This is a genomic window from Pseudomonas sp. DNDY-54, from assembly GCF_019880365.1.
Classification (GTDB): domain Bacteria; phylum Pseudomonadota; class Gammaproteobacteria; order Pseudomonadales; family Pseudomonadaceae; genus Stutzerimonas; species Stutzerimonas stutzeri_P.
In genome coordinates, this window is sequence record NZ_CP082271.1 from 4,116,526 (window position 1) to 4,231,166 (window position 114,641).

General features: G+C 61.7%; 103 protein-coding genes and 1 tRNA gene (2 of these 104 only partly in view). 42 read left to right on the forward strand and 62 right to left on the reverse strand.

The annotated features are described in order from the left end of the window. Nucleotides 1-146, reverse strand: partial view of a LysR substrate-binding domain-containing protein gene (locus K4O48_RS19070; RefSeq protein ID WP_222909898.1) — the 5' portion only. The gene continues 781 nt to the left of window position 1, outside the view; 146 of the gene's 927 nt are visible here — the first part of the coding sequence; its start codon is at nt 144-146; the stop codon falls past the left edge of the window. A gap of 193 nt (nt 147-339) precedes the next feature. Between K4O48_RS19070 and K4O48_RS19075 the strand changes: the two genes are divergently transcribed. The 4 genes from K4O48_RS19075 (at nt 340) to K4O48_RS19090 (ending at nt 4,349) form a co-directional block, all read left to right on the forward strand. Next, nucleotides 340-1,764 (forward strand): aspartate ammonia-lyase, encoded by a 1,425-nt coding sequence (locus tag K4O48_RS19075; RefSeq protein WP_222909899.1) that lies wholly within the window; start codon nt 340-342, stop codon nt 1,762-1,764. Between the two features lie 164 nt (nt 1,765-1,928). After that, the gene (locus tag K4O48_RS19080; protein ID WP_222909900.1) at nt 1,929-2,210 is read left to right on the forward strand and encodes a helix-turn-helix transcriptional regulator; all 282 of its coding nucleotides are present in this window, start codon (nt 1,929-1,931) and stop codon (nt 2,208-2,210) included. Continuing rightward, nucleotides 2,210-3,511, forward strand: a complete 1,302-nt coding sequence (locus K4O48_RS19085) for a HipA domain-containing protein (protein WP_222909901.1) — start codon at nt 2,210-2,212, stop codon at nt 3,509-3,511. The genes K4O48_RS19080 and K4O48_RS19085 overlap by 1 nt, the downstream gene beginning before the upstream one ends. Before the next feature lie 79 nt (nt 3,512-3,590). After that, nucleotides 3,591-4,349, forward strand: coding sequence for an ABC transporter substrate-binding protein (locus tag K4O48_RS19090; RefSeq protein ID WP_222909902.1), 759 nt, complete (start codon nt 3,591-3,593; stop codon nt 4,347-4,349). 132 nt (nt 4,350-4,481) lie between these two features. Here K4O48_RS19090 and K4O48_RS19095 read toward each other — a convergent pair whose 3' ends face one another. Beyond that, complete coding sequence (locus K4O48_RS19095) at nt 4,482-5,306, reverse strand: helix-turn-helix transcriptional regulator (RefSeq protein WP_222909904.1); 825 nt, start codon at nt 5,304-5,306, stop codon at nt 4,482-4,484. A gap of 151 nt (nt 5,307-5,457) precedes the next feature. Between K4O48_RS19095 and K4O48_RS19100 the strand changes: the two genes are divergently transcribed. Then, nucleotides 5,458-6,903: an alanine/glycine:cation symporter family protein gene (locus tag K4O48_RS19100; RefSeq protein WP_222909905.1), complete on the forward strand. Its 1,446-nt coding sequence runs from the start codon at nt 5,458-5,460 to the stop codon at nt 6,901-6,903. Nucleotides 6,904-6,963: 60 nt separating this feature from the next. Continuing rightward, nucleotides 6,964-7,956, forward strand: coding sequence for an asparaginase (locus K4O48_RS19105; RefSeq protein ID WP_222909906.1), 993 nt, complete (start codon nt 6,964-6,966; stop codon nt 7,954-7,956). A 6-nt stretch (nt 7,957-7,962) separates the two neighbouring features. Here the strand turns inward: K4O48_RS19105 and K4O48_RS19110 are convergent, their stop codons facing one another. The 3 genes from K4O48_RS19110 to nudE form a co-directional block, all read right to left on the reverse strand. Beyond that, nucleotides 7,963-10,830 carry an ATP-binding protein gene (locus K4O48_RS19110; protein WP_260523666.1) on the reverse strand — a complete coding sequence of 956 codons (2,868 nt, stop codon included), beginning with the start codon at nt 10,828-10,830 and terminating at the stop codon, nt 7,963-7,965. 88 nt (nt 10,831-10,918) lie between these two features. Continuing rightward, nucleotides 10,919-11,734, reverse strand: coding sequence for a 3'(2'),5'-bisphosphate nucleotidase CysQ (cysQ, locus tag K4O48_RS19115; protein ID WP_222909909.1), 816 nt, complete (start codon nt 11,732-11,734; stop codon nt 10,919-10,921). Continuing rightward, nucleotides 11,731-12,297, reverse strand: a complete 567-nt coding sequence (nudE, locus tag K4O48_RS19120) for an ADP compounds hydrolase NudE (protein WP_222909911.1) — start codon at nt 12,295-12,297, stop codon at nt 11,731-11,733. Before nudE ends, cysQ begins: the two co-directional genes overlap by 4 nt. Nucleotides 12,298-12,461: 164 nt before the next feature. Here nudE and yrfG point away from each other — a divergent pair, with 164 nt between their 5' ends. The 5 genes from yrfG (at nt 12,462) to K4O48_RS19145 (ending at nt 19,347) form a co-directional block, all read left to right on the forward strand. Beyond that, complete coding sequence (gene yrfG, locus K4O48_RS19125) at nt 12,462-13,142, forward strand: GMP/IMP nucleotidase (protein ID WP_222909912.1); 681 nt, start codon at nt 12,462-12,464, stop codon at nt 13,140-13,142. Nucleotides 13,143-13,298: 156 nt separating this feature from the next. Then, entirely contained in the window at nt 13,299-15,401 is a 2,103-nt protein-coding gene (locus tag K4O48_RS19130) for a PAS domain-containing protein (protein ID WP_222909913.1), read from the forward strand. A 108-nt stretch (nt 15,402-15,509) separates the two neighbouring features. Beyond that, on the forward strand, nt 15,510-16,373 hold the full coding sequence (gene fdhD / locus K4O48_RS19135; protein ID WP_222909914.1) for a formate dehydrogenase accessory sulfurtransferase FdhD: 864 nt from the start codon (nt 15,510-15,512) through the stop codon (nt 16,371-16,373). Continuing rightward, on the forward strand, nt 16,370-18,691 hold the full coding sequence (locus K4O48_RS19140) for an FdhF/YdeP family oxidoreductase (RefSeq protein ID WP_222909915.1): 2,322 nt from the start codon (nt 16,370-16,372) through the stop codon (nt 18,689-18,691). The genes fdhD and K4O48_RS19140 overlap by 4 nt, the downstream gene beginning before the upstream one ends. Before the next feature lie 191 nt (nt 18,692-18,882). After that, complete coding sequence (locus tag K4O48_RS19145) at nt 18,883-19,347, forward strand: YMGG-like glycine zipper-containing protein (protein ID WP_222909917.1); 465 nt, start codon at nt 18,883-18,885, stop codon at nt 19,345-19,347. A gap of 141 nt (nt 19,348-19,488) precedes the next feature. Here K4O48_RS19145 and K4O48_RS19150 read toward each other — a convergent pair whose 3' ends face one another. From K4O48_RS19150 to K4O48_RS19165, 4 genes are all read right to left on the reverse strand, one after another. Beyond that, entirely contained in the window at nt 19,489-19,926 is a 438-nt protein-coding gene (locus tag K4O48_RS19150; RefSeq protein ID WP_222909918.1) for an acyl-CoA thioesterase, read from the reverse strand. Nucleotides 19,927-20,011: 85 nt separating this feature from the next. Continuing rightward, a complete protein-coding gene (locus K4O48_RS19155) occupies nt 20,012-21,175 on the reverse strand; it encodes an iron-containing alcohol dehydrogenase (RefSeq protein ID WP_222909920.1) in 1,164 nt (387 codons plus the stop codon). Between the two features lie 204 nt (nt 21,176-21,379). After that, entirely contained in the window at nt 21,380-23,170 is a 1,791-nt protein-coding gene (locus K4O48_RS19160) for an acyl-CoA dehydrogenase C-terminal domain-containing protein (RefSeq protein ID WP_222909921.1), read from the reverse strand. Between the two features lie 2 nt (nt 23,171-23,172). Next, nucleotides 23,173-24,411 (reverse strand): 3-hydroxyacyl-CoA dehydrogenase, encoded by a 1,239-nt coding sequence (locus tag K4O48_RS19165; RefSeq protein WP_222909922.1) that lies wholly within the window; start codon nt 24,409-24,411, stop codon nt 23,173-23,175. Between the two features lie 103 nt (nt 24,412-24,514). On the opposite strand from K4O48_RS19165, the gene K4O48_RS19170 reads away from it, so the two are divergent. Continuing rightward, nucleotides 24,515-25,423: a LysR family transcriptional regulator gene (locus tag K4O48_RS19170; RefSeq protein ID WP_222909925.1), complete on the forward strand. Its 909-nt coding sequence runs from the start codon at nt 24,515-24,517 to the stop codon at nt 25,421-25,423. Nucleotides 25,424-25,797: 374 nt separating this feature from the next. Here K4O48_RS19170 and K4O48_RS19175 read toward each other — a convergent pair whose 3' ends face one another. Then, nucleotides 25,798-26,748 carry an alpha/beta fold hydrolase gene (locus tag K4O48_RS19175; protein WP_222909926.1) on the reverse strand — a complete coding sequence of 317 codons (951 nt, stop codon included), beginning with the start codon at nt 26,746-26,748 and terminating at the stop codon, nt 25,798-25,800. Between the two features lie 706 nt (nt 26,749-27,454). Between K4O48_RS19175 and K4O48_RS19180 the strand changes: the two genes are divergently transcribed. After that, nucleotides 27,455-27,667, forward strand: a complete 213-nt coding sequence (locus K4O48_RS19180; protein WP_003281102.1) for a cold-shock protein — start codon at nt 27,455-27,457, stop codon at nt 27,665-27,667. 823 nt (nt 27,668-28,490) lie between these two features. On the opposite strand, the gene K4O48_RS19185 is transcribed toward K4O48_RS19180, so the two are convergent. The 3 genes from K4O48_RS19185 to K4O48_RS19195 all read right to left on the reverse strand — a co-directional run bounded on the left by K4O48_RS19185 (nt 28,491) and on the right by K4O48_RS19195 (nt 30,375). Continuing rightward, entirely contained in the window at nt 28,491-29,054 is a 564-nt protein-coding gene (locus K4O48_RS19185; protein WP_222909927.1) for a histidine phosphatase family protein, read from the reverse strand. Between the two features lie 139 nt (nt 29,055-29,193). Beyond that, nucleotides 29,194-29,616, reverse strand: coding sequence for an HPF/RaiA family ribosome-associated protein (locus tag K4O48_RS19190; RefSeq protein WP_222909928.1), 423 nt, complete (start codon nt 29,614-29,616; stop codon nt 29,194-29,196). Between the two features lie 177 nt (nt 29,617-29,793). Further along, nucleotides 29,794-30,375 carry an Sbal_3080 family lipoprotein gene (locus tag K4O48_RS19195; RefSeq protein WP_222909931.1) on the reverse strand — a complete coding sequence of 194 codons (582 nt, stop codon included), beginning with the start codon at nt 30,373-30,375 and terminating at the stop codon, nt 29,794-29,796. A gap of 124 nt (nt 30,376-30,499) precedes the next feature. On the opposite strand from K4O48_RS19195, the gene K4O48_RS19200 reads away from it, so the two are divergent. After that, on the forward strand, nt 30,500-31,207 hold the full coding sequence (locus K4O48_RS19200; RefSeq protein ID WP_260523667.1) for a succinate dehydrogenase iron-sulfur subunit: 708 nt from the start codon (nt 30,500-30,502) through the stop codon (nt 31,205-31,207). A 137-nt stretch (nt 31,208-31,344) separates the two neighbouring features. On the opposite strand, the gene K4O48_RS19205 is transcribed toward K4O48_RS19200, so the two are convergent. Both K4O48_RS19205 and K4O48_RS19210 read right to left on the reverse strand, forming a co-directional pair. After that, on the reverse strand, nt 31,345-32,652 hold the full coding sequence (locus K4O48_RS19205) for an NTP/NDP exchange transporter (protein WP_222909933.1): 1,308 nt from the start codon (nt 32,650-32,652) through the stop codon (nt 31,345-31,347). Nucleotides 32,653-32,684: 32 nt separating this feature from the next. Next, nucleotides 32,685-33,602, reverse strand: a complete 918-nt coding sequence (locus K4O48_RS19210) for an aldo/keto reductase (RefSeq protein WP_222909934.1) — start codon at nt 33,600-33,602, stop codon at nt 32,685-32,687. 256 nt (nt 33,603-33,858) lie between these two features. Between K4O48_RS19210 and K4O48_RS19215 the strand changes: the two genes are divergently transcribed. Beyond that, the gene (locus K4O48_RS19215; RefSeq protein WP_222909936.1) at nt 33,859-34,065 is read left to right on the forward strand and encodes a hypothetical protein; all 207 of its coding nucleotides are present in this window, start codon (nt 33,859-33,861) and stop codon (nt 34,063-34,065) included. Nucleotides 34,066-34,080: 15 nt separating this feature from the next. Here K4O48_RS19215 and K4O48_RS19220 read toward each other — a convergent pair whose 3' ends face one another. Then, nucleotides 34,081-35,715, reverse strand: coding sequence for a methyl-accepting chemotaxis protein (locus tag K4O48_RS19220; protein WP_222909937.1), 1,635 nt, complete (start codon nt 35,713-35,715; stop codon nt 34,081-34,083). A 326-nt stretch (nt 35,716-36,041) separates the two neighbouring features. Further along, entirely contained in the window at nt 36,042-37,967 is a 1,926-nt protein-coding gene (locus K4O48_RS19225) for an ATP-dependent DNA helicase RecQ (protein WP_222909938.1), read from the reverse strand. A 306-nt stretch (nt 37,968-38,273) separates the two neighbouring features. Between K4O48_RS19225 and K4O48_RS19230 the strand changes: the two genes are divergently transcribed. After that, nucleotides 38,274-38,522 (forward strand): DUF2790 domain-containing protein, encoded by a 249-nt coding sequence (locus tag K4O48_RS19230; protein WP_222909939.1) that lies wholly within the window; start codon nt 38,274-38,276, stop codon nt 38,520-38,522. An 87-nt stretch (nt 38,523-38,609) separates the two neighbouring features. Here K4O48_RS19230 and K4O48_RS19235 read toward each other — a convergent pair whose 3' ends face one another. From K4O48_RS19235 to K4O48_RS19250, 4 genes are all read right to left on the reverse strand, one after another. Continuing rightward, nucleotides 38,610-39,212: a nitroreductase family protein gene (locus tag K4O48_RS19235; RefSeq protein WP_222909941.1), complete on the reverse strand. Its 603-nt coding sequence runs from the start codon at nt 39,210-39,212 to the stop codon at nt 38,610-38,612. A 277-nt stretch (nt 39,213-39,489) separates the two neighbouring features. Continuing rightward, nucleotides 39,490-41,031 carry a phosphoenolpyruvate carboxykinase gene (locus tag K4O48_RS19240; protein WP_222909942.1) on the reverse strand — a complete coding sequence of 514 codons (1,542 nt, stop codon included), beginning with the start codon at nt 41,029-41,031 and terminating at the stop codon, nt 39,490-39,492. 154 nt (nt 41,032-41,185) lie between these two features. Next, nucleotides 41,186-42,079 (reverse strand): Hsp33 family molecular chaperone HslO, encoded by an 894-nt coding sequence (gene hslO / locus K4O48_RS19245; protein ID WP_222909944.1) that lies wholly within the window; start codon nt 42,077-42,079, stop codon nt 41,186-41,188. Between the two features lie 132 nt (nt 42,080-42,211). Next, on the reverse strand, nt 42,212-42,607 hold the full coding sequence (locus K4O48_RS19250; RefSeq protein ID WP_222909946.1) for an RNA-binding S4 domain-containing protein: 396 nt from the start codon (nt 42,605-42,607) through the stop codon (nt 42,212-42,214). A gap of 74 nt (nt 42,608-42,681) precedes the next feature. On the opposite strand from K4O48_RS19250, the gene K4O48_RS19255 reads away from it, so the two are divergent. The 4 genes from K4O48_RS19255 to K4O48_RS19270 all read left to right on the forward strand — a co-directional run bounded on the left by K4O48_RS19255 (nt 42,682) and on the right by K4O48_RS19270 (nt 47,094). After that, the gene (locus tag K4O48_RS19255; RefSeq protein WP_222912171.1) at nt 42,682-43,176 is read left to right on the forward strand and encodes an ATP-dependent zinc protease; all 495 of its coding nucleotides are present in this window, start codon (nt 42,682-42,684) and stop codon (nt 43,174-43,176) included. Then, complete coding sequence (rimK, locus tag K4O48_RS19260; RefSeq protein WP_073299320.1) at nt 43,173-44,078, forward strand: 30S ribosomal protein S6--L-glutamate ligase; 906 nt, start codon at nt 43,173-43,175, stop codon at nt 44,076-44,078. Before K4O48_RS19255 ends, rimK begins: the two co-directional genes overlap by 4 nt. Nucleotides 44,079-44,143: 65 nt before the next feature. Beyond that, entirely contained in the window at nt 44,144-44,269 is a 126-nt protein-coding gene (locus tag K4O48_RS19265; protein ID WP_409518911.1) for a hypothetical protein, read from the forward strand. A gap of 1,136 nt (nt 44,270-45,405) precedes the next feature. Beyond that, entirely contained in the window at nt 45,406-47,094 is a 1,689-nt protein-coding gene (locus tag K4O48_RS19270) for a winged helix-turn-helix domain-containing protein (RefSeq protein WP_222909947.1), read from the forward strand. A gap of 6 nt (nt 47,095-47,100) precedes the next feature. Here the strand turns inward: K4O48_RS19270 and K4O48_RS19275 are convergent, their stop codons facing one another. From K4O48_RS19275 to K4O48_RS19335, 13 genes are read right to left on the reverse strand one after another with little or no spacing between them, the layout of a single operon-like run. Continuing rightward, nucleotides 47,101-48,159 carry an EscU/YscU/HrcU family type III secretion system export apparatus switch protein gene (locus tag K4O48_RS19275; RefSeq protein WP_222909948.1) on the reverse strand — a complete coding sequence of 353 codons (1,059 nt, stop codon included), beginning with the start codon at nt 48,157-48,159 and terminating at the stop codon, nt 47,101-47,103. Between the two features lie 2 nt (nt 48,160-48,161). Continuing rightward, entirely contained in the window at nt 48,162-48,974 is an 813-nt protein-coding gene (gene sctT, locus K4O48_RS19280; RefSeq protein WP_222909950.1) for a type III secretion system export apparatus subunit SctT, read from the reverse strand. A gap of 14 nt (nt 48,975-48,988) precedes the next feature. Beyond that, the gene (locus tag K4O48_RS19285; RefSeq protein ID WP_222909952.1) at nt 48,989-49,258 is read right to left on the reverse strand and encodes an EscS/YscS/HrcS family type III secretion system export apparatus protein; all 270 of its coding nucleotides are present in this window, start codon (nt 49,256-49,258) and stop codon (nt 48,989-48,991) included. Between the two features lie 6 nt (nt 49,259-49,264). Then, nucleotides 49,265-49,927, reverse strand: a complete 663-nt coding sequence (gene sctR / locus K4O48_RS19290; RefSeq protein WP_222909954.1) for a type III secretion system export apparatus subunit SctR — start codon at nt 49,925-49,927, stop codon at nt 49,265-49,267. Beyond that, on the reverse strand, nt 49,924-50,946 hold the full coding sequence (gene sctQ / locus K4O48_RS19295) for a type III secretion system cytoplasmic ring protein SctQ (protein ID WP_222909955.1): 1,023 nt from the start codon (nt 50,944-50,946) through the stop codon (nt 49,924-49,926). Before sctQ ends, sctR begins: the two co-directional genes overlap by 4 nt. After that, on the reverse strand, nt 50,943-51,425 hold the full coding sequence (locus K4O48_RS19300; RefSeq protein ID WP_222909956.1) for a hypothetical protein: 483 nt from the start codon (nt 51,423-51,425) through the stop codon (nt 50,943-50,945). Before K4O48_RS19300 ends, sctQ begins: the two co-directional genes overlap by 4 nt. After that, complete coding sequence (locus K4O48_RS19305; protein ID WP_222909958.1) at nt 51,422-52,741, reverse strand: FliI/YscN family ATPase; 1,320 nt, start codon at nt 52,739-52,741, stop codon at nt 51,422-51,424. The genes K4O48_RS19300 and K4O48_RS19305 overlap by 4 nt, the downstream gene beginning before the upstream one ends. Beyond that, the gene (locus K4O48_RS19310; protein ID WP_222909959.1) at nt 52,738-53,325 is read right to left on the reverse strand and encodes a FliH/SctL family protein; all 588 of its coding nucleotides are present in this window, start codon (nt 53,323-53,325) and stop codon (nt 52,738-52,740) included. Before K4O48_RS19310 ends, K4O48_RS19305 begins: the two co-directional genes overlap by 4 nt. After that, nucleotides 53,322-53,936 (reverse strand): type III secretion protein, encoded by a 615-nt coding sequence (locus tag K4O48_RS19315; RefSeq protein WP_222909961.1) that lies wholly within the window; start codon nt 53,934-53,936, stop codon nt 53,322-53,324. Before K4O48_RS19315 ends, K4O48_RS19310 begins: the two co-directional genes overlap by 4 nt. Beyond that, nucleotides 53,933-54,700: a type III secretion system inner membrane ring lipoprotein SctJ gene (sctJ, locus tag K4O48_RS19320; RefSeq protein WP_222909962.1), complete on the reverse strand. Its 768-nt coding sequence runs from the start codon at nt 54,698-54,700 to the stop codon at nt 53,933-53,935. The genes K4O48_RS19315 and sctJ overlap by 4 nt, the downstream gene beginning before the upstream one ends. A 2-nt stretch (nt 54,701-54,702) precedes the next feature. Further along, a complete protein-coding gene (locus K4O48_RS19325; RefSeq protein WP_260523668.1) occupies nt 54,703-55,107 on the reverse strand; it encodes a hypothetical protein in 405 nt (134 codons plus the stop codon). A gap of 15 nt (nt 55,108-55,122) precedes the next feature. Next, entirely contained in the window at nt 55,123-55,317 is a 195-nt protein-coding gene (locus tag K4O48_RS19330) for a hypothetical protein (protein ID WP_222909964.1), read from the reverse strand. 19 nt (nt 55,318-55,336) lie between these two features. Then, a complete protein-coding gene (locus K4O48_RS19335; protein ID WP_222909965.1) occupies nt 55,337-55,987 on the reverse strand; it encodes a type III secretion protein in 651 nt (216 codons plus the stop codon). Nucleotides 55,988-56,062: 75 nt separating this feature from the next. Between K4O48_RS19335 and K4O48_RS19340 the strand changes: the two genes are divergently transcribed. Next, nucleotides 56,063-56,845, forward strand: a complete 783-nt coding sequence (locus K4O48_RS19340; RefSeq protein ID WP_260523669.1) for a tetratricopeptide repeat protein — start codon at nt 56,063-56,065, stop codon at nt 56,843-56,845. A gap of 11 nt (nt 56,846-56,856) precedes the next feature. On the opposite strand, the gene K4O48_RS19345 is transcribed toward K4O48_RS19340, so the two are convergent. From K4O48_RS19345 to ompR, 9 genes are all read right to left on the reverse strand, one after another. Beyond that, a complete protein-coding gene (locus tag K4O48_RS19345; RefSeq protein WP_260523670.1) occupies nt 56,857-57,255 on the reverse strand; it encodes a hypothetical protein in 399 nt (132 codons plus the stop codon). A 13-nt stretch (nt 57,256-57,268) separates the two neighbouring features. Further along, on the reverse strand, nt 57,269-58,555 hold the full coding sequence (locus K4O48_RS19350; RefSeq protein ID WP_409518912.1) for a type II and III secretion system protein family protein: 1,287 nt from the start codon (nt 58,553-58,555) through the stop codon (nt 57,269-57,271). After that, complete coding sequence (sctV, locus tag K4O48_RS19355) at nt 58,552-60,690, reverse strand: type III secretion system export apparatus subunit SctV (protein ID WP_222909969.1); 2,139 nt, start codon at nt 60,688-60,690, stop codon at nt 58,552-58,554. Before sctV ends, K4O48_RS19350 begins: the two co-directional genes overlap by 4 nt. Then, the gene (locus tag K4O48_RS19360; protein ID WP_222909971.1) at nt 60,687-61,025 is read right to left on the reverse strand and encodes a lipopolysaccharide assembly protein LapB; all 339 of its coding nucleotides are present in this window, start codon (nt 61,023-61,025) and stop codon (nt 60,687-60,689) included. Before K4O48_RS19360 ends, sctV begins: the two co-directional genes overlap by 4 nt. Next, on the reverse strand, nt 61,022-61,369 hold the full coding sequence (locus K4O48_RS19365) for a hypothetical protein (protein ID WP_222909973.1): 348 nt from the start codon (nt 61,367-61,369) through the stop codon (nt 61,022-61,024). Before K4O48_RS19365 ends, K4O48_RS19360 begins: the two co-directional genes overlap by 4 nt. Before the next feature lie 8 nt (nt 61,370-61,377). Next, complete coding sequence (locus K4O48_RS19370) at nt 61,378-62,334, reverse strand: EscD/YscD/HrpQ family type III secretion system periplasmic domain-containing protein (protein WP_222909974.1); 957 nt, start codon at nt 62,332-62,334, stop codon at nt 61,378-61,380. Nucleotides 62,335-62,465: 131 nt separating this feature from the next. Next, entirely contained in the window at nt 62,466-62,642 is a 177-nt protein-coding gene (locus K4O48_RS19375) for a hypothetical protein (protein ID WP_222912181.1), read from the reverse strand. A gap of 264 nt (nt 62,643-62,906) precedes the next feature. Beyond that, nucleotides 62,907-64,238: an ATP-binding protein gene (locus K4O48_RS19380; RefSeq protein WP_222909976.1), complete on the reverse strand. Its 1,332-nt coding sequence runs from the start codon at nt 64,236-64,238 to the stop codon at nt 62,907-62,909. A gap of 232 nt (nt 64,239-64,470) precedes the next feature. Beyond that, nucleotides 64,471-65,205: a two-component system response regulator OmpR gene (gene ompR / locus K4O48_RS19385; RefSeq protein WP_045423341.1), complete on the reverse strand. Its 735-nt coding sequence runs from the start codon at nt 65,203-65,205 to the stop codon at nt 64,471-64,473. 230 nt (nt 65,206-65,435) lie between these two features. On the opposite strand from ompR, the gene K4O48_RS19390 reads away from it, so the two are divergent. From K4O48_RS19390 to K4O48_RS19405, 4 genes are all read left to right on the forward strand, one after another. Beyond that, nucleotides 65,436-67,757, forward strand: a complete 2,322-nt coding sequence (locus K4O48_RS19390) for a Tex family protein (protein ID WP_222909977.1) — start codon at nt 65,436-65,438, stop codon at nt 67,755-67,757. Nucleotide 67,758: 1 nt separating this feature from the next. Beyond that, a complete protein-coding gene (locus K4O48_RS19395) occupies nt 67,759-68,145 on the forward strand; it encodes a PaaI family thioesterase (RefSeq protein WP_222909979.1) in 387 nt (128 codons plus the stop codon). Between the two features lie 130 nt (nt 68,146-68,275). After that, the gene (gshA, locus tag K4O48_RS19400; protein ID WP_222909980.1) at nt 68,276-69,853 is read left to right on the forward strand and encodes a glutamate--cysteine ligase; all 1,578 of its coding nucleotides are present in this window, start codon (nt 68,276-68,278) and stop codon (nt 69,851-69,853) included. Nucleotides 69,854-70,084: 231 nt separating this feature from the next. After that, nucleotides 70,085-71,836, forward strand: a complete 1,752-nt coding sequence (locus K4O48_RS19405) for a CocE/NonD family hydrolase (RefSeq protein WP_260523671.1) — start codon at nt 70,085-70,087, stop codon at nt 71,834-71,836. A gap of 33 nt (nt 71,837-71,869) precedes the next feature. Here the strand turns inward: K4O48_RS19405 and argA are convergent, their stop codons facing one another. From argA to K4O48_RS19425, 4 genes are all read right to left on the reverse strand, one after another. Next, a complete protein-coding gene (gene argA, locus K4O48_RS19410) occupies nt 71,870-73,171 on the reverse strand; it encodes an amino-acid N-acetyltransferase (RefSeq protein ID WP_222909982.1) in 1,302 nt (433 codons plus the stop codon). Nucleotides 73,172-73,277: 106 nt separating this feature from the next. Continuing rightward, nucleotides 73,278-74,435 (reverse strand): acetylornithine deacetylase, encoded by a 1,158-nt coding sequence (gene argE, locus K4O48_RS19415; RefSeq protein WP_222909985.1) that lies wholly within the window; start codon nt 74,433-74,435, stop codon nt 73,278-73,280. 99 nt (nt 74,436-74,534) lie between these two features. Then, entirely contained in the window at nt 74,535-75,800 is a 1,266-nt protein-coding gene (locus tag K4O48_RS19420) for an inorganic phosphate transporter (protein WP_222909986.1), read from the reverse strand. A gap of 39 nt (nt 75,801-75,839) precedes the next feature. Continuing rightward, the gene (locus K4O48_RS19425; protein WP_045423324.1) at nt 75,840-76,517 is read right to left on the reverse strand and encodes a TIGR00153 family protein; all 678 of its coding nucleotides are present in this window, start codon (nt 76,515-76,517) and stop codon (nt 75,840-75,842) included. 104 nt (nt 76,518-76,621) lie between these two features. Between K4O48_RS19425 and K4O48_RS19430 the strand changes: the two genes are divergently transcribed. Both K4O48_RS19430 and K4O48_RS19435 read left to right on the forward strand, forming a co-directional pair. Continuing rightward, nucleotides 76,622-77,986, forward strand: coding sequence for an inorganic triphosphatase (locus tag K4O48_RS19430; RefSeq protein ID WP_222909988.1), 1,365 nt, complete (start codon nt 76,622-76,624; stop codon nt 77,984-77,986). 268 nt (nt 77,987-78,254) lie between these two features. Next, the gene (locus K4O48_RS19435; RefSeq protein ID WP_222909990.1) at nt 78,255-80,039 is read left to right on the forward strand and encodes a GspE/PulE family protein; all 1,785 of its coding nucleotides are present in this window, start codon (nt 78,255-78,257) and stop codon (nt 80,037-80,039) included. Nucleotides 80,040-80,175: 136 nt separating this feature from the next. On the opposite strand, the gene K4O48_RS19440 is transcribed toward K4O48_RS19435, so the two are convergent. Next, the gene (locus K4O48_RS19440; protein ID WP_222909991.1) at nt 80,176-80,883 is read right to left on the reverse strand and encodes a murein L,D-transpeptidase catalytic domain family protein; all 708 of its coding nucleotides are present in this window, start codon (nt 80,881-80,883) and stop codon (nt 80,176-80,178) included. Nucleotides 80,884-81,109: 226 nt separating this feature from the next. On the opposite strand from K4O48_RS19440, the gene K4O48_RS19445 reads away from it, so the two are divergent. The 4 genes from K4O48_RS19445 (at nt 81,110) to K4O48_RS19460 (ending at nt 88,227) form a co-directional block, all read left to right on the forward strand. Further along, the gene (locus tag K4O48_RS19445; protein ID WP_260523672.1) at nt 81,110-82,759 is read left to right on the forward strand and encodes a murein L,D-transpeptidase; all 1,650 of its coding nucleotides are present in this window, start codon (nt 81,110-81,112) and stop codon (nt 82,757-82,759) included. 206 nt (nt 82,760-82,965) lie between these two features. After that, nucleotides 82,966-87,327 carry a PAS domain S-box protein gene (locus tag K4O48_RS19450; protein WP_260523673.1) on the forward strand — a complete coding sequence of 1,454 codons (4,362 nt, stop codon included), beginning with the start codon at nt 82,966-82,968 and terminating at the stop codon, nt 87,325-87,327. A gap of 64 nt (nt 87,328-87,391) precedes the next feature. Beyond that, the gene (locus K4O48_RS19455) at nt 87,392-87,700 is read left to right on the forward strand and encodes a DUF2388 domain-containing protein (protein WP_222909995.1); all 309 of its coding nucleotides are present in this window, start codon (nt 87,392-87,394) and stop codon (nt 87,698-87,700) included. A 101-nt stretch (nt 87,701-87,801) separates the two neighbouring features. Continuing rightward, complete coding sequence (locus K4O48_RS19460; RefSeq protein WP_222909997.1) at nt 87,802-88,227, forward strand: OsmC family protein; 426 nt, start codon at nt 87,802-87,804, stop codon at nt 88,225-88,227. A gap of 59 nt (nt 88,228-88,286) precedes the next feature. Here the strand turns inward: K4O48_RS19460 and K4O48_RS19465 are convergent, their stop codons facing one another. Beyond that, nucleotides 88,287-89,387 (reverse strand): TRAP transporter substrate-binding protein, encoded by a 1,101-nt coding sequence (locus tag K4O48_RS19465; protein ID WP_222909999.1) that lies wholly within the window; start codon nt 89,385-89,387, stop codon nt 88,287-88,289. A gap of 196 nt (nt 89,388-89,583) precedes the next feature. On the opposite strand from K4O48_RS19465, the gene K4O48_RS19470 reads away from it, so the two are divergent. From K4O48_RS19470 to K4O48_RS19485, 4 genes are all read left to right on the forward strand, one after another. Continuing rightward, nucleotides 89,584-90,129, forward strand: a complete 546-nt coding sequence (locus K4O48_RS19470) for a TRAP transporter small permease subunit (RefSeq protein ID WP_222910001.1) — start codon at nt 89,584-89,586, stop codon at nt 90,127-90,129. After that, nucleotides 90,122-91,498 (forward strand): TRAP transporter large permease subunit, encoded by a 1,377-nt coding sequence (locus K4O48_RS19475; RefSeq protein WP_222910004.1) that lies wholly within the window; start codon nt 90,122-90,124, stop codon nt 91,496-91,498. The genes K4O48_RS19470 and K4O48_RS19475 overlap by 8 nt, the downstream gene beginning before the upstream one ends. A gap of 94 nt (nt 91,499-91,592) precedes the next feature. Further along, nucleotides 91,593-92,825 carry a methyltransferase gene (locus tag K4O48_RS19480; protein ID WP_222910005.1) on the forward strand — a complete coding sequence of 411 codons (1,233 nt, stop codon included), beginning with the start codon at nt 91,593-91,595 and terminating at the stop codon, nt 92,823-92,825. 75 nt (nt 92,826-92,900) lie between these two features. Next, a tRNA-Thr gene (locus K4O48_RS19485) sits at nt 92,901-92,976 on the forward strand. A 77-nt stretch (nt 92,977-93,053) separates the two neighbouring features. Here K4O48_RS19485 and K4O48_RS19490 read toward each other — a convergent pair. Further along, a complete protein-coding gene (locus tag K4O48_RS19490) occupies nt 93,054-93,341 on the reverse strand; it encodes a helix-turn-helix domain-containing protein (protein ID WP_222910007.1) in 288 nt (95 codons plus the stop codon). Between the two features lie 95 nt (nt 93,342-93,436). Here K4O48_RS19490 and K4O48_RS19495 point away from each other — a divergent pair, with 95 nt between their 5' ends. From K4O48_RS19495 to K4O48_RS19505, 3 genes are all read left to right on the forward strand, one after another. Beyond that, nucleotides 93,437-93,766, forward strand: coding sequence for a hypothetical protein (locus tag K4O48_RS19495; protein ID WP_222910009.1), 330 nt, complete (start codon nt 93,437-93,439; stop codon nt 93,764-93,766). A 334-nt stretch (nt 93,767-94,100) separates the two neighbouring features. Further along, nucleotides 94,101-95,018, forward strand: a complete 918-nt coding sequence (locus K4O48_RS19500) for a hypothetical protein (RefSeq protein ID WP_222910011.1) — start codon at nt 94,101-94,103, stop codon at nt 95,016-95,018. A gap of 159 nt (nt 95,019-95,177) precedes the next feature. Further along, nucleotides 95,178-95,996, forward strand: a complete 819-nt coding sequence (locus tag K4O48_RS19505) for a hypothetical protein (protein ID WP_222910013.1) — start codon at nt 95,178-95,180, stop codon at nt 95,994-95,996. Between the two features lie 2 nt (nt 95,997-95,998). On the opposite strand, the gene K4O48_RS19510 is transcribed toward K4O48_RS19505, so the two are convergent. The 7 genes from K4O48_RS19510 to K4O48_RS19540 form a co-directional block, all read right to left on the reverse strand. Next, complete coding sequence (locus K4O48_RS19510) at nt 95,999-97,279, reverse strand: DNA cytosine methyltransferase (RefSeq protein WP_222910015.1); 1,281 nt, start codon at nt 97,277-97,279, stop codon at nt 95,999-96,001. Nucleotides 97,280-97,351: 72 nt separating this feature from the next. Next, the gene (locus tag K4O48_RS19515; RefSeq protein ID WP_222910017.1) at nt 97,352-97,861 is read right to left on the reverse strand and encodes a hypothetical protein; all 510 of its coding nucleotides are present in this window, start codon (nt 97,859-97,861) and stop codon (nt 97,352-97,354) included. Between the two features lie 439 nt (nt 97,862-98,300). Continuing rightward, on the reverse strand, nt 98,301-99,023 hold the full coding sequence (locus K4O48_RS19520; RefSeq protein WP_222910019.1) for a hypothetical protein: 723 nt from the start codon (nt 99,021-99,023) through the stop codon (nt 98,301-98,303). A gap of 504 nt (nt 99,024-99,527) precedes the next feature. After that, nucleotides 99,528-99,761 (reverse strand): hypothetical protein, encoded by a 234-nt coding sequence (locus K4O48_RS19525; RefSeq protein ID WP_222910020.1) that lies wholly within the window; start codon nt 99,759-99,761, stop codon nt 99,528-99,530. After that, nucleotides 99,754-100,260 (reverse strand): hypothetical protein, encoded by a 507-nt coding sequence (locus K4O48_RS19530; RefSeq protein WP_222910021.1) that lies wholly within the window; start codon nt 100,258-100,260, stop codon nt 99,754-99,756. The genes K4O48_RS19525 and K4O48_RS19530 overlap by 8 nt, the downstream gene beginning before the upstream one ends. A 698-nt stretch (nt 100,261-100,958) precedes the next feature. Continuing rightward, nucleotides 100,959-103,280 (reverse strand): bifunctional DNA primase/polymerase, encoded by a 2,322-nt coding sequence (locus K4O48_RS19535; protein ID WP_222910022.1) that lies wholly within the window; start codon nt 103,278-103,280, stop codon nt 100,959-100,961. Nucleotides 103,281-103,841: 561 nt separating this feature from the next. Beyond that, nucleotides 103,842-105,137, reverse strand: a complete 1,296-nt coding sequence (locus tag K4O48_RS19540) for an integrase family protein (protein ID WP_222910023.1) — start codon at nt 105,135-105,137, stop codon at nt 103,842-103,844. Between the two features lie 844 nt (nt 105,138-105,981). Here K4O48_RS19540 and K4O48_RS19545 point away from each other — a divergent pair. Next, nucleotides 105,982-107,094, forward strand: a complete 1,113-nt coding sequence (locus K4O48_RS19545) for a GGDEF domain-containing protein (protein WP_222910025.1) — start codon at nt 105,982-105,984, stop codon at nt 107,092-107,094. Nucleotides 107,095-107,317: 223 nt separating this feature from the next. Here the strand turns inward: K4O48_RS19545 and K4O48_RS19550 are convergent, their stop codons facing one another. From K4O48_RS19550 to dsbD, 5 genes are read right to left on the reverse strand one after another with little or no spacing between them, the layout of a single operon-like run. Next, nucleotides 107,318-108,235: a c-type cytochrome gene (locus tag K4O48_RS19550; protein WP_222910026.1), complete on the reverse strand. Its 918-nt coding sequence runs from the start codon at nt 108,233-108,235 to the stop codon at nt 107,318-107,320. Then, complete coding sequence (locus K4O48_RS19555; protein ID WP_222910027.1) at nt 108,232-108,879, reverse strand: c-type cytochrome; 648 nt, start codon at nt 108,877-108,879, stop codon at nt 108,232-108,234. The genes K4O48_RS19550 and K4O48_RS19555 overlap by 4 nt, the downstream gene beginning before the upstream one ends. Before the next feature lie 57 nt (nt 108,880-108,936). Then, a complete protein-coding gene (gene dsbG / locus K4O48_RS19560) occupies nt 108,937-109,713 on the reverse strand; it encodes a thiol:disulfide interchange protein DsbG (RefSeq protein ID WP_222910028.1) in 777 nt (258 codons plus the stop codon). Then, nucleotides 109,710-110,525, reverse strand: coding sequence for a TlpA family protein disulfide reductase (locus K4O48_RS19565; protein WP_222910029.1), 816 nt, complete (start codon nt 110,523-110,525; stop codon nt 109,710-109,712). Before K4O48_RS19565 ends, dsbG begins: the two co-directional genes overlap by 4 nt. After that, nucleotides 110,525-112,270, reverse strand: coding sequence for a protein-disulfide reductase DsbD (gene dsbD / locus K4O48_RS19570; RefSeq protein ID WP_222910030.1), 1,746 nt, complete (start codon nt 112,268-112,270; stop codon nt 110,525-110,527). Before dsbD ends, K4O48_RS19565 begins: the two co-directional genes overlap by 1 nt. A 188-nt stretch (nt 112,271-112,458) precedes the next feature. On the opposite strand from dsbD, the gene K4O48_RS19575 reads away from it, so the two are divergent. The 3 genes from K4O48_RS19575 to K4O48_RS19585 form a co-directional block, all read left to right on the forward strand. Further along, nucleotides 112,459-113,154, forward strand: a complete 696-nt coding sequence (locus K4O48_RS19575; RefSeq protein ID WP_222910031.1) for a response regulator transcription factor — start codon at nt 112,459-112,461, stop codon at nt 113,152-113,154. Further along, the gene (locus K4O48_RS19580; RefSeq protein WP_222910032.1) at nt 113,151-114,485 is read left to right on the forward strand and encodes a sensor histidine kinase; all 1,335 of its coding nucleotides are present in this window, start codon (nt 113,151-113,153) and stop codon (nt 114,483-114,485) included. Before K4O48_RS19575 ends, K4O48_RS19580 begins: the two co-directional genes overlap by 4 nt. A gap of 89 nt (nt 114,486-114,574) precedes the next feature. Further along, nucleotides 114,575-114,641 carry the start of a rhodanese-like domain-containing protein gene (locus K4O48_RS19585; RefSeq protein WP_222910033.1) on the forward strand. 1,322 nt of this gene lie beyond the right edge of the window, so only the first 67 of its 1,389 coding nucleotides appear in the window; the start codon lies at nt 114,575-114,577; its stop codon lies beyond the right edge, outside the window.

The following is a 114,641-nucleotide window of genomic DNA, read 5'->3' on the forward strand; positions in this document are numbered from 1 at the left end:
AATGTCAGGCCGAGGCAGTTCTCAAGGCTGCGGATGCGCCGGCTAAAAGCAGGCTGAGTAACGAAGCGGCGAGCTGCCGCCTGGGAGAAGCTTCGTGTGGCGGCCAAAGCGACCAGATCTTCCAGCCACTTGGTTTCGATGTTCATCGACGACTCCTGCCGTGCAGTAGAAGGACATTTCAGGCGCCGCTATAACGCTCGCCAGCGAAACGGCGTCACAGCCTGCTCATGCCGATCATGCATGACCCAGCGATTAACGGCATTGGCCGAGCAGGAGCGCCAGCGCCTATGGTAGCGGCCTTCGCGGCAGTTGCCGCTTTTCTCTTGGATGAGAACCCTCATGTCCTCCGCTGCATCGTTCCGCCTCGAAAAAGATCTGCTTGGCTCCTTGGAAGTACCCGCTGATGCCTATTACGGCATTCAAACCCTGCGCGCCGTGCGCAACTTCCACCTGTCCGGCGTTCCGCTTTCACACTTCCCCAAGCTGGTCGTGGCGCTGGCGATGGTCAAACAGGCAGCAGCCGACGCCAACCGCGAACTGGGCCATCTCAGCGACGCCAAGCACGTCGCGATCAGCCAGGGCTGTGCGCATCTTATCCGCGGCGAGCATCACGAGCAGTTCGTCGTCGACATGATCCAGGGCGGTGCCGGCACCTCGACCAACATGAACGCCAACGAGGTGATCGCCAACCTCGCCCTCGAATACATGGGCCACGCCAAGGGCGAATATCGCCACCTGCACCCCAACAACGACGTCAACATGGCGCAGTCGACCAACGATGCCTACCCCACCGCCATTCGCCTTGGTCTGCTGCTCGGCCACGACACCCTGCTGGCCAGCCTCGACAGCCTGGTCCAGGCGTTCGCCGGCAAATCTGCGGAATTCGCCCATATCCTCAAGATGGGTCGCACCCAGCTGCAGGACGCGGTGCCCATGACCCTCGGCCAGGAATTCCGCGCCTTTGCCACCACGCTGGGTGAAGATCTAGAGCATCTGCGCCTGATCGCACCGCAATTGCTGGTCGAGGTCAACCTCGGCGGCACCGCCATCGGCACCGGTATCAATGCCGACCCGAGCTACCAGAACCTGGCCGTACAACGCCTGGCGACCATCAGCGGCCACCCGCTGAAACCCGCCGCCGACCTGATCGAAGCGACCTCCGACATGGGCGCCTTTGTCACCTTCTCCAGCATGCTCAAGCGTCTCGCGGTGAAGCTGTCGAAGATCTGCAATGACCTGCGCCTGCTTTCAAGCGGCCCGCGCACCGGTATCAACGAAATCAACCTGCCGCCGCGCCAGCCGGGTAGCTCGATCATGCCGGGCAAGGTCAACCCGGTGATCCCCGAAGCGGTCAACCAGGTGGCTTTCGAGGTCATCGGCAACGACCTGGCGCTGACCATGGCCGCCGAGGCCGGACAGTTGCAGCTCAACGTCATGGAACCGCTGATCGCCTTCAAACTGTTCGACTCGATCCGCCTGCTGCAACGCGCCATGGACATGCTGCGCGAGCACTGCATCGTCGGCATCACCGCCAATGAGGGCCACTGCCGCCAACTGATGGAAAACTCCATCGGCCTGATCACCGCGCTGAACCCCTACATCGGCTACGAGAACGCCACCCGAATCGCCGGCCAGGCACTGCTCAGCGGTCGTGGGGTGTTGGAACTGGTGCGTGAAGAACGTTTGCTGGACGACGCCACCCTCGACGACATCCTGCGCCCGGAAAACATGATCGCTCCGCGGCTGGTACCGCTGAAGGGATAACTCGCCCGTGGCGCTGACTACCCCAGCCGGCGCCGCGTAAAACCTCACGATCGAGGGGTTTCGTTCTCGAGCAGAACGTCTTAACACCTCAATCCTCACGATCGTGCGGTTTTCTCGCCTTTCGTTCAAATTCAGCCATAATCCTCACGAACATGAGGATAAATATGAAAATCCACATTACTGAACCGACCATGATCGGACCGGCAGTGCGAGCCACTCGCAAATCACTTGCGTTGCGACAGGATGATGCAGCTGGAACGATCGGGGTCAGCGAGAACTTCCTGAGCAAGGTAGAGCGCGGTGGAGACGCCGTCCAATGGAGCAAGCTGTTCCAGGTGATGCAGCAACTAGGCATCAAGGTCACTATCGAGATACCCGACTCAGCCTCCGATCTGTTTTCCGGGGAGCTTGAAAAAGCCCTGCAGAAGTCGAAGGCGCCGCTCTGATGGCTCGCGCACTACTCGCCTGGATCAACGACCAGCACATCGGGACATTGCACGAGGACAATGGCATCTGGGCTTTTGCCTATTCACCCCAATGGCTGGCGCACCCGGATCGGTTTTCGCTCTGTCCAGGCCTCCCTTTACAGGACGGGCTGCAGCGAGACGGAGCAACGCATAGACCGGCGCAATGGTACTTCGACAACCTCCTTCCCGAGGAAGGCCAACGAACCTTGCTAGCCAAGTCAGCCAACGTGGACGCCAATGATGCGTTTGCCTTGCTGGCGCATTACGGCACCGAGTCGGCCGGTTCAGTCACGCTATTGACTGAGGGTGCATCACAGTCGCCAGGCCCGGTCCATCCACTCCCGGACCCAGAGTTATCACGCCGCATCCAGCACATGCCGAAGATTCCGCTCAGTCAGGAGGCGAGGAAGCGGATGTCCCTGGCCGGCGCTCAGCACAAGCTGGCCGTCATCTTTCAAGACGATGCGTTGTTCGAGCCGGAAGGCGGAACAGCCTCAACCCATATCCTTAAGCCTGATCACCCGGACATCGCCTATGCACACTCAGTCATCAACGAATGGTTCATCATGAACCTCGCCAAACGCGTCGGGCTCAACGTACCGCCCGTCTGGCGCCGATATGTTCCCGAGCCCGTATATCTCATTCAGCGCTTCGACAGACAGCGCAGCGCAAATGGCGGGCATCGGATCCACAGTATCGACGCCTGCCAGCTTCTCGGGCTGGATAAAACATACAAGTACTTGGCCGGCAGCGTGGAAAGACTCGCAGAGCTGGCCGATCGCTGCCTCGTTCCGGTGGTCGCTCGGCGCATGCTTTTCCAATGGTTGGCTTTCAATGCTCTGGTGGGCAACACAGACGCACATTTGAAGAACATCAGCTTTCTGGTGCGACCCGAGGGTGTCCAGCTGGCGCCGTTCTATGACCTGCTGAGCACCGCCGTCTACGACACGCAATCGTTCGACCAGGATAAATGGCCGGCGGGTACCTCGCTTGCATGGCCGATTGGCCCCAGCGCGAGGATGGCTAGCCTGACACGCGACACGCTCGTCGCCGCCGGCGTCACAATGGGTATCAAACCAGCCTCGGCCGGGCAGATGCTCGATCGTTTTCGCCGAAGCCTCGTAACTGCGGCAGACGTGCTTTATCAGGAGGTCGAGCAGCAAAACCAAGGGCTGATTGAGCTGCATCCCGAGCTGCGTCAAACCTTCGCCGGAGAGCTTCGGTGCCTGCGTGCGATACGATCGGTCATTATCGGCGACATGAATCAGCGCCTGGCCTGAGTCCGTGGCGAAACCGTGATATGCCACAAGGCCTGTTCCAGGGCCCTTGCGTAGAATCCGCCGATTCTTCGGAGGCCCCATGCGCAAACTACTCGCCATCACCCTGTTGTTCAGCTCGATCTTCGGCGCATCGCTCGTCCATGCGGAGCTCCCGCAAGGCTACGAAGTGATCCTGCAGACCGAGAACTTCCCGCCTTTCAACATGGCTGACGGTGGCAAGAACTTCGCACGTGAAGAGCATATTCAGGGCATCAGTGCGACGACCGTCCGCGAGATGTTCAAGCGCGCCGGCATTGCCTATTCGATGACGCTGCGCTTCCCTTGGGATCGCATTTACCAGTCAACGCTGGACCTTCCCAACCACGGGCTTTTTTCCACCTCCATGACCGACGCGCGCCGACCGCTGTTCAAGTGGGTCGGCCCGATTGCCCAATACGAAAGTGTGCTGCTATCAGCGCCCGGATCGAGCCTCAAGCTGGCCAGCCTCGAACAGGCCAAGGGCTATACCATCGGTGCTTACAAAAGCAGCGCGGTAAGTCAGCGGGTCGAAGCGCAGGGCCTCACACCCGTCAATTCGCTCCGCGACCAGGAAAACCTCGAAAAACTGCTCAGTGGCAAAATCGACCTTTGGGCTACATCCAATCCGGTCTGGCGCTACTACGCCAAGCAGGAAGGCGTGAACGGCCTCAACACGGTGCTGGTGTTCAACTCCTCTCCCTTATACCTAGCGCTGAACAAGGACACGCCGGATGAAGTCGTCACCCGCCTGCAGAAGGCGCTGGACGAGATGAAGACCGAGGGTTACGGCACCTGCACCAAACACCCCGAACTCTGCTGAACCGAACCAACCGCTGACGTGCAACGCGTCAGCGGTCCGCACCGCCGCTAGCCCTCCCGCCTCGTTTCATCGCCTTTACCCACGACATTTACGCGATTTGGCCAGCCCGGTCAGGCAACGCATGGGCGATCGTTAGTTGATTTCGAACAACCCATCGCGCACGGATACCAATGACAGCCGCTCACGGATTTCCGGATCGATGCGAGGATCATCCAGGCCATACAGCATGACCTGACGATAGGCATTGACCCGGTTGATCTCGGTGCCCAGGTACTCCCAGACCACGCGGGTGCAAACCGGGGTGCGGCGATCGCCACTGGAGACGCCGGTTTTCAGCCCATTGAGGCGGCTGATTCGGCTTTTGAAGCTGGGAATGAGGATGGTCTGGCTCATCTCGTTATTGGTCAGCGACTCGTAGTCGATGAGGAACAGCCGATCCTGCAAAAAGAACGCCGCGCCCAGATAGCGGCAGCGCACCACGCCGTCTTCCTGATTGGGATTGTCCGCACGCGACTGCTCCTGGCGTTCCTGCCGTTCGAAGACAAAGCTGCCGCGATCTTCGCGCACGTGCACCAGCGACAGCAGAATCTGGCCTGGCACGGACATGCAATTGGCGTATTCGAAGTAATAACCGCAATAACGGGACAGGCTGCTGCTGGCGTTATCACGCAGGGGCTGGAACAGCTCCAGCAACGGATCGCTGGCAGCGATGCGCTCCTGATCATGGCTGCGCATGCCGATCAGTTGGGTGAACTGATCGGTTGGCAGGCTCAGCTCATAACCTTCGACGCCGAAAAAATCACAGATACGTTTGAGGTTGTGCGCCGTTGGCCGACTCTGGCCGTTGACGTACTTATTGAACTGCCCGCGGTTGATCGACAGCTTTCGGCAGACCTCCGCAATTGATCGGTAGTGGCTGCACAGCAGCTTTAGGTTGGCGCCGAAGTGATCCTGCATGGTCGATCCCTGTGATGCGAGCGGCGCGATTCTAGCATCAACTCGCATCAATTCGCCGCGATCCGCGCAATTGCATGACCGGTGCGTCTGGCCAACCATTCCCGCCCGGCGTTCCTTTCACCCGCAAAACAACAAGAGAGACCCTACCGCCATGCTCGATCTTCTCAACGATCTCATCTGGAGCAAGCTGCTCATCGTGATGCTGATAGGCCTCGGCCTGTATTTCACCATCGCCTCGCGCTTCGTCCAGTTTCGCTACTTCACCAGCATGTTCCGCATCTTCGGTGAAGCCTTCAAACGTCAGCCAGGACAGCTCAGTTCATTCCAGGCGCTGATGCTCAGCGTCGCCGGCCGCGTAGGCGCGGGCAACATCGCCGGCGTTTCGGTCGCCATCATGCTCGGCGGGCCGGGCGCGATCTTCTGGATGTGGATCGTCGCGCTGGTCGGCATGGCGACCAGCTACTTCGAATGCTCACTGGCACAGCTGTACAAGCGTCGCGAGGCGGACGGCGGCTATCGTGGCGGCCCCGCTTTCTACATCCAGCACGGCCTCGGCCAGCGCTGGCTGGGCATCGTGGTATCGCTGCTGCTGCTGGTGACCTTCGGCTTCGGCTTCAATGCGGTGCAGTCGTACACCGTGGCCAGCTCAATGAACGACACCTTCGGCGTGCCAACGTATGTCAGCGGCATCGCACTGATGGTGGTGATCGGGCTGATCATCTTCGGTGGCATCAAGCGCATCGCTAAGTTCGCCGACGTACTCGTGCCGGTCATGGCATTCGCCTACATCGCCATGGCGATTTTCGTCATCGGCAGCAACGCTGCGCAGATACCGGAAGCGTTTGGCACCATCTTCAACGCCGCTTTCGGCCTGGAGCCGGCGTTCGCGGGTGGCATTGGCGCGGCAATCATCATGGGCGTCAAGCGCGGCCTGTTTTCCAACGAAGCAGGTCTGGGCAGCGCACCCAACGTGGCGGCGGTGGCCGAGGTCAAGCACCCAGTGGCGCAGGGCATCGTGCAGTCGCTCAGCGTGTTCATCGACACCATCGTGCTGTGCAGCTGCACCGCACTGATCATCATCCTCTCCGGTGTGTTCGAGCCCGGCAGCGAGATGGCCGGCGTGGTGCTGACGCAAACCGCCGTTGCCGCGGTCGTCGGTGAGTGGGGCCGCGTATTCGTCAGCCTCGCGCTGTTGCTGTTCGTGTTCACTACGCTGATCTACAACTACTACCTAGGTGAGAACGCGCTTGGCTTCTTCACCAGCAAACGGTGGCCGGTCATGGTCTATCGTCTGATGGTCGTCGGCCTCGTCATGTGGGGTTCGGTGCAGAACCTTGGCACCGTGTTCGCCTTCGCAGACGTCACCATGGGCCTGCTGGCGATCTGTAACCTGATCGCATTGGCGCTGTTGTTCAAGGTTGGCCTGCGCCTGATGCGTGACTACGATGGCCAGCGCGACGCCGGTGTTGAGTCGCCCGTGTTCGACCCCAAGCATTTCGCTGACCTGGATCTGGACCCAAGCGTCTGGCCGGCCAAGGGCACGGCTGACTCACCCGCCGAGAGTACGGTGGTCGTGTCACCGGCGCACACGCGCTAGTCGCACGCGACGAGGAATAACAGGGGCCGCTAAGGCCCCTGTTTCATATAGGAGGCAGCGATGCCGGGTTCCAGAAATATAGTGGTGCTGTACACCGGCGGCACGATCGGCATGCAGCAGAGCGCCGAAGGCCTGATGCCTGCCTCCGGATTCGCCGGACGGCTGCGCGAGCAGCAGGATCAGCAACCGCAGCTGACCCTTCCCGACTGGCAGTTTCGCGAGCTACTGCCGCCTATCGACAGCGCCAACATGAACCAGACCAACTGGCTGGCCATGGTCGAAGCGATACGTGCCGGCGTTGAGCTGGACGGCTGCGACGGTGTACTGGTGCTGCACGGCACCGACACCCTGGCCTACAGCGCGGCTGCCCTGAGCTTCCTGTTGCTCGGGCTCGAAGTGCCGGTCGTGCTGACCGGTTCCATGCTGCCGGCCGGCGTGCCGGGCAGCGATGCCTGGGACAATCTGTTCGGTGCGATGCAGGCGCTGCACGCAGGCGTCCCGTCTGGCGTGCATCTGTACTTCAGCGGCACGCTGATGCCTGGGGTTCGGGCCAGCAAGCTGGGCACTGCGACGCTCGACGCGTTCAGCGTCCTCCCTCGCTTGCGCCAGGGGCAGCGGGCGCCCAGCGTCCCGGCTACGCTCGATTTCCGCCAGCCGCGTCGAACCGTCAACCTGGCGGTACTGCCGCTGTATCCGGGTATCCAGGCGGCGCAGCTACGTGCCGTGCTGGCCAGCGGCGTGCAAGGATTGGTCCTCGAATGCTACGGGAGTGGAACCGGCCCGGCCGATGATGCCGAACTGCTAGGGACCTTGAGGGACGCGCACGGGCGTGGCGTGGTGTTGGTGGCAATCAGTCAGTGTCCGCAGGGTCATGTCGACTTCGGGATTTACGCCGCCGGCAGCCAACTAGCTGCCAGCGGGTTGATATCCGGCGGCGGCATGACGCGCGAAGCGGCGCTGGGCAAGTTGTTCGCGCTACTCGGTGCCGGGTTGTCGCAAACCGAAGCCGAACACTGGTTCGCCCTCGACCTCTGTGGCGAGCGCGCCGACTAGCGCGGCTCAGCTCGGACTCGTGTCCAGCGCCTGCAGGCAGGCGCGGACCTGGCGGCGAAGTTCGTCCAGGTCGATGGGCTTCGCCAGACGCGCCTGACAGTCCACCCGCGACCCGGCTTCGCTCGCTGCTGTCAGCACAATGACCGGCAGATGACGCGTGGCCGGAGTCTGGCGCAGCAGCGACAGCAGCTCGCCACCGCTCAGCTCAGGCAGGTTGAGATCCAGCAATAACAGATCGGGCGGATCGCTGAGCAACTGCTCCAGTGCTGTCCTGCCATTGTCGATCACGCTGACCTCGGCCATATCGGCCAGCGCTTTGTGCACGAGCGTCTGACTGGCCGGATCATCTTCGACGTAAACAATGCGCGGCCGCTCGTGGACCAGTGTCTCGGGATGCGGCTCGAGAACCGGCAGAGAGATCCAGAACACACTCCCAATGCCCAGCTCGCTTTTCACACCGATGCTACCGCCCATCAGCTTGGCGTACTCGAGGCACAGCGACAGGCCGATGCCGGCGCCCTGGATGTTCGAGCTCTCGCGACCCAGCCGCTGGAAGGGTTCGAACATCTGCGCCTGCAGCGACGCGTCGATGCCCAGACCGCTGTCTTCGACGAGCAGACGCACCTGACCGCCCAGCGTTTCGATCCCAAGCACTACACGCCCGGACGGCGTGTTGTACTTGATCGCGTTGGACAGCAAATTGAGCAGCACCTGACGCAAACGTCGCGGCTCGGCCAGCACCTCAATGGGCGCCTCCGGCAAACCAACCTGCAGCGTCAAACCGTGGCGCCGGATGTCGAGTGCCACCAGCTCGGCACATTCGCGCATCAGGGACGTCACTTCGACCCGTTTGAGCTCAAGTCGCGGCCGCTCGGCCTGCAGGCTCGACCAATCGAGAATGTCGCCCAGCAGCTGGTTCAAATGGCGGCTGGCCAGCAGGATTTCATCGAGATAATCGGCCGCTTCGGGGTCGGCTTCCGGCGAGCAGTCCATGCGCATCAGCTGAGCGAAGCCGAGGATCGCGTTCAACGGCGTACGCAGTTCATGGCTGATGCTGGAGATCAGATGTGTCTTGGCCTCGTTGGCCGCCTGAGCCTGCTGCGTAACATGGCGCAAATCTTCCTCGACCCGCTTGATCGCATCGATGTCGACATGGGTGCCCGCCAACAACGTGGCCTCGCCAGTCCCGGGGTCGCGCTCGATCACCCTCCCCCGACTGAGCAGCCAGTGGTAGTCGCCTAGCGCATCGGCGAAGCGGAACTCACACTCGTAGTGCAGTGCGTGGCCGCTCTGCATCCGTAGCCGTTCGGCACGCATGCGGGGCACGTCACGCGGGTGAATGCGTTGCATGAACTGCGCATCGCTGAGCTGCGCCGAAGGCAATCCGAAGCGCGTCGGAAGGCGACCGCGAAACTGCAACGTGCCGCTTCGCAGATCGTTTTCCCAGAGGCTTTCGGTGGCGCTCTCCAGTACCAGTTCCAGGCGGTTCTGGGCCTGCGACCGCTGCGTTTCGCTGAGCTCCAGCTGACCGCCAATGGTCCGGGTGTGCTGCGCCAGATCGTCGAGTTCGCGGATATCGGATGAAACGGGCTGCGGGCGCCACTGGCCCTGGCCGATCTGCCCCATCATTTCGGAAATGCTGGCAATGGGCGAAAGCAACGCCTGGCTGAGCTGCCGAGCCCGCAGCCACATATAGGCGAAAAACAGCAGGTAGAACAGCAGCAGGCCGGCAATCAAAAGGCAGCCAATCTGCTGAAAGCGGCTCGCCAGCGCGTTGGTCTGGCTGAACACCTCCGTCTCGTCCACAACGGCCAGCAGATGCCAGCCGGTCTGCTCCACCGTCGACCAGGCCACCAGCTGCTGGCGGCCGCCGAGGCTGAGACGCTGCACGCCTTCGTCCTGTGCAGTGATCGCGTCCGCCAACTGACGGGTTTCTGGCCGGCGGCCAAGGCGGAAGTCCTCAGGTTTGAATATCTCCTGGCGGATCGCCTCCTCGTAAGAATGCTCGGTCAGCTCATCAAGGCCAAACTGGTGCTCGCCTGCTTCGGGCAGCGCCATGATCGTGAGATCACGGCTGATCAGCATGGCGTAGCCGCTCCAGGGAACCCTCAGTTTGCCGATCTGCTGGAGGATGCGGCTGACAGTGATGTCGATGCCACTGACCCCTTCCAGAAAGTCGTCGCGATACACCGGCGCGATGGCCGACATCATCCAGCCGTGCCCGGCCGGGTCCAGATAGACATCGGTCCAAACCACTTGCCGAGTGGGGTTGTGCCAGGAGCTGGCCAGGTAATAGAAGTTGTAGCTGGGGATGTTCATGTCCGACGGATATTGCTCGGCGGTATTGAACCAGGGGTAGATGTGGTTGTAGCTGTCCCAACTGTTGAAATACAGGCTGGCAATCAGCGGGTTGCCGGCGTGCAGCTCCTTCATCAGAGGGTCGAGGCGGCGCAGTCGCGCCACCTTTTCCAGGTCCTGCTGCTCGGGTTCGGTCGCAGCGGAATAAAAGCTTGCCGCACCGCCTTCGTCGCGGGGACTGTAACGCGCGCCTTCGGCGCCCAGCTGCAGCGCCGCGCTCGGTGCCGGCCTGTCATCGTCCAGCGCGCGGAGCGTGAAGTTGCGCAACAGTCTGGTGGCGCCCTCTACCTCTTGCAGCTGCTGACCAATGATTCGCGCCTCACGGCCGACCGCCGACTGCAGTTCGGCGAGCGCCGTTTCGCGCAGATGCTCGATTTGCGCATCGCGGATAGCGTTGTTGGTCAGCAGATAGGCGGCGATCAGCACCACCTCGACCAGCACCAACGGAATCAAGGCGCTGCGCACGAACGCCCGCCAGATCCATTGGCGTATCCCGGTAGGGGTTTTCAATGACACAACGCGGCTCCAGCGATCCGACTCAGGCGACCGGCGGCCACATCATGGCAACCGGTCGCCTCGCAAAGCGCTAGCAATACCACCCGTCTCAGCGATTCGCCAGTTCGATCAGGTCTGCGCGCCAGTGCACGCCGCGCGGCAACGCCAGGAAGAACGGGTTCAGATAGTTCTCGCGCGCTTCATAGCTCAGCCCCACGCCGCTGATATCCAGCACCTCACCGCCCGCCCCCTCGAGCACACCCTGAGCGGCCGCGGTGTCCCACTGCGACGTCGGCGCAAGCCGTGGATAGCAATCCGCAGCGCCCTCGGCGAGCAAGCATAGCTTCAATGAGCTACCGACGTTGGCCAGCGTCAGCTCGCCAAAGCGCTGTCGCAGACCCTCGAGCAAGCGCTCCTGCGCCTCGCTGGAGTGACGGCGACTGGCAACCACGGTAAGGCCCTCGACCGGTTGCTGACGAACCTGCAACGGCTGCGCCGCTCCATCGGCTTCGGCGCGCCACGCGCCGATCCCGGCGCCGCCGTAATAACAGCGACCATTGGCCGGAATGCCCACGACACCAAACACCACCCGCCCCTGCTCGATCAACGCGACGTTAACCGTGAACTCCTCACTGCCGGCAATGAATTCCTTGGTGCCATCCAGCGGATCGACCAGCCACCAGCGGGTCCAGCCGGCCCGCTCAGCCAGGCTCAGGTCGCAGTCTTCCTCGGACAACACGGGCACATTCGGGTCTAGGGCGCGCAGCCCGTCGGCCAACAGATGATGAGCGGCCATATCGGCTACGGTCACGGGCGAGGCATCCGCCTTTTGCTGGACCTGCACGCCGCTGCGCCAGTGCGGCAGGATGACCTGACCTGCGTCGCGCACCAGATCGATAACCCGCGTCAGATAGGGATGGCTCATCGGTCGAATTCTCCGCGCTCGGTCAGTACATCACGCGCCAGGTACAACGCTGCCAGCGCGCGGCCTTCGCTGAACTGCGGGTTCTGAATCAGGCTGGACAGCTCGCGCAGATCAACCCGGTCGACGCGCATCGGCTCGGGCTCGTCGCCCGGCAATTGCTCGGGGTAGAGATCGCGCGCCAGCACCACCTGGATTTTCTGGCTCATGTAACCGGGCGAAAGGGACAACTCGGTGAGGAGCTCCAACTGGCGCGCGCCGAACCCCGCTTCTTCCTTCAATTCACGGTTGGCCGCGTCGAGGACATCCTCACCCGGCTCGATCAGTCCCTTGGGCAAGGACAGCTCGTAGGTGTCGGTACCACCGCAATATTCCTCGATCAATAACGCCCGCCCGTCGGCTTCCAGCGCCACGATCATCACCGCGCCATAGCCGGTACCCTTGCCGACCAGCCGTTCGTAGGTGCGCTCGACACCGTTGGAAAACCGCAGCTGCAGCTCCTCGACACGGAACAGACGGCTGGTGGCTACGATCTCTCGGGCAAGCACGGTAGGTTTCTGGCGCATGGAAGCTATCCTTTAAACGCGAACCACAATCATAACAGGCAGTTTGAAAACTACCGTGGTCGGTGATGCGGCCAGACAGGCCGGTGTTTTCGCACGCCGCGAACGCTTTGCATCGCGCCGACGGCTGTCGCACCATTGCACTATTCGCCGAACAAGAGCCCACCATGATCGCTTCACTGCCCTGGTCCGAGATCGACACCGTCCTGCTGGACATGGACGGCACCTTGCTCGATCTGCACTTCGATAACCATTTCTGGCTCGAATTCCTGCCCCAGCGCTACGCCGACCTGCACGGCATCAGCCGAGCCATGGCCGAACTGGAACTCGCCCCGCTGTTCAACGAACACGAGGGCAAACTTACCTGGTATTGCCTGGACTTCTGGACCCGCGAGCTGAACCTGCCGATCCGCGAAATGAAACGCGAGATCGCGGACCTGATCGCCCTGCGCCCGGCCGCCGACGAATTCCTCGCCGCCCTGCGCGATTCGGACAAGCGCGTGGTGCTGATCACCAATGCGCACCGCGACTCGTTGTCGCTGAAGCTCGAGCGCATCGAACTGGCGCCGTGGTTCGATCGTCTGATCAGTTCGCATGACTACGGCTTTCCCAAAGAGCAAGCGCAGTTCTGGTACGCACTGAAGGCGGACCTGGATTTCAGTCCCGCTACTGCCCTGTTCATCGACGACAGCCTGCCGGTATTGCGCAGCGCCCGAGATTTCGGCGTCGCGCACCTGCTGGCGATCCGCGAACCGGACAGCCGACGCGGCCAAAAAAACACTGAAGAATTCACCGCAGTCGGCGATTATCTGGAGCTGATTCGCAGTTTGCAGGGGTATCCAGCCTGAGTGCTGGCAATCACCAACTGCGGCCGGCCGGAGGGCAACGCACCTGAACAGAAGACCATCACGGCTCGGCTCGACGCTGCGCTGCACAGGGCAATCGATGCCACTCACAGGCCGTGACCGGAGAGTCCCACCCCGTCGCACCCCGATGGAAACCCCATGGCCATAGACCTGGAACGCTGGCCAGCCGAGCGCAGCGAAATGAGCCGACGCATTGCCCGTCATGATTGGCGCGCGACAGCATTGGGCCCGACCGGCGAATGGCCGACGGCCCTGCGTGTGCTGCTCGACACGCTGCTCGATGCACCGCTACCGATGTGCATCCTCTGGGGGGAAGCCGGCCTGCAGCTGTACAACGATGCCCACGCCGCGCTGATTGGCCGCCACCATCCCGCCGCGCTCGGCGCGCCGGTCACCGACACCTGGGGCAAGCTCTGGCCGGAGCTGGTCGAAGCACATGGGCGGGGGGCTCAAGGCCGCGCCTTTCAGCTGCACAGCCAGTGCCTGTCACTGAGCGACGGGAATGACGCGGATAGCACCTGGTTCGATCTGTCCCTTAGCCCAGTCCGGGACGGGCCCGCCATCAGCGGACAGCTCCTGTGCTTGCGCCACAGCGAAGAAGAAGCACTGCGTCGACGCCAGGACGAAATGAAGTTAATCATCGACGCGCTGCCAGTATTGATCGGCTACGTCGACAAGGACCTGCGCTACCGCTACAACAATCGCCATTACGAGGAATGGTTCGGCCACTCGCCGGCCTGGCTGTATGGAAAACGGCTGGTCGACATCGTAGGCGAACGCGCCCTCGACGCCCGCGCGGCGGAAATAGCCAGGACGTTAGCCGGCGAGGACGTCGTCTTCGAGGCGTATATGCCGCATAAGGATGGCCAGCCGCGCCAATCCCTCATGCACTACCTACCCAGGCGAGACGCGAACGGGGACGTGCAGGGCTTCTTCTTGCTGGCGCAGGACGTCACCGAGCGCTGGAAGGCCGAGCAAGCCTTGCGGGAGCTAAACGAGACACTGGAGAGCCGGGTGCAAGAGCGCACCGAGGCACTGGCCGAAGTGTACGAGCGACTGGTCGCCGAGATGGCCAGCCGCCAACAGGCGCAGGAAGCCCTGCGCCAGGCACAGAAGATGGAGGCCGTCGGGCAGCTCACCGGAGGCATCGCCCACGATTTCAACAACATGCTGACTGGCATCATTGGCGGCCTGGACCTGATTCAGCGCTACAACCAGTCCGGCCGGCACGCCGAAACCCAGCGATTCATCGATGCCGCCGTAAGCTCAGCCAATCGCGCCGCGGCGCTGACACACCGGTTGCTAGCCTTCGCTCGGCGTCAACCGTTGAACCTCAAGCGCGTCGACCTGAACGCCCTGGTCGAATCAATGCACGATCTGATCGTGCGAACCCTCGGCAGTCACATCTTGGTGGATGCGCTGTTGGAGCCTGACCTCTGGCCAGCGAACAGCGATGAAAACCAGCTGGAAAGCGCACTCCTCAATCTCGTAATCAACGCTCGTGATGCGATGCCTGACGGTGGCAGCCTCTACATCGCGACCAGCAACATCCAGGTGGAACATCAGGCTGAAGTAGGCGAGCTGACGCCGGGGCGCTACGTGCGCCTCAGCGTGATCGACAGCGGTTGCGGGATGACGCCGAAAGTCCTGGCGGCGGCGTTCGAACCCTTTTTCACCACAAAACCGATCGGCCAAGGCACCGGCCTGGGTCTGTCGATGATCTACGGCTTCGCGCGCCAGACAGGCGGCCACGTTCAGATCGTCAGCGAGCCCGGTAACGGCACGGAGGTTACCCTTTACCTGCCAGCCCACCCCGAAGCATGGTCGTTGACGGTGCCTGCCGCGCCTGAGGTGCACGTGCCCCAGGCCCTGCACGGCGAAACCGTGCTGGTGGTGGAGGATGATCCCGCCGTGCGCCTGCTGGTGCTGGACGTACTGGTGATGCTCGGCTACCGCGCGCTGGAGGCCGCTGAAGGCAACGCGGCCGTGCATATCCTGAAGAGCAGCGAACGTATCGACCTGTTGATCTCTGACGTGGGCTTACCAGGCATGAACGGCCGCCAACTTGCGGACATCGCCCGCCAGCAACGGCCCGGTCTGAAAGTGCTGTTCATCACCGGTTACGCCGAACAAGCAGCCAGCAGCGGCTTTCTTGAGCCCGGCATGGATCTGGTCAGCAAGCCGTTCTCCATCGATCATTTGGCCAACCGGATACGCGACATGCTGGCAGGCGCGCTATAACGCGAGACATCACGTCAGACGCGCAAAGCGCATTGAAAAACTGCGGTCAGCCGGTCACAGTCGAGCGGTCGGTCCCTCTGTTCGAACGGTCAACTATCGAGCCTGCTCATGAACGCTCCACGCCGCCCCACTGTGACTTTGCATGACAGCGCACCCGCCGAGGCCAGCCAGCGCCATCACTTCCAGGCGCTCGGCGAGACACAGCAAGAGCCCGTCGACCTCGCCGAGGAGTGCGCGCTGGCCATCGCCTATAACGGCATCAGCCAGGCGGTGATGATGGTGTCCCCGGCGGATCTGGAAGATTTTGTGGTGGGCTTCAGCCTTGGCAGCGGGATTGTCGAAGACATTGGCGAAATCTACGACATTCAGATCAGCGGCACCGGCAGCGGCCGCCAGGCGACCGTCGAGATCGCCAGCCGCGCCTTCTGGGCCCTCAAGCGCCAGCGCCGGCAACTGCCCGGCAATGCCAGCTGCGGCCTGTGTGGTGTCGAAGCGCTGGAACAGGCGTTGCCGCAGTTGCCAGTGATGCCTGTCGCCCCGCTCCCACCGGCCCAATGGCTCGAGGGTCTACGCCAACGCATCGCCGCCTTCCAGCCACTCGGCCAGACCTGCGGCGCAGTACACGCCGCGCTGTTCATCGATGCACAGGGCGAAATCTGCTTTGGCCGAGAGGACATCGGCCGGCACAACGCCTTGGACAAGCTGATCGGAGCGCTCAGGCGTGCCGGTCAGGAGGTCGCCGGTGGGGTCGCAGTGGTCACCAGCCGCTGCAGCCTGGAGCTGATCCATAAAGTGCAGCGTGCCGGCATTCCCACACTGGTCAGCTTCTCTTCACCCACCGGCCTGGCCGCACAATGGGCGCAGCGCCACAACCTCAACCTGATTCACATCCCCCATCGCAGCCCGCCGCGCGTGTTCAGCCCGGCACGCCGTAACAGCGCGCCAAACGATTCCGGCAAGGCCCAGGCATGAGCCTGCAACCGGAACGGCCCCGCTACCGCCCCTACACCGGCGCTGCCGCTGGCTGGGGCGCGTTGCGCAGCGTCGCCAGTTCCTGGCTGGACAGCAAACAGCCCCTGAAAAACATTCGTGCCTTGCTGAAAACGAACCAGAACGGCGGCTTCGACTGCCCTGGCTGTGCCTGGGGCGATTCACCTGAAGAGGGTGCGGTGAAATTCTGCGAGAACGGCGCCAAGGCCGTGAACTGGGAAGCCACCACGCGCCGTGTCGATGCCGCCTTTTTCGCCCGGCATAGCGTCAGCCAGCTCCGCGAACAGAGCGACTACTGGCTCGAATACCAGGGTCGTTTGACCGAGCCCATGCGCTATGACCGCGCGAGCGATCATTACCAGCCCATCAGCTGGGATGCCGCCTTCAGGCTGATCGCCGACCACCTGAACGCGCTGGAGAGCCCGGATCAGGCGGAGTTCTACACGTCCGGTCGTACCAGCAACGAAGCCGCGTATCTCTATCAGCTGTTCGTTCGCGCTTACGGCAGCAACAACTTCCCCGACTGTTCCAACCTGTGCCACGAGGCCAGCGGCGTTGCGCTTGGCCAGAGCATCGGCGTCGGCAAGGGCAGCGTGACCTTTGACGACTTCGCCCAGGCGGATGCCATCTTCGTGCTAGGGCAGAACCCCGGAACCAACCATCCGCGCATGCTCGAACCGCTGCGCGAGGCGGTCGCCCGCGGTGCGCAAGTGGCCTGTTTTAACCCACTGAAAGAGCGCGGCCTGGAACGCTTCCAGCATCCACAACACCTTGTGGAAATGCTCGCCAATGGGTCCGCGCCGCTGAACACGGCCTTCTTCCGACCAGCGCTCGGCGGTGACATGGCCGCCATACGCGGCATCGCCAAGTTCCTGCTGTTCTGGGATCGAGAAGCCCGGGCCAACGGTGAGCCATCGGTATTCGACCGCGCCTTTATCGAGCAGCACACCAGCGGCGTCGAGGGTTACCTGGCGACGCTGGACGCCACCCGCTGGGAAGCCATTGAGGAGCAGTCAGGCCTCGGATTGGTAGAGCTTGAACACGCGGCACGAATCTACCGTCGCGCTGAGCGGGTGATCATCTGCTGGGCCATGGGCATCACTCAGCATCGCCACTCCGTTGCCACCATCCAGGAAATTACCAACCTGCAGCTGCTGCGCGGCAACCTGGGCAAGCCCGGTGCAGGCCTTTGTCCGGTGCGCGGTCACAGTAATGTCCAGGGCGATCGCACCATGGGCATCAATGAGCGGCCGCCCGCCGCGCTGCTCGATGCACTGGAGAAACGCTTCGGCTTCGCCGTACCACGTCAGCCCGGTCATAACGTGGTTGCAGCCATCGAGGCGATGCTGGCGGGCCATTCGAAGGTCTTCATCGGCCTTGGCGGCAACTTCGCCCAAGCCACGCCGGACAGCGTACGCACGCATCGGGCATTACAAGGCTGCAACCTGACGGTGCAGATCAGCACCAAGCTCAACCGCAGCCATCTCACCCTCGGCCGCGATGCGCTGATACTGCCGTGCCTCGGCCGCACTGACATTGACCGCCAGGCGGCCGGTCCGCAAGCCGTCACGGTAGAAGACTCATTCAGCATGATTCACGCGTCCCATGGCCAGCTCGAGCCGCTGTCACCGCTGATGCGCTCGGAGCCGGCAATCATCGCCGGCATGGCGCAGGCGACACTCGGCAAGCAGCCGGTTGACTGGCAAGCACTCATCGAAGACTACTCGCAGATACGCCACCTTATCGCCGAGACGATTCCCGGTTTTACCGATTTCAACCAGCGCCTGCGGGCGCCGGGCGGGTTTCATCTGGACCACCCGGCCGCGGCGCGGCGCTGGAACACGGCCAGCGAGCGCGCCCACTTCGTCGCCAACCTGCTGCCGGACAGTCTGCTCAATGAGGCAGTGCGTAGCAGCGGCGAACGACCGGACCTGATCCTGCAGACGCTGCGTTCGCACGACCAGTACAACACCACCGTGTACGGTCTCGATGACCGCTACCGCGGGGTCAAGGGCCAGCGACGGGTGATTTTCGTGAATGGCGCGGATATACGTCGACTCGGCTTCGAGCCGGGACAAAAGGTGGATATCCGGTCGTTATGGAATGACGGGATCGAGCGCAAGGTAGAGGGCTTTACACTGCTCGCCTTCGATATCCCGCCGGGTCAGGCGGCGGCCTACTACCCCGAAGCCAACCCGCTGGTGCCACTAGGCAGCCACGGTATCGGTAGCTATACGCCGACATCCAAGTCCATCGCGATCTGCCTGAAGCCCGCCAAAACGGATGCGCTGATCCGCTGACGGCGTGCCGGCGAAAGCGCGACACGACAACACGGTCGAAGCAGCTTAAGACCGTTTCGCTTGATACTGGTTCCCTAGAAAAATCAATTAGTTAAGGAACGCGAACGGCGTCATACCTTTCATCGGGAATACTTGCGAAACGCAGCCTCCGGACGTGAGGATCGCGGCGCCATTAGTTGAGAGGTTTCACCATGAAGTATTCCTCGATTTTGCTGTTATCCGCGAGTCTGCTCAGCGGCGCTGCGTTCGCGGGAAGCAATACCGAAGCCGCCGTCGGCGGCGCGCTGGGCGGTGCACTGGGCTCAGTTGTAGGTGAGCATCTGGGCGGCTCGACGGGTGCTGCCATCGGTGCTGGCGTAGGAGGCGCAGCCGGTGGCATGGTCGGCGCAGACAAGCGCAGCCGTACCGAAGCAGCGATCGGCGGTGGCCTGGGTGCTGCTGGCGGCAACGTCATCGGACAGCGGGTCGGCGGCAGTACAGGCGGTCTGATCGGCGCCGCGGTGGGTGGTGGCGCGGGTGGCGCGATCGGTAACGAATACGGTGATGACGACAGCTATCGCCGTGACGACCGTTACCGCGGCGATCATCGTCACGGCCATCCAGGCAAGGGCAAGGGGCACTACAAGAACAAGCACAAGCACAAGCACCACCACTAAGCGCGGTGCCTGCGGAACCGATCCAGCCTCAACGTCTGCTATTGCCGCGCGCAGAGCGCCATAGCAGACGATTGGCGGCAGGCGCCACCGCGTCGGATAGCGGTGAGCTGTTCATGCCAGAGCACACCTCGCCAACCCTGCTCACTCCGCTACAAGCACCTCCAGTGCGGCACGCAGCGTCGCCGGAATCGGCGTCGACTGGTTGGTGGCGCGCTCGACGAACACATGCACGACCTTGCCCGCCGCGCACGCCTCCTGCTCCCCCTGCTTGAAGATCGCCAGTTCGTACTGCACGGAGCTCTGGCCCAGCCTCGCTACGCGCAAGCCGACGTCGATGGTTTCGGGAAAGGCGATCGGCGCGAAATAATCGCATGACGAGCTGACCACAAAGCCCACTACCTTCCCCTGATGAATATCCAACCCGCCTTTCTGGATCAGGAAGATATTCATCGCGCTGTCGAAGTAGCTGTAATAGGTGACGTTGTTAACGTGACCGTAGATGTCGTTGTCGTGCCACCGCGTGGTGATGGTATGGAAGAACCGATAGTCGCCACGCAGATGCTTGGGTTGGTCGGGCATGTTGTTCCACTCCGAAAGTGTTGTGATGATCGATCCGTTACATCGGACCGCGACCGTGCCGCCCCGGCTCGCGCAGCGGCCGCCCTCAGTACGCCGCTCGGTAGATCGCCAAGGCATCCGCCTCAGTGACTTCGCGCGGATTGTTGACCAACAGCCGCTGCTGCAGCATCGCTTCCTTGGCGAGTTGCGGCAGCATGTCCTCCGGTACACCGGCGTCGCGCAGGCGGGTCGGCAGGCCGACGCGGGCGCTCATCTGCTCGAATTCCTCGATCAGCTGCTCGGCGTAAGTTGAAGGGTCATCCGTGCGCAAACGATCACCCAGGATGATCGGCGCCAGCTCACCGTAATGCGTGGTCGCCGCGCTGACGTTGAAGCGCAGCACCTGCGGCAGCACCAGCGCGTTCGACAACCCGTGGGGGATATGGAAATTGCCGCCCAGCGGATAAGCCAGCGCATGCACCGCCGCCACCGGTGCGTTGGCAAAGGCCTGCCCGGCCAGACAAGCCCCAAGCAGCATGGCCTGGCGCGCCTCGCGGTTGCTGCCGTTGTGCACCGCCTCGTCGAGATTTGCAGCCAGCAGGCGCAGTGCTTCGCGGGCCAACAGGTCAGACATGGGGTTTTTCTTGAGCGCGCTGGTGTAGGCCTCGATGGCGTGCACCATGGCGTCGATGCCGGTGGCTGCGGTAACTGCAGGCGGCAAGCCGAGGGTGAGATCGGCATCCAGCAATGCCAGATCCGGCAGCAGCAGGGTGGAGACCACGCCCATCTTGGTTGTTTCGCCAGTGGTGATGATGGCGATCTGCGTGACCTCGGAGCCGGTTCCCGCAGTGGTCGGCACCTGGATTAGCGGCAGGCGCTGGCCATTGGCGTTGCCGACGCCGTAGATGTCTTGCAGCGACTGCACGCAGCCCGGATGCGCCAGCAATGCCACCAACTTGGCGACGTCCATCGAACTGCCGCCACCGAAGCCAATGATGAGATCGGCTTTGAGCGATCTGGCCTGCTCCACCGCAGCCGTGACGATGTGCTCTGGCGGATCGGCGATGACCTGATCGTAGACCGCGACTTGCAAGCCTTCGGTCTCGAAGCCCGGCAAGACCTCGTTGAGCAGGCCAAAGCGCGTGATGCCCGGATCGGTCACCACCAGCACCGAACGCGCTCCGCGCTCCTTGCAGAGGCTGGCCAGCCGGCGCGACGAGCCGGGTTCGCAGATCAGTTGAGCGGTTGTGGCAAAGCTGAACGGATGCATGGTGTTCCTCTTGATAGGTATGGGTCTCTACGGAACGCAACTACGTTTTTTGTCGTTCCTCGCCTCGTTTCGCTAGCGAGCTCGCTCCTACAGACGAGGCACGCCGTTTGCCCCTGTAGGAGAGCGAGCTTGCTCGCGAACCCCGACTACGCGTCCCGCCACAACGACAAGGATGCTCGTCGGGTGCCCTCATCCAGCGCAAAATCAAAACGCGAAATCCGTCTCCGGCAGCGCCATCAAACATTCAGCCCCACCCTGAATCGCTTCACGATGCGCACTCGCGCGCGGCAGTACACGGCGCAGATAGAAATCCGCACTGGCCAGCTTGGCCTGATAGAACGCCTCCTCGGCGGTGCCCTGCTCCAGCGCATCCTGCGCTCGCGCCGCCGCCTGCAACCACAAGCCCGCCAACAAGACATAGGCCGAGTACTGCAGAAAATCCACCGACACCGCGCCGATCTCCTGCGGGTCACGGCCGGTCGCGGCGATGATCTCGGCGCTCAACTCGCGCCATTCGCCGATACGCGCCTGCACCTTGCTGGCCATGTCATGCAGTGCCGGCCGGTCGATCTGCCGATCACACACCTCGCTGAACTCCGCCTGCAACGCCGACAGCTCGGTGCCGCCATCGCCCAGCAGCTTGCGACGAATGTAGTCCAGCGCCTGGATGCCATTGGTGCCCTCGTAGAGCTGGGTGATGCGGCTGTCGCGCATCAACTGCTCCATGCCCCACTCGCGGATATAGCCGTGGCCACCGTAGACCTGCACGCCGAGGCTGGCGACTTCCTGGCCCATATCGGTGAAGAACGCTTTGACGATGGGGATCAGCAGCGCCGCGCGCTTGCTCGCCGCCTTGCGATAGGTCGGCTCGGGATGGCCGTGTTCGAGGTCCAACTGCCAGGCGCAGTAGGCGGCCAGCATGCGACTGCCTTCGACCAGCGTCTTCTGCGTCAGCAGCATGCGCCGCACGTCTGGATGCACAATGATCGGGTCAGCCACTTTGTCCGGGTGCTGCGCGCCCGCCAGCCCGCGCGACTGCAAGCGTTCGCGGGCATAGGCCAGTGAACCCTGATAGGCCTGCTCGGCGATCCCGAGGCCCTGCAGCCCAACCTGGAAACGCGCGTCATTCATCATGGTGAACATGCACGCCAGGCCCTGGTTGGGCTCGCCGACAACCCAGCCGGTGGCGCCATCGAAATTCATCACGCAGGTGGCCGCGCCCTTGATGCCCATCTTGTGCTCGACGGCACCGCAGGACAGCGAGTTGCGAACGCCCGGCGTGCCATCGGTGTTGGCGATGAACTTGGGCACCAGCAGTAGGCTGATGCCTTTAACACCGGCCGGTGCATCCGGCAGGCGCGCCAAGACCAGATGCACGATGTTCTCGCTCATGTCGTGCTCGCCGCCGGAGATGAAGATCTTGCTGCCGCTGACCTTGAAGCTACCGTCCGCCTGGGGTTCGGCCTTGGTGCGCAACAGCGCGAGGTCGGTGCCCGCCTGCGGCTCGGTGAGGCACATGGTGCCGCTCCAGCTGCCGCTGACCAGCTTTTCCAGATAGGCATTCTTCAGCTCGTCGTTGCCATGCTTGTACAGCGCCAGTACCGCACCTTCGGTCAGGCCTGAGTAGATGCGGAAGGACAGCGACGCGCCCATCAGCATTTCGTGGAAATTGCACGCGACGAGTTGCGGAAAGCCCTGGCCGCCGTACTCGGTCGGCCCGGTCATGCTCGCCCAGCCGTTGTCGACGTACTGTTTGTAGGCCTCGACGAAACCCTGCGGCGTGCGGACCTCACCGTTTTCCAGGGTCACGCCCTCTTCGTCGCTGTTGCGATTGAGCGGCGCGATCTCGCCGCCGGTGTAGCGCGCCGCTTCTTCCAGCACGCCGTCGATCAGCTCGCGGTCCAGGCCGTTGCCGAGCAACTCGCAATGGCCTGTGGCATCGAACAGTTCGTGCAGGACGAAGCGCATGTCACGCAGGGGAGCCTTGTATTCCATGCTCAAGCCTCCTTCTTGTGGTCGGCGAAACGACCGCCAAGAGTGGCCAGGCTGTCGATCAGCTCGGCAGGCTTCCAGTGCTCGCCGTGCTGCTCGGCGAGGGCATTCAAGCGATCACGAATATCGGGCAAGCCCTGACGATCGGCCCAGGTCATCGGCCCGCCGACTTCAGCCGGGAAGCCGTAGCCGTAGAGGTAGACGGTGTCGATATCGGCGCTGGACTCGGCCATGCCTTCCTCGAGGATCTTCGCGCCTTCGTTGACCAGCGCCAGCAGGCAGCGCTCGAGGATTTCCTCGCTGCCAATCTCGCGACGCTCATAGTCGAGCCGCTCGGACTCGCGCTGCACTAGGGCATCCACTTCCGGATCGTGCTCGGCCTGACGGCTACCCTCGGCGTAGCGGTAGTAGCCCATGCGCGACTTCTGGCCGAAGCGGCCCAGCTCGCATAGACGGTTGTCGACCTGCACTTCCGCCTCGTCCTGGCCTTTGCCCGCCAGCTCACGGGCGCGCCATTCCAGGTCGATGCCGACCACGTCGTACATGCGGAACGGGCCCATGGCGAAACCGAAGCCCTGCAGCGCGGCGTCCACCTGATGGGGATAGGCGCCTTCGAGCAGCATCATCCGCGCCTCGCGCACGTAGGTGGCGAGCATGCGGTTGCCGATGAAGCCCGGGCAGTTGCCGGCGATCACGCTGACCTTGCCCATGCGCTTGCCGAGTGCAGTGGAGGCCTCAAGCACCGCTTTGGAGGTCTTCGCGCCGCGGACGATCTCCAGCAGCTTCATGATGTGCGCCGGGCTGAAGAAGTGCAGCCCCACCACCTGTTCCGGGCGGCCGGTGACAGCAGCGATGGCGTCGATATCCAGCGCGGAGGTATTGCTGGCAAGGATGCCGCTCGGCTTCACGATGCCGTCCAGCTCACGGAAGATCTTCTGCTTGAGTTCGAGGTTTTCGTACACCGCCTCGATCACCAGATCCACATCTGCCAGCGCCTGGTAATCGGCTGCCTTGCTGACGCAGGCGCGTCGTGCAGCCGCTTGAGTCTCGTCGATCCGGCCCTGCCGCACATTGTGAGCGTAGGTATCAGCCACCACGCTCAGCGCCTGTTCCAGCATCTCGGGATTGTTATCCAGCCAGCGCACCTGCACGCCAGCGTTGGCCAGGCTCATGACGATCCCGCGGCCCATGGTGCCCGCCCCGATCACGGCGGCGGTCTGGATATCGAAGCGGTCTTGGCTCATTGCAGCAGTCCTCGTCGCAAGGCAGAAAAAATCAGAAGACCTACCTTAGATGAAGACGGTACTATTTTTGAAATTTAGTCTTGTGATGATTCAAATTCATTAGATGAATATCTACAGCTTCGATCTCAATCTACTCCGCGTGCTAGACGCCCTGCTGCGCGAACGTAACGTCTCCCGTGCCGCCGAGCGCCTGTCGCTCAGCCAACCGGCGGTCAGTAATGCGCTCAATCGTTTGCGTGAACTGCTCGATGATCCTCTGCTGGTGCGCGTGGGCCGCGCCATGCAACCCACTCCGCGCGCATTGAGCCTGGAAGCGCCCATCCGCGATGCGCTGCAACAGATCGAGCACACGCTCAACGCCGGTGACTTCTTCGATCCCGCTACCAGCCGCCAGCGCTTCGTAATCGCGGTGACCGACTATGTCGAGCTGATCTGCATGCCGCCGTTGATGGCCCATCTGGCGAAGGTAGCGCCTGGGATCCAGCTGGGCATCCAGCACCTGACCCCTTCCCTGCCAGCGGAGGCGCTGGATAACGGCGCAATTGACCTCGCGGTCGGCCGGTTTTTAGACGTCCCGGCCCGCTTCCACAGCCGCCGCTGGGCCAGCGAAACGCTGCAGGTCGCGCTGCGCAAACAGCACCCGTTGATCGAGGGTGATCTCGACCTGACCACGTTTCTGCGGTTGCGCCATCTCTGGGTTCATGGCGGCCAGACCCGGGGCATGGTCGATCAGTGGCTGGAGGATCATGATCTTGCCAGGGATGTGGTCTACACCACCCCCAACTACCTGCAGGCCGCCCACATCGTAGCCAGCAGCGACCTCGCCGCTGTACTCCCGACCGGGCTCGCTCGGCATTTCGCCGGGCTGCTACCCCTGCAACTGTTCGATCTGCCCTTCGATCTCGGCACCTTCCAGCTGGACATCGTCAGTGTCGCCCAGCGGGAGCGGGATGCAGCTTTGCAGTGGCTCATCGAGCAGATCGTGGCCGTTGTGGAGAAGCCGCCCCAGTGAGTGATGACGGTTGGGCTTCAACCTCGCGGGCAGGCCAGTCCGTGCTTTTTCACAGGCAACAAAAAACCCGCCGAAGCGGGTTTTTCTAACCATCCGAATCCTTCCGGTTGCCGTCCTGGCGATGGTCGATCTTCCTTGATCCTGAGCGCGTCCTGCGCTTCAGAGGTGGGCATAGATTAATCACAGGCGTGTCGACGCTAAAGAGCCAATAACTGGGATCCGTGTAAGCCTTTGGCTATAGCTGAAACAAACGCACCGTAACGCTGTCGTGCGTGCACCGCCATGAGGTGTATAGAGCGTTACGAGCCGAAGGCCCGGCCAGACACGCATGCATACGCGGGCGGCCCAGACTTGGGAGCCGCCCGGTCCCGTCTTTACTGCTCAAGGAAGTTCAGAAGGTCCTGGTTTAGCCGATCCTTGTGCGTATCGGCCAGGCCATGTGGCGCGCCTGGATACACAATCAGCTGGGCATCCTTGACGATCGCCGCCGAGGCGCGGGCTGACGTATCGATCGGTACGATCTGATCATCATCGCCATGGATCACCAACGTAGGCACGTCGAACTTCTGCAGGTCTTCGCGGAAATCGGTCGCCGAGAACGCCGCGATCGAGTCGTAGGTGTTCTTGTGGCCCGCCTGCATGCCTTGTACCCAGAACGACTGGATCAGCCCCTGTGATGGCGTCGAGCCTGATCGATTGTAGCCAAAGAATGGCCCGGATGCGATGTCCAGATACAGCTGCGAGCGGTTGTCCAGCGATGCTTGGCGCAACCCGTCGAACACTTCCAACGGCACACCGTTAGGGTTGCTGTCGGTTTTGAGCATCAGTGGCGGAACCGAGGCCACCAGCACGGCCTTCTTCACCCGATCCGTACCGTGACGACCGATGTAGCGCGCCACCTCACCGCCACCCGTCGAGAAGCCAACCAGCGTGGCGTCCTTCAGATCCAGCGCTTCGAGAACAGCCGCAAGGTCGTCGGCGTAATGGTCCATGTCGTTGCCTTCCCACGGCTGGCTGGAGCGGCCATGACCCCGACGATCATGGGCAACGACGCGATAACCCTTGGAAGCCAGAAACATCATTTGCGACTCCCAGCTATCGGAGTTGAGCGGCCAGCCGTGGCTGAACATTACGACCTGCCCGTCTCGCGGGCCCCAATCCTTGTAGTAGAGGCTAACCCCGTCTTTCGTAGTGACGTAGCTTTCCGAGCGCTCGCTGCCAAGCACGGCATCGGTTTGACTGCCGACAGTTTGGGATGCGTGTGCCGAGACAGCGGTAGCCAGGGTCAGAGCAGCGAGGGTCAGTGCGCGGTTCAGTGTGGTCATGGTCGTGTCCTCAGTAGGTAGATGGCTTTTCGGCTGGCGGTGTGTGCCGTCCGATGTAGCTATGTTGCCCACCGAGAGGATCGCTACGGATCCATATAGTCTTAGAAATGCTGCAGATCGTCCAAAGCGCTTCCAAAGCGGCATTATTGACGTCTGTGCGGCTTCGAAAGCGCGAGTTGGAGTACGTGACGATACGCGTGGTGGCAGGTTCAAGGTCACTGGGCGGGCTTTAACGTCCAAATCCCCTACAAGCGCCTAGTCGGTACCCGACCGAGCGCTCACGCGTGGCGCATCAGGATTCACGACGGTCGCCCCGTGGATACGCATGAGGCAGGTGCTAACCAGCGCGCGCTTGGCGACCGACACCCAACCCTCCACCTCCGCCGCGCGAGACGGTCACAAAAGCTGAGCCCTGTTCAAACAATGCTGATAGATGAACGGTCCCAGACATCGATTAGTCATCATTAACAACCGTTTACACCGGATATCAGCGGGCTAATCGCGAGCTTTTATTCACTTAAATATAAACAACGCTGTACTTATATCCTTATCTGCGTATATTGCCGGCCACTGCTTCGCAATTAACACTTCGACACCCGGCTTGATGTTTCTCTGTTTCATCTCCTCGGTTCGTTTTGCTTCTCGCTTCTCAGTCTCGGCGCCGAACGGTTCTGCGCTGTAGCCTTAAAACACCTTGGAGATACTCATGTCTACTCGTCAAAATGGCACTGTCAAATGGTTCAACGATGAAAAAGGTTTTGGCTTCATTACGCCGACCGACGGCAGCGAAGACCTTTTTGTCCATTACCGCTCGATCGAAAGTGCCGGCTTCAAAAGCCTGAGCGAAGGCCAAGCAGTCTCTTTCATGGCCACTAAAGGTCAGAAAGGCATGCAGGCCGATCAGGTACAAGTCTCTTAAGACGCCTGACTCGATCGATACTGTTTCGCCGGCTTTATAAATAAAGCCGACTAGACAGTAAAAGATAAAAAGATGCCCCGACTGGTTCGGGGCATTTTTTTGCCTGTGATAATGAGTTGGATATATTTCAACCAATTACACAGCCACTCGGGAAATGACGTTTTCGAGGGAACAGCAGAGCCGCATTGGTGTTGCTTAGATAGATGAGAAACGGGACTGTTTTATAGCAACGCTTCCATGCCTAGAGCTCGCGGCGGCGTCGGCCGATAAACGCATCAATGAACATCCGCAGAGTAGCCTGGCAGGCCAGCTGTTTTCACCGTTTGGCACGCTTGACCATCGAGACGAACGGTCGGCAAAGGCCTGCCAATCTCGGACGGGCTGAACCGTTCAGCGAGGCAATAGCCCGAACGCAAAAAACCCGCCGAAGCGGGTTTTTTTCTGACCGTATCGAATCCTTTCGAGCGCCGTCCTGGCAGTGGTCGATCATCCTGATCCTGAGCACATCCTGCGCTTCAGAGTGGGTGTAGATTAATCATTTCTCGGCGTCCTCCAAAGAGGTGATGCACGCGACCTTATGTAAGCCTTTGGCTATACCTGCACCCGATCGAGGCGCCGGCACGGCGGAGAACGGGCACGCCAGTCAGCAGTGGCCGATAAGCCGGAAGCCGCCAAATGCGCGACTTACAGGCAGTTGGCATTGCGTTGAACACCCTTTACCACCCGCACTATCGCCGGCCCGCTACGCCGACCTGTCCAGATCTGCGCATACCCCTACGCGTTGTACGTATTAGTCCCCGTACGCAAAACCCAGCCGCGCGCATCACGTGTCCTTGCGGTAGCGACTGGCTCCCCAATAGGTTGCTAGCAGCGGCAAGGCCGGCCCGCGCCAACCCCGGCGCCGTAACTGCGTGGCAATCAGCGCGTTCATAATCTTGTGCCCCATCAACAGCACGGTACCGTGGGTTTGCGCGAGCTCGATGAGTCTGTCAGCGGCCGCGCTGGCCCGTATCCTCGACTCGGCGACAGGTTCGGAGTGGTTGGCGAAGCCGAAAAACCATGCGGTGCGGAAGGTGAGCCGCCAAAGGCGTGCAGGCATCAACGGGTAATGCAGGTCGAGAAAGGGGAGATGGGCCTCCGCAAACAATGGATCCGGTAGATGAGTACAGTCGCACCCCAGGTGCGTACGCGACTCAACGCAGCGAGTCAACGAACTGCATACTACGATGCCTGCCGAGTCGGCCAGCCGCCGCAGCGGCTCTGGCCGTTCGCTCCCAATGACATTGGCGGCGTTGTAGCGCTCGACCCACGTCTTCATGCCAGCCGGCGTGCTCCACGACGCGGCGCGGTGATCGGGCCGCCCGTGACGGACCAGGATGATGTTCATGGGGAAATGACCGGCGAGAAGGATGCTGCTTGGAAACGGAACGGCAGCGGCGGGTTCCGTGCAGTATGAAAGATAGCGAGCCTATGCGGCGACGGCTGTAGCAGCAGAAAGCCCCGGCAGAACACCGGGGCTTGGCGTATCACTTGTCGAGCTCGTCCTGCTTTTCCAGGAATTCCTCTTCGAGCATGGCATCTTTCACCGCTTGAGGTTGCTCGTCACGCAGCGGGTCATTGAGCTCACCGCCCGAAAGCACCTTGGCGTCCAGCTTGCCCATTAAATGCTCCAAGGCGTGGCGCATTTTCTCCGCAGCGCCATCAACCGCCAGCTGCACCGACTCTGCCTTATGCGTCACTGATACGGCTTGATGGCCCTTGGGCCGCGCCTCGATCTGGCAGCGCTTGTCATCCGCGCCAGCTTTTTGCGCGTTTTCGTCACTGATATGCACTTCGATGCGGGTGAGGAAATCGTCGAAGCGCTCCAGCCGCTCCTCTAAGGTCGAACCGACCCACTCGTGCAGCTCGACACTACCGGGAATGTGGTGGCTGTTGACTTGGACATGCATACGACTACTCCTGATTGATGACGTACCTACTTAGGTTCGAGGCGCCTGTACCGCCGAGGTTCAGCGGCACCGTCTAGTTGAATTGTCACCAGAGGTGGTTGTGTCTCGCCTGACCCAGATCAGTGAACCGACGCACGCGACGCATTCAGGTGTCATCGTGGCAGGCGCCCGTCCCGGTCACTCGCCCATCAGCTGTCGATAGCGACGCTGATACTCGTCGTAGGGCAACCCTTCGTTCAGCAAGTGCTGCAGTTGCTGTTGGCGATAGGCGTCTGCGCTTAACGGCGCGGCCCCTGCAATCGGCGCGGCGACAATGCCCAACCCGCTGGCCCCGTTGGGGAACAGTTGGTGAGTCAGTTCTGCGATCTTGTTTTCGGCGCTGATGAATTTATCCGGACGACCACCGCCCCAACGCGCATCGTATTCGGCCTGGCCCACCTGCCGCCCCTTTTCGTAAACGCGGATGTCCGCGTGGTTCATGTACAGCAGCAGGTCCCAACGCCACGTCGCCGTGTAGGTGGTGCTCAGGGCACAACGGCTCGGATTGCTGCCAGGGGCAAGCTGACGGGTCGAGAAGCCCTTGTCTCGGAGCAATTGCTGATAGGTCGTGTTGAAACCGGCACGAAGGCCGATGGCGGGAATCGTACAGATTTCCGGTGCCAACTCTGACGACAGCGCAGCGGGCGTCACCGTCTGTTTGATGCTGCAGCCGGTTAGCCAAACAGCGGTAAGAAGCAGCAAAAGCGGGGCGGTACGCATCGATGACGTCCTGTCCAAAGAAAAGAGGCAGCATAGTGCCATCAAGCAGTCCACGTCGCATCCCCTCGGCCAGAGCCGGCAGGGTCTATGCTTCCAGGGCTATCCACACAACCTGGAGAGACTGATGCTCGATGTGCGGGTGTATCGCTACAACGAAGAACAGGACGCCAAACCCTATATGCAATCGATGCGGGTGCCGGACGAGTTTCGGGAGCGCATGGTATTGGATGTGTTGGAATACCTGCGCGAAACCGACCCGTCACTCGCCTATCGCCGTTCCTGTCGCGAGGGCGTGTGCGGTTCGGATGGCATGAGCATCAGCGGGAAGAACCGTCTAGCCTGCATCACGCCGGTAACCGAAGCACTGGATGGCTCGGGCCGCCTGGTCATCCGCCCCTTGCCCGGCATGCCGGTGATTCGCGATCTCGTTGTGGATCAGAGCCTGTTCTTCAAGCAATACGAACGCATCAAACCCTGGCTGATCAACGACGAGCCGGCGCCGAGCATCGAGCGGCTGCAGTCACCGCAGGAGCGCGCCAAACTGGACGGCCTGTATGAATGCATTCTCTGCGGCTGTTGTTCGTCGCAATGTCCGTCCTGGTGGTGGAATCCGGAGAAGTACGTGGGGCCGGCCGGACTTCTGCAGGCATGGCGCTTTATCGTGGACAGCCGAGACACTGCAACGACCGAACGCCTGTCAGACCTCGATGATCCGTTCAGTGTCTTTCGCTGCCGCAGTATCGGAAATTGCAGCTGGGTCTGCCCTAAAGGGCTCAATCCCATGGGCGCCATTGGCCACATCCGTCGCGAGCTGACACAGCAAGGCACCTAGCAGCTCAGCGGCAGGCGAGATCTCTAACCGTAGGGTGGGCTTCAGCCCACCAGACATCAGCCTCTTGACGCAACCGGCCGGACACGCATCGACGCGCGATGCGAGCGGGTTTACCGCCCGGCCCCGGTAACACGCGTTCAGTTGCGCCCCACCTTCGTGCGTGGGTTCTCCAGGCGATCGGCACGATTCCCGAGGAACCAGCCGGCAGCACCCCAGACCGCGGCACAGGCGGCGCCAACCAGGGCGACAAGCGCCGCGCCCTGACCAAGGCTGTCGAGTAGGCTCTTGGCCCAGCCGCTCAACGCATCGCCGCCGCGATAGACGACTGTGTCGATGAAGTTCTTTGCCTTGTATTTGCTTTCGGCATCCAGCGGTGCGAACAGCATTTCCCGGCCTGGGCGGACGAACGCGTATTCCCCGACTCGTCGCAGGATCATCACGGCAGCCAGCATAGCGAAGGTCGGCGCCAGCGCCAGCCCCATAAAGCCGAGACAGACCAGCGCCGGCACGGCAGTGAGCAGCGCGCGAACGCCCAGCCGCTGGGCGATGCGTCCGGTGACGAACAGCTGCGACAGCAGCGCCCCGGCCTGCACCACGAAATCGATCGCACCAAATACCCGCACCTGCTCGGCACGGTCGGGAAACAGCTCAGCGACTAGCCGCGCCTGCTCAAAGTAGAGAAAGGTGCTGGCGGTGGTCAGCAGCAGCACAAAAGCCGCGATACCCAGCAGATAACTCGATCCCAAAACCCGGGTCAGGCCGCTGAAGGGATTGCCGGCTACCGGACGACGCGGACTTTCGGCCTGTTCGGCACCGGGCCGGCCAGCACCCTGCACGTCGCGCCAGGCCATCAGGTAGTGCTTGAAAGCGACCGCCGCGGCCAACAGCAGCGCCGCCAGCAGCATCAAGCCGAACGACCCGGACACGCCTACGAGCAAGGCACTCGTGGCCGGGCCGACCAGTCCGCCGACACTGGCGCCGGCCGCGATAAAAGCGAACAGACGCCGCGCCTGTGGCGCATCGAACACATCCGCCATCAGGCTCCAGGCCACCGAGACCACAAACAGGTTGTAGACCGAGATCCACACGTAGAACACCCGCGCCAGCCAGATACTGTTATCCAATACGAAGAACAGCCCGGCGAAGAGCAGCAGGTTGAGGCAGAAGAAGCCATATACCCAGTCGATGTAGTGAATGCGCGCCACACGTGAGTTGAGCCAGGCGAACAGCGGCACCGCGAGCAGCATGGCGAAGAAGGTCGCAGTGAACAGCCACTGCAGGTTATCGACACCGCCTTGGATGCCCATCGACTCGCGAATGGGCCGCAACATGAAATAGCCCGCGAACAGGCAGAAGAACAAACCGAACCCAGCCAGCGCCGCAGGCAACTCGCCCGGACGGGCGTTGATCAGCGCCGCTGAACGGGCCGCGAATGCGAGTGCCATTCAGCCTCCCAATAAACGATGCGACACGGCATTCATCGGAACGCTTCGACGATCAGCTCCCGCTGGCGCGCATCCGGCAGACGGCCCTGCCCGGCCAGGATGTTGTCGGCCATATAGCGCGGGTTGGACGTGGCGGGTATCACTGTCGTTACCGCGGGTTCGGCAAGAATGAATTTGAGCAACAGCTGAGCCCAGGAACTGGCGTCGATTTCTGCCGCCCAGGTTGGCAGTGGCTTGCCCTTGACCCGGGAGAGCAGGTTGCCGCGCGTGAATGGGCGATTGATGAGGGTCGCGATGCCGTTGTCGGCGCAGAAGGGCAGCAGCTGCTTCTCGGCGTTTCGCTCGCTGACCGAATAGTTGAACTGGACGAAATCGACAGGCTCCTGCTTGAGCACGTCGAGGAGACGGTCGTGGGCCGATTCGACATAGTGCGTCACGCCGATGTAGCGAATGCGCCCTTGCTCCTTGAGTTCACGCAGCAGGCCGAGCTGAGTGCGGGTGTCCTGCAGGTTGTGGACCTGGATCAGGTCGATGATGTCCGTCTGCAACGCCTTGAAGCTGTCTTCGATCTGCGCCATGCCGCGCTCGCGCCCCGTGGCAGACACCTTGGTGGCCAGAAAAACCTGATCACGTGCATCACGCCGCTGAACCAGCTCACCGACGACGCGATCGGCATTGCCGTAGCTGGGCGCCGTGTCGATCAGCTGAGCGCCACCTTCGACAAACACGCGCAGCACCTCAAGCAACGCATCCATCTCGGCATCATCGAGGCGGACGTCATGTGTCCGTGACGTGCCCAGCCCGATAACCGGAAGGGTTTCGCCCGATCCCGGAATCGTGCGCGTGCGTAACGACTCCGCGGCGGTTACGAAAGACGGCAGCACCGGCCCGAGCGCAGCGACCGCAGCTAGAAGGGCGGAACGGTGAAGGAGCTGGCGGCGTGTCGGCATGGGGGAGTCTCCGGTTCGGTTGGCCTCGTCGATGCCTGAGTATGGTCGAGGACGCCCGACGCACGGGTTGATCGCCCGGTCAGAGCTTTTCCGTTTGTAACAGCGCTGCGATGAAACCGTCGGTTATAGGGCCGACTAATCTGATCGATCAATAATGGGTAGTGGCAACTTGATAGCAACTCGGATCTACTGCGCGCCGATAAACGTTTGCCGCTTCCAATCGCCCTTTCGCGCGCGCCACCCCAACGAGACCACGATGCACCTGAACTCGTCCCCTCCCACCGGCCAGCGCTCCGACGCTGCGCCCGCAAGCGCTCGGAGCCGAACGCAACGACTGCCCAGTCTGGCCTATGGGTTCGGCCTGCTGTCGGTATTCCTGGTCAGCCTGCTGCTGTTGCCTCATGACGCCGGCGTTGGCAAGTTGCTGTGGGGCTTTCTGGCCGGCACCCGATTCGGCGCTTGACCTGCCCCCGCCGACTCAAACCCGGAAGCGCCCCACCAGCGTGGCGAGCGTTTGTGACAAGGCCGATAGCTGCTGGCTGGCCTGCATGCTACTGGCAGCGTTAGCGGCCGCATCGTTGGACAGATCGCGGATGTCGCTGATATTGCGTGCGATCTCCTCGGTCACGCTGCTCTGCTCCTCACACGCGGTGGCGATCTGCGCGGCCATGTCGTTGATACGCTGAACCGAGTGCGTCGTCTCGGCGAGCACTTGGTCGACGCCAGCCGCACGCTCGACGCTGTCGCGCGCCTTGCCGCTGCCGCTTTGCATCGCCTGTACGGCTTTGGCGACGCCGTTTTGCAAGCGCTCGATGCGCACCTGAATGTCCTTCGTCGATTCCTGCGTGCGCGCCGCCAACGCCCGAACCTCGTCAGCCACCACGGCGAAACCGCGTCCCTGTTCCCCGGCTCGGGCCGCTTCAATGGCTGCGTTAAGCGCCAGCAGGTTGGTCTGTTCCGCGATCCCTCGAATGACTTCAAGCACGGCGCCGATACTCGCCGTCTCGCCCGCCAGGGCCTCGATGGTCTGCGAGGTGTGTTCCACTTCCTGTGCCAACTGACGGATCGATTGAAGGGTAGCGCTGACAACCACTGCGCCTTGGCGCGACTGGGCCTCCGCCGCCCGAGCCGCATCCGAGGCATTGAGCGTGTTTTGCGCAACCTCATGCACCGCGGCGCTCATTTCAGTCGCGGCCGTACTGACCTGATCCACGGCAGCGTGCTCGCTGCTGATTAATTGATCATTGGTTGCCGCCATAGCGGCCATGCCACGGGCGGCGGCGTCCACCTCCCCGGTCACCCGCCCGACTTCCGCAATCAATGGCTGCAATGTGTCGAGAAAACGGTTGAACGCCTGGCCCAGCTGACCTAGCTCGTCGGCCGATCGGATATCCAGCCTCGTGCGCAGGTCACCGTCGCCCTCGGCAATCTGCTGTACGCGATCAAGCAGACGACGCATCGGCCGCAAGACCATCAGCGGCAGGCCAATAACCAGCAAACCACAGCCAAGCAGACCGACCACCAGAACGGCGAGCTGCTGGCCTGCCGTCGCGGCGCCCTCGGCAATCGCTGCCGCGCCTTCGGCGTTTGCTGCCTGATCCTGGAGCTCACCCAGCTTATCAATGGCATCACGCATGGCGTCGAAGCGGGCTTCGCTGTCGCCGAAACTCAGCGTGCTGGCGCCTTGCGGATCAAGGTCGATCTGTTCGATTACGCGCTGCGACACCTCGGTCCATTGCTGAAAACCTTGATTGAACTGCCCCACGAGCGCCAGCGCCTCGGCACCCGGTTGCATCGCCGCGTATTTCTGTACCCGGTCATATGCCTGCTTGAGATTTTCCGCATGGCTGTCTCTTAGCGCCTGTACATGATCACCCGCATCGCTGTCGAGCAAGCTGCGCTCAGCGACAAACGCCTGGTACAGATCACGGTCAGCGTTGAGCAGCAGACTGATGGCGGGCAGATGGTGGGTCGCCAGCTGGTTGCCGGACTCGGCCACGCGATCGATGCCGCGCATACCAGCGGTGCCCATCAGCACCAGCAACAGGGCCAGCGCGCCAATGGGAAGGGTGATTTTCCAACGAAATCCGAGATCGGTAAAAAAGCGAGACATGGCGTCGCTCCTGAAGGCCTATGTGGCTATCGGCCCGGCCTTTTAACGCAGCAGAACCGCTGGTCGAAATTTATACAATTCCAACAGCGGGGCGCTCCTGCCCCGGGCGCAACGAGCGGGGCGGTCTCGCCGTGTTGAGGTGAGGATCAGTGCTGCAGCCAGATCAGTCGGAAAGAGCTGGAAGGCGACGGTATCAACAGCGAGCGCGTAGGCGCACGCGACGCTCAGCGTGCGCGCGGCAGACACCGCCGTGAGTGTCCGCGTCAGGACGAACGTATCGGTTCATTTTCCTAGGGCAGCTGATTACGGCCACCCGCGTTCGGACACTATTGCGCCAGCCGCTCGCGCACCTCAGCGTAGGGATAGGCCTCCAGCGAGGCAAAACCGGGAATCTGGCGCGCCTTGAGCTTGGTGAACGCCGGCACACTGATACCGCACAGGAAGCGCGTCAAGCACTCGGTGCTGGGCGCGTTGCCCTTTAGCTGCGTATAGCGCTGGCTGAATTCGGCGCACCGGGCAACGAGGTCCATATCGCTTAGTGATGCCAATGCGGGAGGCTCAGGCAGTTGTGCGACCTGTTCGCGACAGACCGAACAGTGTCCGCACTGTTGCGGCGCCTGGCGGTCACCGAAATAGGCAGCCAGCCGCTGGCTCAGGCATTCGCGGGATTCGAAAAGCGCCAGCATGTTGTCGATACGGGTGATCTCGCTCGCTTCGTGCTGCTTGAAATAGGCATGCAGTTCGACGCTCAAGGCCTCGGCGCCGAAGTCCGGATCGAGCAACGCATAGACGTCCGTCATTTGTTTGCTTTCGAGCTCGATCCATCCCTTTTCCTGGAAATACTCCAGCGCCTTGACCACCCGCGCGCGGTCCGCGCCGTGCTGTTGATAAAGCGCGTCGAAATCCAGCGTGCACCAGGTCCGCGCCCGGGCCGAGGTGTGCACGATGGCCTCCACGAACTGGCGGCGCTCGCCTTCGAATTTCGCGACCAGCGCCTCGGGCTCGAGCAGGTACTTGAACCGATATTCAGCGAAATAAGCGAAACGCGGCGCGATGATGCCGCGCAGCTCCAGCTGCACCAGCAGCGTTTTCAGCGGCAACTGCCGGATGTTGCTCTGATCCGAGAGCTGGTTGAGCATCAGCTCCCACTGCCCGCCCGCACCAGACTGCAGCAGCTCATCGAGCACGCAGCGGATGCCATCGAGCTCCGGCGTGTCGCCATAGACGAAGTTCTGCAGCACGCTGAGGCTGTCCCGGTTCGCCAGTACCAAACAGTCGGACGGCTGCCCATCACGGCCCGCACGGCCGATTTCCTGACTGTAGTTCTCCACCGACTTGGGCAGGTCGTAGTGCACCACGTTGCGGATGTCCGACTTGTCGATGCCCATGCCGAAGGCGATGGTGGCAACGATGCAGTTCAGCTCGCCCGCCATGAAGCGCCGCTGGATCGATTCGCGCAGTTCATGCGCCATGCCGGCGTGGTAGGCGCTGGCCGGGAACCCGCGCTGCGCCAGATGCTCGGCAACCTGCTCGGCCGTCTTCTGCTGGGTGACATAGACGATGGTGGGCTGCCCGCCCTTGTCGGCCAGCCACTCCACCAGCCGGCGCTGCTTGTTGAAGCCACTGACTGGCTCGACCAGCAGATTGAGATTGGGCCGGTAGAAGCCAGTCGTCACGACGTCGTCCGGCGCAATCGAGAATTTGGTCTGCATGTCGGCAATCACGGGCGGTGTTGCCGTGGCGGTCAGCAGCAGCACCTGCGGGATATTGAATTGGAGCTGGTAGTCGGGAAGCTTGAGGTAATCCGGGCGGAAGTTGTGCCCCCACTCGGAGATGCAGTGCGCCTCATCGACGACCAGCAACGAGATCGGCACTTGGCTGATGAAGTTGCGGAAGCGTTCGTTCTTCAGCCGCTCCACCGAAATCATCAGGATCTTCAGCTCGCCGGACTTGGCGCGGGCCATGGTCTCGCTCGCTTGCTCGCGGCTCTGCGCGGAATCGATGCTCGCCGCGGCGATGCCGTGCCGGTGCAGAAACGCCAGCTGGTCCTGCATCAACGCCAGTAACGGCGAGACGACCAAGGTCAGGTGCGGCAACAACAACGCCGGCAGTTGGTAGCACAGGGATTTGCCTGAGCCGGTGGGAAAGATCGCCGCGGCCGACCGCCCGGCCACCACGGCGCGAATGGCTTGTTCCTGGCCGGCGCGAAAGCCGTCGTAGCCGAACGTCTGTTTGAGGCTCTGTTCGATCATGCAGGTCACTCCTTTGACGGGAGGCGGAGGGTAGCAAAAGGAGGGAGACGGTACTGCAAAGCGGGTGGGCAGGTTGGGTCAGCCGTCTGAAAGGCCGCTGACTCCGTACCCCCGATCGGCGTACGGATAACAAGCAGAACGGCCAAGCATTTATCAATCGGCGAGATTGGAATCGGTAATTATCGTTAGTTAGCTAACTACCGTTATGCTTCTTGCACTCCTGAAAACAAACATAAGCGCCCGAGTCAGCTGATTCGGCCCGTGAACAGGAACAACCCCTACGAATCAGTCACAGGACCATTTGCCATGCGCGCTACCCTCGCCTCCGCGTTTCTTCTGCTTTCCGCAACTTCCGTCGTCCATGCCAGCGGTGCGGAACCGCAGCGTTATACCTACGGTGCCCAGCTCGATATCGCCTCGGTCATGTCGATCAAGATCGAGCCAACGCCTTATTGCGAAGTGACCGACGCCGTCATGACCTATCGAGACTCGTCCGGTGAGGTCCGCCAGCTGGCCTACCGGACCCTGGCCGACGCTTGTAAGAACCAGAACTGACACGGTCGCCGTGCCCTTCGGCCGCTGCCGATCTGTTTAAGATCGGCGCGCCTCGAAGGCTAAACCCACGAATTTCTGTGGGATTGATCAGAACCGATCGCGAACGATCACCTCATCGAACGGCAGCTTGCCGACCCGCGGCTTGGGGTCGGCCGCCCGCTTGCCCACCGCGACCATCAGGGCGATGACGTGGTTGGTCGGCAGGTTGATCAGTTTGGCCACGGCATCGAAATCGAAACCGTCCATGGGGCACGAGTCCAACCCTTTCCCACGCGCGGCCAGCATGAGCGTTTGCGCCATTAGGCCGCAGCTGCGCATGGCCTCGTCACGCTGTACCTGCGGCTTGCCGCGGTAGTAGTTGTCGATGGCACCGGCCATGTAGTCCTGCACCTCGTTCGGCGCACCCTCCCAGACACGGCGAACATTCTGCTCCCAGCTATCGACCTGGGCACAGACCACCACCAACATCGAGGCATCGGTCATCTGTGCCTGATTCCAGCCGACTTCACGGATCTGCGCGCGCAGCGTTGGATCGCTGACGTCGACCAGGCGTACATGCTGCAGGTTGAACGCCGAAGGGGCCAGCAACGTCAGCCGCAGCAGCTCGTCCTTCTCGTCGCGGCTCAGCTGAAAGCTGGTGTCGTAGGCTTTGACCGCCCGGCGTGTCTGGATGGCTTCTTCGATCTGCATGAACGGCTCCACGGTTTGAAAGTGTGGCTGCCATGCTATGTCGACGGAATGATCGAATCCATGCGTCTTTGCTGATGATATCTATCGCAGTCGTCGATTCTTTGGAAGGTACAGGTGGGCTTGAAACGCATAGTTCTGTATAGGCCGTAGGGTGGGCTTTAGCCCACCGATGTTGCAGGTGGCCAGACGGATTGCCCCTCATTCATCCGATTTAACAAACTGCACGCCCACAAAAAAGCCGCCCGGAGGCGGCTTTTTCAGGCTGCGGGACTGTCGCTTACAGCTCCGGACCAGCAGCCTTGATAGCGTCGGAAACATCGAATTTCTTGAAGTTTTCGATGAACTTGTTCGCCAATTCCTTCGCCGCTTCGTCGTAGGCGTTCTGGTCAGCCCAGGTGTTGCGCGGGTTGAGCAGTTGGGTGTCGACGCCTTCCACCGATGTCGGCACGTCCAGGTTGATGATCGGCAGGTGCTGGGTTTCGGCACCGATCAGCGCGCCGCTTTGGATCGCGGCGATCACGGCGCGGGTGGTAGGGATGTTGAAGCGCTTGCCGACGCCGTAGCCACCGCCCGTCCAGCCAGTGTTGACCAGGTAGACCTTGGAACCGAACGCCTGAATGCGCTTGATCAGCAGCTCGGCATAGACGCCAGCCGGACGTGGGAAGAACGGCGCGCCGAAGCAAGTAGAGAAGGTCGACTTGATGCCACTGCCCGAGCCCATTTCGGTGGAACCGACCAGCGCGGTGTAGCCAGAAAGGAAGTGATAGGCCGCCTGCTCTTCGTTGAGGATCGAGACGGGCGGTAGAACGCCGGTCAGGTCGCAAGTCAGGAAGATCACCGCATTCGGCTCACCACCCAGATTCTTCTCGGAGCGCTTCTCGACGTACTCCAGCGGATAAGCGGCGCGGCTGTTCTGGGTCAGGCTGTCGTCGGTGTAATCAGCGACGCGCTCGTCGTTGAGTACAACGTTTTCCAGCACGGTGCCGAACTGAATAGCTTTCCAGATTACCGGCTCGTTCTTCTCGGACAGGTCGATGCACTTGGCGTAGCAGCCGCCTTCGATGTTGAACACCACGCCGGTGCCCCAGCCGTGCTCGTCATCGCCGATCAGGTAGCGCGACTCGTCGGCTGACAAGGTGGTCTTGCCGGTACCCGACAGGCCGAAGAACAGGGTGACGTCGCCGTCTTCGCCGATGTTCGCCGCGCAGTGCATCGGCAGCACGTCGGCTTCGGGCAGCAGGTAGTTCTGCACCGAGAACATGGCCTTCTTCATTTCGCCGGCGTAACGCATGCCTGCGATCAGGACCTTCTTCTGCGCGAAGTTGATGATCACGCAACCGTCGGAATTGGTGCCGTCACGCTCCGGCACGCATTCGAAGTTGGCAACGTTGAGGACCTGCCATTCTTCTTTCCCGGCTGGGTTGTACTGCTCAGGATTGATGAACAGCTGGCGACCAAAAAGGTTCTGCCAGGCCGTGGCGGTGGACATCTTGACCGGAAGGTAGTGACCTTCGGAAGAACCTACATGAACGTGGGAAACGAAGTGATCCTGCGCCTTGTTGAAGGCCTCGACGCGCTCCCACAGGGCATCGAACTTGTCGGCGGGGAACGGACGGTTGATCGGGCCCCAGGCAATGGAATCCTGGGTGCTGGGCTCCTCGACGATGAAGCGATCAGCTGGCGAACGACCGGTCCGATGGCCGGTTTTCACGACGAGCGCGCCATTGGCGGCCAATTCACCCTCACCGCGTTTGATGGCTTCTTCAATCAGTTGAGCGGTGCTGATATCGATGTACACGGCGTTAGTGGCTTGCGTCATGAGTTTCCCGTCGGCCCTGGGCCGATTCCTCCATGCTGTTGTAGCCCACCGAACAATGGACTACACCGAAAAAAAGTGCGCGCGATTATGACAGAAATGACGCTGCGCTGGGTATGAGGGCGTAATGGCGAAAAGGTTCTACGCCCCCTTCCTCTTAATGGCGCGTACCGGAGGGGCCAGTCGTCCCAGCACCAGCGAACAGTTGCGCGATGTCCGCTGCATCAAAGCGATAGCTGTGATTGCAGAATTGGCAGTCGATGGTAATGGCCCCGCCCTGCTCCTCCAGCAGTTGTTCGGCATCCTGCTGACCCAGGCTGACCACCGCATTGGCCGAGCGCTCGCGGGAGCAACTGCAGCGGAAGACAATCGAGCGCGGTTCGAACAGACGCACCTGCTCTTCATGATAGAGGCGATGCAATACCGTCTGGGTGTCGAGGCCGAGCAACTCTTCGGCAGACAGCGTATCGGCCAGGGTCCGCAGATGCTGCCAACTGGCTTCACGCTCTTCGCCGTCGCGGATGCGATCGGCCGGCAGCTGTTGCAGCAACATGCCACAGGCGCGACGCCCATCGGCGGCTAGCCAGAAGCGCGTCGGCAACTGCTCCGAGGAGGCGAAATAGTTGGACAGGCTGTCCGCCAGGGTCATGCCGTCCAGCGCAACAATGCCCTGGTACCGCTGCCCGCTGGCCGGGTCGATGGTCATCGCCATAACGCCATCGGGCATCAGTTCCGGAAAGGTCGCGCCAGGCGTCAGTAGCGCCTCGTCATAACGGGCAATGCCGCGTACTTCCCGATCGCTGGAACATTCGACCATCAGCAGCGGCACCGCCCCGGAAGAACGCGCCTGCAACACCATCAGACCATCGAACTTTAATGTGCCGACCAGCAACGCGGCTGCGGCGAGGAGTTCGCCGAGCAACTGAGCGACCGGTTCCGGGTAGCTGTGCTTGGCCAGCACTTCGGCATAGCTGCGTTCAAGCCCGACCCACTCGCCGCGCACGTCGGTGTCATCGAAAAGGAAACGTTGGGTGTAATCGGAATCGAGCATGGGCATGACCAGAGCAGGTTGGCGATCAGGCCGGTAAGACGACGCGAGGCTCGGCGAGCCTTACGTTTTGCCGGTGCCTGAGAGAAGGGACCGCATTCTAGGGTGAAAGTGGCGACCGTCCAACCGCCAGCGTCAGCCTGCGTCAGAGCGAAAGCGCTGCAAGGCGCGGCGTTGCTTCTTACTGGGTTTACCGTCGGTTTCCACACCCAGACTACCGGCCTTACGCATGGCCGCAGCGTTCTCCCGGCGGGCCAGGCTCTCGGCAGTCTCGGCATAGAGCAGCTGTGCTTCCGGTGCACCCTTGCGCACCGCTGACAGGGCCTGGATAACCACCGTGCGCTCGTCGAAACCGGCGCGGATTACCAGCTCTTCTCCGATCTTCGGCTCCTTGCCCGGCTTGCACCGTTCGCCGCGACAATGCACCTTTCCGCCCTCAATGGCCGCTTTTGCCAGGGCCCGCGTCTTGAAGAAGCGTGCCGCCCATAGCCACTTGTCCAGCCGGACTTTGCCGTCGTCTTTCTCGCTCATCATTCAACTCTGCCTAGCGTCTCGTTGTCATAGGTTGGAACAGGGAGATGCGGTTGTCATGCAGCCTGTCTAGAATGCGCCGAAATCTACTGGATACGCTTTTGAACAGTCCCGACCTCCAGACAATCATCGGTTTGCGCGAATGGATCGCCCTGCCCGAGCTCGGCGTGGTCGGTCTGCGCGCGAAGATCGATACGGGCGCCAGCACCTCGGCCCTGCATGCCACCGACATCAGTGAATTCGAACGCGGCGGCAAGCGCTGGGTTCGATTCACGGCGCATCTCGGCACGCTGGTGCAGCGCCGCCACCGCTGCGAAGCGCCGCTGGTCACCCGCAAGATCATCAAAAGCTCCAACGGGCACGTGCAAACACGCTACGTCGTCCGAACGCTGCTCGCGCTGGGCGATCACCTCTGGCCCGTGGAATTTACCCTTACCTGCCGCAAGACCATGCGCTATCGCCTCCTGCTTGGGTCAAAAGCCCTGATGGACGGCAAATGGCTGGTCGACCCTGCACGCACGTACGTGCAGGAAAAACCCCAGACCCTTACCTCTCCCGGTGCCCAATGAAAATCGCCGTGCTGTCGCGCAACCCTCGTTTATATTCGACTCGCCGCCTGGTGGAGGCCGGCCAGCAACGCGGCCATGAGGTCGTGGTAATCGATACCCTGCGCGCGTACATGAACATCGCCAGCCACAAACCACAGATCCACTATCGCGGCCGCCCGCTCGAGGGCTTTGACGCGGTGATCCCGCGGATCGGCGCCTCGGTCACTTTTTATGGCTGTGCCGTACTGCGCCAATTCGAGATGCAGGGCGTTTTCCCGCTCAACGAATCCGTGGCGATCGCGCGCTCCCGGGACAAGCTGCGCTCGCTGCAACTGCTGTCGCGCCGCGGAATCGGCCTGCCAGTGACCGGCTTTGCCCACTCACCGGACGATATCGCCGATCTGATCCAGATGGTCAACGGTGCACCACTGGTGATCAAGGTGCTGGAAGGCACCCAAGGAATCGGCGTGGTCATGTGCGAAACCGCCACGGCGGCCGAATCGGTGATCGAGGCCTTCATGGGCCTCAAGCAGGACATCATGGTTCAGGAGTACATCAAGGAAGCGGGCGGCGCGGATATCCGCTGCTTCGTGGTGGGTGAAAAGGTGATCGCCGCCATGAAGCGTCAGGCCAAGCCCGGCGAGTTTCGCTCCAACCTGCACCGCGGCGGCACCGCCAGCCTGATCAAGATCACCCCGGAAGAACGCATGACGGCCATCCGTGCGGCCAAGGTCATGGGCCTGAGCGTCGCGGGCGTCGATATCCTGCGCTCCAACCACGGGCCGCTGGTGATGGAAGTGAATTCGTCACCGGGATTGGCGGGCATCGAGGAAACCACCGGCAAGGATGTTGCCGGGTTGATCATTCAATATCTCGAGAAGAACGCCGGCCCGCATCTGACGAGGACGAAGGGTAAGGGTTGAGGCGGCCATTCGCGGCGTGCGAATGCACGGTGGGCTGAAGCCCACCCTACAGACTGGTGAAGGAAGTGAATTCGTCACCAGGCCTCGCCGGCATCGAGGAAACCACGGGCAAGGACGTGGCCGGGTTGATCATTCAATATCTCGAGAAGAACGCCGGCCCGCATCTGACGTGGACGAAGGGTAAGGGTTGAGGCGCCATTCGCAGCACCGTAGGGTGGGCTTCAGCCCACCAGGCGCACTCAGACATGCCAACGCAAGGTGGGCTGAAGCCCACCCTACAGACCAGAAGATACCAAGCCCATCGCCGACACCGGGGGCACGTTCTACCTGCCGATTGGCGCTTGTTCATCATCAAACAGAAAGGCACCGGCCTAACACCGGCGTCATTAACCATCGCGGGATGCCGCGAACGCAGCACCGTAGGGTGGGCTTCAGCCCACCAGGCGCACTCAGATGTGCCAATGCACGGTGGGCTGAAGCCCACCCTACATACTGATCCTGCCCCCACCCTTCCTATGCATCGCCATTCCAGTCGTCTCGGTGATACGGATCGTTTCGATGTGCTCCCTGTTCGTCCCGTAGAACGCCTCCCCGTGGATAGTCAGCCGTAGCGAATCAACATCCAAAAACCCCCGGACCCGCTTTGTGTCGACTTCCATTCCATTGCTCTCGTTTTCTGTTGATGGGTGGTATTGATCTCTATTCCAGCCTTTCAAGAAGTCACAACTAGCCACTGATAAAAACGGACCCGTGCGCTCCCTTCGTCTTCAGTTGCTTTGCTCGACGCGACATTAAACAAGGCAACTGTACGGCCTCAACTTAATATCGCGACAGACCACAACCTTTCCCGATAGGAAACTGTTCTGCGAGCGGAAACCGGTCTCTTCATTCTGCAGCAACATCAGAGACAGATACTTTTCTGCAGGGCCGCTGATACGTATTTAAAGCACATCGAAAAAATCCCGAAAAAAACATCCCCCACCGCGAACTTACCGTGCTAAACACATTCGAAAACCTCGCCCTGCACTAGCGGCGGAGGGCCATTAATGCATGACTGCCTTTGCTTTCGAAATGTTTTTGCGGAACTACGTATGAGTTACTTGAAAGAAGAAAAGTCGAACAGGACACGACGTGTAGATAACTACAAATCTTCAGAATAAATACACACTAGCGAAATAAAGGAAGCGTATTAATTTAAGCGAGTTCCAATATTCAAAAAGTTACTTCAGCCATTTGTACGACCAGCACACTTACTGGCGGCGTTATAAAACCAATAAGAAAACCAGAGCTATCGGGAAATGCGCAAATGATATCCAGCGACCCAGCAATGTCCCCTATTGAACTGCCACAGACGTCCGATCAGGAGGCCCTCAGGTTTGGCTCCTTCGTGCTTTTTCCTCAGCGTTACCTGCTCCTCAAACAGGGCGAGCCTGTTGCGCTCGGCAGCCGCGCGCTCGAGCTGCTGATCGCCCTGACATCGCGCCCGGGGGAATTGCTGGAGAAGTCGGAGCTGATGACCCGCGCCTGGCCCCGCGTCATCGTTGAAGAGTGCAACCTTCGCGCCCAGATTGTCGCCCTGCGCCGGACCTTGCGAGAGCCCGATGCCGGCGAATGCATCGCCACCGTGCCGGGGCGGGGGTACCGATTCATTGCCCCAGTTCATGCCCACAAAGAATGGCCTTCGGCTTCCTCGCTTTCGCTGAATACGCAACCGGCGCCGCGATTGATGAGCGAAGCCATCGGCCGTGAGCCCGTCATCACTGGGCTCTGCTCACAACTTGAACAGGGCGGCCTGATTACCCTTGTCGGCTCGGGAGGTGTCGGGAAAAGCGCCATCGCTCTGGCTGTTCATGATCGCCTGGTCACGCTGTCCCCTGACAACGCGATATATGTAGATCTGTCGCACACCCCGACGCCTCCCGACGTGCATGCGCTGCTCGGCCATGTGCTTGGGGTGGCCGCGAGCGATGGGCAGGTCCGGCCGCCAGCGCCTGCGGTGCAGACTCGAGGCCTGACGCTGGTGCTCGACAATTGCGAGGAGGCGCTAGACGCCACTGCCGAGTTGGTGGAGACGCTGCTAAGACAGGTACCCGGCTGCGCCATCCTCGCCACCAGCCGTGAGCCGCTGCGTGCCGAAGGTGAGCAGGTACAGCGGCTGGAGCCGCTCGAGCTGCCGGCCACGGACATCGGTGCAAGCGCGGAACAGGTGCTGGGCCATTCGGCGATCCGCCTGTTCATCGAACGGGTAAAGCGTCACGACGCGGGATTCGTGTTAGGCGAGGAGGACCTCGTCGCGGTCGTAGGGATCTGCCGGATGCTCGAAGGCATGCCACTGGATATCGAGCTTGCGGCGGCACGCGTGTCTACCTTTGGCCTGGCTGCGCTGGAAGAGCTGTTGAGCGGTGATTTCCGCCTGCAGATGGAAGGCCGCCGCACGGCGCCGCCCAGGCATCGCTCCCTGCGTGCAAGCGCCGACTGGTGCTATCAGCGGCTCACCCTGCATCAGCAGTCCATGCTGCGTCTGGTTGCCGTGTTCAATGGCAACTTCACGCTGAAGGCGGTACGCGCAATTTCGAGGGGTGACCCGCGATTCAAGGATGTGGATCCACTGCAACTGGTCGAGGATCTGGTGGACAAGTCGCTGCTGATCGCCCAGCGGGACGCGGCAGAGCGTCATTACCGGATGCCTTCGACAACACGCATCTACGCCATGCGCAAGCTCGAGGAGGAAGGCGGGGTCGAACGCATCATTGCGCGCCACGCCGCCTACGCGCTGGCCGTGGTCAAGGAGGCTGCCAATCAGCTGGACGCCGTCGCACCGGATGCCTGGAAAAGCCTGTATGGCGCCGAGAGCGACACCGTGCGTTCGGCACTGGCCTGGGCCTGGTCCCCCCAGGGCAACCAGTCGCTGGGCCTTGATCTGACGCTGGCAGCGCTCGGTCTGCGACCGCAGCATGTGGCGATGCCGCAGCAGCCACGGGAGGCCTCGCCGCGTCATCTCAGGGTGTTGCGCTAAGCGTGATCAGATCAGCCGCGCTGCCACCAGGGCATCCGCGACGGCCTGGAAAACATTCGCAGGTATGGGGTCACCGGCCACGGTGCGCTTGCCGATCCGCTCAGCCAGCTGCGCGTCGCTGAACCGCGGCACCTGCAACTGCGCTGACTGCGCCAGCAGCTGCGCCGTGTTGCCAGGCGAGGCCGAGCAGACCACCACCGGTACCGGCGTTTCACCTCGAACATAACGCACGCCCACCAGCCAGCCATCTTCCGTACCGATCATCAGGCTCGCGTTTTCAAGGCCTGTCCGGCGGCTGGACAGCCCCTGCATTTCGCGCATAAGCCGCTGCCGCTCACGCTTGATCAGCGGGTCTCCATCAATGTCCTTGCGCTCGCGTTTTTGCTCACTCCAGGTCATCCGCATCTCGCGCCGGAACAGCCAGCGCTGCAGCAGCAGATCCAGCCCACCGAGCGCGAGATAGGCAATCAGCACCGTCACCACCAGTGGGATCAGCAGTTGATAAGCCACCGACACCATGCAGTCGGTGCCGCAGCGCGACGACCCCATCAGCGCCTGCAAGCCGGATTTTCCGACCACGAACAGGGCGACGGACAACAGGCTCACCTTAATCAGAGCCTTGAGCACTTCGATCAGGCTGCGCATGGAGAAGATCCGCTTGAAGCCGTCCACCGGATTGATCCGCTTGAAGTCCGGTTTGATCGGCTCCCCGCTGAACACCACGCCGCGCATGGTGACGATATTGGTGAGCACTGCGCATCCCACCGTCACCGCCAGGATCGGTAGCGCGGTCGCCAGCAGCAGGCGCTCGGCCATCTCCAGCAGGCGCGGCCAGACATCGTCGAAGGGCTCGACATAAAGTTGGGCAGCCAGGTCGAACAGCGCGCGAACCTGTGCTTCGGCAGCGGGCAGCATGATCGCTACCGTCAGCGTGCAGCCGAGCAGGGTCATGGCCGTGACCATGTCCTGGCTTTTCGAAACCTGGCCCCTCTTGCGCGCGTCACGCAGCTTCTTGTCAGAAGGCGGCAGCGTCTTCTCTTCGCTGTCACTCTGCTGCCCGGCCATGCTCAGCCACCTCCGGACAATGTTTTGAGCATTTCGACGGTGCCACGGAATTCAGCCAGCTGCTCGAGCATCAGCGGGATCAGGAAGGTGCAATAGATCACCATCAGGAAGGCGAAGATCAGGTTCTTCACCGACAGGGACAGGTCGAAAATATTCATCTGCGGCGCCATCCGGCACAGGTACGCCAGCATCACATCGGCCACCAGCAGGGCCAAGATCAACGGCGCCACCATCAACACCCCGATACGCATCACCTGATCGAGAATGGCCAGCAGCGCTTCCAGCGCCGAGGCGGCGATGACGGGCGTAAAGGCGGTGACCGGCCACAGGCTGTAGCTGTGGTAGAAGCCATCGACCATCAGGATGAACCCGCCGGACATGAAGAACAGAGTGATCAGCGTGACGCTCAGCAAGGTTGATGTCACCCCGCTCTCCTCCGATCCGAGCGGTTCGACAAGCTGCGCCATGGTCGAACCGCGTTGCAGGTCGACCAATTCTCCGGCCAGCTCGGCGGCCCAGAACGGAATACCGAACAGCAGGCCGATGGTCACCCCGATCAGCAGCTCCTTGATCATCAGGCCGGCCAGAAACAGCCCGCCGTAATCACGCAAGGTGGTGAGTTCGGTAAACACCGGCAGCAGCATCGGCACTGACACCACCACCGCGACACAGCTGCGCAGCATCCCCGTCAGGCCCAGACGATTGAAGGCCGGGGTGATCATGATCATGCCCAGCGCGCGGGATGCCGCGAGCCCTGAAGCGGCGATGAGCGGATAGGCCACTTCGAGAAAACTCAGGCCCAGTTCGGCATCCATCGCCGGGCGTCCGCCTACCGGGTCCAGGCCGGAAAGTTATCCAGCACATGGTTGGCCAGCGAGACCACCTGACCAGCCAGCAGTGGGCCGACGAAGATCACCACCAGCAGAACCACCACCAGCTTCACCGCCTGCGGCAGCGTCTGGTCCTGGATCTGGGTCAGCGCCTGGAACAGGCCGACACCCAGCCCGATCACGATGGCCGCGCCGAGTACCGGGGCCGACAGCAGCAGCACCGTGACCAGTGCCTGCTTCATCAGGGTGAGGAAAATGTCCTGTCCCATCGGTTTCTACCCCACGCCGCCATAGCTCAATATCAGCCCGTGCATCAGGCGCGACCAGCCGCTGACAGCCACGAACAGGAAGATCTTCAAAGGAATCGAGATGAGCGTCGGCGAGACCATCATCATCCCCATCGCCATGAGCACGTTGGCCACCAACAGGTCGATCACCAGAAAGGGGATATACAGTAGGAAGCCAATCTCGAAGGCGCGCGTCAGCTCGGAGCTGACGAAGGCGGGGATGAGCACCGTCAGGTCATCGTCCCGAAGATTGGCTCGCGCCTGCTCGGACCAGACGCTCTCGGTGGCATGCATGAAGAAACTTCGCTCATCCGGATTGGCGAAACGCGACAGGTGCGCCTGCAGTGGCGTGCGCAGTGCCTCGCCCAGATCGCGGAGCTCTTCGGGCCGCTCCAATGTGATCGAGCGACCTTCGATCTCCTGATACATCTCGCCCATCAGCGGCGAGGTCACGTAGACCGCCAGAATCAGCGCGATGCCATAAAGCACCAGATTGGGCGGCGTCTGCTGCACCCCCAGCGCATTGCGGATGAGAAACAGCACCACCGAAATCTTCAGGAAACCGGTGAGCGTTACCACGGCCAGCGGGATCAGCCCGATGGTCGAGACCACCAGGATGATTTCCAGCAGGTTCGGCTGATAGTCGGTCATGACTCGGTGAATTGAGTCAGGCGAACGCCCAATCCGGCGCCGATACGCACCAGTTCGCCACGCCCGATGCGCCGGCCATTGACCATCAGCTCGACTGCCTCGGTTTCGCTGCCCGGCAGTTCCAGCACGCTGCCCTCGCCGAGAGATTGCAACTGCACGAGACTCAGCTCCAGCGTGCCCAGCCGGCACTCCACCCTGATGGGCAGGTCATCCAGTGCCGCAGGCCCAGTCTGCTCGCCGTCTATCCGGTTCATCGGTTGCTCCTTGTTCGGGTCAAAGGTCACCAGGGTTTCCAGCACGCACAGGCTGCCGTTCTCACGCCGTGCCCTGGCCCGCCTCGTGCCCTCGAGTTCAAGCAGCAGGTCCGCTGCGTGCGGGCGTTCCAGCATCAGCACGTCACCGGGCCGCAGGCTGTGCAGCTCGGCCAATGTCAGCCACTGCCAGCCGACCTGTACGGCGAGTGGGACACGCACGGCAGGCAGGGGATGTGGCGCCTCGGCAAGATGGGCGTCTTGCAACGCGGCGACGGCCTCGGCGAGGTGGGGGGTCAGTTCCAGGATTGCCGGTTCGGCAGGCTGTTCGCCGAGCGCAACGTCCAGGTGCAGCGACAGTGAAGCGGGCAGCGCAACCGGTTCGACCAGCCTGACCGCCTCGCCCAGGTGCTCTTCCAGCGGGGCAATGAGCTCCAGCAGCGCCCATTCAAGCAGCAGCGCTTGTGCCGGTGCGGACAACGCTGCGAAGGGGCCGCTCAGCCGCAGCGGTTCCAGCACTCGCTGCACCAGGCGAGCCGATAATTGCAATCGTCCGTTCGCTTCACCGACGCGCAAGCCGATATCGACCCATTCATCAGCGGTTGTCCGCGCTGGCTGCCAGTCGATCCGCAGCGGCTGCCCACCCCACTGCCCTCTCCAGCCCTGGCGCCGCCTTAGGAGCCGATTGCGCATCGCCAGCGTTTGCGCCGCGACCCGCTCGAAATCAGCCGGACCGACTGTCGTCGTCGGAACCTGCAGGCCATTCATTCCATGCCTCCTGGCAGGACCGGCCGGCTGTCATCACCCAAGCTTTCCTCGCGTACCTCGGCGGCGCGCCGGTCGCTGAGCTGTTGCTGACGCAACAGCGGCTCCAGCGCTTCGCACTGGCGCTGCCGGTTGTACAACTGGCGTTGCAGGTCGTTCCGACGCTCATCTTCAGCACCCACCCGGGCTTCGGCCTCCAGCAGCTTGCTGGCGAGCAGGCTGCGCCAGGCCTCGAATTCGTCCAGGGTGTCGAGTGCGGTCTGGCAGGTGGCAACCGGTAGCGCACCGGCACAGAGCAGCCGCTGCAGTTCGTCCGCCTTCTCCTGAACCAGCGCATCGGCAGCCCGAGCCTCATCCCGTGCCTGTTGCAAGGCGCTCATTGCCTGCTCGTAACGCTGCTGCTGCACGGCCAATGCATGGGCCGCACGCCGTTCGCGCAACTGACGCAGATCGCGTAACTGCGCTATCGCCAGCACGTTCATGCGAGCACCTCACGCAGGTGCTGCAGGCTTTGGCCTGCCGTGCAGGCTTCGTCTTCGCGCTGGCGCAGGAAATCGTCGATCGCGTCGCGGCGGGCAATGGCTTCGTCCGCCAGCGGGTCGCTACCCGGCAGATAGTCGCCGGTACGCAGCAGCAGTTCGACCTCGCCATGGCGGGCCAGCAACCGTCGCAAATGACCGGCGAGGCGACGTTGCTCGGCGTCCACTACCTGATCCATCAACCGGCTCCGGCTTTGCAGCACGTCGATGGCGGGGAAGTGGTTGCGCTGCGCCAGCTCGGCGCTGAGGACCAGGTGGCCATCCAGGATCGACCGGACTTCCTCCGCCACCGGATCATGCTCGGCATCGCCTTCGGTCAGTACCGTGTACAGCGCAGTGATGCTGCCCCGCGCCCCCGGCCCACTGCGTTCCAGCAGGCGCGGCAGCGCGGAGAACAGCGACGGTGGGTACCCGCGACGAGTCGGCGGCTCGCCAACTGCCAGGCCGATTTCACGCTGTGCACGGGCGAAACGCGTGAGGCTGTCGAGCAACAGCAACACGTGACGACCCTGATCGCGGTGGTACTCGGCCTGGGCCGTCGCCACCAGCGCCGCCTTGACGCGCTCGGTCGCCGGCCGGTCCGACGTGGCGACCACCGCCACCGTCCGCGCCCTGGCCTGCTGGTCCAGATGCACATCCAGCAACTCACGCACTTCGCGCCCGCGCTCGCCGATCAGCCCGATGACCACCACATCCGCCTTGCAGCCACGCAGAATCGCCGCCAGCAGCGAGGATTTGCCCGCCCCCGCCGGCCCGAAGATACCCACCCGCTGACCTCGCGCCACGGTGAGCAGGCTGTCGATGGCACGGATGCCCAGTGACATCGGTTGGTCGATCAACTGGCGGGCGAAAGGCGCCGGAGGTTCGGCGTGAAGCGGGTAGCGCAACCGCCCGCTGGGGATGGGAGCCGCACCGTCCAGCGAGACACCGGCGGGGCTGATCACCCGCCCCAGCAGAGCGTCGCCCACCATTACCGCCGGGCTTTCGCCGCTGGCGATGATTTCCGTACGGGTCGAGAGCCCCTCCAGCGAACCGATGGGCGCAAGAATCGCCTCGTTGCCGTCGACCCCAACCACCTCGGCGGACAGCACGCCGCCACCGGCCGGGTCCATCAGATGACAGAGTTCGCCAATGCTGACGCCCGGCACGCATGCATGGATCAGCGTGCCGCGTATGCTGCGAATCCGCCCGCGCAGCGGTCGAGGTTGGGCCTGCTGCAGACGGCCGTGCAATGTTGGCAGTATCTGCGCCAGGCTCATGGCGCGGGCTCGGCCGACTGGGGCAACAGCGTCTCGCGCAATGCCTGCAGTTGCGTTTCCAGGGTCAGCTCGATGCTGGACGCCGCGCTGCTCAGGCGAGCCTGCTCCGGCGCCAGGCTGTCGTCGGCCACAACCGTCACGCGATCGGCGAGCACCGATCCGAGGCGCCCATGCGTCGCGTCCACCTGGTCGGGTGCAACGTACAGAATCAGCCCCTGCTGCTCACGAAACGCCGACAGCGCGCGCTTGGCGGACAGCGCGATGCGCTCGGCGACATCCACATCTCCCAGCACTTCGCGCACCACGGCCAGTGCCAGGTCGGCCAGCCCGCATTCCAGTCCGGCCAGGTATCGCTCGACCTCATCGGCCGTCGTCGCCAGCAGCCGCGCGGCGTCTTCCAGCCCTTCCTCGCGACCGCGTGCGAAGCCGGCCGCGCGCGCGTCTTCCTCGATGGTTCGGGTCGCGGCCTGAATGGTGCGAGCTTCTTCCTGCGCAGCCTGCAGAAAGGCGTAGCCGTCGATCCAGGGCTGGACCGTCTCGCTGCGCAGGATGCGCGGCGCAGGGGCGTCGGGGAGCCCACTCAACGTGGCCGCTCCTCGAGCAGCGCCTGGGCGATCTGCGGCACCAGAGCAATGGCGGCCGCCGAGATTTCCATGTCGCTTTGCGGTATGTCGAAGTACAGCTGCAGCCATCCCTGCAGCGTTTGGGGTCGCGAATGGAACCACGCCGCCACGCAGGCCTGGCCGTCACGCTCTATGGCGGCAGCGAGCTGTTCGCTATCCAGCAGAAAATCCGCCGCGCCGGCGTGGGCGCGGTGCGCCAGGGCAAAATTAAACACGTCTGTCCCCAGGCGTTCCTTCAGGCATTGCACCACCGGGCCGCGAATTTCCCGCGCCAGGGCTGCCGCATGCCACACCGCACCGCAAAGCAGCGGTAGCCGGGCGAACGCAGGGCCGTCCAGCACCAGCACCGACAGATCGGCACTTTCGCTCAGCTGCTCCAGCGGCGGCAGCCAGAAATGGCGAATCAGCAGTTGCTGCAGCCGTTCCTCAAACCGGTCGTTATCCAGCATCGCCTGGACCTGGTCCGGCGCCAGCGTGCCGTCGAAGCATTCCGCCACGCATTCAATGCGCGCACCGTGCAGCGGGCGCGCCAGCCTGCGGCTCCAGCTGGCGTGCAGGGCGGCGCTATTCATGCCTGCTCCTCCAGCACGTAGGTCGCCGGACGCCGATGCTCGCGCCAGATATACCAACCCAGTGCGCAAGCAAGGCCTAGCAGCAGGAGCATTACGCCGGCCAGCACCCACCTGGCGCGGGACGCGCTGGACTCCAACATCCAGATCCCGAGGAAGGACGTCATGGGTGGTTGTGCCTGATCACCGCGTCGCGGTTTCGCCTTGATCGCGGTGACCGAAACGCCGTCGTAGCTGAGCCCGGAAATGCTGTTGGCCACCAGCGTCTTGATCTGTGGAATCAGCTCGTCGATGACTGTGTCCGCTTCGTAACGCACCAGCACCGACGCCGAGGACGGCGAGATGACCCGTTTGAGCAGGTCGTTATCCGGAAGCACCACATGGACCCGCGCCGACAGCACGCCATCGATCTGTGAAACCGTGTGGGAGATTTCCTCACTCAGCGCATAGATCATCTGGGCACGTTCCTGCACCGGCGAAGCCACCAGGCTGTTGCTCTTGAACACATCGCCCATGCTGGAGAACTTCTGCGCCGGCAGTCCGGCATCGTCGAGCAGGGCCACCGCCTCGGCGAATCGTTCGTCAGGCACGCTGACGCTGATCAGGCCGTCATCCTGCAATTCACGCTTGGCCGCAATGCCCTCGCTCAACAGCACCGCCAGCATCTTGTTGGCTTCCAGTTCGCTGAGGTTGGTGTAAAGCGTCGAGTCGCAGCCCTGCAGCAGCAGGGTCAGCAGCAACGCCAGCAGCAGGCTCGGGCGGCGCATCCCTACTGACCTCTCATCAGGGTATTCGCCGACCCGGAAATCTGCGTTGCGCCGCGCACCACCATCTGGGTTTCGATGGAGTAGTCGAAGACCTGGCTGAGCGACCCGATGAGGCGGTCGATCTGTCCGGGACCAAGCCGCTCCGGGTCGGTGGTGGTCGGTTCCAGCGCCACTGACGAATGCGGGGCGTCGCCGGCCTGGCTTCTGACAGGGCCGGAGAACTGCTGAGATCGCTCGATGAAGCCATTCAGGCGCTCCATCAGGTTGGCACCGATCTGGTCAGGCGCGGCGCCAGCCGGCAGGCCCTTGGCCTGGCTGGCCATGTGCTCGAAGAGGTTCTGGGAAGCCTGGATCATGTCCTGCCCCGCCATCGGCGAGACAGCGGGCACCGCGCTGGTCGTCGTCATAGGGGCCTCGGCGCGCTATTCATCCGACATGGCTTCGTTGAGAATTTCCTGCGCCCTCGGCATGAGGATGAACTGCGCCCCGATGAGCACCGCCTTGGCGGTCATCTGCTCGACAAGCGCATCATCCTGCTTGGCGTTCTGCACCGCCGAATCGAATTCGGCTTCGCCGCCTTGCGGGCTGACGCTGTCTCCGACGGGGTTCACGGTCATTATCTGCTCTCCTCTGAAGTTATTGGGTCCCAGCTTCACTGACCCATTGGGGCCCGGCGCTGCCGCGGAATACCTTCACGCCTCGCTCGCGGACCGGTTCCGGCTGTGACGCGGGCGGACGTTGCTGTTCAAGTTGCTGCTGCACCATCGCCATGAATTCAGGCGGGCCGGAAACCATCACGCCGTCACCCTCGGCATTGCTGCGCAACGCGAGATGCCTGCCGGTGACGCCCAGCGCATCCAGCGAGGCCTGCAGCGCCTGCACGGCGGCGCGGTCGAGGTCGAACTGGCGCAGCTGCAATTCCTCCTCGGTGTTCACGTGAATCCTGCTGCCATCGCTGAACCAGGTCAGACCGCTGCTGCTGGCGAGCTTCTCGAGAAACTCCCCGGCGGTATCCGCGCGCAGGTTCGCCTGTGCCTGGCCCCGCACCTTGGCGGAGATCGCCATGGGTACGCCCAGGTTGCGGCCAAACGCTTCCAGCACACTGCGTACGTCCTGCGCGATCACCACGTAGGCGTACGGCCGATCGGCCCATTCCGGCTGCACCTCGGCAGCTGCCACGAGAGGTAGGCCGAGCGACAGCAGGCACGCCGCTGCGTTGCGTCGACTATCCTGCGTCAACGCGCCGATCGACAACCGTTCGCCGCTAATAACCACAAGATTTCGCAACCTGCGCACACCGCGTCTAAGCCGGCCGCCGATAGAATGCGGCAACCCCAACCACCGCCCCGAGGAGTTTTGCCCTTGCCCTGCCCCAGTGTTTTTCGTCTGTTCTGCGCCAGCCTCTTGCTGGCGGGTTGCACAACCTCCCCCCTGGGCAGCGAAGGCAACTACGCGCGGTTGATGAAGCTGGCGGGCGATATCGAGCAGCGCGGCGACAGCGCCACGGCGACCACGCTGTACCTGCGAGCCGCACAGGCCCCGGAGGCGACAGCGGATGCCTGGAACCGGCTCGGCGCAATTCGGCTCGACAGCGACGACCCGCAGGCGGCGGAACAGGCCTACCAGCAGGCGCTCGCGCTTGAGCCGGAAAACACCCAGAGCCTGCTCGGCCTTGGTACCGCCCAGCTGCGCCTGGGCTTTGCGCAGCGGGCCCACCCCCTGCTGGAAAGCGCTGCCACAGACCTGCAAACCGCTGAGGCATTCACCCGTCTGGGCATCGCCGAAGCGCAACTCGGACATATTGCGCAGGCCATTGGCGCCCTGGCCGAAGCGCGGAGACTTTCCCATGGCGACGCCGATAGCCGCAGCAACCTCGCCCTTGCCTACGTCCTCGACGGCCGGCCGGAGCAGGCGCTGCGCGAAGTGGAAGGGCTCGATCGGGCTACCGGTGCGCAGCCGCGACATCAGCGAAACGTCCTGCTGATCCAGGTGCTGGCTGGCGATCTCCAGACCGCGCACCAGGTGCGTCTGAGCCCCAGCGACGACGCCCGGCGCGCCGCACTCATCGAGCAGGCGTTGCGGATCAAAGGCATAGCCGACCCGGCCGCCCGCGCGAAGGCGATGGGACTGGTGGATGAAGGCTGAACCGCCACTCATCATTGCCCACCTCCCGTACTGCTTTGCGCTGACTGCTCCTGCCAACGCCGACGTTGCTCGGCGGACTCGTAGCCTTCCTGGTACAGCTGTGCGGCACGGCCCACGGGCGCGGCCAGCGCCGGCCCGCTTGCCCGGCCGCGCTGCAGGTCCTGCTTTCGCTCGACCATCTGCAGCAAGTTGAAGCTGTTGGCGCAGCCCGGTGGCAACATCGGCTCGCGCGCTCCATCGTCGACAGTCACAGCAGCCGCCAAGCAGGCCTCGGGCACCAGCCGTGCGCGACCCTCGGCGTAGGTTACCGTGCGGTAGCCAGAGGCATAGTGGGGCTGCTCCAGCGTGGTCTGGCAGGCACCGAGCAACAGCGGCACCACAAACATGGGGACGATCAACCTTCGAGACACGCCGACACCTCCCTCATTTCATATGGAACCCGAACGGGCTCTGCGCGGGTGCGGGATTGCCGCTGACAGTCGGTAGATCGCCAGGCATCAGCATCGCTTGGGTCTGCACCGGCTCGACCAGGTAGGGGGTGATGAGAATCACCAGCTCGGTCTCGTTGCGCTGGAACCGCTTGGAGCGGAACAGGCTGCCGAGTACTGGCATGTCACCCAGCAGCGGGATCTTCTCCACATCCTGGGCGCTGCCTCGCTGGAACAGCCCGGCGATGGCAAAGGTCTGCCCGCTGCCCACCTCGACTCGGGTGTCGGCGCGGCGAACGCGGAACGACGGCACTTGGAAACTGCCAATCCCCAGGCTGCTGGTACCCATCAGGGTGCTGACTTCCGGCCTGACGCGCAGGGCGATGCGATCGTTCGGCAGCAGGGTCGGGCTGAACAGCAGCGAAACGCCGTAAGACTTGTATTCGATGCCGACCAGGTCGCGATTGACCGGCACCGGTACCGGCACTTCACCACCTGCAAGGAAGCTCGCGGTCTCGCCAGTGGTGGCGGTGATGTTGGGTTCCGCGAGAATTTCCAGCACCCCATTGCCCTGGAGCGCTTCCAGCACCGTATCGATGTTGAAATGCCCCGAGCTCAGGCCCGCGGAGATCAGGTTCGAGGCGCCTGCCGCCGCCTGGGCTGGAAGCGCGCCGCCACTGAGCAGGCCAAATGAAAAGGTACCGTTGTTGAACAGCGCATCCCAGCTGACCCCATAGCGAAGCAGCTCCTCGCGCGACACCTCGGCGAAACGTACGCGGATGTTCACCTGGGTGGCGCCGTCGTAGGTCGTGTTGTTAACCGCGCCGTTCCAGGCCTGGCCGGTCGGATCGAGCAGCGCATTGAGGCTGGCCGCCTCTGCCACATCGCTCACGCTACCCTGGGCCACCAGGCGGTTACCGGCGGCGCTCACCTGCGTACGCCCCTTTGGATGCAGCTCACGCAAGCCATCATCGAGGGCCTGGGGGCTGGCGCTCACGTTAAGCCTCAGCGAGGCGATTTCAGCGCCCTCGGCATCCAGCACGTTGAGGCTGGTATGCCCGCTCTGCTTGCCGAACACGTAGATCACACCGGGTGAAACCACCTGCAGGTCGGCGATGCTCGGCTCGGCCACCAGCACCGAGTCCACCGGCTCGTCGAAACGCAGCACGCGGCCTTCGCCCGCGCTCAGTTGCAGCGACGAACCTGCGGTGCGCTGGGCCGACGCGGGCGCCATGAAGCCCAACAGCACTGACAACAACAGCCACATCCATGCGGGTTTCATGAGGCGTTCACCAGGGTCGAGGTATCGACGGCGACGGATTCCTCGGTCGTCGTCGAGTCCGTGTTGATCACCTTGATCGCCTGCAGGTTGTAGCCTGCCGCCAGCTCGGTGAAGGACAGCACCGCGAGCTCCAGCTCCTCGCGGGCACAGATGCGCGCCAAAAAAGGCCGCAGCTCGGGGTGCACCACCAGTACGGCCTGGCGCGGCTCGGGCAGTGCCTCACAGCACTGGCGCAGCTCCCGGAGCAGTCGCCGAAACAGTTCGCGGGCCTTGGCACTCCCGCGCGCGCCGTCCTGGTCACGCACGCCGTCGAGCAGCTTGCCGAGCGACCGCGAGCCAATCACGAATGCGCTGATCACGCGGTTGCCGTCGGCGTGCTGATGACTGATCTGGCGGGCAAGGGACCGTCTCAGGTGCTCGATCAGCGCCTGCGCATCGCCTTCGCGGTCCTTGCCGTTCCACTCGACCATCGCCTCGAGCAGGGCGCGGCTATTGCGGATCGAAACACCCTCGCGGACCAGCCCGCGAAGCGCTTCGGCCAACCGCTGGACCGGCAACACCCTTACGGCTTCCGTGACCAGCTCGGGATACTCCTCTTCCATGCGCGCCAGCAGCTGCCGCGTTTCCTGGATGCCAAGGAAGTCTCCGGCATGGCGACGCAGGGTTCGACCCAGCAGTGTCGTCAGCACCTCTTCCGGCAGCAGGTAGCCGATACCGGCTTCGTCGAGGCCTGGCTGCTCGGCGCGTGCGATCCAGGTGGCCGGCCCGCTGGTAAGAGGCGACCCGGCCTCGTATCGCTGAACATCGAGCAGTTCCAGGTGCAGCGGATCGTCCTGGTACAGCAGGCGATCCGGCGACAGCTCACCGGTTTCGAGTGGAATGCCCTCGAGCTCGATACGAAACGAGTGGGCGGCGTCCGACGGCACCAGGTGCACGGCTGGCAATGGAAACTCGATGCCAAGTTCGGCGTGCAACTCGTTGCGCAGCGCCTCGAGGCGCTGCTGGAAAGGATGCAGCGCGATGCTTTGCCCAAGACCCGGCCCGATCTTGAGCAGGACGCGGCTGTTTTCCGGCGCGGCTGACGGCGTTTCAGCCGGCGGCGCGGGTACTTCGGCTTCGCTGCTTTCGCTTGCCTGCGCCTGCGCAACTGCCTGGCGCTGTTCATTACGGCGGATGAGGTAAGCGATGCCGCCCAGCAACAGCGCCAGCCCGATGAACACCGTGGCCGGAAAGCCGGGAACGAAGGCCATCGCGACGAGGATGACCGCGGTCAACGAGAGCGCGCGCTGGCCGCTGGCGATCTGCCCGATGATCTCGCTGCCCAGATCGGCGCCGCCCTCGCCACTACTGACCCGAGTCACGACAGTGCCGGCCGCCAGCGCGATCAGCAAAGCCGGGATCTGTGCCACCAGCCCGTCTCCCACGGTCAGCAGCGAATACACCTGCGCCGCTTCGGCAAAGCTCATGTCGCGCTTGAGCATGCCGATCGTGAGCCCGCCGATGAGGTTGACGAACAGGATCACCAGCGCCGCGATGGCATCGCCCTTGACGAACTTCATCGAGCCGTCCATCGCACCGAACAGCTGGCTTTCACGCTGCAGATTGGAACGCCGCCGGCGCGCCTCGTGCTGATCGATGTCGCCGTTGCGCAGGTCGTTGTCGATGCTCATCTGCTTGCCGGGCATGGCATCCAGCGTGAAGCGCGCCGCCACTTCGGCGACCCGCTCTGCCCCCTTGGTGATGACGATGAACTGGGCAATCGTGATGATCAGGAAGATCACCATCCCCACCACCAGCTCGCCAGCGATGACGAAATTACCGAACGCCTCGACGATATTGCCGGCGTCGCCCTGCAACAGGATCAGCCGGGTGGTGGTAATCGACAGGGAAAGCCGGAACAGGGTGCTGAGCAGGATCAGCGGCGGCAGCGTGGACAGCTCCACCGGGCTGGAGATGTAGAAGGCGACAATCAGCACCAGCATGCTCAGGGCGATGTTGATGGCGATCAGGGTGTCGACCAGATAGGTCGGCAGCGGGATGATCATCATCGCGATGGCCATCAGCATGAAGGCTACGATCACCACATCGGTCCGCTGCGCAGCCATGCGGGCCAGGGCGTTGAGCCGCGCCATCATCGCGCGCTTCCTCCACGCTCGGCGATATAGCGCCGGAACAGCTGGCGCGCCTCGTCACGCCGCCCGGCCTGCAACAGCGCGCGGCTGCGCAGCAAGAGCAGCCCGGGCGCCGGGCCCTGGAGCGCCACCAGGGCATCCAGTGCAGCCAGGGCGCGCTCGCCGTCGCCAACAGCGGTGAAGGCCAGCGCCAGGTGGCGCAGCAGCGTCGGATTGCCGGGCTGAATCTGATTGGCGAGCAGTAACAGCACCAGCGCGCGCTCCGTCTGACCGGCGCGCCGATAGATGTTCGCCAGTTCCTGCAGGAGCCTTGCGGCGTCACGATCGGCGGTGTTCATCCTTCCTCCAGGTCGACGCGCTGCCGATCAAGGGATTGGCGGATATCGATTTCTTCTCGAATCAATGTCATGGCCAGGCCCCTGGTATCGGTATCCAGCGCGAGAGAGGGCAGGATGCGCTCGAGGATGTCTTCAAGAATTTCGGTTGGCCGCGAACCGCTGAATAGCGCAGGTGCGGTCTCCTCCGGCTCGCCCAGCCGTTGCAGGTCGCGCTGTAGCGCACGCGTCGCCGCTGGCGGCAGCAGCGCTTCGAACGATGCGGCCGAACGTTCCCGTGACGCGGGGACTGCATCCACCGGCTCCGTGACGGCCAGCGCGGGCGGGCGTCCTTCGGAAATTCTCATCGGTCCGGTCAGCCTTCCGCCGCACGGGTGTCTGCCGGCACGGCGACCGCTGCCTTGTCGTCCAGGGTGAAGGCAAAGCGCTGTTCGCCGCGCGCCAGGACGACCTGATCGCTTTCGATTCGCTCGATCAACCAGCCATCGCGGGTTGCGGCGCCTGGTATCAGGCGCTTGCCAGAGGCGTCGATCAGATAGGGCTCGTCACCGAACCAGATGGCCTGAAAACTGACCTGCGGTTGCGTCTCGGCCTCCGCGAGCGTCGCTTGGCGATGCAGCAGGAAACGACTGGCGTACTGGCGATCAAAGTGCCGCTGCAGCGCCACCCAGTCGGAAGTTTGACCTGCTGCATAGCGTCCGCTGGCGACGAGCTGTCCATCGCGGATGGAAATTTCCACTGCATCCAGACCGAGCTCCTCGGCCAGCAGCGCCAGCTCGGTGCGGATGTCGCCGATGGACGTTTCCGGCTGTTGTTCAACCGATACGGCACCCGCGATGTGTTGCGGGTCCTGCGCCTCGAACGCTGGACGCTCCTGCAGCATCGCCACCGCACCGGCGCAGATCAGCATGAACACGGCAGCCAGCAGCCATTGCGGCTTGCCGTACCACACCGGCGTGCGGGCGGTCGCTGTGGAGGCGGGTTCGGCCAGGCGGATACGCGCCTGCCCTAGCAGAATGTCTACCGGGAAGCGGGCCCGGTAACCGTGGCCACGGCTGACAAGCGTTTCACGGCCAGCCTCGGCTACCGTGACCGCGCCACCAATGGCCTCGATAAAAAGCAGGCGATCCGCCAGGCGCAGCCTGAGGTGTTCGTCGGCAATGCCTGCGTCACCGAGCACCAGGCCTGCCGAAGCGCCCGAGCCGATGCTGCAGATGGGTTCGTCCAGCTCCAGGGATACGCCGCAATGCAGGCCGGCCGTCACCGTGAGGGTAGGCAGCGCCTGATTCGACGCGGACGAACAGGAAGCCATGGCTGTCATCGCGATCACCCAACGACCTGCACCGGTTGGTGCTGAACGGAAAGAGGTATTGGCACGTCATGGGTGCCTGATTGCTGAAGATGGCAAAGACGGCGACGAGAGACGCCGCCTTTGCAGCCGAATCAGTTCTGCGGACGCTGCTTGGTCGCGTCGAGCTCGGCTTTCTTCATGGTCGTCAACGCCGTGATCTGCGCTGACTTGGCGATGGCGAAATCGAACGCCTGTTCCATCTGCTGGATCGAGCTGTCGGTGCCCTCGGAGTTGAGGTCTGGCGTTTTGTTCAAGGTTTCAGCTGACATTGGGATGGCTCCACTGTGGGTTACAGGTAGGGGCGGCGACGCCGTAGCGACCATCGCCATGCTGAAGAAACGGGCGGCAAGCCGGTCGTTGTTCAGCGCGTTCATCCTAGGAGCCGTATCGAATGGCGTGTTGTTAAACGTTGTTAAGCCTGCACTTCACGCCTTTTCACCGTAAGTGCCTTTAGCGCACCGGGACGCGACCGTTGCGCCAAGGGTGCCGCGGGCTTGTTTGGAATTGCGACTGTTTGCAGGCGCCGGTGCGCCTCAGGCGGACGGCGCGCCCTGGGCCGCATCCCGCGGCAGCAGCAATCCGAGGGGCAGGCTGACGCGGGCTTCAAGGCCGCCGCCTTCGCGGTTGCGCAGCTCGACGATGCCGCCGTGCTGGGAGGCGATGCGCTTGACGATGGCCAGCCCGAGTCCGGCGCCCTGCCCCCCACGAGCCCGGTCGCCGCGAATGAAGGGGTTAAAGATTTCGCCTAACTCGCTCGGATCGATCCCCGCGCCCCGATCCAGCACGCTCAGCACCACGTAGGGCGCGCTGCTGTCTCCGGAGACATGGGCCGCGACCTCTACGCCGTGGCCACCGTAGCGCAGAGCGTTCTCGATCAGGTTGACCAATAGGCGCTTGACCGACACCCGGCGCAGGGCAAGTTGCGGCATCGGTTCAACACACAAACGCACCGTCTCACCGTACTGGTTGTAGGGTGCGACCACCTCACGCACCAGCTCGCCCAGGTCGACGCTCTCCACCGGCTCGTCACTGCCGTCGCGCACGAACGCGAGAAACTGGTCGAGGATCGCGTTCATGTCCTCGATATCGCGAACCATATCCTCAGTGAGCTCGGCTTCACTGGTCATCAGTTCCAGCGACAGACGCAGGCGCGTCAGCGGCGTGCGCAAGTCATGAGACACGCCGGCAAGCATCAGCTCGCGCTCGCGGCCAGCCTGCTCGACGTCTTCGGCCATCTGATTGAACGCGCGATACACCTCGGTCATTTCACTCGGCGTATCGCTGATGGGCAGCCGCACGCTGCGTCCCTTGCCGATCTGCCGCGCCGCATAGACCAGACGTTTGAGCGGCAGGTTGAGCTGACTGACAAAAATCCAGGCCGCCGCAGTCGACAGCAGGCCGATCCCGAGGAACCAGCCCAGCACGCTCCAGATGCGCTGGCCGCGCAACGGGTAGGCGTAGAGCGGGACCTGTAACCAATCCGGGCCTAATTCGGGCGCCCGTACCCAGATGGCTGTCTGTGGCTGGATACGTACACGGACCTCCGTGCCGGCGCCAAGCTCCGTCTGCATCTGCCGCTGGAAGATCTCGGTGTACGGCCAGTGGTACTCGCTGGGCGGTACGTCCTCGACAGCAACCCGCTGCAGGCCGGCGGCCTCGGCAATCCGTTCGCGGTTCTGGTCGTCGGCGGCCCAGTAGGCACGCAAGGTCAGTGCCGCACCGTGGCTGTATTGACGATCGACCATGACGTCCTCGTTCATCATCAGGTACACGAGCATCAGTACCTTGGAGAAGAGCACGACGATCAGCACCATCCACAGGGTGCGGGCGAAGAAGCTTTGCGGGAACCAGAGCGGGGTTTTCATAAACAAGCCGATGTAGACCGCAGGAGGCTGTGCGAACAAGCACAGCGATGAGGGGCTGCCGCGTGCAGGCTGGGTCGGGCGCTGCGCCGCTTAGCCAACCGAATCGTGGTGGGCTGAAGCCCACCCTACGACGCTGGGGAAAAACGACGAGATCCGTGAGCCACCCAGTGATACAGACCGAGACAAGCACCGCACCCCAATCCGGCTCAGCGCCGCGCGCATGTGCCGGCGGCTATTTGTTTCCATCAGGCACGAACACATAACCCACGCCCCAAACCGTCTGGATGTAACGCGGTTTGGACGGGTCAGGCTCGATCAGGCGTCGCAGGCGGGAAATCTGCACGTCGATGGAACGCTCCAGCGCGTCCCACTCGCGCCCACGGGCCAGGTTCATCAGCTTGTCGCGCGTCAGCGGCTCGCGGGCGTGCTGCACCAGCGCCTTGAGCACAGCGAATTCACCGGTGGTCAGCATGTGCACCTGATCGCCCTTCTTCAGCTCGCGGGTGCCGAGGAACAGCTCGTAGTCACCAAAGGTCACCGTCTCGTCTTCGCTGCCCGGCGCGCCCGGTACCTGTGGCGCCTGGCGGCGCAGGACCGCACGGATACGTGCCAGCAGCTCGCGTGGATTGAAGGGCTTGGCCAGGTAATCGTCGGCGCCCTGCTCCAACCCCTGAATGCGACTGGCCTCGTCGCCCTTGGCGGTGAGCATGATGATCGGGATCTGGTTGCCACCGGTGCGCAACCGGTTGCAGGCGGACAGGCCATCCTCGCCCGGCATCATCAGGTCCAGCACGACCAGATGGAACAGCTCGCGGCTGAGCAGACGGTCCATCTGCTCGGCACTTTCCACGGTCCGTACGCGATAGCCCTGCTCATCAAGAAACCGCTCGAGCAGACGCCGCAGGCGGGCGTCATCGTCAACAATCAGGATCTTTTCGCCTTCGCTGGCGGGTGCAGTGCTGCTCATGAGAACTCCCGGAATGATCGACGGCGCATTATGCGCGCAGTGTTGTAAACGCAACTGACAGCCATTGTTAGCAGATTTTGCGGGGGGAAGCCGAGAGCCAAAGGAATGAGTCGGCGTACCCACCACTGGCTTTTTCGTCCGACTGCCCGCCTCAAGCCGGCCGCTGCCCTTATAATCGCGCCCTTTCGCGCAGGCACGGCCTGCATGGTTTGACTGACCCAGGTAGGTTCATGGACAGCATCAACTCCCGCATTGCCGCTGAATTGGGCGTGCGCCCGCAACAGGTCGCCGCCACCGTGGCGCTGCTTGACGAAGGCTCCACCGTCCCCTTCATCGCCCGATACCGCAAGGAAGTCACCGGCAGCCTCGACGACACCCAGCTGCGCCTGCTCGAGGAGCGCCTGCGCTACATGCGCGAGCTGGACGACCGTCGCGCCTCGATCCTTGCCAGCATCGAGGAACAGGGCAAGCTCGCGCCCGAGCTCAAGCGTGAAATCGACCTCGCCGACACCAAGACCCGCCTCGAAGACCTTTACCTGCCTTATAAGCAGAAGCGCCGCACCAAGGGCCAGATCGCCCTGGAAGCCGGCCTCGGCGAGTTGGCCGACGCGATTTTTGCCGATCCTGAGCTCAATCCCGAAAGCGAGGCCGCACGCTTCGTCGATGCCGAGAAGGGCTTCGCCGATACCAAGGCGGTGCTCGAAGGCGCCAAGTACATCCTGATGGAGCGCTTCGCCGAAGACGCCAATTTGCTGGCCAAGCTGCGCGACTTCCTCACCCACAACGCCACGCTGAGCGCGCGCGTGGTGCCCGGCAAAGAAAACGAAGGCGCCAAGTTCAGCGACTATTTCGAACACGACGAACCGCTCAAGAGCGCGCCGTCACACCGTGCGCTGGCGATCTTTCGCGGGCGCAACGAAGGCGTGCTCAGCGTCAGCCTGAAGGTCGGCGACGAGGCGCCCGGGACCATGCACCCCGGCGAAGTGATGATCGGCGAGCGCTTCGGTATCTCCAACCGCGGGCGAGCAGCGGACAAGTGGCTCGGCGATGTGGTGCGCTGGACCTGGAAAGTGAAGCTCTACACCCACCTGGAAACCGACCTGCTCGGCGAACTGCGCGACAAGGCCGAAGACGATGCCATCGGCGTCTTCGCCCGCAACATGCATGATCTGCTGCTGGCCGCGCCGGCCGGTCCGCGTGCCACGCTGGGGCTCGATCCGGGTTTGCGCACCGGCTGCAAGGTGGCCGTGGTCGATGCCACCGGCAAGCTGCTGGACACCGCTACGGTCTACCCACACGCGCCGCGCAACGACTGGGACGGCACCCTGGCCGTGCTGGCCAAGCTCTGCGCCAAACACAGCGTCGACCTGATCGCCATCGGCAACGGCACCGCCAGCCGTGAAAGTGACCGGCTCGCCGCCGACCTGATCAAGCAGGTGCCGGGCCTCAAGCTGACCAAGGTGATGGTCTCCGAGGCCGGCGCTTCGGTGTACTCGGCCTCGGAACTGGCCGCCAAGGAATTTCCGGATCTGGACGTCTCGATCCGCGGCGCCGTATCCATCGCGCGGCGCCTACAAGACCCGCTCGCCGAACTGGTGAAGATCGAACCGAAAGCCATCGGCGTGGGCCAGTACCAGCACGATGTGTCCCAGCTCAAATTGGCGCGCTCGCTGGATGCCGTGGTGGAAGACTGCGTGAACGCCGTCGGCGTCGACGTCAATACGGCTTCGGTGGCGCTGCTGGCGCGGATTTCTGGCCTGAACACCACCCTGGCGCAGAACATCGTCGCCTACCGTGACGCCAACGGCGCGTTCAAGGCACGCAACGAGTTGAAGAAGGTGCCACGTCTGGGCGACAAGACCTTCGAACAGGCGGCCGGCTTCCTGCGCGTGATGAATGGCGAGAACCCGCTGGACGCCTCGGCCGTTCACCCGGAAACCTATCCATTAGTCAAACGCATCGCCCAGGACACCGGGCGCGACATCCGCTCACTGATCGGTGACTCGGCGTTCCTCAAGCGCCTGGACCCCAAGCAGTTCACTGATGAAAGTTTCGGCCTGGTCACCGTCAGCGACATCCTGCAGGAGCTGGAAAAGCCCGGCCGCGATCCGCGCCCCGAGTTCAAGACCGCGGAGTTCCAGGACGGTGTCGAGAAGCTCAGCGACCTGACACCCGGGATGGTGCTCGAAGGTGTGGTCACCAACGTGACCAACTTCGGTGCCTTCGTCGACATCGGCGTACATCAGGACGGCCTGGTACACATCTCGGCGCTGTCCGAGAAGTTCGTCAAGGATCCCTACGAAGTGGTCAAGGCCGGCGACATCGTCAAGGTCAAGGTCATGGAAGTGGATATCCCACGCCAGCGTGTCGGATTGTCCATGCGCATGAGCGATACCCCAGGCGAAAAGGCGGACGGCATGCGCGGCGGTGGCAACAACCGCAGCGGCCAGGGCCGTGGCGAGCGCAAGGCGGCCAAGCCAGAGGCCAAACCGGCTCCGGCCAACAACGCCATGGCCGCGCTGTTCGCCAACGCCAAGAACCTGAGGAAATAAGGTGCGGGAAGTCGAAGCAGTGGGGAGCAGCAGCGCCTTCGGGCGTCTGCTGGGTCTTGAAATCGTCAAGGCCGAGAATGGCGAAGCGGTGCTGCGCCTGGAGATGCACGACGGCTTGCGCAACCTGCACGGCAAACTGCACGGCGGCGCGCTGTTCTCGCTGATCGACACCGCGATGGGCCAGGCGAGCCACAGCCTCAACGGCGGCGAGCCCAACAGCGTCACCCTGGAATGCAAGGTCAATTACATTCGCCCGGTGACCGAAGGCGAGCTGACCTGTCGCGCCTGGGTGGTGCACGGCGGCCGGCGCACTCAGGTGCTCGAAGCCGAAGTCCATCAAGGCGAGAAACTGGTCGCCAAGGCGCAGGCGACCTTCTCGGTCTTGTGAGGCATTGCGCCGCAGCTGAGGGTTCGCTGGAAACGCCCTGCAGCAGTGCGGGGTCCAACGCTGACGGCCTCTTGTAGAGCGTGCGATCCACCCCCATATTGTGCCGACTGACGCGTGAAGGAATTCCCAATTGAGCGATCTTCTCTCCCACCGCCTGGCGTTGCTGGCCGAGCATCAAAACCTGTCGCTGCTCTCGCAATGCCTGCATGGGATCGAGCGCGAATGCCTGCGAGTCGATGGCCAGGGCCAACTGGCGTTGACGCCGCATCCCCGCGCACTGGGCTCGGCACTGACGCATCCGAAGATCACCACGGACTATTCCGAAGCGCTGCTAGAGTTCATCACCGGCACCGAAACCGATCCGCAAAAAACGCTGACCGAGCTGGACGCGATCCATCGCTACACCTACAGCAAGCTCGGCGATGAGCTGCTCTGGAGCCCGTCGATGCCCGGCCACCTGCCGGACGAGTCGCAGATTCCCATCGCCGAGTACGGCAGCTCCAACATCGGCCGTCTCAAGTACGTCTATCGCCAAGGGCTGGCATTGCGCTACGGCAAGACCATGCAATGCATCGCCGGCATTCACTACAACTTCTCGCTGCCCGAGGCGTTATGGTCAGTGCTGCAAGCCGACGAAGGCGATGACCGCTCGCAGCAGGATTACCAGTCCTCGCGCTATATCGCACTGATCCGCAACTTCCGCCGCTACAGCTGGCTGCTGATGTACCTCTTTGGCGCCTCGCCGGCGCTGGATGCGAGTTTCATGCGCGGCCGTTCGCACCAGCTCCAGCAGCTCGACGACGACACCCTTTACCTGCCCTACGCCACCAGCCTGCGCATGAGCGATCTGGGCTACCAGAGCAATGCCCAGGCCGGCCTGACGCCTTGCTATGACGATCTGCCGAGCTACACCAGCAGCCTGCACAAAGCCGTTTCGACCCCCTACCCCGAGTACGCGGCGTTGGGGACCAAGGATGCCGACGGCAATTGGCAGCAGCTCAATACCAACGTGTTGCAGATCGAGAACGAGTACTACTCGAACATTCGTCCCAAGCGGGTCACGGCCACTGGCGAGCGGCCGCTGCATGCCCTGCGGGCGCGCGGGATTCAGTACATCGAAGTGCGCTGCCTGGACATCAACCCCTTCCTGCCACTGGGCATCGACCTCGACGAGGCGCGCTTCCTCGATGCCTTCCTGCTGTTTTGTGCACTGCAGCAAAGCCCCTGTCTGGCCGAAGGCGAATGCAGTGCCAGCAACGACAACTTTCTCAGGGTGGTCAAGGAAGGCCGCAAACCGGGCCTGGAGCTGCGGCGCTGTGGTGAAAGCCTCTCGCTGCAGGCCTGGGCCAATGAAGTCATCGGTGAGATCAGCAAGGTTGCGGCATTGCTGGACCAAAGCCACGGCGGCGAGCATCACGCCCGCGCCCTAGCCGCCCAGCAAGCGAAGGTCGACGACAGCAGCCTGACCCCTTCGGCGCGAGTCCTCCACGAACTGCAGAGCAACCGCGAAAGTTTCGGTGAATTCGCGCTACGCCAGACGCGCCGCCACGCCGCTTATTTCCGCGAACAACCACTGCCGGACACCGACCTCCGCTACTTTGACCAGGCTGCGCGCGAATCCCTGGAACAGCAGGCCGTGATGGAAGCCGGCGATGAATTGGACTTCGACAGCTTCGTCGCCGAATACCAGCGCAGCCTCACCGCCTGAACCAGCCGTCGTTTCGTTACCCATGACGAAACGACGGCAGTGGTTGATATCACTGATATTTATAGCGCGTCATAGCCGCTCTACCCTCTTGCCAACAGCGCCGTTGCTCGGCAAATCCGTTCGGGCCGGGAAATCTTCGCGGGGTGCACCTCTCTAAAATTCTGTCCCTCCCGTGCGGCCGCTTCCGACCGCCTGTGATGGGCACCAGAACAATAAAAAGAGAGGTGCACGATGTCTTTGCTCGACATGCTGATATCCGCCCGCAGAGGTACGCTGGCAACGGCGACCACGATCGGCTTGCTGTTCGCATTGGTTGTCCTGACCAACAGCGCCATTGCGGCACCGTCCCCGGTCGCCGGTGCCATCAGCGGCGGCGGACCCGCATTGGCGCAACTGCGCTATGACCTCACGCTTACGTCGTTCGACGGCACGCCCATCGCAGTCACAGTGTTCCAGCCGGCATTGGCCGAAGGTCAGGCTGCGCCGCTGTTGATGTACAGCCATGGCTGGGGCGGAAGCCGCTCCACGGCGCTCAACGAGAGCGACTCGCTCACCGCCGCTGCGCGGCGCGCCTGGGAATCAGGCTACTTCGTATTGACCTTCGATCAGCGCGGCTTCGGCGACAGCGGAGGCAAGGCCAACGTCCAGGACCCAGCGATCGAAGGCCGTGACATTCAGACCTTGCTGGACTGGGCCGAAGGCACCCTCACCCCGCATCTGGCTTATCTGCGCGGCGATCCGCTGGTGGGCGGTATCGGCCTGAGCTATGGCGGGGGCTTCCAGCTCATCGGCGCCAGCATCGATCCGCGCTTCGATGCGCTCGTGCCGATGATTACCTGGCATGACCTGTCGTACAGCCTGACCCCCAATGGCGTGCCGAAAACCTTGTGGCTCACGCTGCTCAGCGGACTGGCGCTGAACGACCAGGCCCCGTGGATTACCGAAGCCTATGCGCAGTCGCTGTCTGGCAATGTCAGCGACGAGGCGACGCAGCGCCTCGCCGGCAATGGCCTGGGCGCCTTTTGCGGCCCGGACGGCCAAGCGCCACGGGTCGATGCGTTCTTTATCCAGGGCGCCAATGACACCCTGTTCAACACGAACGAGGCCGCCTGGAACTACCAATGCCTGCGCCAAGCCGGCAACGACGCCTACTTGCTGGTTTCCACCGGCGGTCATCTGCTGCCCGGCATGCAGCAGGGCGCACTCGGTTCGGTAGACGCTGACGTGCAGTGCGGCGCGAGCAACTACCGGATCGCCGACCTGGCCTACAACTTCCTCGACGGCAAGCTTCGCAAGCTCCAGCGGCGCATCGACATGCCACGGGTCTGCGTGACGCAGAGCGAACAGCACGGCATCGTCGCCGATCAGATGCCGCGCGGTGGTTTGCAAGTGAATGTGAACAGCGGCGACCTGCTGGTCGGCCCACCGTCCCTCGATTTGGTGTTGAATCTGCTGTTGAAGCTGGAGCCGGCAAGGCTCTCTGAAACACTGAGCCGCCTGTCTGCCAGCAGTGTGCGCATCCTGCTCGGTGCGTTGAGCGGCCTCGGCAAAGGCAACCCGGAACAGATGACTGCACTGCTCAATGAGTTAGTGACGGCGCTGCCGCCTGAGCTGATCGCCGAACTGGGTAGCGCGCCGCGCTTTGTGCCGCTGTACCGCGCCAGTGGTGTGCAGACGCTGGCCGGCCTACCGCTGGCCGATCTGACGCTCGAGGGTGAAGCGGCCCTTGATCCGCGGGTGTTCGTCGGTCTCGGCGTCAAGCGTATGGCCACCGGCCGCAGCGAGCTGCTGCAGGATCAGATCCTGCCGCTGCGGGGCGTCGGAACACACAGCACGGAGCTGATTGGCATCAGCACCCAGTTGCAGCACGGCGACGAGGTCGGTCTGATGCTCTATGGCTTCCACCCGCAGTACACCCTGAGCTTTTCCAGGCTACCAAGCGCGGTCAACGTGCGCGGTACCGTCCAGCTGCCGTTGCATTGAGCCGATGGCGGGCGTTGCGCCCGCCATTTAGCGTCACAACGCTTTCTCGAAAATCTTCGAGTTGCGCTGAAAGTTGTAGAACGAAGCCCTTGCCGCCGGCAGTCGCTCAACGCCGCTCGGCTCGAAACCGCGCTCGCGGAACCAGTGCGCCGTACGCGTGGTAAGCACGAACAGCGTTTTCAACCCGAGCTTGCGGGCGCGGGCTTCAATGCGCTCGAGCAGTTCATCACCGCGACCGCCGTGGCGGTATTCGGGATTGACCGCCAGACAGGCCAGCTCGCCCGCATCGGAATCGGCAATGGGGTAGAGCGCGGCGCAGGCAATGATCAGCCCATCGCGCTCGACAATGCTGAACTGCTCCACTTCGCGCTCCAGCACCTCACGCGAACGTCGCACCAGAATGCCCTGCTCTTCCAGCGGAGTGATCAGGTCGATCAGCCCGCCGACATCTTCGATGGTCGCTTCACGCAGCTGCTCGAACTGCTCCTGCGTCACCAGGGTGCCGTCGCCGCCGTCGCGGGTGAACAGCTCATTGAGCAACGAGCCGTCCTCGGCATAACTGATCACGTGGCTGCGCCGCACGCCGCCCTTGCAGGCTTGCGCAGCCGCGTCCAGCAGCTCGGCCTGATAGCTGCCGACCAGTCGTTCGAGATAGGCCGGGATCTGCGGCGGACGCAGTTCGCGCACCAGTTTGCCCAGCTCGTCGCGCAACCCGCGCTCAGCCCCATAGAGCACCAGCTTGTCAGCCTGCAGATCGACCGCCGCGCGAGTGGCGATGTCTTCACAGGCGATGTTGAAGATCTCCCCGGTGGGCGAATAACCCAGCGGCGAGAGCAGCACGATGGTGCGTTCGTCGAGCAGACGGCCGATGCCCTTGCGGTCGACCCGGCGCACCTCGCCGGTGTGGTGAAAGTCCACGCCATCGAGTACGCCGATCGGCCGCGCCGTGACAAAGTTGCCACTGGCCACGCGCAAGCGGGCGCCCTGCATCGGCGAGGCGGCCAGGTCCATCGACAGCCGCGCCTCTAGGGCGATGCGCATGTGGCCAACGGCGTCGATCACACACTCCAGTGTGGCCGAATCGGTGATACGCAGGTCGCGGTGAAAGCGCGGTTGGATGCCGCGTGCGGCCAGCCGCGCTTCAATTTGTGGACGCGAGCCGAACACCAGTACCAGCCGAACCCCGAGGCTGTGCAACAGCACCAGGTCATGGACGATATTGGCGAAGTTCGGGTGCTCCAGCGCGTCACCCGGCAGCATGACGACAAACGTGCGGTCACGGTGAGCGTTGATATAAGGAGAGGAGTCGCGAAGCCAGCTAACGTAGTTGTGCATGTGCAGAAAGCCTTCAGATAACCGCTTTTTTCAGTCCGCAAGACGGGTCGAGTGAGTCGATGCAGGGAGCAAATTCATGCTGCGATGGGGATCGCCGAATCTGCCCCTATCCTCGGTTCGCCGGTTGAAGGCAATAGTGTTCGATCATCTGGCGTAGCAGCCTCACAGTGGGTTCGATTCGGTCGAGATCCAGGTATTCGTTCGGTTGGTGCGCGCAAGCGATGTCGCCCGGACCGAGCACCAGCGTCTCGCAGCCGAGCTGTTGAAGATAAGGCGCTTCAGTGGAGAAGGCCACTGCTTCGGCGTCGTGTCCGGTGAGGCGCTCGGCCAGCTTGACCAGTTCACCCTCAGCGGGCTGATCGAACGCCGGTACGCTGGGAAACAACGGCGTTAGGTCGATCTTCACCCCGTGCCTGTCAGCTACCGGGCGCAACCGCTGACTGATGGCCTCGCGCAGCTGTTCCGGATCCATGCCCGGCAGCGGCCGCAGGTCGTACTCCAGCGAGCACTGGCCGCAGATCCGGTTGGGATTGTCGCCGCCATGAATACAGCCCAGATTGAGTGTCGGCTGCGGCACGTCGAACAGCGGATTGTTGTACTGCCGCTGCCATTCGCGCCGCAGCGCAATCAGCTCACCCATGACGTCGTGCATGGCTTCCAGCGCACTGTGGCCAAAGGCGGGATTGGATGAATGCCCGCTCTGCCCGTGAATCTCGATGCCTTCCATCATGATGCCCTTGTGCAGACGCACCGGCCGTAGCCCTGTCGGCTCACCGATCACCGCCGCGCGCCCCAGCGGCCGTCCTGCCTCGGCCAGCGCACGCGCACCCGACATCGAGCTTTCCTCGTCGCAGGTGGCGAGTATCAGCAGCGGCTGTTTGAACGGCTGGTCGAGCAAGGGCAACACAGCTTCGATGATCAACGCGAAGAAGCCCTTCATGTCACAGCTACCGAGGCCATACCAGCGGTCATCGGCCTCGCGCAGCCGTAACGGGTCGGACGACCACAGTTCGGCGTCGAAGGGGACGGTGTCGCTATGGCCGGCCAGCACCAGGCCACCCGGACCGCTGCCGTGGCTGGCGAGCAGGTTGAATTTTCCGGGCGAGATTTCCTGTGTCTCACAGGCGAACCCCAGGTCGCCCAGCCACCCGGCGAGCAGGTCGATGACCGGCCGATTGGTCTGGTCCCAATGTGCCTGGGTGCAACTCACCGACGGCGCGGCAACAAGGGCGGCAAACTGGTCTTTGAGCGAGGGGATGGGCACCGGCAGCCTCCTGAAAGACGGAAACGAATGCCCTCAGTGAAACATGAAACGCATCGCCGCAGCCTTACCGCTGGGGTAAAAACTGCGGCGACGGTCAGATCAGACGAAAATCGCCCGGAGAATCGTGAAGAATATGATCGAGAGGAACGCGCCGGCTGGCAGTGTGATCAGCCAGGACATGAAGATCGATCCGACCACGCCCAGGTTCAGGGCGCCGATACCACGAGCGATGCCGATGCCGAGCACTGCGCCGACCAGCGTATGGGTGGTCGAGACCGGCAAGCCGATGGCCGATGCACCGACCACGGTGGTTGCGGTCGCCAGCTCGGCAGCGAAACCACGGCTTGGGGTCAGCTCGGTGATTTCCTTGCCGATGGTGGCGATCACCTTGTAACCGTAGGTCGCCAGGCCGATGACGATACCGACCGCGCCCAGCAACAGCACCCAACCCGGCACCGCGGATTTCGCTGCAATCTCAGCGGCGCCGCCGGACTGAATAACCCCGACCACGGCAGCCAGCGGGCCGACGGCATTGGCCACGTCGTTGGCGCCATGGGCAAAGGCCATGGAGCAGGCAGTGAAGATCATCAGGACCGCGAAGACCTTCTCCACACTGGCGTAATGGAACGTGCGATCAGCCTCGACGTCCACTTTGATCCGCGACAGCAGCGCGATACCGGCAAGCATTACCAACACGCCGAGCGCGAACGCCAACAGAATGCCCTGACCACCGCTCAGGGTAAGGCCGACATGCTTGAGGCCTTTGGTAACGGTCATCAGTGCAACCATGAAGCCGGTCAGGAACATGTACAGCGGCACGAAGCGCTTGGCGTTCAGGAAGGGGTCATCGGTGTTGATGATCAGTTTCTGCACGCTCATGAACAGACCGAAGGCGACAATGCCGGACAACATCGGCGTCACCACCCAGCTCGCCACGATCGGGCCGATAGCATCCCAATGCACCGCATCCGTCGACACGCCGACCGCGGCAAAGCCGATGACCGCGCCGATGATCGAATGCGTGGTGGAGACCGGCCAGCCTTTCATGGTCGCGATCATCAGCCAGGTGCCGGCCGCTAACAGCGCGGACATCATGCCCAGCACCATCAGATCGGGCGAGATGACTTCCGCATCGACAATGCCGTTCTTGATCGTCTCGGTGACTTCGCCGCCCGCCAGATAAGCGCCGCAGAACTCAAAAATCATGGCGACGATGATCGCCTGCTTGATCGTCAGCGCCCTCGAACCCACCGAGGTACCCATGGCGTTGGCGACATCATTGGCGCCTACGCCCCAGGCCATGAAGAAACCGAAGACGCAGGCGAGCACCAGGAGTACGAAGCCGTATTCCGCGATAAAGGACATAAGGAATTACCTGTTGAAACCAGAAAAGACGCTGGCACCTCAGCGCGCCAGCAATTGTTCCAGACGGTTGCCGACGCGCTCGGCACGGTCAGCCACGTCACCAATCCATTCGATGATCTTGTAGAGAAACATCACGTCTACTGGCGGCAATTCCTTTTCCAGCTTGAACAGCGCACGGCGTACCGTGATCTGCATGCGGTCGGTTTCACGCTCGATTTCCTCGAGCTCCTCGACCATCTTTTCGACCAGCGTGGCTTCGCGACCGGCAAAGCCGGTTTCCAGCAACGAGTCCAGTTCCTTGAGCGCCTTCAGCGCCTGGCAGCTGGCATCGACACTGCGCTGCACGAAGGCCAGCATTTCCGGCTGCAGCGCCGGTGGAATGGTCATGCAGCGGCCCAACATCAGGCCGGCGATGTCCTTGGCGCGGTTGGCAATTTTGTCCTGTACACTCAGCAGCTCCAGCAAATCCGAGCGCGGAACCGGCAAAAACAGGCTTTTGGGTAGATGCTGACGAACACTCTTCTTGAGCTTGTCGGCCTCGTTTTCCAGTCGAGCCATCTCTTTCTGGATCTGTTCGACCCGTTCCCAGTCTTCTGCTGTGATCGCCTGAAACAGCGGCACCAGGTTGGCGGCACATTCGTGAGACTTGGCCATGTGCTGTTGCATTGGCCCGATGGGCGAGCGTCCGAACAGGCTGACGAAAGGATTGATTGGCATAGGGAACACCCCGGCTTCTGAAGGCGGCAAGTATACGGATGCGCTCAAAGGGCCGCTACCAAGTGACGTAGGTCACACTCAAACATAGGCATCATCTCGGCACCATGCAGAAAGAAACCGAAATCAAACTTCGCGTCAGTCGCGAAACCCTGTTGGCGCTGCGCGACCATCCGCTACTAAAAAAACGCAACAAGAGCGGCTGGGAGCGGCATGAACTGTTCAACCAGTACTACGACACGCCCGAGCGCGAGCTTGCTCAAGCCAAGGTCGCGCTGCGCCTGCGCCGCGACGGCGACCAGTTCATCCAGACCCTGAAGAGCCGTGGCCAGAGCGTCGCCGGCCTTTCCGAACGCAACGAGTGGGACTGGTACCTGGACAAGGCCAAGCTGGATCTGAAGAAACTCGCAGACGAGTGCTGGCCGGCGAGCCTGGCCGAGCTGGACAAGAAGACCTTGAAGCCAATCTTTACCACCGACTTCGTCCGCGAAAAGGCCGAAATCGCCTGGGGCCGTGGCAAGGCCAAGGTGGTCATCGAAGCGGCCCTCGACCTGGGCAAGGTGGTGGTCGGCAAGCAGAGCGAGGACATCTGCGAGTTGGAGCTGGAACTGCGACAGGGCGAGCCCGTGGCGCTGCTGGAGCTGGCCGCCGAGCTCGCCGCTGATCTGCCGCTGATGCCCTGTGACATCAGCAAAGCAGAACGCGGTTATCGCCTGTATGACGCGGACAGCTACTCGCTGAGCCTGCCACCGCCACCACTCGACCCGGTCATGCCGTTGGACGACGCCTTCGCGGCCCTCGCCTGGCAGCTGCTCGGCAACAGCCAGCGGTTGGCAGAACAATACCGCTTCAATGGTCATTGGAAGCTGCTCGGCGAGTGGCTGCAGCAACTGGTGGAGTTGCGCGCCCTGCTCGGCAGCCTTGGCCAGGCGGCCCCGCGTGCGACCAGCCGTGAACTGCGCGAACAGCTCGATGCGCTGATCCAGGACTGGCGTCCGCGGATCGAAGCCGGCCAGGACGATGAAAACGCGCGTAAGGCTGCGCCCGACGCGTTTGCCGCCGAACTGGCCGCGCCGCGCTGGGGGCTTTTTTCGCTCAAGGCCTCGCTCTGGTTGCTGCAACGCGGCTGGACCGTCGGACGCAACAACCGTGGCAATCGCCAGGGTGCCGCCGAGCTGGGTAACTGGCTACCGCGCCTGCTCGGCGAAGAAGCTGAGGCGTTGCAGTTACTCCGCTATCAGCAGCAACCCGAAGACCTTGCTGAACAACGCCCGCGCATGGAGCGGCTGCTGGTCTGGCTGCACCTGGCTCGCACCACGCTGGAGTTGCCGGAAGCCGACCGTCTCTACGGCGAACTGGCGAAGCTCTATGAGCTGGCCGGGCAGCCGCTGACCGACGAGCTGCTCGATGCTCGGGTGGACCAGGCGCGCACGGTCTGGACGCTCAAGCCGTGGAAATTGCTGACCAAATAGCGGGCCGTGCCTGGCGTAGGGTGGGCGGGGCGGCGCTCCTGTCTATTGCATACCCCAACGCCCAGATATGCCTGCCTCACACACTGGTGGGCTGAAGCCCACCCTACTGAAGCTGGCGAACAAGCGACTGGGATGGCGCGGCGCGGCAAGGCGCGCCGCCACGGTTCGGCAATTACCGACGATCGGCAAAAGTGGAACCACTCAGGCAGACAGCGCGCTGATTTAACGGCAAGCTTGATCTTCGTTTCAGTCATGACCGAAGGACCCCATGTCCGTGTTGAATTCGCCTGCCCAGGATCGCTTTCTCGACCTCAATGACCTGCTGCGCGACCTGGTAGCGCAGGGCCGTTTATTGCAGGAAACCGCCGAGCAGTGCATGACCCTGCGGCGTAGTGCGGCGAATAGTCAGCAGCACCCGCTGGAGTTCCTCGGCGCGCAACAACTCGACGACCTGACGCGGCCGGGCAAGAAGCTGGATCTCGAAACCCTCACCGTCTGGCTTGCCGAACAGGCTGGACAACCCTACCTGCGTATCGATCCTTTGAAGATCAACGTGGCGGCGGTAACGCCGCTGATGTCCTACGCCTTCGCCCAGCGCCACAAGATTCTCGCGGTCGCGGTGGACAGCTCGGCCGTCACCATCGCCAGCAGCCAGCCCTTCGTGAAGAGCTGGGAAGCCAACCTCACCCACGTACTCAAGCGGCCGATCAAGCGTGTGGTGGCCAATCCGGTCGACCTGCAGCGTTTCACGGTGGAGTTCTATCGGCTGGCCAAGTCGGTCAGCGGCGCTACCGCCAATGATCAGAAGATCAGCGGAACCGGCAACTTCGAGCAGCTGCTCAACCTCGGCGCCAGCGACCAGGAGCCCGACGCCAACGACGCCCATGTGGTGAACATCGTTGACTGGCTGTTCCAGTACGCCTTCGATCAGCGTGCCAGCGACATCCACATCGAGCCGCGCCGCGAGCAGGGCAGCGTGCGTTTTCGCATCGACGGCGTGCTGCACAACGTCTATCAATTCCCGCCCCAGGTGGCGATGGCGGTGGTCAGCCGGCTCAAATCGCTCGGGCGCATGAACGTCGCCGAGAAGCGCAAACCGCAAGACGGTCGGGTCAAGACCAAAACGCCAGATGGCGGCGAGGTCGAGCTGCGCCTCTCGACCCTGCCGACCGCATTCGGCGAAAAGATGGTGATGCGGATCTTCGACCCGGAAGTGCTGCTCAAGGGCTTCGATCAGCTGGGCTTCTCCGCCGAGGACCTGCGCCGCTGGCAGACGATGACCGGCCAGCCCAACGGTATCATCCTGGTCACCGGGCCGACCGGCTCGGGCAAGACGACGACGCTTTACACCACGCTCAAGCAGCTGGCGACGCCGGAAGTGAACGTTTGCACCATCGAGGACCCGATCGAGATGATCGAGGGCGCCTTCAACCAGATGCAGGTGCAGCACAACATCGAGCTGACCTTCGCCAGCGGCGTGCGCGCCCTGATGCGGCAGGATCCGGACATCATCATGGTCGGCGAGATTCGCGATCTGGAAACCGCCGAAATGGCGATTCAGGCCGCGCTGACCGGCCACTTGGTGCTTTCGACCTTGCACACCAATGACGCCCCGAGCGCCATCACCCGTTTACTGGAGCTGGGTGTGCCGCATTACCTGCTGCGCGCAACGCTACTCGGCGTGATGGCTCAGCGGCTGGTGCGCACGCTGTGTCCCCACTGCAAGGCGCCGATCAAGCTGGACGCCGATGACTGGCAGGCGCTGACAAAACCCTGGAACGCCCCGCTGCCGAGCAATGCTCACCAGGCAGTCGGCTGCATCGAGTGCCGTGACACCGGCTATCGGGGCCGTGCCGGCGTCTACGAGATCATGCTGCTCAATGATGCGATCAAGCCACTGATTACCGCCGACACTGACCTCATCGCTTTACGCCGCCAGGCCTTCAAGGACGGCATGCACAGCCTGCGGCTCTCCGGCGCGCAAAAAATCGCCGCCGGGCTGACCACGCTGGAAGAAGTCCTGCGCGTAACACCGCAAAGTGAGCAAAAGTAGCGGAAAGTCAGGCGTAGGGTGGATGTCGCTTTTTACATCCACCTTGCTAATCAGCCAAGGCACTGACGGATTGAACCCACCCCAAACCCGGGCGATGCCGAACCTGATGTCGGCCGAGCCGAGTCAGCCCTGAGCCCTAGCCGCCCGATTTCGCTGCGACTAACGAGGCCACACGATTGGGCTCGCAATTCAGATAAGCCGAGGACTGCAGCCACGCCTGGTCCGGGTACCAGGAAAACATGAACTGCCCGCCTTTCAGACTATCGACCACCATGCGCGCCACTTCCGGGCGCACGGCTGGACAGCCCTGACTCCGGCCAATGCGGCCCTGCGTTTCGATCCAGGCGGGATTCACGTACTCGGCCGGATGAATCACAATGGCGCGCTCGCGGGCCAGGTCATTCACACCGGGCTCGAGGCCATCCATGCGCAGCGAATAGCCATGTTTGCCGCTGTAGCTCTCGGCGGTACGGAACAGGCCAATGCTCGACTGATGGCTGCCGAGCACATTGGAAAAGCGGGTCGCCAGGTTCTCGCCCGATTTCATGCCGTGCGCCACGAAGTCTTCCAGCAACAAGCGCCGCTGTCGCAGATCGAAAATCCAGAGGCGACGCTGCGAAGACGGCAGCGAAAAGTCGATCACGGCCAGCCGCTGCGCGGGATCGGCACCATTGTTGACCGCACATTGCATGGCCGCCACGGCATGCGTGAGCACATCGAGGTTCAGCGAAGGTGCGGCCGAGGACAGCTCATCCACCACCGGCTGATAGGACGGACCGGCCGCCAGAAGCGGCGTCGACAGAAACAGACCTGCCAGCAGACAAAGACGTCTAAATGAAACCATAAGCGTTGAACTACCTCATCGACGCCATAGCCGAACGTCCTGTGGTTGGCGCCTTTACGCGCCGCCGGGCGGGCGGCAGCGAAACAGGTCGAACGAAGGGCACAAAACTTCCCTCGTCGGCTGACAGAACGTTATCGTTGTGGCCCGTCAGGGCCTGGTTTTCCCAGAGTCCGCAGCGGATCAGCGGCGAAGTCTAGCAGTCGGTGGGATAGCCGGGAGTGAAGCGTTGTACAAAAAACAAGCACCTCGTCTGATAAACATGCTGTTGCTGGTGCCCATCCTGGCGATCGCACAGCCTGCCAACGACCCTCCCAACCCTATCCGCACCGCGCTGGAAACGCTGCCTAGCGCCTGCGCAGTCCCGCTCGCCAACGACCCGGTCGTCCGACAGCAACTCACCGAGCTCTACCATCGGCATCAGTTCACACCGCTATGGCGTTCCTACGCACAGCTCGACGCGCTGCAGGAACAACTCCAGGCGCTGGTTGACGATGGGCTGAACCCAGCCATTTACCACCCAGACGCCATTCGCCGGGCCGTCCAGACCTCGACGACCGACCCGCTGCATCGCGCGTGTGCCGATATTCTGGCCACCGCCTCCTACCTGGCGGCATTGCGTCACTTGGCGTACGGCCGATTGCCGCAGGATCACCTGGAGCCGGTCTGGCGCAGTCCGGGTGCCGCGGCGCCGCAACCGTTGGATGATCCGCTGCTGCAGATTGCAGACGAGGGCTTGGCACAGCTTAAGCACGCGCTCAACAAGGCCCGTCCTTCCCTGGAGCAATACCACAACTTGCGCAAGGCTCATGCCCGTTTGCGCGCCGAGCCGCCTTCGCAATGGCTACCGATCCCGCCAGGCGAAACCTTGCGCGTCGGTATGTCGGACCCGCGAGTTACGCCGCTGCGTCTTCGCCTGGCCAGCGACGGCTATCTGCTCAATGCCCCCGCACAGGGCAACATCGACACGCGCTTTAGCCAGGAGGTCGAGCAAGCGCTCAAGGCCTTTCAGCGCCAACATGGCCTCCAGCCTGACGGCGTCCTGGGCCTGGAAACCCTCGGCGCGCTGAACGTCACCTCAAGCCAACGCCTCAACCAGCTGAAAATCAATCTGGAGCGATTCCGCTGGCTGTCCAGGGATATCGAGCCACGCTCGCTGCTGGTCGACATCGCCGGCGGGCGGGTCATCTACTTCCGCGACAACCGACCGCAGTGGGAAGCGCGCGGTCAAGTCGGGCGCGACACGCGGCAAACACCCGCAATCAAATCGAACGTCACGCGCCTTACGCTCAACCCGACCTGGACCGTACCACCCACCATTCTGCGCGAAGACAAGTTGCCCAGAATTCGTGAAGACCTGAACTATCTGGCCGAGCAGAACATGCACGTGCTCGACTATCAGGGCAACGTGTTGGATCCGGCGCAGATCGACTGGAGCAACCCCGGCAACATCCTGCTGCGTCAGGCCGCGGGGCCGCACAACCCGCTGGGGCGACTGGTCATCCGCTTCGCCAACCCCTTCTCGATCTACCTGCATGACACGCCGAGCCAAGGCCTGTTCGCGCGTTCACAGCGGGCATTCAGCTCCGGCTGTGTGCGGGTCGAGTCGGTGATGCAACTGGCGAACCTGCTGCTGACGGAGCCCGAACGCGAGCGGTTCAACCGATTGCTCGCGACCGGCCGGACGCATGAGTTCGGTCTGGCCCAGCCGACACCGGTGCTCTTGGGGTATTGGACGGCAGAAGCGAACAGTGCGGGGCAGGCGCATTACCGCCCGGATATCTATCACCGCGACACTCAGCTGCTCGCCGCGCTGCAAGACACCGATCAGCACGATTTGCTGCGACGCACTACATTGAAGGAATCCAAACGGCATTAGCTGGGCGACTCGAGGGACAATCAGCGGGCCGGGACCAGACCAGAGGCACTGGCAGAGTGCCCGTAGACCGAGGTCTACTTGGCACGGAACCCAGGCCACGTATCGTTCGCAGCCGCTACAGATGACTGGTTACACACCGTACTTACCGATGCCGGAGCTTCGGCCGAGCGCATCCTCTTGCCGCCATGGATAGCCGAGCAAACGCTTTGAACGCCGAAGACATAGAGAACACAGGGATAAATGATCCACGAGCCGCACTGAGCCGCTACAGCGTCGTCGATACCGCGGCGGACGCGGCGTTCGACGATCTGGCACTGCTTGCGGCGGAGCTCTGCGGCTGTTCGAGTGCGGCCATTGTGTTTTTCGACGGAGACCATCAGCGGTTAAAGGCCTCCGTCAGTTTAGCGGGCGACCCCCTCGACATTGACCCAACGCTCCAGACGCGAGTAGTGGAAAGCTCACACGCGCAGGTCATCCACTATTTCGCTGATGGTACGGGCGCAGACAGTGCTAGCGGTTTTTATGCCGCCGCTGTGCTGACAGCGCCAGAAGGCTTGCCACTCGGCGCGCTTTGCGTCATGGACAACCACCCGCAGGCGTTGTCGGAGCGGCAGCAGGCTCATCTGATCGCACTCGCCCGCCAGGTAATGGCCTTGCTCGAAGCGCACAGCAAACCGCGCGAAACCAATCGCCAGGGTAACGGGGAGGACGGTCACGCGGCTTCGATTCGCGAAGCGGACGAACGCTACCGAGCGCTGGTTGATCTCAGCCCTCAGGTGATCTGGCAATGTGATGCCAGTGGCTCGCTGATCTTTTGTAATCGCTATTGGTGTGATTTCACCGGCTTGTCGCTGGCCGACTCGGCCGGCTGGGGCTGGCTGAACGCCGTTGCGCCCGATCACCGCGACGCGGTGCTGCACCAATGGAATACAGCGTTGAAAACCGGCAAGTCCGGCAGCTTCGAAGTCCCGCTGCTCGCCGCCGATGGTAGCCCGCGCTGGTTCCAGGGTTGCGGTGCGCCAGTCTACGACCGCGACGGGCGTTTGCTGCACTGGGTGTTGGTGGCGCAGGACATTGATGAGCGTCGCCGCGCCGAGACCGAGCGGCTCGAAAGCGAGGCGTTTACCCGCAGCTTGCTGGACTCGGCCAGCGAAGGCTTTTATTCCATCGACACCCACGGCTTCGTCACGCTGTGCAACGAGGCGTTCATCACGCTACTCGGCTTCTCCAGCCGGGACCAGGTGCTTGGCCGCCAACTGCACGACGTCATTCACCACAGCCACCCCGACGGTTCACCGTATCGCGTCGAGGAGTGTCCGATTCATCGCGCCGCCAGAAATGGCGAGCCTGCTCATGTCGAGCATGAGCTGTTTTTCCGTCTGGATGGCAGCCGCTTGCCGGTGGAGTACCGGGTGGCTCCGCTGTACCGGGACGGGGTATTGCAGGGCGCCATCTGTACTTTCACCGACATCAGCGAGCGCGCTCGCGGCGATGCACAACAAACCTATCTGCTGGAACTCAGCGATCACTTGCAGGAAACCGATCGCCGTATCGAGCTGACCGACATCATGCCCGAGCGGCTGGCTCAGCTGATGGGGGTCGACTGCATAGCCAGCGGTCGCCTCGACGAGCGCGATGAGCTGCTGATTGAGCATCAGTGGCCAACCCGCGCCGGGCGAAGGGATACGCACCCGCTGGGAAGTTCTGCGCGCACCCTGCGCCTGCGTTTGTCGCAGGGCCTGGTCGTGCCGTTCGAGGACCTGCTCGACGAAGCCGGCTGCCGCGACAATTGCGGCGCCCTGCATGACCGGCTTGGCTACCGCAGCTTGCTGTTGGCCCCATTGCTTGAACAGGCGGCCGACTGCGCCTTCCTGATGTTCGCCAGTGAAGACTCCCGGCCCTGGAGCCAGGCGGATATCTCGTTAGTACGCGAGCTGGCTGAGCGCGTCCGTTCCGCCGCCGATCGCGCGCGGGCGCGCAAGGCGTTGCTGGAAGCCGAACAGCGCGTCAGCCTGGCCAACGAAATCGCCGCGATTGGCGTCTGGGAATACGACTTCGAACGCAACACGCTGCATTGGGATGCGCAGCTGAAGATGCTCGCCGGCATCGCGCTAAACGAAACGGCGCTTTCCGTCGATGAGTTCCTCGCCCGCGTGCACGCGGACGACCGACGCATGTTGCTCACCGCGTTTCGCAGCGCCCTGGAGGGGCTCGGTGGCGGCGAGCTGAACCTGGACTATCGGATCTACGATGAAAAGGGGGACCGGTTCCGCTGGCTGACCAATCGTGGCCGTCGCCTGCTGGATGCCGACGGCAGGGTTCGACTGCTCGGAACCGCTCGGGAGACCACCGCCGAGCGCAACGCAGAGCTGAAGCTGCTGCGCATGAACGCCTTGCTCGAAGAGCAGATACAGGAGCGTCGAATAACCGAACAACGGCAGTCGGTGCTGATGGAGCTGGGCGATCTGCTACGAGGCCAACCGGACAGCATCGCCATCATCACGGCAGCCGTACGCGCCCTGGGCACTACGCTTAACGTGACTCGCGCCGCCTTCCTGACGGTCGACCCTGGCGGCCAGTACGCCACGGTCGAACGCTACTGGAGCGACGGCGCGCTGGGGGACTACCACGAGCGCATGTGCTTCGCCGATTACGGCGACTTCGTCTATGACCTGCAGAACGATGAGCTGGTCGTGGTCGATGACGTCCTGCATGACACCCGCACTGCCGCCCAAGCGTCGAGCCTGCGCCTGCGACGCGTCCAGAGCCTGGTATGCGTGCCGCTGCAGGAACAGGGGCGCCTGATCGCCGCCTTGATCCTGTTGCAGGACCGGCCGCGGCAATGGGCCGAAGAGGACATTTCCTTCGTTCGCGAAGTCGCTGACCGGGCCTGGACCGCCGATGAGCGGATGCGCGCTGAACGCGCATTGCGCGCCAGCGAGGAGCAGTTCCGCACCCTGGCCGACAACATGAGTCAGTTCGCCTGGATGGCTGACCCGTCGGGCCGGATCTACTGGTACAACAAGCGCTGGTACGACTACACCGGAACCACCTTCGAAGCCATGCGCGCCCTGGGTTGGCGGTCGGTGCATCACCCCGATCATCATGAGCGTGTCAGCGCCTCGATGAAGCGCGCCGTGGCGATCGGCTCGATCTGGGAAGAAACCTTCCCGCTACGCGGCAAAGACGGTCAGTACCGCTGGTTTCTGTCGCGCGCCGTGCCCATTCGTGACGACATCGGCCAAGTGACCCGCTGGTTCGGCACCAACACGGACATCACCGCTCAGGTCGCCGCTGAAGAAGCGTTGCGCGAGCTAAACGACAACCTCGAGCGCCGGGTCGCCGAGCGCACCCGTGAGCTGGCTGAAATCAACCATCTGCTGCACGTGGAAATGGGAGAGCGCGAGCGCGCGGAAGAAACCTTGCGTCACGCGCAGAAGATGGAAGCGATCGGCCAGCTCACCGGCGGTCTGGCCCACGACTTCAACAACATGCTGACCGGCGTGCTCGGCGCGCTCGATTTGATTCAGCGGCGGGTCGCCAGTGGCCGGGTAAATGACCTCAGCCGCTACGTCGACGCCGCGACCAGTTCCGCCAACCGCGCCGCCGCGCTGACTCACCGCCTGCTGGCCTTTGCCCGACGTCAGTCGCTGGACCCTCAGCCGGTGGACGTCAACCAACTGGTGCAGTCCATGGAAGACATGTTGCGCCGCACCATGGCCGAGCACATCGAATTCGACACCCGGCTGCAGCCGGAGCCTTGGCTGGCCTACACCGATGCACATCAGTTGGAAAACGCCTTGCTCAATCTGGTGATCAACGCGCGAGACGCCATGAGCGAGGGTGGCAAGCTGGTCATTCAGACCGGGTCCGTGCGGATCAACAGCGACCAACCCGACGCGCCCGAGCCAGGCGACTACGTCACGCTGAGCGTGGCCGACAATGGCTCTGGCATGCCGGCGGACGTCGTAGCCAAGGCGTTCGACCCATTCTTCACGACCAAGCCGATTGGTCAGGGCACCGGGCTGGGGCTGTCGATGGTCTATGGCTTCGTCAAACAGACTGGCGGCCATGTGCGCATCGACAGTACGCCCGGCCAGGGCACGCTGATCACCTTGTTCCTTCCGCGCAGCCAGGCGCAGTCAGAACACCCAGAGGCGCACCAGATAAGCCCACAAGCGGCACAGGGCGCCGAGGCCGACGAAACCGTGCTGGTGGTGGAAGATGAAGCGGCGGTCCGCATGCTGGTGGTCGAGGTGCTGCAGGAGCTGGGTTACAGCGTTCTCGAAGCGGTGGACGGCAACACGGCGCTGCCCTATCTGCAAGGCACGCAGCGTATCGATTTGCTGGTCAGCGACATTGGCCTGCCTGGCATTAATGGCCGCCAGTTGGCCGAGATCGCACGTGCGCATCGGCCGGAACTGCGCGTGCTGTTCATCACTGGCTACGCACCCAATGCCGAGGTTCGCGGTGACTTTCTCGCGCCTGGCATGGACATGCTGGCCAAGCCGTTCAGCATCGACATGCTGGGCGCCAAGGTTCGCCAACTGATCGAACGCAGCGAATAGCGGCCCAAGGAACTCTGCGGACCGCTGCGCACTCTCTAAAGGAGACCAAGCAGAGGCATCAATCATGCGCAGAACACTACTGGCGGCAATCACCCTGAGTTGTATCCCCGTGGGCGCGGCGATGGCGGACAGCGGCTTCGTCCGGCAGATTCTGTCCTCAGGCGCGACGACCGCCTCCACCTACATGACATTCCGCGACGACAAATTAGTCGCCGCAGCGCGCGAGGACGCCGGCAGTTTCGTGGCCAGCGATGGCGCCATCCGTGGCCCTTATCTGGAAGCGATGCTGCAAAAAGTGCGCAGCGAACAGCCCCAGTTGCAAGCCAGCGACATGCAGTTGGCGAACGCCATCCTCGCCGCCGAACTGCAATAGGCCACGAAGCTGGCCAGCCGATAGGTTGGCCGTAGTGCTCCGCGTGCAGCCCAACGGCGGGTTAGCCCGCCTCATGTCCAACCGCAGCATCCGGAGGAACCATGAAAAAAACCGCATCCGCCGTCTGGCAAGGTGATCTGAAAAGCGGCAAAGGCACCATCAGCACCGAAAGCGGCGCCCTGAAGGACAACCCCTACGGCTTCAACACCCGTTTCGAGGGCGCCCCGGGCACCAACCCCGAGGAACTGATTGGCGCGGCCCATGCGGGCTGTTTCTCGATGGCGCTGTCGATGATGCTTGGACAAGCCGGTCTGACCGCCGAACGCATCGAAACCAAGGCGGAAGTCACGCTGGACAAGGATGGCGAAGGGTTCTCTATCACCGCTATCGCGCTGACGCTGAACGCCAAGATTCCCGGCACCGATGACAATCAGTTCCAGGAAATCGCCAACAAGGCAAAGGAAGGCTGCCCGGTTTCAAAAGTTCTGAATGCCAAAATCAGCCTGAACGCGACGCTTGAAAGCTGATCTCTGAAGTAAACAAAAACGCCGCCCAAGGGCGGCGTTTTCGTTTCGCTGTGCTGAAATCAGCCGCGAATGTTGTAAATGTCTTTCTCGTTCAGCTCGGCGTATTCATACAAGCGGTTGAGGTAGGCACTTTGCTGTTCCCAAACCTTCGCCGCCACGGGATCTGCCGCCGCGGACGCATCAACCACTTCAGCCGCCACCTCCTTCAGCCGCGCCAGCACTTCGTCCGGCAGACGGCGCACTTCAACCCCCTGCTCGCGAAGCTGTTCCAACGCTTCCATGTTCTTGGCGTTGTAGTCGTCGAGCATATCGCCGTTAACCGCACGGGCGGCGGAACGGACGATGGCCTTCAGGTCATCTGGCAGGGTCTCCCAGGCCTTCAGGTTCACGTCCAGTTCGAAGGTGACGTTCGGCTCCTGCCAGCCCGGTGTGTAGTAGTACTTGGAGGCTTTGTGCAGGCCGAGCGCTAGGTCGTTGTAGGGGCCGATCCACTCGGTGGCGTCAATGGCACCGGTCTGCAGCGCCGTGAAGATCTCACCGGCCGGCATGTTGACCACGGTCCCGCCCATCTTGGTCAGCACTTCACCACCCAGGCCAGGCGTACGCATTTTCAGGCCGTTGAAGTCATCGACCGAATTGATTTCCTTGTTGAACCAGCCCGCGGTCTGCACGCCCGTTGCGCCACAGGCCATCGGCAGTACGCCGTAAGGCTTGTAGACCTCTTCCCACAGCTCCATGCCGCCGCCGCGGTGCAGCCAGGCGTTCATTTCCTGAGCATTGGGGCCGAACGGCAGGGCGCAGAAGAATTGCGCTGCCGGCACTTTGCCTTTCCAGTAGTACGGAGCGCCATGACCCATTTCCGCGGTACCGCGGGAGACCGCATCGAAGACTTCCAGTGCCGGCACCAACTCGCCTGCGGCGTACACCTTGACCGTTAAACGGCCATTGCTCATCTCGTTCACCAACTTGGCGAAATTTTCCGCACCGACCCCTACGCCCGGAAAGTTCTTCGGCCAGGAGGTGACCATCTTCCAGTTGAATTTCTCTGTGCTTGCGGTGCCTTCGGATTTAGCGGCTGTCTCGGCTTCCTTGTTGCAACCAGCCAGTGCGGTTGCGGCCAGGCCAACGCCTGCGGCGGCCAGAATTTGACGACGTTTCATGAGTCACTCCTTGTTGTTGTAATGCTGAATATCGGAACCCCGATGTCAGGTCGTTCTAGCTATCATATGGCTATCTTTCACTCAAGCACCGTGACTACGTACCGGAACTACGTACGTAGTACTGCCGGTTGCGACGCCGTCGCCCCGACGCCTAGAATCGCCGGCCGTCTGGGCCATAACAATAAAGGGATCTGCTATGTCGAAACACGCCCCTCCACTGCTCGGTCTCGCCAGGGGGATCGACGTAGTGAACGCTCGCTTTGGACAGGCCTGCGCCTGGCTCACCCTGTTTCTGGTCCTCGGCACCGCCGTGGTGGTTGTGCTGCGCTACGGTTTCGGCATCGGCGCAACCGCACTGCAGGAAGCTGTTCTCTACGCGCACGCGCTTGTATTCATGGGCGCGGCCGCCTGGGTTCTGCAGCGAAATGGCCACGTTCGCGTCGACATCTTCTACCAGCGATTCACCCCTCGCTACCAGGCCTTGGTCGAAGTACTTGGCACCCTTCTCTTTCTTCTGCCCGTTTGCCTGTTTCTCGGCTGGGCGAGCTGGGATTACGTCAGTAACTCCTGGGCAACCCTGGAAGGGTCCAGCGAATCGGGCGGCCTCAAGTTTGTTTACCTGCAGAAGAGCATCATCCTCGTGCTGGTTGTAGGTCTTGTGCTGCAGGGCGTTTCCGAAATCATCAAGGCCGCCTACACCATTGCCGGTCGCCTTCCCGAGCAGGAGGTGAAGCATGGCTGAGTTGATGGCGATACTGTTGTTTGTCTGCATCTGCCTGGCCCTGATGGCCGGGTACCCCGTAGCCTTCACCCTCGGTGGCGTTTCGCTGCTTTTCGCTGGCCTGGGCATCGTCACCGGCACCTTCGATGGCGGCTACCTGAGCGCGCTGCCTAACCGGTTGTTCGGCATCATGAACAACCAGACGATGCTGGCGGTGCCCTTGTTCGTGTTCATGGGCGTGATGCTGGAAAAGAGCCGGGTCGCTGAAGACCTGCTCGAGTCCATGTCGCGCCTGTTCGGCACCCTCCGCGGTGGCTTGGCCATCTCCGTGTGCGTGGTTGGCGCACTGCTTGCTGCCAGTACCGGCATCGTCGGTGCCACGGTCGTGACCATGGGGTTACTGGCGCTGCCAACAATGCTGCGCCGCGGATATGATCCGGCCATCTCCACCGGAACGCTCGCCGCCACCGGCACCCTGGGCCAGATCATTCCACCGTCGATCGTACTGGTATTGCTCGGCGACGTGATGTCCAGCGCCTACCAGCAAGCCCAGCTGAAAATGGGCATTTTCTCGCCCAAAACCGTCTCGGTAGGTGATCTGTTTGTCGGTGCACTCCTGCCCGGCCTGCTACTGGTCGGTCTGTACATCCTCTACATCATCGCCGTGGCGGTCCTCCAACCGAAGAAACTGCCTGCCCTCCCGCAGGAAGAACTCGGCCCGATCGAATGGGGCAAATTGATCAATGCGCTGGTCCCTCCGCTGTTGCTGATCAGCGCCGTGCTCGGCTCGATCCTGGCGGGTTATGCCACGCCGACCGAAGCGGCTGCCCTTGGTGCGCTGGGCGCAATGATCCTGGCGTTCTATAAAGGCAAACTGAACTTCGGCCAGTTGCGCGAAGTGGCCTATGGCACTACCGAAATCAGCGCCATGGTCTTTCTGATCCTCATCGGTGCATCGCTGTTCTCGCTGGTGTTCCGCGGGTTCGGCGGCGAAGCGCTGATCGAGGACGTGTTCGCTCAGTTGCCCGGCGGCGTCCTCGGTGCCTTCTTCCTGGTGATGGTGGTGATTTTCCTGCTGGGCTTTATCTTGGACTTCATCGAAATCACCTTCGTGGTGGTGCCGATAGTCGGTCCGGTGCTGTTGGCCATGGGGCTGGACCCGGTATGGCTCGGCGTGATGATCGCCCTGAACCTGCAGACGTCCTTCCTCACGCCGCCCTTCGGTTTCGCCCTGTTCTACCTACGCGGCGTGACACCGAAATCCGTGCCCACCAGCACCATTTACAAGGGCGTAATCCCCTTCATTCTGATCCAGATCCTGCTGCTGGTGATCGCCTACCAGTTCCCCGGCCTGGTCACCTGGCTGCCGGAGCAGGTATACGGCAAATAGGTTCAGCAGACGCCCGTTTCGACGGGCGTCTCGCTTTCCGGCGAGGGGTTTCAGCGCGATCATATGAGGCTGCAGCTACCCTAGCCGAGCCACCATGCCCATCCCGTCCGCCAGCTACTCACAACTAGCCGAACGTTTTCAGCAGCTCGATGCCTTTCTGCTGCAGCATCAGGCGCTGTGGCGACCCCGTCCGTTCACCCACCAGCATCTGGCCTGGGAAGCGGATCATCCGCAGCTGGCTCAATGGCTGCGCGGCCGCTCGCTGGAGCACGCCGAAGCGGCACACAACCATCCCGACCGTCTTAGGGCACCCGCTCCGTTTCCGCAGCTGGCCGCCCAAGCGACGGCGCTGAGTGTGGTTGACGAGCTGCCCACATCACCGAACCCAAGCACCGATGCCCGACAGTCTGTCGACGTACCCGGCCGGAAGTGGCAGCAAATCCAAGCATTCGGCTCGGCGCTACGCTTCAATCAACGTCCGCAGCATTGGCTCGACTGGTGCGCCGGCAAAGGCCATCTGGGACGGCAGTTGGCCAATCGCGGCGGCGGGCTGACCTGCCTCGAATGGGATCCGGCACTGGTCGCAGCCGGCACGCGCCTCAGCGAGCGGCTGGGCATCAACGCAGCGCATCATCAACAAGACGTGATGGAGGACGGCACGTTTGCATACCTCGACCCGACCGTCACCCCCGTGGCGCTGCACGCCTGCGGTGAGCTGCATGTTCGGCTGATCAATCTGGGGATCACGAGGGGTTGCCGCCAGTTGGCGATCGCCCCCTGCTGCTACAACCGCATCCAGGCCGACCGCTATCAACCCTTGTCTCAGCTCGCCGCAGCCTCGGCACTCGAGCTGTCCCGAGATGATCTTGGCCTGCCACTCAGCGAAACGGTCACAGCTGGCGCCCGCGAGCGACGGCAGCGCGACCACTCCATGGCCTGGCGCCTGGGCTTCGACCTGCTCCAGCGCGACCTACGCGGTGAAAACGACTACCTGCCAACCCCCTCGCTACCGAGCAGCTGGCTCAAGAAACGTTTCGAGGATTACTGCCGCGACCTGGCAGCGCTGAAAGGGCTACCCGACCCACCCGCGCTGGACTGGATCGCGCTTGAGCAACGCGGCTGGCAACGGCTGGCCGAAGTGCGCAACCTGGAACTGGTACGCGGCCTATTCCGGCGTCCGCTAGAAGTCTGGTTACTGCTCGACCGCGCCCTGCTGCTGGCCGAAAACGGTTACGCGGTACGCCTGGGCACATTCTGCGCAACCCAGTTGACCCCGCGAAATCTGATGCTGATTGCAGAGCTCGATCATCGCCGCGCAAACACATGAACGATGTCATGCAAACAACTGGCAACAAACAGTTTACTCGCGGCGAGCAATGGCTATAATGGCGCCCATCTTTTAGCCGGTATAGCTCAGCTGGTAGAGCAACTGACTTGTAATCAGTAGGTCCCGAGTTCGACTCTTGGTGCCGGCACCATACACCGCAAGACCTCAGGCCAACCTTCGGGTTGGCCTTTGTCGTTTCTGGGCCACGCTAAACACAAAATCAACACGCTAAGCGTTCTGCTTCGTCGCCTTCTTGGTTTTGGGGGATTTACCTGCGCTGCGCCTCTGCAGAAATTCTTCGATCAATTCGAGCGGAGGCACGCCAAGGGCTTCCGCAATTTCGATCAGCTCAACGACATCCACTCGACGTTCGCCGCGCTCGCATTTGGACACAAACGTCTGAGTATTCCCGAGTCGCTCGGCTAGGGTTATCTGGGAGACACCCAGCCGCTTCCTGACAGTCCGTAGGACGCCAAGCAGCAATTGATAATCGGGATTGTGGGTTGAACTCGTCATCGTGCAGTGACCAGAAGTTCACGGCACGGTAGAGTCCGATTCGGAATAGTCCAAAATCGACTATTCGCTAATCTCAACCACTCAAGGAAGGATGAATGATGCGACTCACAACGTTAGCTCTTGCCGCAGCCCTCGCCGTACCGATGTTTGCCTCTGCTGCACCAAGCCAAGCCCAGAAAGAATTCGTCAATTACCTGATCAAGAGCGGTGACGAGCCGAAGGTTAAGGACGCAACCTGGATGACCGACAGGAATTTATACGTAGGCGTTATTGATGACAGCACCAGGCGCGACGGCTTCGCTGACTATATCTGTATGGTCGCAGCTGACCACGGCCTCAAACCAGAAATGGTCAAGGTGATCGATGTGGTCAAGGTGGTTCGAACTGGCAAGTTTGAAGAGCTGGGCAAGGCTTATTGCAGATGACTCTGCTGTAGAGCCGACCCAGTGGTCCGTTAAGTCTCAGGTAGTAAGGGCACCAATCGGACGCCCTTGCTGCTGGTCTATCTATTACTCTCAATGTCTGAAACTGCCCTCGCCTGCGATGACCGTTCGTCGGGTGCGCACTGAAGCCGCTGCGATTCATTCTCATCTTATCTGTAAGCCTTTGAATTAAGGACACATGGCCTTTCGCCGTTACGGTACAAATGATGATATTCCGCATCTTTACATTCCCGGACAATCTCTCCCAAGCGCTGACGTGAGGGGGACGCCTCTCCACTAAACCCAAAAGCACTTTTATGATTTATGGAGAGACATCATGACCAATACCATCACTATCGCTGCCATTCGCAACCAGATCGTTTTGCTTGGAAAAGAGCTGGAGTTTGCCTCAGGCATTCGTGCAGTTGCCGCCGAGCAAAGGATGAAAGGTGGCGTAAGCGGCCCAGATATGCTGTTCGACCTGCTGGAAAAAACCATCTGCTCCGATCAGTTGTTCGAGTCTTATCACGACCCGCTTAACGGCGAGGAAGGCGACCTGGTACTTGGCGAAGGCGTTCCGTTCCCATCGTTAGAGGCCTATATCGCCCTGCATGCTCACTACGGCAAGGAGTGGCTGGCGCACGCCATGACTGATTACTGCGCTCACTTTGGCAGCGTTGAGCTCCGTAGCGACCCAGAGCAATTTGCTAAAGATTATTTGGAACGTTCTCGGGACAATCTCAACCACGCCGAGAAGCCAGCGCCTAAGGAATCCCCATTTGTGGTTTTCGGGCGTGAGTATGAATTGTTCAAAGGTCTACGGCCTTTGGCCTTGGCAGCCACGTTTCCAGAGAGCGGAGAGCCAATTGATTGCTTTGGCCGCATGGTAGACGAATGTATAGATCGTCTCGGCGACGATTACTTTCGGCAGGGTATCGAATCTGAAGACGCGTTCGTGGAATTGTTTAGCGTCTGCTTTGACCTGCACCAGCAGCACGGCTCGAGCGATTGGATTAAGCAAGGCTTGCTGGGTTACCTGGCCGAAGCGAAGGGCTTGAGCGATACGGATGCAGAGCAAGAGGCGGATCGGTTGATTCATGAATCGAACGAGTGGATCGCCTTACTGGACTCTATCGGCGCCCGCGGGGCGACGAAGCGGGCCGTGTACCTCACCGACCAGCTCATCAAGCATAAGCACCTGACCGACGATTACTGCCAACAGCTGGCTTCAGAATTGGTTTCAGCCGCTGCCTAACCATCAGTTAGGCGGCAACGCCTCCTAAACTGCTGAACCACAAGGCCTCCATCATGGAGGCCTTTTCGTTTATCACGACCGACGCAAATCTGGGTTCAGTTGCAGCCCTACGAAGAATCGCGAATACTTCCGAGGCTACTTCACCAGAAGGATTCGGGCGTGGAAAGAAATGCCGTGGTACTAGGGGTAAAGGCTCAAGCTGAATGGTGGCTTGAACAGCGCATCGCTAAGATTAGGGAAGAAAGGCATGACACTATGGAGGTTAACCCCTTCATGGCGCCCCTGATATCAGCACTGCATGGACATGAGGGGTTTCTTGAGCTAGCAGAGTTCTTGCTCGGCGGACATTTTTCAATTGGCCACGCCACCGGTTTCGGCAAACTTGTTGACGAAAAAATCCTGCCAAGGGTATTCGGGACCACGAAGCTGGATCGAGACGCAAGGCGGGCCGGACTTTTCAATAAGTCCTGTTTTGACAATATTGATCATGTGGTGCACAAGGGGGGCAAGCAAATTTTGCTGTCGCTCAAGGCCAGCAAGTGGACGATCCAGCTGGGCCAGGCTGTTGAGCTGAACAAATCTTTCAAAGATATACGGGATTTATTTGAGGCAGCAGAGCACCTTCACGAGCAAGTTGTAATTGCCACTTTCTATGGTCATGCGGACAGGCTTACCGATAAATACCGTTTGGTCCGCGGTATAAGCCGCGGAGCAAACCATGACGTGCACAATCTTGAGAATTACGTGACAGTGTTGGCTGGCAAAGAATTTTGGTCTTGGCTGGGTGACCATGAGGATACCCAGCTCTGGGTTATGGAAGGAATACAATCCGCAATCGAGGCCAAGCGCCAACCGCTGTTCGAAGCGCAGGCTTTGATGGCGGAATTCAAGAACTCATTCGCCCGCCGATACGCAGCATTCATCGATGAGACCGGCGTCATCGACTGGGTCAGAATTCTACAAGCCACGAACGGCTGACTTTAGACCAAGGGGAGCTGAGCCTGCTCCTCTACCTCAAAGTCGCCCTCTTCCTCAGGGTAGTAGCCGTGATCACCTGCAAGCGCCTGGCCGTTATGCCAGTATCTTTTCGTCCTAACATGTGATCGTAAGTGCTCTATCCCTGAAGGAATTTTTACACCAACGTCCGGATTGGCATCCCGACCCAACTCATCGATTCGCGTAAGCAAGTTATCGGCACATCGACCGGCCATTTCGCCGAGCCTTAACGGTACGGCGTTACCAATCTGCTTATATTTATCGGAGGTGCGGCCAGAAAACTTCCATTCGCTAGGGAATTCTTGGATTGCTGCGCATTCGCCCACGGTTAAAGCTCGAACATCGTCAGGGTGACACATGCTGGTTGAAGCGTGATTTGGCATCGTCACTACTGTGGGTGATGGGTAATCCCACGACAGGCGGCGCCAGGTAGCACTACGCCCTCCCTTTAGATACCAACTCTTGCCCATTGATTCTTTTTGAATTTCAACTGGGAGGCTGCGCCAATTGCCTCCGGGGGGCACCATTTTGAGATAGCCAAGTTTACGAGGGCTAAAATTCATAAGGCTGGGATCGGGATCAGTGAACTTCGGCCCAATGGCGTCCCTAAGGGTTTTGAATTGCTGGAGCTTATCAGCCGGACGGTTACTGTGAGTAGGCTGGGGAAAGGCTGCTTTCAGCCCGAACCTGTTACCAACCAGGATGAGGCGCTCCCGTATTTGAGGTGCTCCGTAGTTAACAGAATTAACTAGGAAACCATCAACTCGATACCCAATCTGTTCGAATTCCCGTATTAACTCGCGAACTAAGCTGCCTTTTTCTGCCATCCACGGCTCTGCTCCCTCGACATCGGAAACTAAGTTAGACGGAATAAGAGGCATAGAGTGGAGCCCACGGACGTTTTCCATGATGAATACTTTCGGCTGCAGTTCCTGCACCATCCGTAAGTATTCGAATAACATTTTCCCTCTGCCGTCATGGATTCCCTTTCGATTTCCATAAACACTAAAACTTTGGCATGGCGGTCCCCCGGCCAGGAGGTCAAGGGGCGCGCGCCCTAGCCCAGATAACTCGCGAACCTGCTCCCCGGTAATGTTTTCGACACTGCATGCTAGGACGGGAAGACTCGGTTTGTTGAGCCTGACCGTTTCCACCGCCATGCTGTCAATTTCATTGCACAGGATGGGCTCGAAACCCGCTTTTTCTAAGCCGAGGTCCAACCCCATGCCACCGCTAAACAATGATACGAATCGTCGCTTTTGCATAGATCTCGTCGGGAGTGTTCGTGGAGGAAAAACGGGAGATTATTACAGATCTGGGCTCGTAAGGCAGCGCTCCTAGACCGGCGAGACGACTTTCACACCTTGCAGCCACTCTGCTGACTCCTTCTCGTCCATATCGGCTGAGAAGGTCTTCTTCCGCTCAGGCACCTCGATACCCGCCTTTCGCATCTTGCTGGCGTACCACGCGATGGATTTGGAGGAGGCGGTGGCGCCAGAAATTTCGGCATTCACCATCGCTGCGATCAGCTTGTATGGATAGCCCATCGGGTCCATGAGGATCAGTCGGGCAAGCTCGCCCACGCCCCGCCCTCGCTTCTTCTTGGTTTCTGTTTGATCTTCCGGCGTCTCGGTGCGATCAGCCTGCGGTTCTATGTGCTCGTCGGGCACCTCAACGACCTCGCTCTGCCTGAAGGTTGTCAGATCGACACCTTGAGGCTCGGCTAGCTTGGTGATTCGCTCGATCAGTTTCGCTCGCGACGCGAACGTCTTCGGTCCGGCCTTCTTTTCGGCCAGGTTGTTGTAGATTTCCAGCAGCTCAGCGGATGTTTTTTGTCTCAGGTCCATGATGGTTCCTCATCGATTGAGCCTCCATCTTGTCGTGTCCCAGCGGAACAAGGAGCGGGTGCGCGCCCATTAAATATGCCTACTGATATCCAATCAGTCCGTCTCGGCGCGCAAGCCGCTGAAATGAAAAGAGGTGGCCGATTAAGGACACCTCTCAAGCACAGCCGAACAACATCAAGACCATGCGCGATGGGCTTCCGTCCAATGGAAGGACTCTGCTCGCTGCTTCACTTCTGGCGGGACATATAGGTCAAGTGCCCTGCAGTAGGGGAGCCCAACCAAGGCTGCCGCCTTGTCGAACTCCTCGGACCCGGGGCAGACGCCAACGGCTTTCGCGTGTACGCCAAGCGCCTGAATGACTCCACCTAAGGATGGCGAGCAAGCCAGACGGGCAATGGCGCATAGCGCCATGACCACTGGATGATTTGGTGAAAGAATCTCAGGCGTCATCATCCACCTCCAAGACCGAGCGGTCGATCTGGCGCTCGCGAAGAGCGAGGCTGACAGTGTTGATTGGGCTGGAGCGGCCACTGTCCCAGGCGCGGATAGCTACCAGGATGCCTTGCAGACGGTTCTCGCCGATCTTCAGGTACTCGGCCACCTTCTTGAAGTCTGGAAGATCCATCGCAGCAGCCAGCTGCTGAGCAGAAACAGGACGATCCTTGCTAGGCATCGAATCCAACTTGGACAGAACGGCGGCGGCTAGGGGTTCGTTCTTGGTCGATACAGCTACCTGCGCGAGATGCCCGAGCTCCGAAGGACCTGCATAAGCCAACTGCTGGAGATAGGCGGTGCGCTGAGCAGTGCCGAGAGCGGCACGGGTAAGGACTTTAACGGGACTGTCGTAGAAGGCTCGCTGCGCCACTAAAGCTGAGTGGGCAGGGCCTGCCGACTTGAGCAAGCCATCGAGCTCAGCTTGGGCGTTATCCTTGATGAGCCGAACGCTCGCCAAGGTTTCTTGCTCGGCAATGCGAGCCTTGTCGCCTGCGTCGATATTGGCTGATTTCCACCGATTGGCAATCTCTGCCTTCTTCGTAGCAACGTCTTTATTCAGTCGCTCGATGGCTTTCAGGGTGCGAGAGTGAATGGCTTCAAGATTGCCTGCCAGGTCGGAAATTTCGGCGGGGGACAGCAGCGGGGTATTGAGCAGTTCGATTTTCATGTTGGGTCTCCAAGACGGATACCCAGCTGGGGGTTGGGAAACCATTTTCCCGATTCGATAGCCACGCCAATGGACTATCCGCCTGTGAGACCAATGCTGTCGCGAGTGCCTGAACAAGCGAGCCAGCGTTTGCCCAGGCGTGTTCCGCTAATGGATAGATGCAGCCAAAGCATTGCGTAGCAGCGGGTTAGAAGTCGTCGTCATCTGATTGGTTGTTAGAGCTTCCAGTGACTGGAGGAAGACCTGCACCGCCGCAGTAGCTGCAACATCGAATCCGGCCAACAGCTTCAGTCCAGAACGGGCGCTCGCACTTCAGGCAAGAACGATACCCCACATACCTGATCACCTTGGGCGGAGAGCACAGAGGATCAACTACGGGCGTTTTAGCGGTTATGTCTCCATCGAACCGCCAGCGGCGGGGCTCTTTGATTGGCTTGGGTAATATTGAAGGGAGGGATCCTGTCGGCATGGACTGAGAGGGGGTGCCATCAGTAGAAGCCATTATCAGCTACCTCGATTGTCCTGGAATTCTCGACTCGCCATTTCCCATTCCTCAGCGGTCAGGCGAGGCATCGGTCCGACGCAGGTCATTTCCGAGCGTCTCAGCAGCTCGTCTGGTCCACCTAAGGCTTCGACGAAGCGAGGACAGGTCTTCCGCCAGATACCAGGCACCAGCTCGATCTGGGTCAATTGGTGAAGCGCCTGCTCTGCCGTAAGGGGTTCGGTTGGCTTATTCATCAGAGGAGACCTCTGTTTTGTTGGCCTTGTACTTCTCTAGCAGCGCCGTTAGTTGCTGACGCTCGGCCGCAGGCATGGAGAGGAGCGCATTTACATCCAAACCGATGTCCTCTTGCTGCACACGAATACGATCAGCCATTTGGTCGCCATATCGAAACTTCAAAAGCACTTCCAGCAGCCGATCCGAATGCTTCCTTATCAGCAGGGGCCGCTCTTCGCCTGTCGCTTTATCGACAGTGGTAGCGAGCTTGCCACCATGGATCACTGGCTCGTCATAACCCAAGGCCGCACGCCGATAGGCTTCGCCCAATAAGGCATCAAGGCCAACGTTAATTGACTCCTCCCAACGAGTGCGAAATTCCAGATCGTTTGCTTTGTGGTAGAAGGCTGTTCGTCTAGTTATTCCACATGCCTCGGCAGCAGTTTTTGGCGAGCAGGTCTCTTCTAGCACCTCAAAGAACCGCTCTCTTAGTTCAGGGGTAAACTTGTTGGCAGACATGTTGGATTACTCAAAAGTGGCTTACTACATATTCTGCGTGTGTTAAACCCGAGATAGAACCAGCGTTTCTCCTTTCGATTCATTCACTTAAATCGATGAAGACCCTTATGTTTGATTAGAGGGCGAAGTTGGCTCGCGCGCGAAGGAGAAGATGGCGCAGAGGTGAGAGAGCGAAAAACAGCAAGACTCCTGAGTTTCCGCAAGCCTCCCTTAAGTTGTTCTCCCTCATAGTGACTGTGCCTGCGATTCCCCACCTCGTTCGACCACGGCGATTTAGTTGCAGGCTGGATCGGCTCCAGGACTGTGAGACTATGCGGAGTCCGGTCGTCCCAAAGCATTGATTTTACTGCCTTTACTTATACTACTTAATCTTCACAAACTTAAATTAAAAAATATAAAAAGTAGTAAATAACTAAATGCTAAATAATAAATGGAGGCAGCTATTTAATATTTAGTATTTAGCCAAACGGCATATCCGGGAGAACTGAAAAGCAGGCTATGCTGTTGTGATTCTGTGCAAACTCGCATAACGCGCTGATCTACAAGCAAAAAAAAGCGCCAGACTTGTTTTGATGGGTCGGCGCAAAGTATGTGATTTTGTCGTTTCTTGCGTTTCAAAGGGAAAACTAAATAGCTCCTGCGAAATTAAATAGCGAAGTCCGAACACCGTGGCCGACTTAGGCCACGGTGCCAAACTCCTACTCCTCCTTGCCTGTTGCCTTCGCCCAAATGGCACGGGCGTCGCTCAGCCCTGGCAGAACCCACCTCCATACGCGGCGACCATCTTCGAGCACAACCTGACGCTCTCCAATGCCCGCTTTCTTTTTGATCTTCATGGCGAGTCCCGCCTTTGTTCTCGGTCTCGCTCCGATCGACTTGGCGTAGGCAAGGTAGTCGCGGTGCAGCTCGTCTTTATCCACCTCCACCGCAGACTCGTGCCACGGCGGATCGTCATCTGCAATCGCATAACCAGGCAATTTTCCCGACTCCAACAGATCATCCCACCAGGACTCCTCGGCGCTCTGGCTCATCATCTTTTGCTCGGCTAGCGCTTCGGTTTGAGGAACGTTATCCCGAGGGTGCCAGTTGCCAATGTCACGCTTCAGCATGTCGTGCAAAAAGGCGGCGCGACCTCCGTTTTCGAGCTGTTTATTCAGGGCATCGAAGAAGGCTTTGTCACCCTTACGGTTGGTGTTCACATTGAAAACTGCGAAGCGGCGCTCCCCATCCATGCCAGCAGGAACTACCCAGTCGTTGTTCGACGCCATGACAATGTGAACGTGGTTTCTTCCGTTAACAGCGTCTCGACCCTTGCCCTCGTAAGTGATCGTCGGCTCGGTAACCAATTGCTTGAGTACGGCCTCGCCTTCTTTATTTCCAGCCCAGAACGCTTCGTCTGCAAACAGACATACACAGTTCTGGAGGTGGGAGTTGAAGCGCCCCGTTAGGTGGCCGGGTGAGCTGATGTGGAGCCCGCTTGCACCTGCGATGTCATGGAGGGTGCGCCCCAGCGTCCCTTTCCCTGTGCCTTTTTCGCCGCGGAACGCGATGGCAACCTCAGCGACCTTCTCGGGATGCTGGAAAAGGAACGCCATCCAGTTGAGGACATATTCATAGTGTTCTTCGACACCATCCACCAGCACTTCCAGAACCAGCTGGCGTAACAGCGACCAGTTGCCTTCTTTGGGGTCGTAGGCCCAGCCCTGCCACATGTTGAGCCAGCCGTCGTGGTCTCTCGATGGATCGAAAATGATCCCCTTGTACTGGCGACGTTTAGGGCTCTTCAACCAGACATCGGCGACAGACATCAGCTTGTTATTGACCTCGGTCAGCCTGTTCTCATACATGGACCTGAAGTCACTTTTGGATAGACGCTGGTAACGTACGCGCCCGTTGAAGATTGGGTCGGCTTCCTCAGTAATGATCTGGAAACCGCTATCCAAGACCGCATAGTGCTTTCCATTCAGCTCTTGGATGATCCCATCCAGACCTTCGGCCTTTGGCTCTGCGCGCAATTCGGCGTCGTCCACGCCTTCGCCCAGGCTTTCTTCTAGCCACGGTTCGAACTCGTCCTCTGGGTCTGGGTGGGCAATGTGCCCCCCTGCTTCCTGCACTACTTTATGGAGGAACTTGATTGTCACAGGGCGACCGCGACGCCCTCCGCTTGGATTCGAATGAAGCGAATCCCATCGGCGACCAATGATCCAAGCATCGTCTTGGTAATCAGGGTCTTGGGTCGACCAGTCGATGAATTCCTGCCGACCTTCACCGTTCGTTGCGTGATGGCAAGCCATCATCAAGGTTCGCCAATGGCTCTCTTCCTTGAAATCCTCGACATCAAGAAACTCCAGGGCAGCCGCGAGCTGCTCAGGGGAGAGATCACCGAGCCCTGCCGCCTGTCCATGGGCCCTGGCCGGGCGACGGATCAGATCCAGTATCCGGCTGGGTAGGCTTTGCATTTCGCTGGGTCTGGGCGCGAAGTCGTCCCACTTGTAACGCTCGCCACAAGGATGCACGGAGCCTGGGGCGACGACTTGTCTTCCCAACGATTTAAACTCCAGCCCAGGAAAGTCCTCCAGGCTATCGACCACAGCGACGTCGGCAGGCTTTTTGAAGTAGTAGTGATCGCCACCTGAGCCTGTAATCACATGCGAAGCCAGCATCAGGTCCAGACCGTGGGCTTCTACAAACTCTGCAAGAGAGTCACGACCGTCGGGAAAATTTCGAGGATCAACATCCAGCACCACCACCGAGTCGGGCAAGCGAACGCCGATATTTCTTCCCGTTCTGGTGGCTTCAGCCAACACGGCAACAGAGTCGTATTCCTTCGCTTGCCAAGCCCCATCGCGAGGCGTCTTGCCACGAGCACGGCCGCGATTATCTACGGCATCCCACTTATGTAGAGGGATAAGCTGAAGACCCGCTGCGATCAGCCCATCGACGTCGAATGATGGTGTTCGTTGAGCGGCAGAGGTCGCACTATGGCTCTGCGATTCGATAGTTGGATTGTCGCTCTCCATAGGTTTTCCAGCATTTACCCCGCCTCGTTGCCCGACGACTAGCGGGGTATTTTTTTGTCCGTTCATCGGCCACCCCCACATCGCCTGGCGGCGATAAAGGCACGGAGGTCACCCATGCGATAGCGAGCGCCCCTTTTGCTCCGTCCAAGCTGGATGCTCGACGGCAATAGTTCGGGCGCTTTGCACCGATACCAAGTAATGGTGGCGTAGGTAATGTTTAGAACAGCTGCAGCGGCTTGCAGATCGATGAGGGCATCGTCGGGCAAGGCATGAATTTCTTCGAGCTCAGCGAACGTGAACTCTTTGGTTGGGCTCGCCATGGTGGCAGTCTCCAGTCGGCCCCACAGTCGTTGAGAACTGCGGGATATTTGACTGAATGCACACTGGCATTGGGGCTGCTCATTCGACAGTCGTTGCGAAGAACCCCTCGGTTGTTCTTGCCACCGAAAGCACTTTTGCTCCCGCAGTCATCGCCGATGGGAACCTCCGCACAACTTGGCGCGATTGGTTCAATGCTGCCCCAAGATTCAAGGTTAAACAACCAACGATTTGCTCGTATTCTCAGGCCGCCGTCACCGCTTCGGTTTGATCCGGACTGCTATGCGTCAGCGTATTCGGTACTACGTGCAACACGGGCTGCCTGAGCAAGCCAGATTGCTGCGTTTCGGCGGCTGATTGAGCTTCTAAAGCAGTCGGAGGCCAGGTTCCTTCAGTCCAATCAAGGCCAAGCGCTGCCAGAATGTAGCTCGATGCCTTTTCTTGGTATGGCCTCAAGTGCTCCACCCCAATGTTGATGTAGCCCATGGTCACGTTATTGGCAGCGTGGTTCAGTAGGTACTTCAGCTCAAGCAACGGCACCCCTGCTTGTACGGCCAATGATGCATATAGATGTCGAAGGGCATGGCCCGCCAGTCCGTTGAGCTCTGGCTGCTTCACCTCTGATACATGACCAGACTTCGAGTCGGAGGCGAAGACCCATGGGTGCTTTCGATGCATGCGAGGTGAATGGACTGCCCTGTGGGCGAGTAGCGCTTTCAACGGACCCGACAGCGGCAAGTCGAACGCCCGCTCTGCGCCACCCTTGGGGTTCGGGATATGGATAAACCCGTCATGGATATGTTCTAGCCGAGCTTCGCAGGCTGCTGTTTTACGCATGCCGCTGAGCAGCAGGAACAAATGAAGATCGCGGCGCACTGGATTCAACTGGAGAACAGCCCTACCCCACTCCTTCAATTGATCAGCGCTCGCTTCCACTTTCCGCCGTTTCAATCCATGGAAGTCGATGTTCGAGGCGGGGTTTGGTGGCAGATCGGGATGCTCTCGAAGGCCACGGTTGTAGAGGGCCCTGAATACTCGAAACGTCCCATCAGCCACTGGTGCTCCGTTTTTTGTGGTGATGCTTTTATGCCGCTCCCTTACCGACGCCCTGTTTGCGCCAATATCCATCAAGGGCTTATCTAACCAGTCGCTCAGGTACTGGCTCATCAGGTAGCGATAACCTTCATCTGTACGAGGCGATAGCTTTTTGGCAGCAAGGTGCATTTCCATTGCCTGCCTGAGCGTCATGCCCTTCACACGAGCCTTGCGCTTTTCCTCGTTTGGGTTGGCACCGCTACGCATGGAAACCAATTTCTGCATGGCAAGCTCGCGAGCTGCTTTTGCCGTTAAGGAAGGGTGGTCGCCCAACTTGACCCTCACCTGTTTACCGTTGACCAAGCTCTGGACATAGAAGCCTTTCTTGGTTTTGCTGATGATTAGATAGAAGCCTCGAAGCTCAAGATCGGCATAAAGGGTGGTCTTGCCGTTCTCGGCAGGGGCGACACGCTCGACCAAAGCCTGGGTGATTTTGACTTTCATAGAGGAAGGGTTCCGAACAAAACATAAACACGCTTTTTTGCCCCTCGAAACATGTGTTCAGGCGAGGCAAAACAAGCTCGAAACCCTATTAAGTCGCGTATTTACTGGCTTGTAAGCGCCGAAACCGTCTGATTTTTAGCCGAAACCAAATCATGGCAAAGTGATATGCGCCCGACTTGTAATCAGTAGGTCCCGAGTTCGACTCTTGGTGCCGGCACCACATAAATCAAAGGCCTGCAGCGATGCAGGCCTTTTGTTTTTCTGCTGTACGTAAAAACCCCACCCGCAATAGTCCGCCGTGATCTGATGGAATGAATGGTCCCACTTTATCTTCAGTAGGAATGTGGCGGGGCGGCTGGGGATGGCGGACCGGTGTGGTGAACTCATTTCCAGTTGATGCCCTTCTGCTTGTATGAATACTGGGGCGGCACCATTCAGCTGATCGCGTGACCCGGCAGCGTTTATTTGATGAAACTGCTCAGCATCCCGTTGACGCTGTTCATGTTCGGTTTGCTGCTAGGTACGCTCAGCTCTTGCGGCGCATCCTGCGCGCTCTGGTCTGACTGCTGACTAGTGCCGGAAGTAGGCGCTGGTGGCAGCCGATCTTGGGCATGAGTGGACATTCTTCCTTTCACTTGCGTTATTCCTCACAGCTCGCGCTTCATGCGCGTGGCCTTTTTGTCGTCTTCCTACAGTCACCGCTTCGCGCCAACGTAGGTTTGCACTCTCGATAGGCGGTGCGAGCTCTGTCAGCGGAGTCTTGGATCTTGTGGTCTGACTAGCTGTTAGGCCGCTATGAACGATTGGCCCTGACGGATTTTTATCAAGGAATCAGAAGTTGCCGATGCTCCCAGTCCTTCTGGCCGACAAGGCGTTCAGTCGTTACTACAACCGCAAGTACCTGAACCGGATGCGCGGCGGCATGGTCGCGGCCATTCTGCTGTTCGGGTTATTCGGCCTGCTTGAAGTGCTCACGCTGCCGCCCGCGGTCTACCATCAAACGCTGCTGGTGCGCCTGGCCGTGGTTCTCCCGGTGCTGTTGGCTGTCTGGGCCGCGACCTACCGCCCCTATCTGTTTGGTCACATGCAGAAGGTACTGGGAACGGCCGCGTTCTTGGTGCTCAACGGCGTGGTGCTCATCCTTTGGCTCGCGCGGCGCGAAGGTGCATCGCTGCCCTATGAAGGCATCCTGCTGGCCACCCTGTTCGTCTACCTTCTCCTTGGGCTTCGTCTGATCGGTGCGCTGGTCTGCGGCTGGGCCAGTTGTATAGCCTACATATTGATGGAGCGACACGTAGGCCTGGAAGGGGATGCGCTGCTCTATAACGCGATGTTTCTGATCTCGGCCAATATCATCGGAAGTGTTGGCGCCTATTTTTCCGACGCCGTCAGCCTCGAGAATTACAAGGCCGAACAGGCATTGCAGCAACTGGCCGAGCGGGATTTTCTGACAGGGCTGTACAACCGCCGGGTCATGCAGGAGCGCGCCTCGGACGTCTTCGCCCAAGCAAAGCGGGAGCAGCGCTCGGTGGCGGTCGCCCTGATGGATGTGGATTTCTTTAAGCGTTACAACGATCTGTACGGCCATGGCGAGGGGGATGAGGTACTGCGCCGCGTGGCCGCATCGATCCAGGCCAGCGCGCGCAGACCGCTCGATTTCACTGCCCGTTACGGCGGCGAGGAATTTGTAGGCGTGTGGTATGACTTGAGCGCGGCTGATGGCCGGGAAAGGGTCGAGGAGATATGCCGTTGTGTGCGTGAGCTTGGCATCGCCCACCGAGGCTCGAGTGCAGCGGAGGTGGTCACGCTCAGCGCCGGAGTCGTGTCCTGCGAGCCCGGGGAAACGTTTGACCTGCAGCAATGCCTTCAGCGCGCCGACGCAGCGCTTTATCAGGCTAAAGCACAGGGGCGGGACCGGGTGGTTCCGAGTTGGACGCTGGGGGCCGGCGCTACATAGATCAAAGGCCTGCAGCATGCAGGCCTCTGTTTCTTTCTGCGAAATGAAATTCGGCGGCAACTTGGCCGAACGTTCATCCCCAATTAACCCCCACCGATCGACCCATCCAACTGGCCTGACGCTCGTCAGCCGAAACGCCGTTTGGATTTGGCGAAACCATCAAGCGATGCCCCACCACTGTTCAGTCATCGCCTGACGTTGTCACCGATGCCAGCGCCCGCCGTTAGATACCTTTCCCCAGCATCTTTCCGTTGACGATTTCCCCGTAAAGGTTCACGCCGTCATTGGCGTGGTACTTATCTCGGGTTTTCTCGACTGAGCCATCAATCAAGCGTGGGTCTTGCGGTCGCTCGTGGCTGTTCATGAAGGCCGCCACGTTCCAGGCGTCTTCATCTGACAGGGTGCCGCCTTTGCCCAGTGGCATGTTTTCCTTGATGAACGCCGCAGCCGTGTTGATTCGATGCATGCCAGCACCCCAGTTGAACGAGTCCGCCCCCCAGAGTGGCGGGAATACATAAAGGTCACCAGACTTCTGCCCCTCCCCGTTCGGCCCATGACAGACGGAGCACTGTGCGTCGTAGACCTGTTCTCCCTTCGCCAGGTCGTAGCCGCCTTCGGGTTGTGGCACTTCCGGATAGGCCCGACCGGGCAGCTCTTGCCCCGTGGGTGCTCCGGTTGCAAGCCAGTAGGAATAGGCTGAAAGCGCGGCGATAACGGGGCCGTCAGCCTCGGGTGCCTTGCCGTTCATACTGAACTGGAAACAGCCCTGAAGGCGCTCGGCATAGCTGTTCACCTTGTCGTTCTTCTTTCGGTACGCCGGGTACATGGTGTAGGCAGCCCAGAGCGGCGCAGAGTTGGCTTTCCGGCCTTGTTCGAGGTGGCAGTTCGCACAGGCCAGGCCGTTGCCCACATAGTCGGGCGCATGCGTCTTGGTATCGACGAATATGGCGCGCCCTTGCTGTACCAACTGCCCGTAGGCGTTGTCAGGCAGTTCGCTTTCCTTTGGCGGTTGGAAGTACTTGCTGCTGGCGGGATCACCGGCCCCGGTCAGGATCTGCGACTGATCTTCCATCGCGATGTCGTCCGCGAGCACCGGGAAGGCCAATGACATCAACAGCAGTGCGCTTGTATGGGTCTTCATTTGGCTGCTCCTTTGTCGGTCAGGCCTGCGAAGTACGTCGAGACCGCCGTTACCTCGTCCTCGGTCAAGCTACGTGCGATGTGGCCCATCAAGTCGTTGGGGTCGTTCTTGCGAGTGCCCTGACGCCAGGCGGTCAGCTGCGACGACAGGTACTGTGCCGACTGCCCGGCCAGCGGTGGAAAGGCGTCGCCTACTCCCGTTCCGCTGGGGCCGTGGCAGGCGACGCACTCAGGGATATTGCGATCCCAGGCGCCACGCAGGGCCAGTGTTTCGCCAGGCCCGTCGACCAACGCGGTGCGGTCGATTCGCTCGACCTGCGGTTTAGGCTTGTCAGCCAGCATCGTCGAGACGGCTTCGGCTTCCTCACGGCTTAAGGCTGCCGCAATGGGCTGCATAATTGGATTCGCCCGCGCACCGGATCCGAAATCAGCCAGTTGCTTGCGCGTGTAATTAGCCGACAAGCCGGCCAGGCGGGGGAATCCTGCAGCAGCCATGCCCTCACCCTCGGCGCCGTGGCAGGTGGCACACGCCATCGCGGCGGGGTTGGCCCCGCCTTTGCTGTACACCGCAGCGGCATCCGCGGCGTGCGCGGACACCGAAATCGCAAGGAAGAGCCCGGCCAAGGGCCAGAGGGGGACGTTCATGTAGCCTCCAGATCATTCTTGTTATAGGTGCCGGTGCTGACTGACCGTGTCGTGTTGCTAGCGTTTTGACAACGGCCCCATGATGCCATTCAACGCCTCGGGACGAGGCGCGCCCTGATGCTGCTGCAGACGCCCTTGCTCATCCAGGTGATAGATAGCCGGGGTCGCCGAGGCGCCCATTTCGCCCATCAGGGTGAGGTTCGCCTCGAGCTGTTCATTCACCTCGGGCGCGATGCGCTCGACAGGTTTGAGCGTGCTGGCCTTGCCCGCGGCCTCGTGCTCATTGAGAGCCGCTTCAGGGTCTTTCGCGGCCAACAGCGCCGCGGCTTTACCCGCGCTGTCCGGGCGCAACATGCCGACCATGACGTGACGGAGCTGAACGTCGCCCGCTTCGACCCAGGGCCGCGCCTGTTTCCAGAACATGTTGCAGAACGGGCAGTTCGGGTCAGAAAACATATAGATCACCCGTGGCGCCTCAGCCACGCCATCAGCTATCCAGGTGCTGCTTTCGAGCCGCTGCCACATCTCGCTGCTCATCGGCTCATACACAAGCTTTTCAAGCGGTGCCTTGGTCAGGTCTTCGCCAGCGGCATCCAGCAAACTGCCGACCACGACATGATCACCGTCCGGTGTCAGATACAGCGCAATGCCCTGTCCGTTGTAACGCGCCGCGTAGCCCTTTAATCCGCCCGGCGCGTCGAAACTGCCGACCACTTTGGCTCCGCGCGCTTCAATGGCCTGAACTGCGGGAGGCAGCGTTTCGGCCAGCGCCCAGGGCGTCGGCAGTAAGGCGAGCGTTGAGATAAAAAACGAAAGTGAACGTACCGGTTTCATGGCTGGGTTTTGACCTCTAGTTGCTCAAGGGCGCGCGCCAGGCTGGCACGGGACAGTTCACCGAGATGGCTGCCAACTTGGCGTCCCTCGGCGTCATAAAAAAGCGTGGTGGGCAGCGACGCAGACCCTACGTGCTGGCCCAGACGACCGCCGGTGTCGAGCAGAACGTTTTCCAGGCCGAGCCCTTCGGCGTCGAGGAAGTCGGCGATCAATCGCTCGCCCTCGCCCTGGTTGACGAACAGAAAGGTCACGTCGGTGTTTTCTTGTTGCGCCTGCGCAAGGACCGGCATTTCACGCCGACAGGGCGGGCACCAAGTGGCCCACAGGTTGACCACCAGCGGCTTGCCAACGTAATCCTGCAAGGCGACGGGTTTACCCCCGTTGTCCCGCAGGCCCATCTCAGGCAGTCGCGTGCCCTGCTCGAACGCGTGCAACGCAAAGGTCCCGAACCCCCAGCTGAGCACACCCACCAGCACCGCTGCGCCCAGCGGTCGGCGCAGCCCGCTGTCGCGCCAGGCCAGCAAGGAGCCCAACAGAACGGCCACCACCAAGCCCGGCCAGGCAATAAAACCGCCGTCACGTATGTCGATCACGCGCCAGGGCTCATCTCGGAAATGCTCGACGTAGACCAGCACGAAGGCCAGCCGCGCGACCAGTAGCGCCACCAGCAGCAGCCTGAAGAGCTGTTGTTCCGGATTCCGCTCGCTGCGCCGCCCAACCCACCAGCCGGTCAGCATCGCTATAAACAGGCTCACCAGCATCAGCACATGTGGGACGGCAAGTGCCAGGGGCCCCAGATTGATCGTCAGCATCAGCCACGCTCCCTTGTCTGGTTCCATCTGTTCAGAAATTGATTCGCATCGACCTCGCCGGTGATGCGCTGGGTTCGTCGCTCTTCCCCGTCCGGGCCGATGAAGAGCAGCGTCGGCGGCCCCATGACCTGATAGCGGTTCAACAGCTCGCGACTGGCGGGATCGGTCTGCGTCACGTCCGGCCGCAGAATCCGCACGCCAGTGAGCGCCGCCTGCACCTGCGCGTCGCCGAACACCTCCTTTTCCATGACCTTGCAGGACACGCACCAGTCGGCGTAGTAGTCCACCAGCACCCACTGGCCCGCGGCCCTGGCGGCAGCCAGCTCACGATCAAGGTCGGCCGGCGCGCTGAAGCCGACAAATCCGTGGGCAGGCTCAGCGCCCTGCGAGGACGCAACCCCGCCCGTGAATACACCGAGTGGCCGCATGACATCCTGCGCGCCGCCAGCCGCTCCGAGCAGCAGCGCTACTCCCCAGACACCGGCCAGCGACGCCACCGCGCGGCTGAGTGCCTGATGCCGCACCAGTTCCCGCGACAGCTGCAGAAGCCCGCTGGCGCTCACAACCAGCAGCGCGCCCCACAGCCCTACCCAGAGTGGGTCGGACAACAGCGGACGAAGCACGTAGAGCGCCGCGACCAGAAACAGGAAACCGAAGGAAACCTTGACGCGATCCATCCACGGCCCAGGCTTGGGCAGGAAGCGATTGCCCACCGTCACCAGCAGCACCAGTGGCGTACCGATCCCCAGGCCCAGCGCGAACAGCACCAGGCCACCGTTCACGGCGTCGCCGCTTTGGGCGATGTACAGCAGCGCCGCGGCCAGCGGTGCGGTCATGCAGGGGCCCACCAGCAGCCCGGACAGCACACCCAACGCGCTGGCCCCGGCGAGGCTGCCGCCCCGGCGCTTGCGGCCGGCCTGCTCCAGCCGATCACGCAGGCCCGCCGGCAGTTGCAGCTCGAAGAAGCCGAACATGGGCAAGGACAGCAGCACAAACAGGCCTGCGAAGCTTGCGATCAGCCACGGCTGCATCAGCCATCCCTGCAGATTCGCACCTAGTAACGCCGCCACCACTCCGAGGGCGGCGTAGACCAGCGCCATGCTGAATACGTAGGCCCCAGCCAGTGCCATGCCGCGGCGAGGCCCGGCCTGGCTACCCACCACAATGCCGGCCAGGATGGGCAGCATCGGCAGCGAACAGGGAGCAAAGGCAAGCAACAGGCCGAGTCCGAAGAAGATCAGCAGGCTCCAGCCCAGCGACTGCTGCTGTAGCCCGCTGGCCAGGGCCTGGTCGTCGGCCTGAACCGGCATGGACGGAGGGGTGCTGCTGCCGCCCAGCGCTACCGTGCGGGTTTGCGGCGGATAGCACAGGCCGGCATCGGCGCAGCCTTGCCAGCCGAGTTCGAGCGACGCGAGATCCGCATCGGGAAGCTGCACTTCCAGGCTGTCGCGATAGATTCGCGAATCCCCAAAATACTCGTCATGGTACGGCTCGCCAGGCGGCAACTGCGGCTCGCTCCTCGGTGGCAGCCCTGCGAATCGCAGGCGCTCCTTGTAGAGGTAATAGCCGGGCGCAATGTCCCAGCGCAGCACGGCGCCGCCAGCGTCAGGCTGCTCGACGTGCAGCCTGAAGGCTTCGTCCACGGGCAGAAACTCCTGCTGCTTCTGAACGAAGGTGAACGGTGAAGCGTTCGCCAGCTGCGCGGTCCATAGGCAGCAGGCCAGAAAGACAAAAAGCGCTCGCATGCACAACACCCGATTACCCGATTCGACGGCGAGCTTGCCGACTCGGGATTAAGAGGCGATTAACGAGGCCTGGACACAACCTGTAAGGCTGAGCGGCGTTGAGGCACGAGCAACTCGGCGTACCATCTGCTAACGCGCCGTTAATCCAGGCGGACGATACTGACTGCTGCCTCTCAAGCGATTCCCACATGCACGTACTGCTGACAGAAGATAACGCACTGATCGCCAGTGGCATCGTCGCCGGGCTCGAAGCCCAGGGCTTCAGCGTGGCCCATGCCGCTACGGCCGGGCAGGCCGACTCGCTGCTGCGCACAGCCAGCTTCGACCTGATGATTCTCGATCTGGGCCTGCCTGACGAAGACGGCCTGCGCTTTCTCCAGCGCCTGCGCCGCCGTGGCCTCGAGCTGCCTGTGCTGATCCTGACTGCCCGGGACGCGGTGACCGAGCGGGTATCCGGGCTTCAGGCAGGCGCTGACGACTACCTCGTCAAGCCCTTCGACCTGCGTGAACTCGCTGCCCGCCTGCATGCCCTGCTGCGCCGGGCTGCCGGTCGGGCGACGCAGATGATCGAACACGGCCCGCTGAGCTACGATCCTGCCGCCTGTGCGGCGTTCATGGCGGGCGAACCCGTGGACCTGTCGCGCCGTGAACAGGCGCTGCTCCAGGCGCTACTGCAGAATCCCGGCCGCGTGCTATCGGCCGAGCAGCTCAAGGACGCCGTGTACGGACTGGGCGATGACGTTGAAAGCAACGCCCTGAATGTCCATATCCACCATCTCAGGCGCAAGCTGGGTAACGGCATCGTCGAAACCGTCAGGGGAATCGGTTATCGCCTGGGCCCTGCCGGCCATGGCTCGGCTCCCACCGAGGCACCCGACCCATGAGCTTGCGCCTGCGCCTGACCCTCACCCTCGGCTCGGCCTTCGTGCTGCTCTGGGCGCTGGCCGCGACCTGGATGCTCTTCGATGTTCGCAATCAGTTGATGCAGTCCCTCGACCAGCGCCTTGCTGCGTCGGCGCGGATGGTCGCGGGTCTGTTGGTGCAACTGCCGCAACCGCAACTGGGCGAAGGCGGTATCACCCGGCTGAGTGCGGAACAGCTGGGCATCGAAAACGGCCTGGCCTGCCAGATCAGCTCCTTGCGGGGTGAAATCCTGGCGCGCAGCCATGCGGCGCCAGACAGCACGCTCGACGCTCAGCGCACCGGCTTTCACGACCAGATGATCGGCGATACCGCCTGGCGTAGTTTCACCTTCATCCAGAACGGCATGCGCATCACCACGGCCGATCGCCTTGACGAGCGCAGCGCACTCCAGCGCTCGGTGCTCCTGGCCGCGGCACTGCCGGTTTTCGTCGCGTTGCTGGGCAGCCTGATCGTGTTGTGGATCGGCATCGGCAACGGTCTTGCGCCACTCAGACGAATCCGCACGGCCCTGGCGCAGCGCAGCGCCGACTCGGTGGATCCGTTGCACATCGAGCGGCTGCCGCGAGAACTGACGCCCCTGGTCGAAACCCAGAACCAGCTGTTCGCGCGGATCGCGCACATGCTCGAACGCGAACGTCGGCTCACCGATGACGCCGCCCATGAACTGCGCAGCCCGCTGACTGCCATCAAGACCCACCTGCAGGTCGCGGCCATGACCGAGGGCGATACCGCGAAACGGGCATTGGCCCAGGCAGAGGTCGGCACGGATCGTCTGCACCGGATCCTCGAACAGCTGCTCATGCTGGCGCGGGTCGAAGGTCGCGTGTCCTTCGATGACGGCCTCAGCTGCACGGCCCTCGACGTCGCGCAGCTGGCGATCGCTGACGCCAGTCAGCAGCCCGGGCCGCACATCGAGCTGTGCGGGGCGCAAGATGTCTGCCCTCACCCACTGGCGATGCCGCCCACCCTGGCGGTCGCGGCGTTGCGCAACCTGCTCGACAATGCCCGCCGCCATACCCGGCACGGCACAGCCATCCGCTTGACGATCTCCCAGCTGGATGAAAGCCGGGTTCGCTTCAGCGTGCAGGATCACGGCCCGGCCATCCCGCCGGAAATGCTCGAGCGTCTGACGGAGCGCTTCTGGCGCAGCGGCGAAGGTGAAGGCAGTGGTCTGGGCCTGTCCATCGTCAAGGCGATCGCCGAGCGCTGTGCCTGCGATCTGCGTTTCGAGCCGCAGGCGGACGGTCTCGTCGTCGAGTTGGTGGTCAGCCTGCAGGCTCCCGCTCCCTGAAGACGGCACCTCGATAACCTGAACGTCCAGCCACGCACACCGTCCGAATAGTTGACTGAGCAATCCGTCAACCATCGTCGGAGGTGGCAATGCTTGTTTTCGAACCTGTTTATACAGACGGCCTGGCGCAGATTTCCTATCTGGTCGGCGACAGCA

Excerpts from the sequence above, each read along its gene's own strand:
- K4O48_RS19350 (WP_409518912.1), bottom strand. The coding sequence starts at position 58,555 with ATGAAACCCGCATGGATGTGGCTGTTGTTGTCAGTGCTGTTGGGCTTC.
- K4O48_RS19095 (WP_222909904.1), bottom strand. The coding sequence starts at position 5,306 with ATGCAGGATCACTTCGGCGCCAACCTAAAGCTGCTGTGCAGCCACTAC.
- ompR (WP_045423341.1), bottom strand. The coding sequence starts at position 65,205 with ATGAGCAGCACTGCACCCGCCAGCGAAGGCGAAAAGATCCTGATTGTT.
- K4O48_RS19375 (WP_222912181.1), bottom strand. The coding sequence starts at position 62,642 with ATGTCAGCTGAAACCTTGAACAAAACGCCAGACCTCAACTCCGAGGGC.
- K4O48_RS19510 (WP_222910015.1), bottom strand. The coding sequence starts at position 97,279 with ATGCAAAAGCGACGATTCGTATCATTGTTTAGCGGTGGCATGGGGTTG.
- K4O48_RS19165 (WP_222909922.1), bottom strand. The coding sequence starts at position 24,411 with ATGAGCCAAGACCGCTTCGATATCCAGACCGCCGCCGTGATCGGGGCG.
- K4O48_RS19330 (WP_222909964.1), bottom strand. The coding sequence starts at position 55,317 with ATGACCGTGAACCCCGTCGGAGACAGCGTCAGCCCGCAAGGCGGCGAA.
- K4O48_RS19520 (WP_222910019.1), bottom strand. The coding sequence starts at position 99,023 with ATGAAAATCGAACTGCTCAATACCCCGCTGCTGTCCCCCGCCGAAATT.
- K4O48_RS19490 (WP_222910007.1), bottom strand. The coding sequence starts at position 93,341 with ATGACGAGTTCAACCCACAATCCCGATTATCAATTGCTGCTTGGCGTC.
- K4O48_RS19275 (WP_222909948.1), bottom strand. The coding sequence starts at position 48,159 with ATGGCCGGGCAGCAGAGTGACAGCGAAGAGAAGACGCTGCCGCCTTCT.
- K4O48_RS19175 (WP_222909926.1), bottom strand. The coding sequence starts at position 26,748 with ATGACCACACTGAACCGCGCACTGACCCTCGCTGCTCTGACCCTGGCT.
- K4O48_RS19480 (WP_222910005.1), top strand. The coding sequence starts at position 91,593 with ATGCCCATCCCGTCCGCCAGCTACTCACAACTAGCCGAACGTTTTCAG.
- K4O48_RS19085 (WP_222909901.1), top strand. The coding sequence starts at position 2,210 with ATGGCTCGCGCACTACTCGCCTGGATCAACGACCAGCACATCGGGACA.
- yrfG (WP_222909912.1), top strand. The coding sequence starts at position 12,462 with ATGATCGCTTCACTGCCCTGGTCCGAGATCGACACCGTCCTGCTGGAC.
- K4O48_RS19530 (WP_222910021.1), bottom strand. The coding sequence starts at position 100,260 with ATGTCTGCCAACAAGTTTACCCCTGAACTAAGAGAGCGGTTCTTTGAG.
- dsbD (WP_222910030.1), bottom strand. The coding sequence starts at position 112,270 with ATGCGAGCGCTTTTTGTCTTTCTGGCCTGCTGCCTATGGACCGCGCAG.
- K4O48_RS19145 (WP_222909917.1), top strand. The coding sequence starts at position 18,883 with ATGAAGTATTCCTCGATTTTGCTGTTATCCGCGAGTCTGCTCAGCGGC.
- K4O48_RS19405 (WP_260523671.1), top strand. The coding sequence starts at position 70,085 with ATGTCTTTGCTCGACATGCTGATATCCGCCCGCAGAGGTACGCTGGCA.
- argA (WP_222909982.1), bottom strand. The coding sequence starts at position 73,171 with ATGCACAACTACGTTAGCTGGCTTCGCGACTCCTCTCCTTATATCAAC.
- hslO (WP_222909944.1), bottom strand. The coding sequence starts at position 42,079 with ATGCTCGATTCCGATTACACCCAACGTTTCCTTTTCGATGACACCGAC.
- K4O48_RS19580 (WP_222910032.1), top strand. The coding sequence starts at position 113,151 with ATGAGCTTGCGCCTGCGCCTGACCCTCACCCTCGGCTCGGCCTTCGTG.
- K4O48_RS19575 (WP_222910031.1), top strand. The coding sequence starts at position 112,459 with ATGCACGTACTGCTGACAGAAGATAACGCACTGATCGCCAGTGGCATC.
- K4O48_RS19425 (WP_045423324.1), bottom strand. The coding sequence starts at position 76,517 with ATGCCAATCAATCCTTTCGTCAGCCTGTTCGGACGCTCGCCCATCGGG.
- K4O48_RS19370 (WP_222909974.1), bottom strand. The coding sequence starts at position 62,334 with ATGGCTTCCTGTTCGTCCGCGTCGAATCAGGCGCTGCCTACCCTCACG.
- K4O48_RS19430 (WP_222909988.1), top strand. The coding sequence starts at position 76,622 with ATGCAGAAAGAAACCGAAATCAAACTTCGCGTCAGTCGCGAAACCCTG.
- K4O48_RS19210 (WP_222909934.1), bottom strand. The coding sequence starts at position 33,602 with ATGCCGACACGCCGCCAGCTCCTTCACCGTTCCGCCCTTCTAGCTGCG.
- K4O48_RS19525 (WP_222910020.1), bottom strand. The coding sequence starts at position 99,761 with ATGAATAAGCCAACCGAACCCCTTACGGCAGAGCAGGCGCTTCACCAA.
- K4O48_RS19255 (WP_222912171.1), top strand. The coding sequence starts at position 42,682 with ATGCGCCGAAATCTACTGGATACGCTTTTGAACAGTCCCGACCTCCAG.
- K4O48_RS19155 (WP_222909920.1), bottom strand. The coding sequence starts at position 21,175 with ATGCATCCGTTCAGCTTTGCCACAACCGCTCAACTGATCTGCGAACCC.
- K4O48_RS19315 (WP_222909961.1), bottom strand. The coding sequence starts at position 53,936 with ATGAATAGCGCCGCCCTGCACGCCAGCTGGAGCCGCAGGCTGGCGCGC.
- K4O48_RS19465 (WP_222909999.1), bottom strand. The coding sequence starts at position 89,387 with ATGAAACGTCGTCAAATTCTGGCCGCCGCAGGCGTTGGCCTGGCCGCA.
- K4O48_RS19185 (WP_222909927.1), bottom strand. The coding sequence starts at position 29,054 with ATGAACATCATCCTGGTCCGTCACGGGCGGCCCGATCACCGCGCCGCG.
- K4O48_RS19220 (WP_222909937.1), bottom strand. The coding sequence starts at position 35,715 with ATGTCTCGCTTTTTTACCGATCTCGGATTTCGTTGGAAAATCACCCTT.
- sctQ (WP_222909955.1), bottom strand. The coding sequence starts at position 50,946 with ATGAATGGCCTGCAGGTTCCGACGACGACAGTCGGTCCGGCTGATTTC.
- K4O48_RS19500 (WP_222910011.1), top strand. The coding sequence starts at position 94,101 with ATGACCAATACCATCACTATCGCTGCCATTCGCAACCAGATCGTTTTG.
- K4O48_RS19105 (WP_222909906.1), top strand. The coding sequence starts at position 6,964 with ATGCCGGGTTCCAGAAATATAGTGGTGCTGTACACCGGCGGCACGATC.
- sctT (WP_222909950.1), bottom strand. The coding sequence starts at position 48,974 with ATGGATGCCGAACTGGGCCTGAGTTTTCTCGAAGTGGCCTATCCGCTC.
- K4O48_RS19535 (WP_222910022.1), bottom strand. The coding sequence starts at position 103,280 with ATGGAGAGCGACAATCCAACTATCGAATCGCAGAGCCATAGTGCGACC.
- cysQ (WP_222909909.1), bottom strand. The coding sequence starts at position 11,734 with ATGAGCCATCCCTATCTGACGCGGGTTATCGATCTGGTGCGCGACGCA.
- K4O48_RS19090 (WP_222909902.1), top strand. The coding sequence starts at position 3,591 with ATGCGCAAACTACTCGCCATCACCCTGTTGTTCAGCTCGATCTTCGGC.
- K4O48_RS19545 (WP_222910025.1), top strand. The coding sequence starts at position 105,982 with ATGCTCCCAGTCCTTCTGGCCGACAAGGCGTTCAGTCGTTACTACAAC.
- K4O48_RS19360 (WP_222909971.1), bottom strand. The coding sequence starts at position 61,025 with ATGAACACCGCCGATCGTGACGCCGCAAGGCTCCTGCAGGAACTGGCG.
- K4O48_RS19140 (WP_222909915.1), top strand. The coding sequence starts at position 16,370 with ATGAGCCTGCAACCGGAACGGCCCCGCTACCGCCCCTACACCGGCGCT.
- K4O48_RS19365 (WP_222909973.1), bottom strand. The coding sequence starts at position 61,369 with ATGAGAATTTCCGAAGGACGCCCGCCCGCGCTGGCCGTCACGGAGCCG.
- K4O48_RS19200 (WP_260523667.1), top strand. The coding sequence starts at position 30,500 with ATGCTCGATGTGCGGGTGTATCGCTACAACGAAGAACAGGACGCCAAA.
- K4O48_RS19190 (WP_222909928.1), bottom strand. The coding sequence starts at position 29,616 with ATGCATGTCCAAGTCAACAGCCACCACATTCCCGGTAGTGTCGAGCTG.
- K4O48_RS19170 (WP_222909925.1), top strand. The coding sequence starts at position 24,515 with ATGAATATCTACAGCTTCGATCTCAATCTACTCCGCGTGCTAGACGCC.
- K4O48_RS19075 (WP_222909899.1), top strand. The coding sequence starts at position 340 with ATGTCCTCCGCTGCATCGTTCCGCCTCGAAAAAGATCTGCTTGGCTCC.
- K4O48_RS19380 (WP_222909976.1), bottom strand. The coding sequence starts at position 64,238 with ATGAAAACCCCGCTCTGGTTCCCGCAAAGCTTCTTCGCCCGCACCCTG.
- K4O48_RS19180 (WP_003281102.1), top strand. The coding sequence starts at position 27,455 with ATGTCTACTCGTCAAAATGGCACTGTCAAATGGTTCAACGATGAAAAA.
- sctR (WP_222909954.1), bottom strand. The coding sequence starts at position 49,927 with ATGACCGACTATCAGCCGAACCTGCTGGAAATCATCCTGGTGGTCTCG.
- K4O48_RS19475 (WP_222910004.1), top strand. The coding sequence starts at position 90,122 with ATGGCTGAGTTGATGGCGATACTGTTGTTTGTCTGCATCTGCCTGGCC.
- K4O48_RS19565 (WP_222910029.1), bottom strand. The coding sequence starts at position 110,525 with ATGCTGACGATCAATCTGGGGCCCCTGGCACTTGCCGTCCCACATGTG.
- K4O48_RS19460 (WP_222909997.1), top strand. The coding sequence starts at position 87,802 with ATGAAAAAAACCGCATCCGCCGTCTGGCAAGGTGATCTGAAAAGCGGC.
- K4O48_RS19495 (WP_222910009.1), top strand. The coding sequence starts at position 93,437 with ATGATGCGACTCACAACGTTAGCTCTTGCCGCAGCCCTCGCCGTACCG.
- K4O48_RS19150 (WP_222909918.1), bottom strand. The coding sequence starts at position 19,926 with ATGCCCGACCAACCCAAGCATCTGCGTGGCGACTATCGGTTCTTCCAT.
- rimK (WP_073299320.1), top strand. The coding sequence starts at position 43,173 with ATGAAAATCGCCGTGCTGTCGCGCAACCCTCGTTTATATTCGACTCGC.
- sctV (WP_222909969.1), bottom strand. The coding sequence starts at position 60,690 with ATGATGGCGCGGCTCAACGCCCTGGCCCGCATGGCTGCGCAGCGGACC.
- K4O48_RS19270 (WP_222909947.1), top strand. The coding sequence starts at position 45,406 with ATGTCCCCTATTGAACTGCCACAGACGTCCGATCAGGAGGCCCTCAGG.
- K4O48_RS19435 (WP_222909990.1), top strand. The coding sequence starts at position 78,255 with ATGTCCGTGTTGAATTCGCCTGCCCAGGATCGCTTTCTCGACCTCAAT.
- K4O48_RS19250 (WP_222909946.1), bottom strand. The coding sequence starts at position 42,607 with ATGAGCGAGAAAGACGACGGCAAAGTCCGGCTGGACAAGTGGCTATGG.
- K4O48_RS19285 (WP_222909952.1), bottom strand. The coding sequence starts at position 49,258 with ATGGGACAGGACATTTTCCTCACCCTGATGAAGCAGGCACTGGTCACG.
- K4O48_RS19305 (WP_222909958.1), bottom strand. The coding sequence starts at position 52,741 with ATGAGCCTGGCGCAGATACTGCCAACATTGCACGGCCGTCTGCAGCAG.
- K4O48_RS19130 (WP_222909913.1), top strand. The coding sequence starts at position 13,299 with ATGGCCATAGACCTGGAACGCTGGCCAGCCGAGCGCAGCGAAATGAGC.
- K4O48_RS19390 (WP_222909977.1), top strand. The coding sequence starts at position 65,436 with ATGGACAGCATCAACTCCCGCATTGCCGCTGAATTGGGCGTGCGCCCG.
- K4O48_RS19100 (WP_222909905.1), top strand. The coding sequence starts at position 5,458 with ATGCTCGATCTTCTCAACGATCTCATCTGGAGCAAGCTGCTCATCGTG.
- K4O48_RS19240 (WP_222909942.1), bottom strand. The coding sequence starts at position 41,031 with ATGACGCAAGCCACTAACGCCGTGTACATCGATATCAGCACCGCTCAA.
- K4O48_RS19515 (WP_222910017.1), bottom strand. The coding sequence starts at position 97,861 with ATGGACCTGAGACAAAAAACATCCGCTGAGCTGCTGGAAATCTACAAC.
- sctJ (WP_222909962.1), bottom strand. The coding sequence starts at position 54,700 with ATGCGCCGCCCGAGCCTGCTGCTGGCGTTGCTGCTGACCCTGCTGCTG.
- K4O48_RS19420 (WP_222909986.1), bottom strand. The coding sequence starts at position 75,800 with ATGTCCTTTATCGCGGAATACGGCTTCGTACTCCTGGTGCTCGCCTGC.
- K4O48_RS19540 (WP_222910023.1), bottom strand. The coding sequence starts at position 105,137 with ATGAAAGTCAAAATCACCCAGGCTTTGGTCGAGCGTGTCGCCCCTGCC.
- K4O48_RS19080 (WP_222909900.1), top strand. The coding sequence starts at position 1,929 with ATGAAAATCCACATTACTGAACCGACCATGATCGGACCGGCAGTGCGA.
- K4O48_RS19550 (WP_222910026.1), bottom strand. The coding sequence starts at position 108,235 with ATGAAGACCCATACAAGCGCACTGCTGTTGATGTCATTGGCCTTCCCG.
- K4O48_RS19300 (WP_222909956.1), bottom strand. The coding sequence starts at position 51,425 with ATGAACGTGCTGGCGATAGCGCAGTTACGCGATCTGCGTCAGTTGCGC.
- K4O48_RS19215 (WP_222909936.1), top strand. The coding sequence starts at position 33,859 with ATGCACCTGAACTCGTCCCCTCCCACCGGCCAGCGCTCCGACGCTGCG.
- K4O48_RS19235 (WP_222909941.1), bottom strand. The coding sequence starts at position 39,212 with ATGCAGATCGAAGAAGCCATCCAGACACGCCGGGCGGTCAAAGCCTAC.
- K4O48_RS19205 (WP_222909933.1), bottom strand. The coding sequence starts at position 32,652 with ATGGCACTCGCATTCGCGGCCCGTTCAGCGGCGCTGATCAACGCCCGT.
- K4O48_RS19160 (WP_222909921.1), bottom strand. The coding sequence starts at position 23,170 with ATGGAATACAAGGCTCCCCTGCGTGACATGCGCTTCGTCCTGCACGAA.
- K4O48_RS19325 (WP_260523668.1), bottom strand. The coding sequence starts at position 55,107 with ATGACGACGACCAGCGCGGTGCCCGCTGTCTCGCCGATGGCGGGGCAG.
- K4O48_RS19195 (WP_222909931.1), bottom strand. The coding sequence starts at position 30,375 with ATGCGTACCGCCCCGCTTTTGCTGCTTCTTACCGCTGTTTGGCTAACC.
- K4O48_RS19455 (WP_222909995.1), top strand. The coding sequence starts at position 87,392 with ATGCGCAGAACACTACTGGCGGCAATCACCCTGAGTTGTATCCCCGTG.
- fdhD (WP_222909914.1), top strand. The coding sequence starts at position 15,510 with ATGAACGCTCCACGCCGCCCCACTGTGACTTTGCATGACAGCGCACCC.
- nudE (WP_222909911.1), bottom strand. The coding sequence starts at position 12,297 with ATGCGCCAGAAACCTACCGTGCTTGCCCGAGAGATCGTAGCCACCAGC.
- K4O48_RS19470 (WP_222910001.1), top strand. The coding sequence starts at position 89,584 with ATGTCGAAACACGCCCCTCCACTGCTCGGTCTCGCCAGGGGGATCGAC.
- K4O48_RS19230 (WP_222909939.1), top strand. The coding sequence starts at position 38,274 with ATGCGCGCTACCCTCGCCTCCGCGTTTCTTCTGCTTTCCGCAACTTCC.
- K4O48_RS19225 (WP_222909938.1), bottom strand. The coding sequence starts at position 37,967 with ATGATCGAACAGAGCCTCAAACAGACGTTCGGCTACGACGGCTTTCGC.
- K4O48_RS19555 (WP_222910027.1), bottom strand. The coding sequence starts at position 108,879 with ATGAACGTCCCCCTCTGGCCCTTGGCCGGGCTCTTCCTTGCGATTTCG.
- dsbG (WP_222910028.1), bottom strand. The coding sequence starts at position 109,713 with ATGAAACCGGTACGTTCACTTTCGTTTTTTATCTCAACGCTCGCCTTA.
- K4O48_RS19440 (WP_222909991.1), bottom strand. The coding sequence starts at position 80,883 with ATGGTTTCATTTAGACGTCTTTGTCTGCTGGCAGGTCTGTTTCTGTCG.